We start from the raw sequence: 113565 nt of genomic DNA, 5'->3' as shown, positions 1-113565 counted from the left end.
GCCGCGCCAGCGCCAAGCTGCGGGCCGCCTGAGACAATGCCGGACGCGATGCCGGGTCCGAAAATGCCGAGGCCCAGCAGCGAAAGCGCGGCCAGCACGATCGCCATCGCGTCGTCGATGCTCGGGGTGGCTCCGCCGAAACCGGCGGTGAACTGCGAAAACAGTGTCGAGCCGATGCCGATGATGACCGCCAGCACCAGCACCTTGATGCCCGAAGAGATGACATTGCCGAGCACGCGCTCGGCCATGAAGGCGGTTTTGCCGAACAGGCCGAACGGGATCAGGACGAACCCCGCCAAGGTGGTCAGCTTGAACTCGATCAGGGTGACGAAGAGCTGGATTGCCAGGATGAAGAAGGCAAGGATGACCAGCGCCCAGGCGAACAGCAGGCAGGCGATCTGGATGAAATTCTCGAAAAACGACCAGTAGCCCATCAGGTCGGAGATGGAGTCGAGCAGCGGACGGCCCGCGTCGAGGCCGGTCTGCGCCACCTTTCCGGGCCGCATCAGATCGGCCGTGGAGAAGCTGGTGCCGGACGCTTTCAGGCCGAGACCGGCAAAGCTCTCGAAGACGATGCGCGCCAGGTTGTTCCAGTTGGAAATGATGTAGGCGAAGACGCCGACGAACAGAGTTTTCTTGACCAGCCGCGCGATGATGTCGTCATCCGCGCCCCAGCTCCAGAACAGGGCGGCGAGCGTCACGTCGATGACGATCAGCGTGGTGGCGATAAAGCCGACCTCGCCGCCGAGAAGGCCGAACCCGCTGTCGATATACGACGTGAATACGCCTAGAAACGAGTCGATGACGCCGGTGCCGCCCATGGTTCACCGCCCCTCGTTCTGATGCGAGGTGGCTGGCGCCGGCGTCCGGCCGAGAAACCGATCGCGGCTTTCGGCCCAGGTGGCGAGGCAGCCGGGATCGCTCGCGGCCGCCTCGCCAAGACGTTGGCAAGCGCGCAGGCTCTGGCGCAACGGATCGGCGGGGCGCTGTAGCTCCGGCGCGGGCCTGCCGCGCGCTGGCTCGTCCTGCCGGGTCATCTCGATCACCGTGGCGGTGATGGCGATGGCGACGAATATGATCGCGCCCAGCCGGGCCAGCATCTTGCCGTCCATGTCACGCCCCTCCTGCTCGGTCAGTTGTTGCCGTTGCCGAACATCCGGGCATTGCCGGGCTGGTAGCCCGATCCCGGCGTCAGAAAGCGCTCGCGCTGGACGCGACCCTGCTCGGCGGCGGTGGCGCGTTCGGCTTCGCTCAGCGCCTGCGCGCGGCCATTGGCCGACATCAGCGCGATCAGGTCGGAAAGCTGCTGCGACTGGAGGGCGAGAAGCTGGTTGCCCGCCTGCGTGGCTTGCAGCGCGCCGGTCGCGTTCTGGCTCTGGCCGACAAGCGCCGACATCTGCGTGCGATTGGTGTCGATGTTGCCGACGACGCCGGCCTGGACGCGCATGGCGTCCTGCAATCCGCCGACCGTGTTCTGCCAGCGGGACCGCGCGTCGGCGACAAGCTGGCCGTCGGTCGCGGACATGGAGACGTTCCCATATTGGGTCTGGAAAATCTGATCGACCTTCTGCACGTCGAAGGCGATGTTCTGTGCCTGGGCGAGAAGCTGCTGCGTGCGTTGGACGTTCTGCTGCAACGCCTGAAGCGAGGAATAAGGCAGGCTGGCCAGGTTCTTCGCCTGATTGATGAGCATGGTCGCTTCGTTCTGAAGCGAGGTGATCTGGTTGTTGATCTGCTGCAGCGTGCGCGCGGCCGTGAGCAGGTTCTGCGCATAGTTGCTGGGATCATAGACGATCCCGCCCAGGCCGAACTGCGCGTGTGCCGGGCTGTTCAGCATGGGCGAAAGTGCGAGCGGCACGGCCAGCATGGTCGCGGCCAGGAACATGGCGCGCGGGCGAAAACTACGAATGGTCATGATTGGGACTCCTTCTCGGTCTGGGGGATGAGATTGCTGAGGTCGGGGATCAGGTCGGCCGCCCAATCGACGCCGCGCAGGCGTAGCCACTGGCCAAGGAAGCCATCCCGGCCATGCTCGGCGACGAGTTCGGCGATGCGGTTGTGATCGGATTTGGACGATGCGGCGCAAAGCGCGAGGCCGACTTCGCTGAGGCCCAGCTCGAACAGGCGATTTCCCCTGCGGCTCTGGCAGTAGTAATCCCGCTTGGGCGTTGCCCGCGCGAGGATCTCGATCTGCCGGTCATTGAGGCCGAAGCGGCGATAGATGGCGGTAATCTGCGGTTCGATCGCGCGTTCGTTCGGCAAGAGCAGCCGTGTCGGGCAGCTTTCGATGATGGCGGGCGCGATATTGCTGCCGTCGATGTCGGAGAGCGACTGCGTGGCGAAGATGACGCTGGCGTTCTTTTTCCTGAGCGTCTTCAGCCATTCGCGGAGCTGGCTCGCGAAGCCTTCATCGTCCAGCGCCAGCCAGCCCTCGTCGATGATGAGCAGGGTCGGCCGCCCGTCGAGCCGGTCGCCGATGCGGTGGAACAGATAGGCGAGCACGGCGGGCGCCGCGCCGGTTCCGACCAGTCCCTCGATCTCGAACGCCTGCACATCCGCCGAGCCGAGGTGTTCGGTCTCGGCGTCGAGCAACCGGCCATAGGCCCCGCCGATGCAATAGGGCCGCAATGCCTGTTTCAGATCGTTGGATTGCAGCAGCACCGTCAGGCCGGTGATGGTGCGCTCCCCGACCGGAGCCGACGCGAGCGAGTTCAGCGCCGTCCAGATATATTCCTTGGTCTCTGGCGTTACCGGGACACCTTCCCGACCGAGAATGGCGGCGATCCAGTCGGCAGCCCATGCGCGCTCATAGGTATCGTCGATACGGGCGAGCGGCTGGAGCGAGACGGATGCCTCGTCCCCTTCCGTCAGCCCGCCGCCGAGGTCGTGCCAGTCGCCGCCCATGGCGAGGGACGCGGCCCGGATCGAGCCGCCGAAGTCGAACGTGAAGATCTGCGATCCCGCATAGCGGCGAAACTGCAAGGCCATGAGGGCGAGCAGCACGGATTTGCCCGCGCCGGTCGGGCCGACGACGAGGGTGTGGCCGACGTCGCCGACATGAAGGGATAACCGGAACGGGGTGCTTCCCTCGGTCTTGCCATAGAGCAAGGGGGGCGACCCGAAGTGCTCATCCCGTTCCGGCCCCGCCCACACCGCCGAGAGGGGGATCATGTGGGCGAGATTCAAGGTGCTGATCGGCGGCTGCCGAACATTGGCGTAAGCATGGCCGGGCACGCTGCCGAGCCAGGCATCGACTGCGTTGACGGTTTCGGGCATCGCTGTGAAGTCGCGGCCCTGAATGATCTTCTCGGCGAGGCGCAGTTTCTCGTCAGCAATGCGCGGGTCGGCATCCCAGACGGTGATGGTGGCCGTGACATAGGCCAGGCCGGCGACGTCGGCCCCGAGTTCCTGCAGGGCCATGTCGGCATCGAGGGCCTTGTTCGCCGCGTCCGTATCCACGAGGGCGGATGCCTCGTTGGTCATGACTTCCTTGAGAATCGCGGCGATCGACTTGCGCTTGGCGAACCACTGCCGCCTGATCTTCGTCAGCAGCCGGGTCGCATCCGTCTTGTCCATGAGGATGGCGCGCGTGCTCCACCGATAGGGGAACGGCAGCCGGTTCATGTCGTCGAGCAGGCCCGGCGTCGTCGCGGTCGGAAAGCCGATGATGGTCAGGACGCGCAGATGCTGGTCGCCAAGGCGCGGCTCTAGGCCGCCGGTCAGCGGCTGATCGGCGAGCAGCGCGTCGAGGTGCATCGGCACTTCGGGAACGCGGACGCGGTGCCGGTTGGTGGAAACCGTCGAATGGAGATAGGTCAGCGTGCCGGTGTCATCGAGCCAGCGGCATTCCGGCATGAAGCCGTCGAGCAGCGCCAGCACCCGGTCGGTGCGATCCACGAAGCCGCGCAGCAGCTCCCATGGATCGACGCCGGATTGTTCGCGCCCCTCATAGAGCCAGGTTTCCGCACGGGCGGCGTCCTCGGCGGGCGGCAGCCAGAGGAAGGTCAGGAAGTAGCCGGACACGAAATGCGTGCCCGCTTCCTCGAAACCGGCCTTGCGCTCGGCGTCGAGCAATGCCGATGCGGCTTCGGGAAACTGGCTCGCGGGATAGGTCGCGGCTTCGCTGCGCTGTGCCTCGACGAAAATGCTCCAGCCGGAGCCGAGACGACGCACGGCGTTGTTGATCCGGCCCGCGACCGCGACCAACTCGGCTGCGACGGCGGAGTCGAGATCGGGACCGCGAAACTTCGCCGTTCTCTGGAACGAGCCGTCCTTGTTCAGCACGACGCCGGAGCCAACCAGCGCAGCCCAGGGCAGGAAGTCCGCGAGACGGCTGGCGGTGCGGCGATATTCGACAAGGTTCATCATGTGCGCCTCCGTCAGACCGACAAATGACTGGGGATGCGCAGATGCCTGCGGCCAACCTCGACAAAGAGCGGATCACGTTTCGCGGCCCAGACCGCTGCGACATGGCCGATGGCCCAGATGGCGAGACCGACCAGCCAGAGGCGCAGGCCGAGGCCCACGGCGCCGGCCAGCGTTCCGTTCAGAATCGCGATCGAACGCGGAGCGCCGCCGAGCAGGATATGCTCGGTCAGCGCCCTGTGGACCGGGATCGTGAAGCCAGGCACCGCGTCGAGTTGTTCGAGGCCGCCCGCCATCAGACGAGCGCTCCGCCGCCGAACGAGAAGAACGAGAGGAAGAAGCTCGACGCCGCGAAAGCGATGCTGAGGCCGAACACGATCTGGATCAGCCGCCGGAAACCGCCCGACGTGTCGCCGAACGCCAGCGCCAGGCCGGTGGCGATGATGACTATGACCGCGATAATCTTGGCGACTGGCCCCTCGATCGACTGGAGGATGCTCTGAAGCGGCGCTTCCCAGGGCATGGACGAGCCGGATGCGTGTGCGGCGGGCGCCAGGATCAGGCTGATGGAAACGGCGGCCGCCGATGTCGCCACGAAGCGGCAGGCGCGGGAGAATGTAGGGATCATGAGGGGTCTCCTTTCGAGGTGGTTGCCAAAGCGATGGGATGGGTGATGCGGTAGTCGCCGTCCGGTCCCAGCCCTTCGACGCGGGCGAGTTCGGCCAGCCGGCGTGCGGAACCGCGCCCGGCGAGGACGGCAACAAGGTCGATGGTCTCTGCGATCAGGGCGCGCGGGACCGTGATGACGGCTTCCTGGATGAGCTGTTCGAGGCGGCGCAGCGCGCCGATGCCGGAACCGGCGTGAATGGTGCCGATGCCGCCGGGATGTCCGGTGCCCCAGGCTTTGAGCAGATCGAGGGCTTCGGACCCGCGCACCTCACCGATGGGAATGCGATCAGGCCGCAAGCGAAGGCTGGACCGGACCAGATCGGAAAGCGTCGCCACGCCATCCTTGGTCCGCATGGCGACAAGGTTGGGCGCGGCGCATTGCAACTCGCGCGTGTCCTCGATGATGACGACGCGATCCTGCGTCTTCGCCACCTCGGCCAGCAGCGCATTGGTGAGCGTCGTCTTGCCGGTCGAGGTGCCGCCCGCGACGAGGATGTTGGCGCGTGCGGCAACGGCTTCTCGCAAGGTCATGGCCTGATCGGCGGACATGATGCCGGCCGCCACATAGTCTTCGAATGTGAACACCGCGACGGCGGGCTTGCGGATGGCGAAGGCGGGCGCGGAGACAACAGGCGGCAGAAGCCCTTCGAACCGCTCGCCGGTCTCGGGAAGCTCCGCCGAGACGCGGGGCGCGCGGGTGTGAACCTCCGCTCCGACATGATGGGCGACCAGCCGGACGATGCGCTCGCCATCGGCGGGGGACAGCATCTCGCCGGTATCGGCCAGACCTTCGGACAGTCGGTCGATCCAGATACGGCCGTCCGGGTTCAGCATCACCTCGATGACGCCGGGGTCTTCGAGAAACCGGGCGATGGAAGGCCCAAGCGCCGTGCGCAGCATCCGCGCTCCGCGTGCGATGGCCTCCGGTTTGTGCTGATGCGTCGTCATGTCGGCCCCATTCCGGCGGGGCGCAACAGACGGACCCCGCAACGGGGTCGATTAAAAGGGCCTGAAATTGGGCTGGTTCAACAAGTATTTACGCCCGTGCGGCGACCGGCGGCCATCGGCGGCAAATAGGATGGGTTGAAATCCTAGTCAGCATCGCCATCGGTCTTCGTCTGATCTTGCGGCGGACTGTCGTGAAGCGAATCCATGTCACGCGACAGTTCCTTCAGGAACCTGTCTCCGTTCGCCAGCCTGCGGCCGAGGTTCTGCATGAAGCCCTCGAACCTTTCATTCCCCTTGATCCGCGCTGACTGCCTGGCGCTGTCCGGCAAAGGCGGGGTCATCGTCAGCCAGAAGTGAACGAACAAGGAAAGGGTCTCGCCGAGCACGGCGAGATCCTCGTCCAATGTTCCGATCTGCCGGCCGATCTTGTCCAGGCGGCGCGACATGGCCGCTTCGAGCCGATCCGACGTGTCGCCCGACAGGAAGGAAGCGACCGCCGCCTCGACAATGGCGGACTTCGATACCTGCCGGCGCAGTGAGAGCGCCTCGACCTGTTTGAGCAAGTCGGGCGCGAAATAGACATTCATGCGGGTGCGGGTCGTCATGGGCGGCGCCTCAAAGATCGATGCCGTCATCGGGGTCGAGCGTCGCCTGCCGGGCGATCAGCCGCATACGCGCGCGAAGCGCGCGGGCCTTGGCGGCGTCCACGTCCGGTTCGTCGTCCAGAATGTCGAACTCCTGGGCCGGCGGTGTCGGCGGCGGGACGATTTCCTCTTGGCTTGGCAATTCCGGCTCACGGCGGATACCGGCATTGTCGGGATCGCTGTCGGTCCCGGTCGTGGCGTTGGTCGCGGGCTGGTTCGCCGTCCCGATGACGCGGCTTGTCCAGTCGTCGGTTGGCGCGGGCGGCCCGGCCGTTGCGGCGGCCAGTTCGGGCGGCGGCAGGATGCGTTCCTGAAGGCGTGCATCCTCGAAATAGCGCGCCTTCTTCGCCCGGATTGGCGGGGTGCCGGCGACCATGACGATTTCATCGGCGGGCGGAAGCTGCATGATCTCGCCGGGGGTCAGTAGCGGCCGTGCGGTCTCCTGCCGCGACACCATGAGATGGCCGAGCCACGGCGCAAGACGATGGCCGGCATAGTTGGTGGAATCGCGCATCTCGGTCGCGGTGCCGAGCGAATCCGACACACGCTTGGCGGTGCGCTCATCGTTCGTGGCGAAGGCGACGCGCACATGGCAGTTATCGAGAATGCTGTTGTTCGGGCCATAGGCGCGCTCGATCTGGTTGAGCGATTGGGCGATCAGGAAGCTCTTGAGACCGTAGCCCGCCATGAAGGCCAGGGCGGACTCGAAGAAATCGAGCCTGCCCAATGCGGGAAACTCGTCCAGCATCATCAGCAGGCGATGCCGTTTGCCCGATAGCGTCAATTCTTCGGTGAGCCTGCGGCCGATCTGGTTGAGGATGAGCCGGATCAGCGGTTTCGTCCGGTTGATGTCGCTCGGCGGAACGACAAGGTAGAGGCTGACGGGCAGCTTGCTTCCGACAAGATCGGCAATGCGCCAGTCGCAGCGCGCCGTGACGCGCGCGACAACGGGGTCGCGATACAAGCCCAGGAACGACATGGCGGTGGACAGCACGCCCGACCGTTCATTCTCGCTTTTGTTGAGCAGTTCGCGCGCCGACGAGGCGATGACGGGATGAACTCCTGCGTCGCCCAGGTGCTGTGTTTCCATCATCGCGCGCAAGGTCGCCTCGACCGGGCGGCGTGGATCTGACAGAAAGTTGGCGACGCCCGCCAGCGTCTTGTCCGGCTCTGCATAGAGGACATGCAGGATCGCGCCGACCAGCAGGCTGTGGCTGGTCTTTTCCCAGTGGTTGCGCTTGTCGAGACTGCCTTCCGGGTCGACCAATATGTCGGCGATATTCTGCACGTCGCGGACTTCCCACTCGCCCTGCCGCACTTCCAGCAGCGGGTTGTAGGCTGAAGACTTCGCGTTCGTGGGATCGAACAACAGGACGCGGCCATGCTTCGCGCGGAAGCCGGCTGTCAGGGTCCAGTTCTCGCCCTTGATGTCATGAACGATGCAGCTTCCCGGCCAGGTCAGCAGCGTCGGCACCACGAGGCCGACGCCCTTGCCGGACCTCGTGGGGGCGAAGCACAGGACATGCTCGGGACCGTCATGGCGCAGATAGTCGCGATCATAGCGTCCGAGCAGGACGCCATCGGGGCCAAGGAGACCGGCGCTGCGGATTTCCTTGGTCTCGGCCCATCGCGCCGAACCGTAAGTGGCGACGTTGCGGGCTTCGCGCGCCCGGATGATCGACATGAAGATGGCGGCGGCGATGGCGAGGATGCCGCCGGACGTGGCGATGACCGCCCCCTCCATGAAGATCGTCGGCGCATAGGCGTCGAAGGAGAACCACCACCAGAAGAAGGCGGGCGGATGGTAGAACGGCCAACCGGCTAAATCGAACCATGGGTTTCCGAGCTGAGGCTGAAAGCCGAGCCGGAACGCCACCCATTGCGTTGCGGCCCATGTCATCACCATGACAATGGTGATGACGATAGCAATTTGACCCCAGAGTATTCGACCTCCGCGCATACAGACTCCAATCGGCAAGAGAAGTGGAGCCGATCAGAAGATGGGCAAATTCGCAGGGATCAACAATAAAGGCGCAGTCGTAGGGCTGCCGGATACCATCGGCGGTAAATCGGAGGGGTTGCGGGGCGCGCCATCCGGCACCGTCAGGGTGAGTTACCGCGAATCAGGCTTCGGATGCTGGCGGCCTATGTTTGTCGCCAGAGTGAGCAGGTTGAAAAGCGCCGGATCATGGTTTCGTGGCGACCAGACGGCCGAGAAGGCGACGGCTTCAGGTTCGTCGCGGATCGGCAGGAAAGTGACGTTCGCCGTGCTTGCCGCCACGCCTTCCTCGACGAACAGCGAAATGCCATGCCCCGCGGCAATCATCGACAGGAGCGCGGTGCGCCCCACATCGATACGCTGGATCAGGGGCGTGGGCCATTTCCCGGCGGAGCGGACCACGATCATGTCATGCACCTGCGGGCCGGTGCCGCCATGGCGAACGAGGAAGGTTTCTTCCGCAAGCTCTCGCCATTCGACATCCGACCGGGCCGCCAGGGGATGATGCGCGGGCAGCCCCACCATCAGGCGGTCGCGCCAGATCACGCGGGAATTGAGGTCGGGAATCTCGTGGGTGCAGGCCATGAAGGCGACATCGAGCCTGCCTTCGCGCACCATGATCTGCGCCTCGCGCGCCGTGCCTTCGGCGATGTGCAGGCGGATGCCGGAATGCTCACTGCGGAACCGTTCAAACAGACGGTCGAGAGTGCAGCCTGGCGTGAGGGCATGGACACCGACGCAAATGTCGCCGTCCTCGCCGCGTGCCTGCATCCCGGCTGATATGATCGCGTGGTCGATGATGCCCAGGGCGTCGTGGACCTGATCGACAAAACGGCGGCCGGGCTCGGTGAGCCGGACGCCGCGTGTGTTGCGGTCGAAAAGAACCACGCCCAGATCCTTTTCCAGCGCCTTGATCCGCTGGCTGACGCTGGATTGGCTGGTGCCAAGCGCCTGCGCGGCGCGATGGAAGCTGAGATACTCGGCAACGGCAAGCGTCTGTATCAGCGTTGCCATCGGGAAGCGCCTGCTGAGAAGCGAAGGCGGCCCTCTTCCATCCGACTGTCGCAAAGGCCGCCTGCGCATTGCTCGCCCACCTAACCGATCGGCAGGCGGCGGGTCGCAGCCCATATCGACAGAGCGGCAGCGCTGAACGCGGCTCCCAGCAGCGCCACGCCTTGCCAGCCCGCCAGGGCGTAGATCATGGTGGAGGTGAACGCTCCGGTCGCGCTCCCTATGGAATAGAACACCATGTAGCCGCCAACGAGGCGGCTGCGCGCTTCGGGATGGCGATTGAGAATGATGCTCTGGTTGGTGACGTGGACCGCCTGCACGGCAAGGTCGAGAAGGACGACGCCGACGAGGAAGATCGGGATCGAGCGCGGCAGAAAGGCAATCAGTCCCCATGATGCCAGCAGCAGCAGGAGCGATACGCCGCTTGTCCATTGACCCCATCCCCGATCCGCGAGCTTGCCCGCTCCGGTCGCCGCCAGTGCTCCGGTGAGGCCGACGAGACCGAACAGGCCGATCTGTGTGTGCGAGTAGGAAAAGGGCGCGGCGCTGAGCGGCAACACCAGCGCGGTCCAGAGCGTGGCGAATGCCGCGAAGATGAGCATCGCCAGGAGACCACGAACGAGAAGTGTGCGGTCTGTCAGGAAAAGGACCGGCGTGGAACGAAGGATTGTCCCATAGCTGTCGGTGCTGCCTGATGATCTGCTCGAAGGAAGGACACGCGAGAGAAGGATGACCATGGCGAGCGTCAGAGCGGCGGAGGTCATATAGACTGCCCGCCAGCCTCCGAGATCGGCCAGAAGTCCGGCGACGAAACGCGCTCCGAGAATGCCGATGACGATGCCGCTGGGCACGATGCCTACGGTCGCGCCGCGTTCCTCGGGCCGCGCCAGAGTCGCGGCGAAGGCAACGAGGATTTGGATGACGACGGCCATCAGGCCCATCGCCACGAGGCTGACGAACAGCACCGCCGCCGATGCCGCCAGTGCGATCGAAACGAGGGCGATCACCGACAGGATGCCCTGACAGACGATGAGTCGGCGGCGATCGACAATATCGCCGAGAGGGACGATGAAGATCAGCCCCAGGCCGTAGGCGATCTGGGTCAGCGTCACGACGAGGCCGATGGTGGCCGGTGCAGTCTCGAAATCCCGCGCCATCGTGTCCAGTAATGGCTGCGCGTAATAGGTATTGGCGACGCTGAGGCCGGCGGCGAGCGCGAACAGCCACGTCGTGGTTCTGGACAACCCGGTGTCGCGCGGAATGGCCGTGGTCGGCGCCGGGCCGGTGGCAGGCGCATATTCGCGCGGAGGCGTTCCTGTTTCATCACGAGGCTGCATCGGCATCCTCCCGGATGGAAACGGGCGAGACAGAAGCGGGAATGGCCGGTCCCGCCTCCCGCGTGAGTTCTCTCCAGCGGGGAAAGGCTTCGCGCGCCGCGACCAGCGCCGCGATGAGTGCATCTTCGTCCTCGTCCGTGTGAAGCGGTGTCGGCGTGATGCGCAGCCGCTCGGTCCCGCGCGGCACGGTGGGATAGTTGATCGGCTGAATGTAGATTCCATCCTCGGCCATGAGCCGGTCGGTGACGGCTTTTGCGAGCGCTGCATCACCGATCATCACCGGCAGGATATGGCTTGGACTCGGCAGGACCGGGAATCGTTTGCGAGCATCTTGGCCTTGAGCGAGGCCGCGCGCCTCGCGAGCGCAACGCGCGCCGAGCCATCTTCCCTCACATGACGAAGGGCGGCGCGGATGCCCGATACGACCGAGGGCGGCAGAGCGGTGGAGAAAATGAAGCCGGGAGCATGGCTGCGGACGAAATCGACCGCATCGCGACTGCCAGCAATATATCCGCCGATCGCGCCGAAGCCTTTGCTGAGCGTGCCCTGGAACATGTCGATGCGGTCGAGCAGGCTGTCCCGCTCCGCCACGCCGGCCCCGCGCGCGCCATAGAGGCCGACCGCATGCACTTCATCGACATAGGTGAACGCGCCATGCCGCCGGGCGACGTCGCAGATCGCCTCCATGGGGGCGAAATCGCCATCCATGGAATAGCAGCTCTCGAAACATATGATCTTGGGCCGGTATTTGCAGACGGAAGCGATCTTCCGTTCGAGATCGCGCCAGTCGTTATGTCTGAAAATCCGCTTGTCGGCGCCCGAGTGGCGAATGCCCTCGATCATCGACGCATGGTTGAGTTCGTCGGAAAAGATGACGCAGCACGGCAGGAAACGGCCAAGCGATGACAATGCGGCGTCGTTCGCCACATAGCCGGATGTGAACAGCAAGGCGGATTCCTTGCTGTGCAGGTCGGCCAGTTCCCGTTCGAGCAGAACATGCTCATGGGTTGTCCCTGAAATGTTGCGCGTGCCGCTCGCGCCCGCGCCGTATTGCTCCAGCGCAGTCGCCGCCGCGCGAATGACGTCTGGATGAACACCCATCGCCAGATAGTCGTTGGAGCACCAGATGGTGACACGGCGGCCCGCCCTGTGGTCGTAGGCATGGATGCCGCTGCGCGCATCCCGTTCGAGATCGGCGAAAATCCGATAGCGCCCCTCGCGGCGCAGGGTTTGCAGCGTTTCGGCGAAGCAGGATGCGAAATCGAAGCCGTTCATGGGTTCCATCAATCAGATTGGGTGGCGACATGCGCCGTCATCGGAAAAAGACACATCTCCTCCGCGCCGGCCTGCCGTGTGCGCTCCAGCACCCGGTATGTGCCCGCGACGGCGCGGCGTAGCGCGGTTTCAAGGTCCATGCCCTGCGCGACATGAGCGGCGACCAGGCCGCTCAGGAGATCGCCGGTCCCGCATGGGCGGATCGGCAGGCGCGGCGTGGCGATCCGCGTCGTCAGCCCGTTCGCGCAAAGCACCGTCTCGAGCTGGCCATCCGGCGTATCGGCAAGCGTGCATCCGGTTGCGATCACGGCCAGTCGCTCGCCGTGCGCAATGCGGTCGCTCGCCGTCAGCAGCCCCGCCGTGTCACGCGCCTTCATCCCGGCCAGAAGCTCCAGCTCGAACTGGTTGGGCGTGATGATCGAGGCGAGCGGGACGAGCCGGTCACGGAATATGTCGGTCAGGCCGTCCGCGACGAAGATGCCGAGATCCTCGTCGCCCATGACGGGATCGCAGAGATAGACGAGGCTCGGATTGCGTGTCCGGGCGTCGGCTACGAAGCGGGCCACATGCCCGGCGATCTCCGGCGACCCGAGATAGCCGGTGAGCAGCACCGTGGCGCGTTCGACCAGCCCGCGTTCCTCGACCCCGCGCAGCAGGTCCGCCACAAGTTCGGCGTCCAGCACCGTGCCCCGCATCGTGGGGTAATGGGGATGATTGGAAAGGAGCGCCGTGGGAACGGCGGCCACCGTCACGCCTTCGGCCTGCATGGGATAGACGGCGGCGCTGTTGCCGACATGGCCGTGGACGACCTGGCTCTGGATCGAGATGACCAGCATCAGGCGGTCCCCGCCGCGCCCGGCCAATAGTGGGAGTCGGGAAGCGGCCGCGCGCCGAACACCGCCTGTCCCACCCGCACGATGGTCGCGCCTTCCTCGATCGCCCAGGCATAATCGCCTGACATGCCCATGGAGAGGTCGGCAAGGTTCGCGCCTTGCGGGGCGTCGGCCAGCGCGCGGTCCCGTATGCTGCGCAGCACACGAAAGCAGCGGCGCACCTCGGCTTCATCGGGCGTGAAGGTGGCAAGCGTCATGAACCCCCTCGGGCGCAGCGCGTCGAAGGCGGAGAGTTCGCGCAGAAACGCAGGCACGTCGTCGGGCGTAAGACCATATTTGCTGGCTTCGCCCGATGTGTTGACCTGCACCAGCACGTCGAGGCCGTGCCCGAGATGCTGGAGACGCTTTTCGAGTGCTGTCGCGAGAGACAGGCGGTCGAGCGATTGCACCTCATGCGCGAAGCGCAGCGCATCCTTCACCTTGTTGCTCTGGAGATGGCCGATCATCGACCAGCGGACAGGCTCGCCGGTGAGCGCCTGCGCCTTGCCGCGTCCCTCCTGCACCTTGTTCTCGCCAAGGTCGGTCGCGCCGGCGCGGATCGCATCCAGCACACGTTCGGGCGGTACGGTCTTCGTCACGAGGACGAAGCGCACCGCATCCGGCGAGCGTCCCGACCGGATCGCGGCGTCGGCGATCTTCTGCCGGACGGCTGCGAGGCTGGCGCCGATGTCAGCCATCTGCTCTTCCCTCGACCGGCCAGGCTTCGGTCAGCCGGCGAACCCGGTCGCGCACCGATGGATCGGGCTCGTGTCCGGCCCGAAGCGCGCCGAGCACTTCAAGGATCAGCGCGCCCACCTCGCGGAACGCCGCTTCGTCGAAGCCCCGCGAGGTCGCGGCGGGCGTGCCGAGACGGATGCCGGAAGTGACGGTCGGCGGCAGCGGGTCGAACGGAACCGCGTTCTTGTTGGCGGTCAGGCCGAAGCGCTCCAGCGCTTCGACCGCCGCCTTGCCGGTGACGCCGAAGGGCCGCAGATCGACCAGTAGGAGATGACAGTCGGTCCCGCCCGTAACGAGGCGCAGCCCCCCCGCGATCAGCACATCGCCGAGCGCCCGCGCATTGGCGACGACGGCGCGGGCATAGTCGCGGAACGTCGGTTGCAGGGCTTCATCGAAGCTCGCGGCCTTCGCGGCGATGACGTGCATGAGCGGGCCGCCCTGCGTGCCGGGAAACACCGCCTTGTCGATCTTCTTCGCCAGGACGGAATCTTCTGTGAGGATAAGGCCCCCACGCGGTCCCCGTAGTGTCTTGTGCGTCGTGGACGTGACGACATGCGCGTGTGGCAAGGGATTGGGGTAAAGTCCGGCGGCTATCAGCCCGGCATAATGCGCCACGTCCGCGACCAGCCAGGCGCCCGCCGCATCGGCGATGGCGCGCATCCGCGCGAAGTCGATCCCGCGTGGATAGGCGGACCCGCCAGCGAAGATCAGACGCGGTCTGTTCTCGCGGGCAAGGCGCTCCAGTTCGTCATAGTCGATCCGTTCGTCGTCCTCGCGCACGTTATAGGGAACGACTTCGAACCAGCGTCCAGACAGGCTGACCGGCGATCCGTGCGTCAGGTGGCCGCCACAGGCGAGATCGAGGCCCATGATCCGGTCGCCTGGATCGAGCAGCGCGAACAGCACCGCGATATTGGCGTTGGCGCCCGAATGGGGCTGCACATTGGCGTGCGCCGCGCCGAATAGCCGGCAGGCCCGGTCTATGGCCAGTTGCTCGACCTTATCGACCGCTTCGCAGCCGCCATAATAGCGCCGGCCCGGATAGCCCTCGGCATATTTGTTGGTGAGGATCGAGCCTTGCGCCGCGCGCACGGCCGCGCTGACGATGTTCTCCGATGCGATCAGTTCGATATGATCCTGCTGCCGCCGCGCTTCCTCCCCGATGGCATCGGTGAGTGCGGTGTCCATCCCTGTCGTCATTGTTCCAACCCCTGCAACCATTCCGTGAGCATCCTGCGCGCGGCATCGCGCAGGGCTGGTCCGTGGCAGACGGCCTCGTCGCGCAAGCTTCGCGGGTCGATGCCGACCGAGGCCAGTTCGGCTGCGTGGCCGACGAGCCAGCGTTCGATCCCGGCGCAGGCGTCCACCTCGGGATGGAACTGGAGTCCGAGGACGTTGCGGCCGAGCGCGAAGCCCTGCGCCGCGCAAAGCGGCGTCGTCGCAAGATTCTCGGCACCTTCGGGGATTTGGAAGGCGTCGCCGTGCCAGTGCAGGACGGAGACGCCTTCCAGATGCCGGAGCGGCCCAACCCGTCCGGCATCGGTCAGGGTCAGCTCCGAAAAGCCGATTTCCTTGTGTCCGCTCGGCGCGACCTTCGCGCCGAGCGTCGCCGCGATCTGCTGCGCGCCGAGGCATATGCCCAAAGTCGGACATCCCGCCTCCAGCCGTGCTTCCAGAATCTGCCGTTCCTCGGCCAGGAACGGATAGGCGTCGGTCTCATAGACCCCCACCGGGCCGCCAAGCACGATGAGCAGATCGGCAAGCGGCGGATCAAGCGTCCAAAGCTCATGCACACCGAGATCGTAATAGTGAATCCTGTAGCCGGCCGCCGTCAGCACGGCCTCGAAGGTTCCGAGATCCTCGAAATGGATGTGCCGGATGACGACCGCCGTCTTGAGCATGGCAGGGGCTCCTCTCGACATGGCGGTCAGCGCAGTGCCAAAAGATCGGCGCCGTGATTGATGTGATAGACCGATCCGGCGATGACGAGCGCGGGGACGGACTTCACGCCGGCCTGCTCGGCTTCCTCGATGCGGCCTTTGCTCTCGCCCAGGTGGACGATCTCGACGTCATAGAGGTTCCTGTCGAGGGCGCCGGCAAATCGCTGCTCGGCATCGACGCACACCGAACATCCGGCGTGATAGAACACTGCCTTCTCAGCCATGCTCCGTTCCTTCTCTCTCGGCCACGGCGGGATTGCGGTGGCTGGTCCCCCATGCAATAGCTTCTATCCGGCCTATTAAGGAGGGCCGGTTCGGAAAAAAGGGATAGGCCGGATTGAAAAAGCGCGCCGACATCTCGATCGAGCTGAAGGAAGACGGCGGACAGCCTGTCTTTCTCAACCTCTCCGCGACGCTCATCCGCGAGATCGAGCGCGGCCGCCTGAAGCCCGGCGACGCCTTGCCCGGCACCCGCACGATGGCGCGCAATCTCGGCGTTCACCGCAACACGGTCGATGCGGCCTATCATGAACTGACCATGCAGGGCTGGCTCATCTCCGAGCCGTCGCGCGGCACCTTCGTCGCACGCGACCTGCCGGACATCACCCAAACCGGCGGCAGGACGCGCAAGTCCGTTCCGGCCAGGACCGTGGTGACGGGAAAAAGCCCGCCTCCGCTGCGCGTATCGGACGGCGCGCCGGATTCCAGGCTCATGCCGCGTGCCGAACTGGCGCGGGCGTTCCGCCGTGCGCTTTCCGCTCCCGCTTTCCTGTCGGACGGGGGCTATGGCGATCCGCGCGGCGCGATCACGTTGCGAACGGCGCTTGCTGACTATCTCGGGACCGAGCGCGGTCTGGCCGTATCGCCCGACGATCTGCTGGTGACGCGCGGGAGCCAGATGGGTCTGTTCCTCGCCGCTTCCGCCATCATCGAACCCGGAGAGGCCATTGCCGTCGAGCAGCCGGGCTATCCGCTCGCCTGGGCGGCGTTCCGGGCGGCGGGAGCAAGGGTGATCGGCGTGCCCGTCGATGGCCAGGGAATCGACGTGACCAGTCTTGAGCATCTTGCGGGCCAGGAGCCTTTGCTGAAGGCGGTCTATGTCACGCCCCATCACCAGTATCCGACCACGGTGACGCTGGGCGCGGGCCGCAGGCTGAAGCTGCTCGATGTCGCGCGCCGTCGCGGACTGACGATCATCGAGGACGATTATGACCACGAATACCGCTTCGATGGCCGTCCCGTGCTGCCGCTGGCGGGACGCGCCGAGGCTGAACTACCGGTTATCTATGTCGGCTCGCTTTCCAAGCTGCTCGCGCCGGCCGTCCGCGTCGGATATGTGACGGCGCGGGCTGACCTGCTCACCCGCATGGCCTATCGCCGCGAAGCCATCGACAGACAGGGCGATCTTCCGCTCGAACAGGCGCTCGCGAGTCTGATCGAGGACTGCACCCTTCGCCGGCATGCGCGCAAGGCCCGCCGCATCTATCAGACGCGGCGAGACCATCTTGCTGGTGAGTTGATCGATAGGCTCGGCGATGAGGTAGCGTTCGATGTTCCTGCCGGCGGCCTCGCGATCTGGCTCCGGCTGCGATCCGGCCTCAGCGCCGAGACATGGGCAACCAACGCCCATCGCGCGGGTCTGGCGGTGACGCCCGGCTTGCAGTTCGTGCTCGAAGCCGCGAATGCGCCCGAGGCGTTTCGGATCGGCTATGCCAGTCTCGACGAAAAGGAACTGACGCGCCTTGTCGGGCTGCTCGCGCGCACGCGGCCGTGATTGCGCTAGATGCTGCGGGTGTTTTCGCCCTCCCATGAGATCACCTTCGGCTCGATGGCGAAAGCCGTGCGGCCATGGCAATGAGCGCGACTATACCTGCGGCCATCAGCATCCAAGCCTGAGAGAGATCGTCGAACCTGTCTCTTATGAGACCGGCGATGAACGGCATGGCGCTGGCGATAATATAGCCACCCCCCTGAACGAAAGCGGCCAGGTCTCCGGCCGTGATCGGGTTGTCCGCATGGTCAAGCGTCACGATCAACGACAGCGGGAACAGCGCGCCGATGCCAAGGCCGAGAAGAATGATCGCCGGGAACGCCAGTCCGATCGGCGCAAGGATGAGGCATGCGAGGCCAGCCAGCACGCAGAGAAGAACGGCGACCAACGGAGCGCGACGATCAGGGAAACGCCCTATGAGGGTCGAGACGCCAAGCCCCGAGACCACCTGCGTAATCGTCATGCCCGCCAACAGATAGCCGCTCATATCGCGGCTTTGGCCAAGGCTCATGTAAAATGGAGGAAGCCACGCCAACACAAGTGTATAGGCGCCTGTGCCGATGCCGAAGAAGATCAGCAACAGCCAAGCCCGGCGCTGGCGATGGAACGACTTCGGTGTGTGTTCTTGCTTCCGGGCCTGCTCGGCGTCCGGGTGGGTCAACCAGCAGACCAGCGCCGCGATGGCAGGCACGGACCAGATTGCCAGAGAGAATGGCCAGCCTCCTGCCCGTGCAAAGCCGGCGGCAGTTGCAGCCGCCAGCGCAGCTCCACCCATGATGCCGGTGGTGTAGAGGCCCATCGCTCTGCCGGTGCCCGCACCGAACCAACGCTTGACGACGGCCGGAACCATGGCCTGAACGATGGCGATGCCGAGGCCGGCACATGCCGCCGTGACAAACATGCCGAACGCATCATTCCAGACCCATCGGGCAGCACAAGCCACAGCGATCAGGATGATGCCGACGGCAACGCCTCGCTTGTCGCCGAGCCAGACGCGCAGATACGGCCCCGTAAACGCTCCAATCCCCATCAGGAAAACCGGCAAGGTCGTCAGCATCCCGGCACCGGCTGAGTTGAGCCCGGTGGACTGCTCTATGAGGTCGAGTAACGGGCCAAGCCCTGCCATTGCAGGACGCAGGTTCAGCGCGACCAACACGACGAGAAGAAGGGCAAGAGATTGTTTCTGCATTACCGAGCCCTCCGGCTGACCAGCACTATGCCGGTGAGAATCAGCAGGAAGGCTAGCGGCAGGATGGACGGAACCGTCTCGCCCAACCATAGGACCGCCAGAAGTTGGCCAGTCGCCGCGCCAATCCATCCGATCTGGCTAAGACCGACCGGCCCGCTGAGCCTCTGGAGCACGAAATAGAGAATGTAGGTCACGGCGATGATGACGATCTGTGCGCCAAGGAGCACGATGCCGACGCGCGGTGTTGCAGGCACAAGCGGAGCATGAATTGTCATCGCGCCGATACCCACCATCACGTCGGCCGTCAGGAGCATCGCTGGAGCTAGCAGGCGCGGCGATGTATCGCTCGGCCAATCAACGGTCCTGTAGATATTGCCCATTGCAATGATGATCGGAGCGATCAGGGCAAGTGCGACCCATATCGCGCTGGTATGGCCACCAGCCGGTCGTGAGGTTGCGAGCAGCACCGCGCCGCAAAGGCCGAACAAAATGCCCGCAATGCCCTTCACCGACAGACGGTCGAGCTTGAGGGGTAGCGCCAACCCGTAAGTCAGCAAAGGCGGGAAAGCCAGGCAGAGGGCGATAAAGCCGGCACCGACATGAGGAAGCGCAGCGAAGGACAGCATGTTCGGCAGGGCGAAGCTGAGCAGGCCGGACAGCAGTGCATAGCGCCTCAGCGCGAGCGACAGCCTCGGCCTTTCTCCCGACAGACCGGCGAGAATCGCGAGCACTAACCCGCCGCCCAATGCCGACCAGAAGAGGAAGGCGAGCGGATGCCAGCCGTGGCGAATGGCGACGCCGGCAATAACGGTCGTGAGCCCAAGCAGGCCGCCGGTTGAAAGAAGGCATAGAAGGGTTGTTGGCGCGGTTGGCGCAACAGCACCCGCCGCACCCAGGATGAGCGCGTTCCTCATTGTCGTCCTTGAATTTCTCGGCAACGCAAACGGTCGTTGCCATTGTGAACCTTGCGATCTACAATCTTTTTGAAAAGTATCTTGCTGTCAAGAGATAATGATGATGGAACTACACACCCCCGGAGATCGGGCCGCGCTGGCAGCCCACCAATGGCAACGCGAGCGGCCCGACATAGACGCCTTTCCCATGGAAGTGATTGGCCGGCTTACGGAGTTGGCGCAGGTCGTGACGCGCGACCGCCTCAATCCCTTCTTCGTCGACTTCGGCCTTCAGAACGGCGAGTTCGATGTGCTCGCAACCTTGCGTAGGTCAGGCCCCCCCTATGCGGTGACGCCGACGACTCTCTATGAGGCCGCTATGATCTCGTCTGGCGGAATGACAGCGCGGATCGACCGGCTGGAGAAAGCCGGCCTCATCGAGCGGCTCAAGCATCCGACCGACCGGCGCGGAACACTCGTGGCATTGACCGACAAGGGTAAGTCGCTGATCGACGGGATGCTTCCCGCTCATGTCGAAAATGAGCGGGCGATACTCGCAACGCTGAGCAACGAGGAACAGGTCGTGTTCAACGGATTGTTGGCGAAACTGCTTCGAGGGCCAACCTCACAATCCTAGCCCCCGCTGCCGTCCCAATTGCCACGATACCGATCCGCCCTGCACGACGCCCGCAACCTCTCGGCCAAGCTGGCGGTCGATCACCGGCCGCCACGGCACAAGCGTGAACTCGTGACTCTGTTCGACGATGGCGAACTTGCCGCTCGATAGCTGCACGGTGCCGGTGAACTTGCCGCCAATCTTCTCGCCGCCCGCCGTCGCCCTGAACGGCAGAGCCTTGCTCTCGGCCATTTCCGCGCCGACGCGGGCGACTTCACGCTCGCGCAGCGTGGCGAGAAGGCCGCGCCGGTAGAAGATGCGGCCGTCCCGCGCGTATATGGCGTCACCCTGTTCGATATGATGCTCGCGGCGCTGGTCCATAGCATCGCGGACCTGTTGCCCGAAACCGGCCGGAGCGAGATCCGAGGCGTCGGGTGTAACCAGCCGCCGATCAAGCCAGGTCGCGCCATCGGACCCGATCTGGCTTTCCAGATTGAAGGTCGAGATGACGCGGATACTGGCCTGCCGGTTGCGGCCAGCATCATAGGCGGCGGCGCGGCTCTCGAAATCCTCGGGGATGCGCCACTGGTCGGCGTCGATCCGCTCGACGATCCCGGCACGGCGCAGCGCCTCCAGCCGGCGGACATGGGCATCGACAAAGCCCTCATAGTCGCCGTCCGGCACGCGGCCGTCGAACTTCGCCTGTTCCAGATGGCGGCTCGGTCGATAGACGCCATCCTCGGCGATGGCGGCAATAGCGCGGTCGGATGGCCGCTGCGCCGTGTCGGCCGGGCCGATCTCGATGATGCTGCCGATCCGGGCATCGTCGACGCGCGCCGGGTCGATGCCCGGAACATGATGGGTTCGACCGTCGATCCCGTCCACCACAAGGGTCAGGTTCTCGCCCATCTCGTCGGTGAGATATTTGTCCACGACGCGGCCGACGATGGGCGTCTCGGGCGCGGCATCATGAAGCTGGAAGGTCATCGGATCGCGCTCCAGCCCGTCGGCCTTCAGCGCCTTGTGCATATTGCGGATGATGTCGCTGCGTTCGCCCAGTTCGCGCAAGGTCGGCTCCATGCGCTCGCTCAACTCCCAGACGCCCGGCGCGTGTTCGGTGGCAAGGCCCATCTGCTCCAGCTTACCCAGGCGGCGCAGGCGTAGCGTCCGGTCGAACTGGCGACGCGGATCGTCGGGTTCATGGCGCAGGTCGATGAAGCGTTCATCGGCTTCCTCAGTCATGGCCCGGTCGATGCGGGTGAAACGGTCCTGATCGACTTCGGCCGAGAGCTTACGGGTCTGCTCGATCTCAGTGACGGGACCAAGCTCCAGCGTGGTCAACTCGCTCGCCCGCTCGCGGATGCCATTGGCGAGATAGTCGCCGTTGATGACGAGGTTCTCGCCCATGTCATCCTTGCCCCGAACGATGACATGAACATGGGGATGGCCGGTATTGTAGTGATTGACCGCCACCCAATCGAGTTTCGTGCCGAGGTCGGTTTCGATCTGGCGCATGAGGTCGCGGGTGTGTGCGGTCAGGTCGGTCAGGTCCGCGCCGTCTTCCGGCGAGACGATAAACCGGAATTGGTGGCGATCGTCTTTGCCGCGATCAAGGAAGGCGTCGCCGTCGGCGCGGTCGTCAGCCGCGGAATAGAGCTGGCCGCGCTCGCCGTCGCGGGACGTGCCGTCGCGCTGGATGTAACGCAGATGGGCGGCCGCCTTGCCGTTCTTCCCGGCCTGCTGGACGTAGCGGGTTTTCACGACGACGCGGCGCATTCCCGGCGTGCTGTGCTTCCAGCCGCCCGACAAGGTGCGGGCACGCACGAACGACGCGCCGCGTCCACGCTTGAGGCCCGGCCCGCTGCTCCCCCGCGATGCCTTGCCGCCCTTGGCTGTGGCTGACGATCTGGAGCGTGGCGAGGATGATGCGGATGACCGCGACGGGCTGTTGCTGTGTTGGCGGGCGAGTTTCTTCGCCTGCGTCAGAAAGCTCTTGGCCTTGCCAAGCTTGGGGGCATCAGCGCGGATGCGGCCGGGCTTCGGCCGGAAGCGGTTCTCGTCGTCGGCGCTCATGGCTGCGCCTCCGGCCAAAATCGCGGAAAATCGGGCGTTCGGCGGCCATGGTGCCGGTCGAAACCCAGCAAAGCCAGGGCTTTGCGCAAGATCACGGCTCGCGCCGTCCAAAAACGGGGTGCCGCTCGCGGCGCACCTAACCAGTGTGCAGACAACAACAATTTCAGAAATCCGGCCAGCGGAGTGCCGGTTTCCTTTATCTTGCCCTCCCTTCCTGCCTTCTCTTCTGCCCTTCCTGCCGGGTTTCCAGACAGGAAGAAGCCTGCCTGGCTGAACACCGGATCAGAACGCGCCGAGCGCGGGAGTGCGCCTCTCATGGCGCTCCCCCGTCGTCGGCGCGGGCCACGAATATGCTGCCGGTCGGCGGCTCCGTATCGACGGCATCGCGCACCGGAACGGTCGCGCGGATGCCGCCGGATTGCACATCGGATGACGGCGCGGCGGCAATTCGCATGTCGGTCGAGCGCGCGACGAACAGCGGAGCCGCGCGCCAGTCGGGCGGCGGTGGCGGCGCCGGGCGCGCTGGTTCGGATGCAACCGAGCCGCCCAGAGCCGGCGCGAGTGCGGCGACATAGGCGCGCGTCTCAGCGGGCAAGGCGCGGCCGGTCGTGCGATGTTCGTCGTAGCGGCCGGGACCGGCATTGTAGGCCGCGAGCATCGCGGCGACATTACCGTAGCGGTCCCACATTTCGCGCAGGTAAGCCGCGCCCGCCATGATGTTGTCGCGTGGATCGTAGGGATCGCGACCGAGGCGATGGCGGACGCGCAGGCCCGCCCAGGTGCCGGGCATGACCTGCATTAATCCCATCGCTCCGGCCGACGAGATCGCGCGCACATCGCCCGCGCTCTCGGCGCGCAGCACCGCGCGAATCCAGTGTTCGGGAATGCCGAAGCGCTGCGAGGCTTCGGTGATGAAGCCGGCATAGGGATCGGTGGGATTGGCGCGCGCAGTTGGTGCAGCCTGCGCCGATACCGCGACCGGACAGGCTCCGACCGTGAGCACGCCGGCCAGCAGGAGACCGGCATATCGCACGATCGCCCTGCCTCCGTTCGACCTCCAGCCTGCCAGCGTGCTCGCTGCGGCCAAGGGTGCGCGCGAAGCGCCGGCCAATGGCCGCCCTTGACCTGCGCTGCGCGCCCCGGCCGTCCGGTGGCCGAGCGGGACGACGGGATGAGACGGCTTTTCCGCGAACAACGGGATGAGGGTTTTGAGCGCGGGGATGGCGCGGTATCGCGCGGTTCTCATGCCCGCTCCTCGCGCGGCTTCGGGCGGTTCCAATGCAGCGACCATGACGTGCCCGCATCGTCATCGCGGAACAGATTGGCGCGGATCGGCTGCGACAAAGCAGGATCGTCCAGCAGCACGGACAGATAGTCACCGGCCTTCTCGCCGGTGCGTTTCCACGCCGCGCCGATCTCCGGCCCTGTTTCGTTGCTCATGCCGTCGAAGAGGTGAACGCGATAATCCGGTGCGTTCTCCGCATCGGCCGGTTCCGCCGCGACGATGATGATGTCCTGATGCAGCAGGAGCGTTCCGAGGTTTCCGATGAAGCCGGTTGCCTCGCGTGTGAATTGACCGATCTGGGGCATGACAGTCTCCTTGGCGGTGCGGTTGAAAGACCATCGGCGGGCACCGCTCCCGCTGATGGGAAAGCGGTCATTGCGTTGGCGCACGCCATTCGTAGCGGCCGTCGCCTTCCTCATCGGTCCAGAGCGGCGTCGCCCTGCCGATGACGGAACTTGCGGGAATGGGTCCGAAATAACGGCCGTCCAGGCTGTCGCGGACTTGCCCGTTCATGAGGAAGATTTCGCCGTCGCCGATGACGCGGCAGCCCTGCCAGACGGGCAGATCGCGGCCGATCCGGTCACGCTCCAGCGCTTCGCCCATCTCTATGCCGTCCACGGTGATCGTGCGGCCGCTGCGGCAAACCCGTTGCCCAGGAAGGCCAAGGACGCGCTTCAGAAGCGGCACGCCATGACCGACATAGCCACGCTCGACCATGAAGGCAGCGAGCGGTTCGGGCGGCATGATGGCGACCAGTTCCGGCACTTCGATCCGGTCGGTCGGCTCGATGGTGTAGAAGCCGATCGGAGCGCTGGCCGTGGCGTTCCAGATGAGTTTCGTCGGCATGTCGGCGGCGCTGGTGGCGGCGATGCCGATCACGGCAAGCATCGCCGCCGCGAGAATGCGGCGGCGGCTCATGGCTCGATCCTCCGGCGACCGATCCAGGCGGCATGGCGCTCGGGTGTGTAATCGCGCGGCTCCAGACCGGCGATCAGGCGGTTGTGGACGTGCCGCCAATGATCGGGCGCGGCGTCGGCCGGATCGAGGCCGAGCGCTTCCACCGCGTCGATGGCGGCAAGCGCGCGCTGCACCTTCGTCCAGCTATCGAGGCGAAGCAGGATGTCGCCGCCGGGGCGGACGAAAGGCAGCGTCTGGAACGGCTCGGCGCGTCGCACCGCGCGCACAATGTCGATGCGCGAAATCACCGTGCCGTGTTCGCCGGCAGCCCAGCGGACGAAGGCGAATATGCACTCTGGCGCGAAGCCGACGACGCTGCGGCGCCGGTCGATGATCTGTTCGTAGTTCTTGCGACCGAACCGTATCCAGTGCTCGACCTTGCGCTTGTCGAACATCAGTTCGACCAATGTGGTGAAGGGTTGAGGCCCGTCCGGCAGCGGACGGCCGTGCAAGCGGCGGGGCGCGTTGCCGGTCATATCGGATCTCCTTCGGTGGATGGAAATTCGCGGGCGAGCAGTTCGCGCAGCATGTCGGCGACGGTGATGCCGCGCTGGAAGGCCGCGACCTTGATGCGCCCGCGCAGCACGGGCGTGATGTCGATCGTCAGGCGGGCGGTGAACGCCTCGCCGCTGGCCTTGCCGATCGGCGGCGTGTCGGCAGCCTTGACCCAGCTATCGGGATCGCCCGGCCGGGAGGCGAAGCCGGGTTTGTGGGTGTGTCCGCTCATGGTCCGATCCTCACGGCGCGCAGCCGATCGATCTCGGCGGCAAGCGCGGCGATTTCGCGCGTGGCCCGGCTGTCGGCGTCGATCTCGGATACGAGCCGGCCGGACTGCGCGGCCTCGGCGAAGACGACGCGCTGGCCGATGGTCTGGCCAAGCAAGGGCGGATCGTGATCGGCCAGCGTCTCGGCCGTCTCGCGGGCGATGACGGTGCGCGCGCCGCAACGGTTGAGCACGAAGCGGGCGGCGAGGTCGGGCCGGTAGATGCGCGCTTCCCTGAGAAGCGCCAGCATCTCGGCGGAGGCCCAGCCATCCAAGGGGGATGGCTGCACTGGGATCAGCACCAGATCGGCGGCGAGCAGCGCCGAACGCATCAGAGCGGCGACGCGCGGCGGGCCATCGATGACGACGCGATCGGCGTCGCGGGCCAGTTCCGGGGCTTCCCGGTGCAAGGTGTCACGCGCCAGGCCGATGGTGCTGAACAGCCTCGGCAGCCCTTCATGGCTGCGCGTCTGCGACCAGTCGAGGGCGGAGCCTTGCGGATCGGCGTCGATCAGGATGACGCGCTGGCCGCGCTGCGCCCAGGCTCCGGCGAGATGCAAGGCCAGCGTAGTCTTGCCGACGCCGCCTTTCTGGTTGAGGAGCGCGACGATCATGGCGCAGCTCGCCGGCCAAAAGCAGCACTGGCACCGGCACCACGGATCGCGTGCGCGCGCGTCAAAGAAGAAGAGTTAGATTCTTTGTTAGATTCTTCTATAGAGTCCGGAGAAGGATTTGCGCCTAATGTCCCGATACTGCGTGCGCCTAATGTCCCGATAGGATTCACATGGTTTTCCACAGGCACTGTGGATAGATTTTCGGGAAGAAACCGCATCAGTTCGCGCCCCTCTTCCCATTCGCTCTGGAGCAGGTAGCCGGGCAGAGATTGGCGGGCCGCGATCCGGCGCAGGTCGAGCGCAAAATCGGATGGCCGCGCCGCGCTGCCGGATTTCTGGTGAAGGTGAGAGACCTCGAACGCCCAGCCTTCGGGCTGGCGCCCGGCGTGCTTGCGGGCGACGCGATATAGCCAGCGTTCGATCCCGCCCGTCAGCCGGAAATAGGCCGGGTCGATGGTCAGGACCAGCGAGCGGTCGATGACGCTGCTGTAGAACCATTCGGGCAGGACGAACTCCATGCCCTCGACGCGGCCGGAGCGCGTGGTCATTTCCTCCCACTCGTTGATCCACGAGAATTGCCGCCGCCGCCAATGCTTGCCGTTGCGGATGGTGGTGGCGATGACGGTGGATTGCAGGCGCGCGAGCGCGGCCTTGAGCAGCAAATAATCGCGATTGCCGGTCGCCCGCCCGATCGAGCGTAGAAGCTGATAGGGCATGAAGCGGAAGAAGCGCGATGTGGGGATGCCGTTGTTCTCGGCCGCGACGATCTGCGAAGCAGCCCAGATCAGCACATCGGCGTCCCAGATCGTCGCCATGCCATGTTCGGGCATGGCGAAGACCTGAACTTCGACGTCGGCGGCGCGGTAGAGGATCGGCGTGGTGCGGGGGCGCTTCGCCAGCGAGAAGAACGGGCGCTCCATCAGATCGCGCTGGTCGCGGGGGGCAGCATCGCCGGTCGCGACGATGAACGGGTCCAGGCGTGTGCGCTCGCTGGATGGGTCGGGCTGCGTAGGTCTGGGATCGTCGTCGCGCAGCATTTACAGCTCGTCCCGCTCTTGCGGCGTTAGCGGACGCGCGGGAAAGACCGTGCCGACGTTTTCGTCGCGGGTGGATTTGCGGGAGCCGATGGCGCTCCACTCTTCCAGATCGCGGACGGCGTAGAGGACCCGGCCGCCGATCTTGCGGTAGGTCGGGCCGGTGCCATAGGTGCGATGCTTCTCAAGGGTGCGGATGGACAAGCCGAGGAAGCGCGCGGCTTCCTTTGTGCGCAGCAGGCGCGGCGGCAGGTCCGCATTGGGGCGGATGGCCATGGGATCTCTCTCCGGTTCGTCAAGCAGGCGGCTGTCGGAGCGACAGCGGGCTGTGGCGGACGATGGCGAGGGACCGGCGGCTTGTAGCGTGCCGCAGTTGCGCCCATGCGCTGGCGGCACCCCCTGACGGGCCGATTGTCGAGCCAAAAAGGCGAGAGATTTCAGCGTTTGACCAGTTTCTGCGCGGATTCGGTCAAGACATTCCCGCGCGGGTCGGCTATGAGTCGAAGCAGAGCAGACGCGCTGCTCCGGGGCGTCGAAACCCCTCTGTTACCGCTTGGTGCCGGCCGTTACGGCACCGCACTCCTTGACCTATGGTCGGGGAGCCTGTGGCGTATGCAACAGGCTTTCCAGCTAAAGGCCATGGGGCCGTGTAACAGCGGTTTCGAACTCCCCGATCACCAGGAGTCAGAGAGTCTTACTGCGGGGGCGCACCGCAGGCACTCTTCTGAAGAGAGGGGAATGACTATGCGGGTCCCTGTCGAACTTGATCCCGATGTGGATGACACAGCGCCGACCGGCGACGAGATCACCGCCTATGACGAACGGCATTTCGTGACCTATCTGCGGCTTCTCGATGCCAAGGCCGAGGGCGCTGACTGGAAGGAAGTCACGTCAATCGTCCTGCACCGTGATCCGGCGGCCGAAGAATTGCTCAGCTATCGGTGCTGGCAAAGCCATCTCGAACGCGCGCAATGGTTTTCGCGTGAAGGTTACAAGCGGATTCTGGAACAATCGGCAGCCAACAAGGCATGATCTCTGGGGATCGGCGGCAGTCTTCGATAGTGGCCGAAGTCAGGTTTTGCCGGTCTTGACCGGATAATGCAGCAATAGCCTGTAGCCGCCACGCATCATCCTGATGCCGTGAGCGACGAGGCGGCGGGATTTGTTCTTGGACGGATCGCTTTCAAAATCCTCCTTCGTGCCATGGAAGTCGAGAAGAACTTCGGCGATGGCGCGATAACTCTCGCCGCGCAGGCGTGCATCGAGCGCGCGCAGGGACAGCATATGCCATTCCCTAAGCTGGTCCGGCAGAACGCCGATGGGAGGCCCAGGCGATCGCCGGGTCAGGGATCGCCATAGCCGGCGCACGGCATGGACACGAAGCTCCAGAAACGAATCCATCGGCAAGGTCACGGCATAGAAGGCAGCGACGTCGGGCTCCGTATCCGGCAACCAGAACTGGTGCGCGATGTCCCCCGCCTGCCACACACCATGCCAGCCATCGGCGGCGCGGCGCAGATCGAGACCATCGAGATGGGCGAGCGTCAGCAGCGGCTCCCTTTCGGCATCACCCTGTTCGACAGGCGACAGCATGACGGCCTGCGGTTGAAGGCGCGGAGACCAGAACGGGGGCTGGCGATCAGGCGATGCGTCGGGATCGCTCGGGAAATCGTAACCCCCAGCGTTGCGCGAAAGCCTCCAATCGCCGTGCGCTGGCGCGTCCGGTCAGGGCAATGGCGTTGAAGTCGTCGCGATATTCGTCGTTGCGACGAAGAAATTCCCAGGCGAAACCGGCGGCAGGCAGATTCTTGGTGTGTTTGTAAGCCGCCGGAGCACGCCAATCGATGCTGAGCATGGCGTCATCTCCCAATGGCGGGCTGCTCAGGGCAGACCCGAATTGGAAGCCTGCTGGATTTCAGGCGGTGGCTGTAGCTGCACCAAGAGTATAACTGGTGCTGGTAACTCGATAAATTGCTTGGTTATTTTTGTCTTAACGGCAACTTTGCAGATTGGCCAGTCGGGCGTCAGTAGTGAAGGTGGGCCATGGGGCGCGACCAAAAAGAAACCCGGCGGCTTGCGCCACCGGGCTCCCGGCGTCCCCGGCTCAGAACGGGATGTCATCGTCGTCGATGAACTTGCCGTCGTCGTTCTGGGTCTGCCTGGCGCGGCTCAGGAAATCGACCGTCTCGGCGATGATCTCGCAACCGTAGCGGTCGTTGCCCTGCTGGTCGGTCCACTTGGTGTAGTGGATGCGGCCGCGAACCAGAACCTTCATGCCCTTATCGCAATATTCCTGGATCGTCTTGCCGAGGCCGTTGAAGGCGGTGATGCGGTGCCATTCGGTATCCTGGACCCGGTAGCCGTTGTCGTCGCGGACAACCTTGCCTTCCGAGTAGCGTGGGCGCGAGGTGGCCAGAGTGAAGTGGGTGATGCTGGTGCCGCCCTGGGTGGTGCGGGTTTCGGGGGCCTGGCCGATGTTGCCGGCGAGAATGACGATGTTCTGCATTTTAAGTCTCCGTTGCTTCTTCGGAGGGACCGTCCCTCCGACGAGACCCGGCCAAGGCCGTCGGGAGACTCCTGCACTGTCGCCCTCGGGCGGCAGCTTGACCCGCAAGGCCCCAGGTGGAGCGGGCAGCCGCGCGCAGCGCGGCAACACGGCTGGGTGCCGCGGGGGTTGCCGGTGGAAACCGAACGGACTTAGGGGATCAGTCAGTCGGAGGGATTGGCGCCTCTGGGCAGCTTTCGGGAGAGACGCACAGCGGAGCCTTCGTCCATGCTGGCACGATCGACCTGACAGGTCCAATCCTGTCGCCACCCCGGCATAATGAGCGCCAGCGTCGCTCACCGGCCCGCCGTTTGCCCCGCCGGAAAGGCTGGTCGCCACGACAACGGCTGCCGGGTTTCAGAAGAATGGCGTCGCCGAAACCGCTCAGGGTGGCTGGTCGCGATCCTGCGGACAATGCGAAGGGCGACCATGAAGGTGACGGAGGTTGTCGGCACCCCACGGGATACTGGACCGACCAACAGGGTTCGATGCCGCCGCACGGATTGCCGCAATCAGACCGAGGGCCGATTTCCAGGTCAGAGCGGTAGGAACAGACCGGGGGCACATATGGCATGGCCGCTCGATGCCGCTATTCCTGCCTGAGTGGGATGGCGCAGATCCAATGGCGCAAGCCGCCGGGTTTCTGTCAGGGGGAGTGAAAAAGGCCGCCGGTCGCAGCGTTTCGTATCACCGAGACAGGACGGAGGTTCCCAGAGCATTGAGGTTGAGCATGGACGCGACGCCTATGAAGAGGCCGCCGGCACCGCCGAGCAGGTTCAGGGCGATGGTCGAATCCACCGCGTTTTTGGTGATGCCATAGACAAGTGCATAGCCGGCGATGGCGGCGGGCACGGCGAAGACCGCGAGCGCCGCGAAGCGCAGCACTGGGTTCTTGGCAAAACCCAGAATGGCGATCACGAAGCCGATGGACAGCAGAGCCGCGCCGATCGCGGCAAGACCGGACATGAAGAATCCGGCGTCGGTCGCAGAGACCCACTGGAAGGCTGTCAGGCCAACCATGAATGGCAAGGCATAGATCGCGAAATTATAGGCCAAGATGCAGGCCGTGACGGAAAGAAAGATCGCGAGCAGAATGAGATACATGGAACCCTCCAAATGAACGGTTGGACGATCACGGCAGGCTGCCCGAAGATACGCTCCGCCTGCCCCACTGTTGCTTCGCCGGTTCTGCAAGGATGCTTCATGTGAACCTGAAGATGGCTCACAGTCAAGAATTGGCGGCTGTTCTAGCCGCCGAGCGGCGGCGCTTTACGCGCCGCCGTCGAACTTCATCACCGGGATTCCGAGCTTGCGGGCCTTGTCCGCAAGGTTTTCCTGAATGCCGGTGCCGGGGAAGACCAGGACGCCGACCGGGAGCGTATCGAGTATCGCGTCGTTGCGCTTGAAGGGCGCGGACTTGGCGTGCTTCGTCCAGTCGGGCTTGAACGGGATATCCGTGACCTTGCGGTTGGCGGCCCATTTCGCCGCGATCAGCTCGGCGCCCTTCGGCGATCCCCCGTGCAGCAGCACCATGTCCGGGTGCTTGGCGTGGACCTGATCGAGTTTGGCCCAGATCAGGCGATGATCGTTGAAGTCGAGACCGCCGGTGAAGGCGACCTTGGGACCGGCGGGCAGCAGCACCTCGTTTTCAGCCCGGCGCCTGGCGGCGAGGAAGTCGCGGCTGTCGATCATGGCCGAGGTCAGGTTGCGGTGGTTGACCATCGACCCGGAGCGCGGCCGCCAGGCCGATCCGGTATGGCGCTCGAACTGTTCGGCGGCGACATCGCGGAAGAGTTCCATGCTGTTGCGCCGCTCGATGAAGGTCTGCCCCTCTGCCGTCAGGCGCTCCAGCTCGACGGATTTCACCTCGGAGCCATCCTGTTCGCGCTGCCCGCGCCGCTGTGCGAGTTCGTTGTCGTCCAGATCGCGCTCGATCCGGCTGACGGCGCGGTGGAAGAGATTGACGGTGGACCAGAGCAGCTCGTCGAGGTCGGGTTCGAGGCGGGTGTCGCCAAGGGTGGCGATCAGGGCGTCGAAGATGTCGGCGACGGCGCCAGCGACGTCATTGCCTTCGGGAAGCGACCTTGGGTCGGGTTCATCCTCGAATGGACGGTAGCCATAGAGCTGGAGTTCGGTGAGGACGTGATCGGTGGGGGATGAGGCGTGCGGCGGCTCGAAACCTGCGTCATCGTAGTCGGTCATCATGGTGTTCGCCCTTGTCGGATCGACCGCGCCCATCGCGGCCTTCGTGGCGTCGAAAAGCCCATGGGCGGGACGGGCTGGCAGCCCTCGCGTCTTCGCGAGGGCCTTGATGGCCGGGCACGGCTAATTTGTTTCGCGATGCAAAGGCGGCTTTGCCGCCGGCGGAAATTAGCCAGGGCGCGGCCATTGCCCGACCGGCCCGTTTGTGGGCCGATCGCCCTCTCAGAAGGCCGTGGGCTGCGTCTTTCTCGACATGGGGGGCGAGCACCACGACCGGCTGCGGCAGGTTTCGGGAGGACGTGGCTTATCCCCCTGCCTGACCGATGCCGCACTCACCCCGCGAAAAAACGGCTGACGTCCTCCGGGATCATCTGAACCCGCAAGGCCGCCCGGAGCGCATCGATGCCGTATCGACGGAGATCCTCATTGAAGTCGCCCAGCACCGGCGACAGCACCACAGCCTCGATCCCGACGCTGCGCGCCCGTTCGACCAAAGTATCTCGCGCGCTTGTTCCCGCCGGATCGCTATCGCGGACGACATAGAGCCGCCGCAGCGACGCGGGGAACAGGATGGCGGCCAGGTGCGCCGCAGAGAGCGCTGCCATCATCGGCATTTTCGGCAGACCCGAGCGTGCCGACAGCACGGTCTCGATGCCTTCGCCCGCCGCCAGGACATCCTGCGCCCTGCCGAAGCGGACGCCGTGCCCCAGGAGATGACCCATCGCTCGCCTCGGCGTTTCGACAGGCGCCTTGCCGCGACCATCGGGACGAAGCCAGGTGCGATGCGCGCCGGTCTGGGAGCCGCCAAGGTCGGTGACGGCAGCGATCATCGCCGGCCATGTCTCGGTCAGGCCATGCCCCTCGGGACGGTAGTAGCAGCGCGGGTGGAACCGAAGGTTTCCGGTTTCGTGCAAAGCCGTAATCGCGCGGTTGCGCAGATGCGCTTCTACGGCGGTGCCGCCTATCGGTCCCGACATCGCAAACAGACGCCGCGCTGCTTCCGGTGATCCGGCTGGCGCCTTTCCCGGTTGGGATCGGGGAACCGGATCAGGCTCGGGTCTCGGCAGACTGAGGAAGGACCGGGCTTCGTCGGCGACATCGCGAAAGTCGATCAGGCCGCAGCTTTCGCGGATCACGTCGAGCAGATCGCCATATTCCGCCGTTGCGGCATCGGTCCAGTGGCCTACGGCTCCCTTGCTGGAATCCGGGCCGGTCAGACGCACGAACATCGATCGGCCTGGCGTATTGCGCACGTCACCCACGGACCAGTAGCGGCCCTGCCGCCGACCGTTGGAGAGATAGTGTTTGCACACCGCCTCGGCCTGTCGGCCGAGACGTTGCGCGAGTTCGGAGGCGTTTTCGCGGGTCATTTACGCAGCCTCGCGTTCGCCGATGCGCTGGACCGGATAATGATCCAGCACCCTGGCGATGATAGCCGGGCCGGAGGCATCGGTCGGCACGAACATCCTCAGTTTCCACGAGATGATTTCGTGGAACAGACCATAGGCGCGCAGACGATCGCGCATGACATCGGTGAAGCCCGACAGTTCGATGCGGTTCGCGCCCATGACGCGGCTGCGCCGAAGCTGAAGCCCCTCGGCGAGATCGAGTATGGTCCTGCCGTCCATGAGCGCCATGAAGGCGGCATCGGGCGTCAGCGACGACGTGCCGGTCGTCGTGGCGGCCGCGACCCAGGCCGGAGAGACGCGGCGTCCGACGATGCGCTCGCCGTCATCGGTCTGGAGCCGGTAAACCCGCGTCGAGTCGTTGGGAAGACGCTTCCAGATCGGTAGCAGCAGGCCGCTGACGACATGGATGGTGCTGTCGGCAAATTCCGGAACCTCGGCAACCTCGGCGTTCCATGCTGCTATGAAAGCCGCCTGTTCGGCCTCGATCCAATGGGTCTCGCCCATCATCTTGACGGGAATGTTCTGCGCTTCCATCGGCCGGATCAGGCGGATGCGCCGCTCGATCTCGCCATCGTCGAGCATGACGCTGGTAGTCGGAGTCTGGACGGCGGCGCGGCCGGAGCGCTCGTTGATGAGCAGTTTCGCGCGGCGGTCGGCATTGAGGTCGAGCGCCTCGGCGAGCGTGACTGGCCGATTGCGCTGGCGCTGCGTGATGGTGAGCAGCCGCGCCTCGGCGCCGGTGGCCGGATGGACATGGATGGTTTGCCGGTCGGTGACGGTGAAGCTCTCGGCCCGCAGCGTCTCCAGCCCGACATCATAGCTGCCCGACGCGATGGCGCCCTCGATGCGGGCGTTCAGCAATTGCTCGAACGCCGTGAAGAGGATGCCCTGCAGATTGATGGTGAGCGCCAGCAGCCGGTTGAGAAAGGTCGTGATCGGCGGCAACTCGTCTTTGATGCCGGTGTCGTCCATCAGCTTGAGGCCGGTCGCGTCCTCGAACATCTGGAGCGAGCAGCCTTCGACCTTGCCGCGCACGAGCAGCATGTAGAGCTGGCGCAGCGCGTCGCGTGCATAGTGCGATTCCAGATTGTCCTCGGGCCGGAACAGCCCCTGTCCGCCGGTCTGGCGCTGGCCGCGCGTGATCGCGCCCAGCGTGTCGAGGCGGCGGGCGATGGTCGAGAGGAAACGCTTTTCGGCCTTCACGTCGGTCGAGATCGGGCGGAACAGCGGCGGCTGCGCCTGGTTGGTCCGATTGGTGCGGCCGAGACCCTGGATGGCGGCGTCGGCCTTCCAGCCCGGCTCCAGCAGATAGTGGATGCGCAGGCGCTGGTTCTTCGCGTTGAGGTCGGCGTGATAGGACCGGCCCGTGCCGCCCGCATCGGAGAAGATCAGGATGCGCTTGCTGTCATCCATGAAGGCGGCGGTTTCCGCGAGATTGGCGGAACCGGCACGGTTCTCGACGGCGAGACGATCGACGCCGCCGGGGCTGGTCTTGCGCACGATGCGGCGCGAGCGCCCCGTCACCTCGGCCACGAGGTCGGTGCGGAAGCGCTGGACTATCTGGTCGAGCGCGCCGGGAACGGGCGGAAGCGATGCCAGCTTCTCGATCAGGCGGTCGCGGCGGGCGACGGCTTCACGGCTTTCGACGGGCTGGCCATCGCGATAGACAGGCCGCGACGACAGGTTGCCGTCATCGTCGGTGAACGGCTCATAGAGCTGCACCGGAAAGCTATGCGCGAGGTAGTCCAGGACATATTCCCTCGGCGTGATGTCCACCCGGACGTCGTTCCATTCCTCGGCCGGAAGCTCGGCCAGGCGGCGTTCCATCAGGGCTTCGCCCGTGGAAACGATCTGGATCACGGCGGCGTGCCCGTTCTCCAGATCGTGTTCGACCGAGCGGATCAGGGTCGGCGTCTTCATCGAGGTCAGCAGATGGCCGAAGAAGCGCTGCTTTGCAGATTCGAAGGCCGAGCGGGCGGCGGACTTGGCCTGCCGGTTCAGCGTGCCCGAGCCGCTACCGCCGCCGGTGATGTTGGCGGCCTCCATGGCGGCGTCGAGATTGTTATGGATGACGGCGAAGGCCCCGGCATAGGCATCGTAGATGCGCGTCTGCTCGGGGGTGAGCTGGTGTTCGACCAGTTCATATTCAACGCCATCATAGGAGAGCGAGCGGGCGGTATAGAGGCCGAGCGCACGAAGGTCGCGAGCCAGAACCTCCATGGCCGCGACGCCACCAGCCTCGATCGCCTCGACGAATTCGGCACGGGTCGAGAACGGGAAATCCTCGCCGCCCCAGAGGCCGAGCCGCTGGGCATAGGCGAGATTGTGAACCGTGGTCGCGCCGGTGGCCGAGACATAGACGATGCGGGCGTTGGGCAGCGCGTGCTGGAGACGAAGCCCGGCACGGCCCTGCTGCGATGCGGCCACGTCGCCACGTTCGCCCTTGCCTCCCGCCGCGTTTTGCATGGCGTGGCTCTCATCGAAAATGATGACGCCATCGAAATCCGCGCCCAGCCAATCGACGATCTGGCGCACGCGGGACGCCTTCTCGCCGCGCTCGTCGGAGCGCAGGGTGGCATAGGTCGTGAACAGGATGCCTTCGGGCAGCCGGATGTCCTTGCCCTGCGCGAAGCGTGACAGGGGTGTGACCAGCAGGCGCTCCATGCCGAGCGCCGACCAGTCGCGCTGCGCATCTTCGAGGAGCTTGTCGGACTTCGAGATCCAGACGGCCTTGCGGCGACCCTGCATCCAGTTATCCAGAATGATCCCGGCCGACTGGCGGCCCTTGCCGGCGCCGGTGCCGTCGCCGAGCATGAAGCCCCGGCGGAAGCGGATGGCGTTCGGTGCATCGTCGGGCGCGGCCGAGACGACATCGAAGGTATCGTCCAGCGTCCATGATCCGGCGAGGAAGTCCGAATGGGCTTCGCCGGCATAGATCACGGTCTCCAACTGCGCGTCGGACAGGATGCCGTCGGTGACGATGCTGGCCGGCAGGCGCGGCCGGTAGCTCGGTCTGGGCGGCGCGACCGAGGCCATGGCCGCCGATTGCACCAGCTTGGTCGGATGAGCCTGAGAGCCGGGAATACGGATCGCCTGCAATCCATATTCTTCATAGATCGCATCGGTGATGCGGCCGCCCTCGGCGGCGATCCAGTCCAGAGTCTCATAGACGAGTTCGACGCCTTCGGGCTCGGCGACAACGCGAGCGGGCGCGGATGCAGAGGTGCGGGCCAGATAGCCGCGCACGGTTTTCGGAGCGGCGGGGACAGCGACAGGAACCGAGACTGCGGGATCGACTGGCAGGCGTGGCGGCACATGCTCGCCGACCCAGCCCAGCAGCGTGGCCGCATCAGATGCGATGCCGATCGAGGCCGGAAACGCGGCCGGATCATCGGCGGGCAGCTTGTCGATGACGGTCAGCCGCGTGTCGATGGTCGTGCCATGCTTGGCATAGACCGCACCGTCGATCGCGGCGGTGAACACCACGCGGCCATGCTCCTGAAGCCGGGTGAAGGCGTCCCGCCAGGCCGGAATATCGGGAGCGAAGCTCGATCCGGTGATGGTGACGAGCCGCCCGCCATCAGCCAGGCGTGCCAGCGCCGAGGCGACATGGCGGTAGGCGGCGTCGGCCATCCGGCCGGATACGTTCGCCATCACCGAGAATGGCGGGTTCATCAGCACGACGCTCGGGACCATGCCGGGATCGAGGTGATCGTGAATCTGCGCCGCGTCGAAGCGCGTGGCACGATCAGCCGGAAACAGGTGCGAAAGCAGATCGGCGCGGCTGTCGGCCAGCTCGTTCAACGTCAATGTGCCGCCGGCGATCTCGGCGAGGATGGCGAGCAGACCCGTACCGGCCGAAGGTTCCAGAACCCGGTCGGCGGGCGTGATCGCGGCGGCGCTCGCGGCGATCAGGCCGAGCGGGATCGGCGTCGAGAACTGCTGGAAGGTCTGGCTTTCTTCGGAGCGGCGCGTGTGCGTGGGCAACAGCCCCGCGATCTTCGTCAGCAGCGGCAGGCTCGCGGCCTGAGAACCGGCTTTACGGAAAAGCGCCTTTCCGTATTTGCGCAGGAAGAGCACGGTGGCTGCCTCGCAGGCTTCATAGGCGGTCTTCCAGGTCCAGGCGCCGGTGGCATCGGAGGCGCCGAAGGCGGTTTCCATCGCACCGCGCAGCGTGGCGGCATCGACGCGCTGGCCGCGTTCAAGATGGGGAAGAAGGAGAAGCGCTGCCTGATGGACAGCGGCGCCGGTATCGACGACAGGCGTGATGATCGCGGCCGGAAGGGCCACGGCGGTGGAAGCATGGGACATGGGAAGAACCTCGGAGAGCGGGACAGGATCGAGCCGCGCAGCGCTCTCTCTCGACCGCACTGGCTCAAATCCGTCCCGGCCTTCCTCTTCCTCTCCCGTCGAAGCCTTGAACAAGAAGCCGCGCCACGCTATCTTACGTTTGTCTTACGCCTGAAAGGAGCGCCCGATGGCCGCCGCCGAAAAACTGACCACCACGGTCTCCACCAAGGGACAAATCATCCTGCCGACCGGGCTGCGGCAGCGGCGCGAGTGGAGCGCCGGCACGAAGCTGACGGTCGAGGAAGCCGATGGCGGCGTGCTGCTGAAGCCGGCGCCTGCCTTCGCGGAAACGCGGCCGGAAGATGTCTTCGGTGCGCTGCCCTTCAAGGGCAAGCCGAAGACCATCGCCGAGATGGATGCTGGCGTGCTGGCCGAAGCGAAGCGCCGACATGCTCGCGATTGATACCAATATCGTCGTTCGCTACCTGACCAACGATCATCCAAAACAGTCGCCGAAGGCGCGAACACTGATCGACGGCCAGCCGGTGTTCGCGTCCGTCACGGTGATTCTCGAAACCGAATGGGTGCTGCGCAGCAGCTATGAGTATCGTCCGGCCGACATCGCCCGCGTGCTGCGCGCCTTCGCGGGCCTGCCGACCGTCACGGTCGAGGACGGGCCGGTCGTAGCTGCCGCGCTCGACCTGGCCGAGCGCGGCATGGATTTCGCCGATGCGCTGCATCTTGGAAAGGCGGCGCATTGCGAAGGCATGGCGAGTTTCGACCGCAAGTTCGTCAAGGCGGCGAAGGCTGCCGGATATGACGGTGTGCGGGAAGCCTGAGACCGATCAGCCGAAACGCCGGCCCGCCTTCGTGAAGGTATAGTCGTTGGCGAGGATGGTTTCATCGACCGCCTCGTCCGAGGACAAATAGTGATATTCCCGCTCCAACTGGCGATAGAGCCAGCGGGCGAGATCGCGTAGCGCCTCGATAACAACTTCCTCGGCATCGGCGGTCATGTCCTGATATGTCGGACTGTCGCGCTCGACCGAGATCGCCATGCTATATTCGTGATAATAGTGGCCGCGATGGCTGACATCGGCGCGAAGCTGGTAGAAGTTGCGCCGCTGGACCGTCTGCAAGCTGTCAGCGATGCCGTGCAGTTCCGTGTCCTTCGGCGCATGGGATCGGATTTCGGCGACGGCATTCTTACGGTAGGCATAATAGCCCTCCCAGCACGCGCCATCCCCTTGCGACCAGAAGCCCCGGAACCAGATGCGCGGTTCCTGCCGCGAACCGCCGCCCATTAGGCGGACGGTGCGCGTTTTGAAATCGACGCCGAGGATGTCGGCAATGCGCTGAAAATCCTCATAGACGGCATCATACCACTCATAGTCGAAGCCGCCTTCGCGATACCAGGCACGGGCCTTGTCCTTCGCCGCATCGGAAAGCTCTCCCAGACGATAGACGGTGGTTTCGATGATCTCAGGCATAGGGGTCTCTCCCTTCGAGAACCGAGGACAGCCAGCCATCGGTATCGGTCCAGTCCATCGTCTCGCCGGTGGCGAGATCGAGGACATGCGCCCCGCCACCGAACCCGTCGAGACGGGGTTTGGAGCAGCTATTGGCCCATTGCATTCCCCATCGCCCGGTCAGGCCGAAGGTGGCGGCGCAGCGGATGACGAACCGGATGACATGCTCGGGATCGCCGGTGTCGTCATCGCGTATCCAGAGCTCCGTGCCGTCATGCTCGGGCTGGATCGAGAGCAGGAATCTGTTGGCCGGGGGATCGTCGGCGCTGCTTTCATCCGGCAGCGTATCGTAGAGAGCGACGGCGCGGACGGCATTTTCATGCGTCCCAACGTCGAGCAGACAGGAAAAATGGGTGAAATAATCGGCCATGGCAGCCTCCTGAAACGAGAAAGCCCGGCGCGAAGCCGGGCGTGATGACGGAAAATGGGTGAAGATCAGGCCGCCTGCGGCAATCGGAGCAGGTTGGCGGCGGCTTCGCGCCAGAAGGGATCGACCAGCCGGGCCTCCAGCACAGCGGCGCGGTAGCGCAAGGCACGGGCATCGGCCTCGGCAGGTGTCCTAAACGCCATGCCGCGCAAACGGCTGGCCTCGGTCACGATCCGGCTGGCCTCGGCGTCGGAAGCGACGGGCTGTTGCCAAAGGATGAGGCTCGCGCGGATGTCGCCCGCGAGGACCAGGCGCCGATCCTGGTCCTGAATCAGCATGATGCGCGGGGTAAAATGCGGGAAGCTGTCCGGCGCCGTGCATATGTCGCCCCGCGACAGGCGCAACGATGCGAGCCGCATGGCGCCTTCGGGCGACGGGCATTCGCCGAGCGGGATCACACTATCGACGCAGCCGACATCGACACCCGCACCATAGCTGGCGACACCAAGACAGGAGATCAGCAGCGGCAGGTTTTGCGCCCGGTAAAGCGCGGGCAGAACATCGGCAGCGAGAATCTGACCGATGGAACGAAAGGTATCAGGGGGCGAACAGGTCATCGGGATCACTCCATGACGGGCGCCGGTGAGCCTCTCTCTCCGGCCCTCAACCCGTCACGGCCAACCGGCCCGCACTCTCCCTCTCTGACCGGGATTTCGTCCCCGGTTCTGCTGCCGACGATGGGCGTGCATCGCAGGGCTGAAGGCCCGGCCGCGAACCTGCCGCGTCCGGGCCATCGGGGATGAGGCGCTTTCGCGCCTTATGCCCACGGGTCCAGTTCCAGCTTCACCATGTCGTCTTCGCCGTCGAACTCGGCGGCGGGGCAAGCGGCGTGGGTGCCGTCCCCGGCCTGGAACACGACGATCGAGACCATCAGCGTGGCGGCGAGGCTGGCGGCGAAGGCAGTGGCATCTGCATAGGACATGGGTTCCGGCTCCTGTCTTGGGAGGCGGGGGACCATCCCCCGCGCGACAGGCGCCCGAAGTGTCTGACCGGATCTGCAATCACCCGAGGGCGTTCGGACTTTTTCCGAATCCCCGAGGGCGGCACGCGCGCGCAAGCCGACCCTTCACGGGTTGATTGCTGAAGAGACGGATCGGACCAAGGTTTGCGAATGGAAGCGGGGGTGGTTCTTCGCATCTGACAGACACCGGATACCCGTCGCGGATGTCCCGCCGCGCCAGCCTTGCCGCCATGCTGGCATCAGGATCGTGTTCCCTTCCGGCCGGGACGGCTGCCGCTTGCCTGGACACAGGACGACAAACTTCATGGTGAAGCTGGATATGAACCCGTCCAGGCCAGAAACCTCATCCCTATGGTGGGGACGTCCGGTGGCCCGGTCCTCAGTTCCACAGCCCATCGGCGATTTCGCGGGCGATCATGGCGTGCGCTTTCATCATCAAATCGTCGCCCGACATGTCGATATGACCATAGAAGCGCGCCCGGCCGCCATGGGCGGCCCATTCGGCGTAGCGGCAATGCTCGCGAGCATCGAGTCGGAACACCCGCATATCCTCGGCCCAATGGGGTTTGGGTTCCACGACGACGGTGATGTCGTCGCGGGTCTCTACCCAGGGCAGCGTGCGTTCGTTCGGACGGTTCTGCCGATCCTGGGCAAAGATTTCGTCGATGGTAATGGCATGGGAGCCTCCTGAAACAATGAAAGGCCCGGTCTCCTGCGGAAGACCGGGCCGAAGAATGCAATCGTGATGCGGTTGCGCGTGCCGGATCAGGCAGCAGCACGACCTTCGACGACATCGGCGCCGACCTCTTCGGCCGTCACCTCCTCCAGACGCGCCGCGCTGTGTCGGTTCTTCGCCAGCCACAGTTCGGCGGCCTCCCGGCTTTCGGCCAGATGCACCAGTTCGCTGTTGCCAGCGGAATCCCGAATGACACGCACCATCCCTACGACCGGACGCTCGGCGATCTCGAAAGACAGATCGCTATCGACCGAATGGGTGCGCATGACGGTGACGAGGATGACACCGGCACTGGCGAAATTACCCTCATGCAGGGTGATGGAAGCCGGAGAGGAATAGGTCGGACGCTCGCGCGCCGGTTCCTTCTTCACGAGGCGGCCGACGCCGTTGCGCCGTTCCCAGGCGGCCAGCTTCTTTGTGAAGCGCGCCGGTGGTTTCGGAGCGTGGTCGGTATAGCGGATCAGCGCACCGAGGGGTGCCGTATCGTGAATGATATGTGCGGACATGGAAATTATCTCCAGAAACGAGAAAGGCCCGGCGGATGCCGGGCCAGATGGATCGCGGTGATGGAAAGAGGGGCGACCGAAGCCGCCCCTCGGATGAGATTATTCGGCGGCGATAAGATGGGCCGCGTCATTATCGGCATGGCCGTCATCCTCGTCATCACCGGCGAGAAAGTCCGGCAACGCCTCGATGTCGTCCTGCGCGCCCGCATCTTCGGGGGCCTGTTCCGGCTCGAACAGACGCAGCGGTTCGGGCAGCCAGCCGGTATCGGCCAGAAGACGCTCGGCCTCCTTGGCCATGTCGCCTTTCTTCAGATGCTCGATCAGCGAAGCGGCCCGCTCGCCGGCCCCTTCGCGCACCGCCTCAAGAATGCGGGGCTTGGTGACGCGGCCGAGATAATTCTCTGCGGTCGGCCGCCATCCCGCGGTCCCGACCATATCGAGGCCGGTCGCGCGCGCCATCCGGTCGGCCTGGGCGAGCCGGCGTTCCAGCCCGTGCTGCGAGATGCCGTTGCCACCGAACGGATTGGGCTTCTCGTAGAGGGCATTGACGCCATAGGCGACGCAATGGGCGAGCAGCGTCATGCGCCTGGTGTCGTCGAGCGCGGCGATCCAGTCCCACAGCGCGTCGTCATCGGTCGGCAGGTCCGCCTTCCAGTCCTCATAGCGCGTTTCGATGGCCTGGGCCGAAGGGCTGTCCTTCAGGTCCGTGCCCTGCGAGGAGAAGAAGTGATGGCGCACGCCAACTTCCAGGCATCCGTTGGGAGCGGAATAGTTGTAACGCTCCATCACGAGCCGGTGCAGCAAGGCCGTCATGGCGACATGGGGATTGTTCGCCAGCGCATCGTGCAGCGCGAGCGTGCGGTGCGCCGTCAGTTCCGCGACCAGTCGTTCCGGCAACGGCTTGATCGTATCATCTTCCTCCTCCGGTTCGGCGGGCTGGCCGCCCACGGTGATGACCGCGCGCTGCACGACCGGGGCCGAGGACGATGCGCCATCGGGATCGTTGCTTGCGGCATCGTCGTCGCCATCGACGGTCACGGGCTTTTCGTCCTCGGGACGGACATAGCCGCGATCCACCGACAGGCGGCCTTCGCGGTCGATGCTGAGGAACACGCCGGCCTGCGTGATCTCGGCCGGATCGTAGATGACGGGCCGATCCTCGAAGGCGGCCAGCGCGGTTTCGATTTCGCCGACGCGCTCATCCACCTCGTCGGGATATTCCTCGGCCTCGGCATATTCAGCCTCCAGCGCCTCATATTCTGCCGTGAGCGCGTCGAAACTGGCCTGTTCCTCCTCGCTCATCGGCGTGGTCGCGCCGATCAGCCGGCGCAGTCCGTGACCATAGCCATAGGGAACCTCTACCCGCGCATCGACCCACTTCCAGCCTTCGGCGGCGATGGCCTCGGCCTCCGCCTTCAGCTTGTCGTCGGTCAGCTGGTCGAGCAGAGCGACATCCTGCAACCAGCCACCATCGTCGGACTGGAACAGGTCGTTGAGCACGATGCCGCCGGCCGCTTCATAGGCATCGACGCCGACGAATTGCGCCCGCTTGTCGCTCGCGCGCACGGTCGTTTCGGTCAACATGCGGCGGATCTGATGCGGCTCGTTCGCCCAGCTATCCTTGATCGCCTCCCAGACCTGTTCCTGCCGGGCATGATCGGGATTGACGGTGAAGGCCATGAGCTGTTCGAGCGTCACGCCGTCTTTGGCATAGAGGTCGAGCAGCGAAGGCGCGACGGACGCCAGGCGCAGACGCTGCTTGACCACATTCACCGAGACGAAGAAGGCTGCGGCGATCTCTTCCTCGGACATGCCCTTGATGCGCATGTCCTGGAACGCGCGATACTGGTCGAGGGGGTGGAGCGGCGCGCGCTGGATATTCTCGGCCAGGCTGTCGTCTTCGGCGAGAATGCTGGAACCTGCTTCGCGCACGATGCACGGGACCGGCGCGGTTCTGGTGAGGCGCTTGGCCTTCACCAGCAATTCCAGCGCCCGGTAGCGGCGACCGCCGGCGGGAATCTCGAACATGCCGGTTTCAGCGCCATCGGCATCGACGACGGGGCGCACATTGAGACCCTGAAGCAGACCGCGCCGGGCGATGTCCTGCGACAGTTCCTCGATCGACACGCCGGCCTTGATGCGCCGGACGTTCGACTGGCTGAGGATCAGCTTGTTGAAAGGAATGTCACGCGAGGGCGACAGGGTGATTTTCTGAACGGCGGTAGCCATGGTGGTATTCTCCGCGACGAGCGCCGAGAGCCTCTCTCTCGATCTCAAACCCGTCACGAAGCGAAGCCCCGCCCTCTTACTCTAAGAAGGCAGGGCCGCAGAGCCGAGGAGGCGTAAAGCCGGAAACCCGGCTTTACGCTTTTGTGGAGTTACTGCGGATCAAACCCCGCATAGGCCTTCACACTCGTTCGGCCAGAGATCGAGCTGGCCGTGATCGGCCGGGGTCGAAAGATCGGCCCGGTCGAGCGGCACGGCGGAGCGGTGCAGATAGACCTCGCCGCGAATGCCGTGGAATCCGGTGCGAATGGTGGCATCGACCAATATAGCATCGGCCCATGCCTCGGGATCATGGTCGCGCATGTGCCGCCAATGATCGTCGGAATGGAACGGGCAGCCGACGCAGGCGCTCTTGGGGGGCAGCGGATAGCCGTGCCGCTCCAGCCAGCGCAGGCAATCGCGGCGGGTCAGGCCCCGCTCGATCAGGGGCCAGCGGTTGAGCTGCCACGTCTCGAACGAGGGTTTCATGCGCAGCGCCTCGTCGAGCGAGATGCCGAGCCATTGCTCGGCCACGGGCGATGCCGGCGAGCGCCGCCGGGCAATGCCGAGAAGCTCGCGCACCTTCCGGCGGATCGGCACGATCTTGTAATCACCCGTGCATTGGCGCCGGATCATGCCGACGCCGACCTGATCGGTTGGCAGGATGCGGGAGCCGACGACAACAAGATCGCCGTTGTCGTCCTCATCATAGACGGGAAGCTCGGTTCCGGCCGGCGTCACGTTGCGGGTGAAGGCCGGGATCGAGGCCCATCGCGCCCCGCGCGCACCGGCGATCAGATCGGCGCGCAGATCACCGGCCGAGACGATATGGATTGGAAACGGCAGGACGTTGGGCGATGAGAGCCAGGCCAGATGCTCATAGACGGGCTTCGGCTCCCAGCCCGTATCGGCGAAGATGGCGCAATCGGGCATGGGGCCGATTTCGCCATGGGCGGCCATCAGCGCCAGCGTGGTGGACTGGACGCCGGCACCGAGGCTGAGGACGCGCAGGCGGACGTCGGCCGACTGCGCGGGATCGGGCACGAAGCCGGGAAAGGCGAGCGCGTTCATCACGCTGCCTCCCGCTTGGTTTCCGCCGCGAAACCGTCGTCTGACTCCGCCAGGAACGACAATATCCAGTCGGCGCCCTTGCTGGCCTGCGAGGCGGCGCGGACGATGGCGCGGGAATCCTCGCGCATGACCTCCAGCCACGCGCCTATATAATCGGCGTGGCGGACGGTCGGCACGATGCCGAGGGCGGCGCAACTGAAGGCCGAAATCTGTTCGGCGATCATCTCCTCGAAGGCGTATTTCTTCGAGCCGAAGGAGCCGGTGAGATCCCGGTTGAGACGGCTGTGATGGCCGCTGGCGTGACCGATTTCGTGCAGCGCCGTCCGGTGCCAGTTAATCGGCTCGAAATAGGCCTGTGGCGGCGGGACCATCACGAAATCCTGCGATGGCGCGTAGAAGGCGCGATCGCCGCCGATGCGGAAGTCGATGCCGGTGGCGCGGATCAGCGCCTCGACCTTCGGCTCGATCAGGCCCGGAGGCGGTGGTGGCGCAACAGTGGCGATGTCGTCGGGCAGTCCCTCGCATTGCGCCGGTAGGGTAGGCCGGCAAAGTCTCAGAGAGAACATTGCTCGGCCCCCCTCCGAACCGGACGTGCACCTTTCAGCGCATCCGGCTCTCCACGACTGCGTGCTATCCGCCGTTGGCGGTCGGTTGGTTGACCGGCGTGGATGCTATTGTGGCAAGCGACGCAGAGGACCGCACGCTTGCTCTGCCGTGCCGACCGCATGTAGCGGGACAGCCCGGCATATTGCATCTCCGCGACCCGGCGGACGTGATGGACCTCACAGGGAAGGTCATCCCGACCACAACGCTCGCACTGGCGGGCGTTGAGTCGTTCGACCAGCTCCGTTCTGCTGAACACGAACTGGGCGGAGCGGGGATTATCGATCCCGCCCCACGATCGGACATGTCGTCGCAGGTCCTTCAACTGCCATAGCTTGATCGCGCGGGGTTCATCTCCCACCTCGAAGCGGATGAAGAAGTCCATCCCACGCCGCAGTCTGGCGAAGACGCTGCGAGCTGATGTCCTATGCTTGGCGGCGATGGTTTTGACGCAGGAGAACAAGGCGAAGTAACCGGCCTTATTCAACTTGCGCTTCACGTCGTCAGCTAGAGCATAATAGTTCGCAAAGCCGCGCCATTCGGCATTGTAGGCAAGGACGATCTCCACGTCGCTTGCGAAGCGCAGCGCGGGCCGATGACGCGGGCGGAAGGCTTCATAGTCGCCCCAGCCCTTATCATTGACGAACCGGACCACCCGGTCCCTTGGCACTCGGAGCCGCAGCCGGTCAGCCAAGCCGCGCCGCAAGGTGGATCGACCATAGAAGATCGCCTTGTGCGGATTGCGGTTGGTGCTGGTGCAGACCTCGTATCCTAAGAACCGCGCCCCGTCCGTGGCTTTTCGGATTCCACTTTTCTCGGCAGACATTTCCAGCTTCAGGGTGTCGGTCAGGAAGACCCTGACCTCGTCCATCAACTGGCGTGCATCCGCCTTGCTGCCGGTCACGCCGATGAGGAAGTCATCAGCATAGCGGCAGTACCGTAGTCTCCTATAGTGGGGATCAAGGGCATCGTTGGCCGGAACGGTTGCCCGTTCTGCCTTGAGCCGACCGATCTCCTCCAGCACGGAGGCGATCTTTTGGGAGTCTGCGGACCCTGCGGCCCGCATCGCATCCACTTTCTTCCGAAGGTAGCAGACCTTTAGACCCAAGCGCCTCGCATCTTTCGATGGTGCGCGCTTGTTGCCTCTGGTGAAGCTGGCGATCCTATCCTGCATGAACATGTCAAGTTCGTGCAGATAGATGTTCGCCAACATCGGGGAAACGACCCCGCCTTGCGGTGTACCGCTGTAGGTCCGATGATAGACCCAGTCCTCAATATAACCTGCCTTGAGCAGGCCTTGGATCAGACGCACAAAGCGACGATCCGCGATCCGCTTCTCCAACAGACCGATCAGGACATCATGATCGATATTGTCGAAGAACCCGACAACATCAACGTCGATCAGCCACTTCACCCCCGTCCATTTGGCGCGGATAGATTCCAACGCCGTATGGCACGATCGCTCTTTCCTAAATCCATGCGAGTGCTGCGAGAACAGCGGCTCATAGATTTGCTCAAGGAGCGTCCGCACCACTTCCTGGACGAGCTTGTCCTCCGTGGTCGGCACGCCAAGCGGCCGTTTCTTGCCGTTGGCTTTCGGGATATACACCCGACGTACCGGCTTGGGCCGATAGCTTCCGTCCGCCAACCGGTCGATGATCGACCTGACCATCTCGGGCGAACAGCCGTCGAGTGTCTTGCCGTCAACGCCGGGCGTCATCGCACCCTTGTTGGGCGCGATCTGCTGATAGGCATGCTCCCAAAGGAGCGGGCTTTTCATGAGGCGGAAGAGTCCATTGACCCGCCGACCCGACCTGATGATGGTCGGGAGTGATCTGACGGCCCTCTCGATGGTAACTGGCAGCATTAGCACACCTCCTCGTGAGATTGTCTGATCGCAGTCGCTGCCGCCCTTCCCCCGAGCGGTGAGGCTTTTCACACGGGTTGCCCCGCACTTATGGCCGCGCTCGTTCCCCATCAGAGTGGAGACTGTCCCGACCATTACGTCGGGCATTTGAGTACTATGGCGGCTCCGTCGCCATGCAGGTCCGGCAAGCCGTCCTGTTTAGGCGATCCCGTAATTACGGAAGTCGGAGTTCCGACGTGGTTAGGTGCCCCGTTCGTTCACTTGCCCCTCCCTACAGAGGGTGCGCCGGAGAAGCTGGCAGGCTCGCGGCATCACCGCTTGCTCGGGAGGAACTCAACGCCCTTTCCTCCATTTCTCCGATGTGCCGCGTCAACCATTCTGCGACACCGCTCCGTTATTAGCCGCTGCAAACTGGGGTTCAGGCAGTATAGCTTTCACCATACACGTCTTGCCCTGATCCATGACGCCGCAAATGGTTCTGGCGCTTCCGGACCTTTTCTGAACATGCTACTTTCCCCTGTCCCTTTCGGGATTTCAGCTATTTCTAGCCAAGGTTGGTCCAGTGGGCATGATCTATAGCCAGCAAGATCATCTACTCATGGTAGAGCTCCTTTTTACTTCCGCCTTTACGGCGCACCGTTGAAGACGGTGAACCTCTTCAGGAACGGGATGGACTGTGCGTTGTCGCCGGTTTCCCGGGCGCGGCGCTTCTCGTCCTCGGGCGTGAAGCGGTCGGCATAGACGACGGTGGTGCCGCGCTCGCCCTTCATGACATTGCCGCCGAGCGACAACGCCTGCCGAAAGGTCAGCCAGCTCTGGCCGGGGAAGCCGTGCTGGATGACCGCGCCCCAGAGGATGAGAATGTTGATGCCGGAATAGGCGCGGCCGGTGCTGGCATTCTTCGGCAGGCCGAGCGGTGCAGTGCCCGGCGACGCGCCCCATGGCTGCACCCACGGCAGGCGGCCTTGCTCCAGCTCGGCGATGATCTTGTTGGTGATGTCGTCGTAGAGGTTCGTGCGGTCAGCGCCGGTGCGCGCGCCGCGATCATATCTGGCCATCGGGATTGCTCCGCGACGGGCGCCGGAAGCCTCTCTTCCAGCCCTCAACCCGTCACGGAAAACCCGTCCGCACTCTCACTCTCAGGGGGCGTTGCGGGGGCTCGCGGCAGGGAGGCTTCGCTGTGTGCTGGGGATGAAGGCTGTTCCCGAGATACAGATGCCAGCGATGACGACACAGAACCAGCCAAGTGAAAGGTGAGGTGTCATGATCGCATATAGGCCCGACACCGCGAAAATTCCGAGATTGAGCAGGCTGGCATGATAGGAGTTGATCGTGCTGCGCCACCGTTCGGAAAGATGATTAAGTCGCGCGTGGTGAAGCGGCCCTGCGGCGCCGTAGCCGAAGGCCCAGGGTGTTCCCAGGAGCGCGAGAAGATAGGGCGAGTCCACAGGCAGGGCGAACAAAGCGATGCCTGTTGCCGAGGCAACAGTGAGCGCAGGCAGCGCCAATATCGGCCATCTCCTTTCGAGATCATGGCCGCACAGATTCCCGGCGATGACGACAAGTCCAAACCAGGCCGCGATAAGCCCCGCGCCGGAGGTGGTAAGCGTCAGGCTGCGAGCTGCGACGTTTGCCACGATGGCTCCGAAACCGGCAGCGCATCCTAGCCATAGAAAGCTGGTCGCAAGACCGGTGCGGACGCCTACCGTCTGCAAGGCTGCCCCGTGAGTGGAGAAGAAGGATGTTGGGCGCCCCTGCTTACCAGGGGGGCATCGGACGACAACCCCGATAGCGCAGAGAAGCGCAGTTCCTCCAAGGATATGATACGCATGTTGCCAGCCAACTTCGCTTGCCATCCAGCCGGCCAAAACGGGCGTGACCACGAAGGAAGTCATCAGCCCTACAAAGACCCTTGCGATCCGCCGGCCAATTTCATCGGGAGGCGACTCATCGGCGACCATCGTCAAGGCGTTCGGTTGGATGATCGCCGCGCTGCAGCCCGCCAATCCTGACAGCCAGACCGCAATGGTGAGGCTGCCGCAATGCGGCAGAACCGACAGCGTTGCTGCCTGACCGAGAAGGCCAGCCACCAACATGTATTTCCGACCAAAGCGGTCGGACAGAGGTCCTGCGGCAAGTGCGACTGCCGCGTATACTAGACCATAGGCCGCAGGAAGAAGAGCGATACGGCTCGATGGCACGCTGAAATGACTGCCCATCACGGTCATCATCGGCCCGGCGATGACTTCCGCCGAGCCGATGATGAATAAACAGACCCATAGAATCGCGAACTGGATGCCCGTGCCCCCGCTTCTGCGGGCATTTTTCAAAACATTGATCAAATTCAACCGGTTCCCTCCAGACTGGCACCGGGCCGCATGCCGAGGAGAGAAAAAAGCTCCAGTCTTGTACCGAGATCTTCCCTGAAACTTCCGGTCATCCGGCTTGTGATCATCGCGACACCCGGTTTATGCACGCCGCGCGTCGTCATGCATTGGTGCGATGCCTCGACAATGACCGCAACCCCGCGCGGTTCGAGAACAGTGGTAATGGCATTAGCGATCTGTGCCGTCATCTTCTCCTGGATTGTGAACCGTCTCGCATAGCCTTCGACGACACGCGCCAGTTTGGAGATACCCACGACCCTGGTCCGGGGCAGATATGCGACATGGGCGGTTCCCACGATAGGCACCATATGGTGCTCGCAATGGCTTTCGAACCGAATGTCGCGCAAGGCGACGATCTCATCGTACCCTTCAATCTCCTCGAATGTTCGCCCAAGAACCTCTTGCGGCTCCATCGCGTAGCCGGCGAAAAATTCGCCATAGGAGCGCACGACCCGATCTGGCGTACCAAGCAATCCTTCGCGGTCCGGATCGTCACCTGCCCAGCGGAGCAGTGTCCGTACAGCTTCTTCGGCTTCAGTGGCTGTTGGTCGTGCGTCGGGCGCGATCGATACGGCATCAAACATGGTCAATCCCCTTTCGCACAATCCTAGAAGAAATGGATTTCCAGTTTGATGTCCTCGATATAGTCCCAGTCGATACCGTCGACGCGGAAGCTGGTTGCGTCGTAAACGCCATCGTCATAGGTATCATCGGGATCGATCGTAAGACCGGCGCAAACATATTTGCGCAGATAATCATCGTCGGTCGGAACGATGGCCTTTTTGCCGAAACCCGAGACATCGACGATGTAATTTATATCACCGGCCTCATAGGCCCGCACAACATTCGCGCCGTTGGCGAAACCGATGTGGCGAATCAGGTCGACCGCGAAATTATTCGCGCCGACTTCGAACGAAACCCGATCTTTGCGCTTCTGGTCGGTCATCTCCGGTGGCGCATCGAGTCCGTTGGCTTGGCCTTCCGTTTCATAGTAATGGAGCGCCGATTGTACGCCTCGTAGGTCGTAGATGTACGCGTAGCGCTCGATATTCTTCTGCTTCGCCGCGCAAATGAAGAAATAGTGACCAAGGCTATGCAGAAGCATGAAAATCCGGGACGGTAAGGACACGCCCTGCGCAAAGGAGATATCGCGCCCTTTGATGATGGTCTTGATGTTGAGCGGATGCCCAGCAGCCTCGCTGTATCGCAGCCCGTACATGCGCCCCAGTTGATCGCAGGCGGCTTGGTATTCCTCCTGCGTGACGAGAGCCAGAACGTCGCGGACGTAATCGTCGGTGGCGACGGCGGGGGCGAGGTGGAAGTTTTCGGAAACATGCGACATACATCTTCTCCTTATGCAACTAACTGGTGGGATTTGCTCTGCGGATCTTCGGACTTCCTCTGCTTGAGTTATGGCGGGCGCCCGCGTTAGTGGGCGCCGCTGGGTTGGACGTTGACGGAGGTGGGCCAGTAGTAGGCGTCCGATAGGACGCGTGGACCGAACATGGTCTGGTCCCCACCCGGGCGATCGTGGCGCCTTCCTCGATAGCGGTCTCGAAATCACCCGACATGCCAATCGACACGTGATCGCAGCAGGCTTCCACGATCGTATCGGCCAGTATGCAGCCGCCATAGTAGCGGGCGCCGGAATAACCTTCGGCATACTTGTTGGTAAGGATCGATCCCCGCGCGGCACGAACCTCATCGCTGACAGTGTTTTCAGAGGCAATCAGCTCGATATTCTCGTCCTGATGGCGAGCCTCCTCTGTGACGGCCGACCAGAGCGCTGTGTCGCTCTTCGTGCTGGAGGGGCATGGGTCGGCCGTCTGCAACATAGAGGTATCCTTCAATCAGGGAGGCTGGGAGCGATCACTACGAGCCGCTCGCCTGCGGCGGGGTTCGAGCGTACGAGTCGAAAGTGTCTGACCTGCGCAAGGTTCGAAGCCAGGATTCAAGCATTGGCCCGGCTGCGGCAGCGAGCGGTTTGGCATATCGTTCGCTGTCGGCGCGTAGGACGCTCAGATCGACATTTGCTTCCGACAACTCAAGCGCATGTCCAATGAGCCATCGCTCGAAGCCCGGCCCGCCGGCTTCGGGATGGAATTGCAGACCGAGCGCGTTGCCGTATGAGAATGCCTGGTTGAGGCAAATGTCTGTTGACGCGAGATGCTCAGCCCCGGCTGGCAGATCGAACGTATCGCCGTGCCAATGCAACACCGGTGCCCCGCCGAGCGCCACGAGAGGGGACCGTTCGCCGGCCGGGCTCAGGGTGACGGGCTTGAACCCGATTTCCTTCGCGGGGCCGGGATAGACACGGGCACCGAGTGCGCGGGCGATGAGTTGCGCCCCAAGGCAGATGCCGAGGGTCGGGCGGTTCGCGGCGAGTCGCTCCCTGAGAAGTTTGAGCTCATCGAGCAGAAAGGGATACTTATCGTCTTCGTAGGCGCCGATCGGCCCACCAAGGACAATGAGAAGCTCTGTCTTGACAGGTTCGAGTGTCCACAACTCATCGACCCCGATGTCGTAGTAGTGGACCTTGAAGCCCGCCTTCAGGAGCACCGGTTCGAAGACGCCAAGATCCTCGAATGCCAGATGCCGGATTGCAACGGCGGTTTTAAGCACATGGCCTCCATAATGACATAGGACATTATGATATTGACACAATCCATTTGTAATGTCTTGAAGGTTGATGTTCAAGCGCAAACGGGGGTCGCAGTGGCAGCTAGTGATTTTCGGGCGGTAATCGGCCATGACATGCAATCGGACGAGGGACGCGAATTGGGGAAGGAGGACTGGATACGAATGAAGCTGATCTCGGGAAGGACCGCAGCCGAAATCGCCGGTAGCGTTGAACAGGCCATCAGGACGGGTCGGATCGGCGCGGGCTATAAACTTCCGTCCGTGCGCGATGTTGCGGATCAATTGGGGGTCAATCGCAACACCGTAATGATTGCCTATTCCCGGCTAAGAGATGCGGGCCTGATAACTGGGGCCGGCAGGCAGGGATCGCTTGTTGCGGGTGTTCAGCCCCTTGATGCCTACCGGCCCATCATTCCAGCCGACGCACGTGATCTTGCATCTGGTAATGTCGACGCTTCGCTGCTTCCTGATTTAAAGACCTATTTGCAGGACTTGGAGATTTCCTCCGGTGGATATGAAATGGTCGATGATGATCAGCTGTTCATCGAATTCGGGAAACAGGTGCTCACTAGCGAAGGCATAACGGCCCGGCAGATTGGCGTTGTCTCCGGTGCCATGGATGGAATTGAGCGCGCCCTTCGTGCGCATGTCCGTTCTGGAGATGCCATAGGTGTCGAGGATCCCGGCTATGTCTCGGTGCTGCTGCTTGTCCGAGCGCTGGGTCTGCGCCCTGTCCCGATCGCCATGGACGATGACGGCATTACTGTCGAAGCACTCGGGGCCGCGTTGACGGCGGGTATCAAGGCCCTTGTCATCACCCCCCGCGCACAAAACCCCACCGGCGCACGCCTGACCGCAGGCCGCGCCCGGGCCCTTCGCGATGTCCTCGACGCCTATCCCGGTGTGCTGCTCGTCGAGGACGATCACGCGGGGGGCGTGTCTGGGGCCAAGCGTTACACGCTCGCCCCGCGTGATGCCGAAAAGAGACCTTGGACGGTCATTCGATCAGTTTCCAAATTTCTCGGACCGGATCTGCGTCTTGCGCTGGCCGCCGGTGATGCCATGACGATTGCCCGTCTACGTGACCAGCAGGCGCTCGGCCCGCGCTGGGTCAGCCACATTCTTCAGCGACTAGCTTTTCGGATGTGGTCGGATCCGCAGACGACCCGGATCATTGACAATGCCTCCAAGACCTATGCCGGGCGTCGTGACAAACTCATATCCTGCCTCGCCGGGCGCGGATTGACGGGATATGGGGCGTCGGGTCTACATGTCTGGGTCCCGGTGGCGCGGGAGGCAGAAGCGGTGCAGGGCATGCTAGTGCGTGGCTGGTCGATTCAGGCCGGGGAGGTCTTCCGCCTTCGTAGTGAGCCCGGCGTGCGCATCGGTATTGCTGGTCTCAAACAAGGTGAAGAGGAAAGCGTGGCTGCGGCATTGGCCGAGAGCCTGATGCCTGGGCGGGCTGTCTACAGTTGACCGGTTCAGGACTCCCGCGCGATACCCCTGACAGGAGCGGTATCGCGCGGGTCAGTTCAATAATCTTTCAGGAAGAACTCAGACTTTCCGGCACCGCAATCCGGACAGCACCAGTCCTCATCGACATCTTCCCATGATATGCCGGGCGCTATCCCATGTTCGGGGCAGCCCTCGACTTCATCATAGACAAAGGAACAGAGCATGCATTTGTATTGCACGGGCGCTGCGTCCTGAAATGATGGTTGCATATTTCACCTCGAATATTTTCAGGCCGCAATGCCAAGGGCAAGGAAACCATCCTGGCCACATGCTGTGTCGAGAACGCCCAGGTTGCGGGCCAACTCTGTAACTCCGGAATAGTCGACGCGCAGGGCTGCATTCGCATTCAGCGGACGACAGTCGGCAATGATGCTTGCAGCGCCGGGAATCTGTAGTTGCTGGAGAACCGACTCCCAAACATCGAGCTCCATATCGGCGAACCAGGCTATGGGCTTGGGAAGAATCTCCGCGAAGAAAGCCTTTTCGACGGGCGAGAGTGCCGGATAGAACGCTTCCGCCAGAAGCGTGAAGATCTTGCTGTGCGCAAGCTCGTCGTGCCGATGCGCCGCGACAGTCGCGCGATTCATCGGTTGAATATCTTGGCAGTCGGAGAGTTGATGAAGATAGTCTGAAACGAAAATCTCCGAGACGACCGACGTCGCAAGTTGGATGAGGATGCGTTGCCATGGCTCGCTATAGCCAGCCTGTTCCATTTCCATAAATCGAACGAGATTAAACGTGGGAACGCGAATATGTCCGAGATCTCGGTGGAAGCGAGTCAGGCGATTGGCATTTTCCACGAGCAGAAGATGATAAGCTTCGTCGACCAAGGTTTCGCAGATGATATGGCGGAAAGTATCACCGCCAAGACCGGGAATTTGCCCGGCCAAAGCGTCATTGCAGGACGGCGTGACGATAGCTGTTTCGATTGCAACGGTCTTTTCATTGTATATCAACCATCCGCACGAAAGAATCTTCTGCCGGTCATTCGGTGAAAGCGACTGGAACCGTGGATGTTCGCAGAACGGTAGCAATTTCTCTAGGAAGTCCGCCTGCGTGGGGTCGAAGTCGAGTTCGACTGGCTCTCGTCGCACCTTCGCCCGTTTCATCCAGCCCTCCGCGATTCTGTGCAGCATAAGCTGCGACTGGGAGCAGGCATGCGTTTGGAGATCGATGGTTTGGCTCTGGCAGGTAAGCATTCGCAGATCCTTCCGTTTGTGTCAACGGCGGAGTAAAAGTCGGCCATTGGGCGGCGCAAAATCAGGCCGGGTGATCCGTGTGCTGGCGAGCGCCGCGAGGGCGTAGCCCGAGTGGGGGTCGCCAACACACGGATGGTCTTTTCTGTCAGGGGTTGGAGCGTGCCTTGCGCGCCTGGCTTTGGGCCAGACGATAGCTCTCTCCGTTCATCTCGAGTATGGAGACGTGGTGGGTAAGCCGGTCGAGGAGCGCGCCTGTCAGGCGCTCGGAGCCGAACGTTTCGGTCCACTCGTCGAACGGCAAGTTGCTGGTGATCAGCGTCGAGCCGCGCTCGTAACGCTGCGAGATCAGCTCGAACAGCAGTTCCGCGCCGGTTTTCGAGAGCGGCACGAACCCCAGTTCATCGATGATGAGGAGCTTGTATCCGGCCATTTGCTTGTGGAGGCGCAGAAGGCGGCGTTCGTCGCGTGCCTCCATCATCGCGCTGACCAGCGCGGACGCGGTGGTGAAGCCGACCGTCAGGCCCTTCTGGCAGGCGGCAAGGCCGAGGCCGATCGCCACATGGGTCTTGCCGGTTCCCGAGGGACCAAGGGCTATGACGTTCTCGCGGCGGTTGATCCAGTCGCAGCGTGCCAGTTCCAGCACCTGCATCTTGTTGAGCTTGGGGATCGCGGCAAAGTCGAAGCTGTCGAGGCTCTTGGCGGCCGGGAACTTCGCAGCCTTGATCCGGCGCTCGACCATCCGGCGTTCCCGGTCGATCAGCTCCAGTTCGACAAGCCGGGCAAGGTAGCGGACGTGATCTGCGCCCTCGGCCGCGCATCGCCGGGCCAGCTTGTCATGCTCGCGCAGGAAGGTTGGTAGCTTGAGCGTCTTGAGGTGGCTGGCCAGTAACAGCTCGGGGGACGGACTGCTCATGCCGCATCCTTCGCATCGCCCGAGAGCAACTGCATGTAGGAGCGCGCCGATGTCGTCTCCACCCTGGCTCTGGGCAGATAGGGATAGATCGCCATGTCCAATCGGGGTGGTCGGCGCTCCACCCGGCACAGCAGGAGATGCTTCACGGCATCAAAGCCGATCGCCCCGATATCGAGAGCCTGCTTTACGGCCGCATGCAGATCGGCAAGCGTGAAGCTCTCCAGCAGACGCAGCACCTGCACATACTCGCGCCGACCATGCTTGCCCATACGAGCTTCCATGAGGCGGCGCAGCGTTGCAAACGCTTCGGGCAGGTGCCAGCCTTGCAGGGGCGCTGCCTGATCGAGCGCATTGATCTTCTGTTCGATCAGGGGAAGGTAATGGATGGGATCGAAGATCACGTCCTCGCGCTCGTAGCTGCGCACATGACGGGCAATGACCTCGCCCCGGCAGCCGATCACCACCTCGCCGACATAGCCCCGGATCCATACCTCCTGATGGCCGAAGCGCACCGGCACCGAGTAATCATTGGTCCGGTAACGCACCAGCGCCTGCGACGAGACCTGGCCGCTGGTCTGGTCACAAGCCTCGAACGGGGCAGCCGGCAGTTCCTGCATCGCCGCCAGATCGCGCTTCAGCCTCTCGCCGATCGTCTCGCTCTCGCCCCGCAGCCGGTCGTTCTGACGCTTGCGGCATTGCTCCTCGAGCCACAGGTTGAACGCCTCCCACGTCGCGAACCGGGGGATCGGCACCATGAAGTTGCGGCGAGCATAACCGACCAGCCCTTCAACACTGCCTTTGTCGTTCCCCCTGCCGGGACGGCCGTAACGATCGCGGATCAGGTAATGCGACAGGAAGCCGCTGAACAGCCGGGCGCGCTGCCTCGTGCCGTCGGGCAGGATCTTCGAGACCAGGCAGCGGTCGTTATCGTAGACGATCGACAGCGGCACCGCGCCGAAAAACGCGAAGGCGTGCACGTGGCCGTCCATCCATGCCTCGGCAACGGCAGCGGGATAGGCGCGCACGTAGCAGGCGTCGCTGTGCGGTAGATCGAGCACGAAGAAATGCGCCTTCTGCACAACACCGCCGATCTCGACCATGGCCTCACCAAAATCTGCCTGGGCATGGCCGGGCGCATGCGCCAGCGGCACGAACATCTCCCGGCTGCGCTGCTCGCGCTGTCGGATGTAATCCTTGATGATCGTGTAGCCGCCGGTGAAACCGTGCTCTTCGCGAAGGCGGTCAAATACCCGCTTCGCCGTATGACGCTGCTTGCGCGGAACCTGACGGTCACCATCAAGCCATGCATCGATGATCGGAACGAACGCTTCCAGCTTGGGCCGCCGCACCGCCGCCGTCCGGCGGTAACCGGGGGGCTCCGAATACGACAGCATCTTGCGGACCGTGTCGCGCGATACGTTGAAATGCTTCGCCGCCTCACGCTGGCTCATGCCGCCCGCGCAAGCAAGACGCACCTTCAGGTAAAGATCCACGGTATATATCTCCACGCCCTCCCTGCTCGCGCAAAGAAGGCAAAGTGGACGACTTTTACGCCGCCCGCAGCAGCACTTCGCCGCCGCCACCGTGGTCTAATTTTGCACCGCCGTTCTCACGTTTGCGTGGCTGACTTGATCCTTCACGTGCGTGGCGTATGTGCGCTCACAGAATAATGACCTATGCCAATATATAATATAGCATGGGTCATTATAGCGAATCGAAAAAGAGAGTCCAGCGGTAGAGGCCTGCTGGGCAGATGAGGTCGGTTACTGAAATTGAATAGCGGCGAAGCTTGTTGGCTGAAGGGAATGGCTTTGGTTCGCTTGCCAATTTGGTTTGGGCTATCGTGAAGCGCTTTAGGAAAGCGGGATCGTCTGAGCTTGGTCGCCCGCTTGCGGGTTCGGCGCTCTTTCGGGGCATTGCGGATCTCCGCGCTGGGCACCGAACGCCATTCTTCTAGCTCGAGACGAGTTACGGCAAAGCGGGTCCGCAGTCTCAGGGGGCGTTGCGGGGTCTCCTGCAGAAGGGGGTGTGCCGGCAACGCCAGTGCCGGTCAGGGCGAAGGCTTGCCCTCCTTGCAGACCTATCACGTCGTAAGGGCGGGAATACGCCAGAGCGGAAACACACAAAGCCGCCGATCAGCAAATATATTTTTCGCCGGGCAACCGAAAATCCTGGATCAAGCCGGAAACGCATCCATCAGAATGAATGTCGCATCCTGCCGCTGATGGGCATTAATGAGCAGCACCAGGCGCGTGAAATGCTCCCTCCGGCAATGAGCGTCCAGCGCCGCCCGATCCGGCCATTCCTCGCTGAAGATGAAGTGTCCGGGGTCTTTCTGGTCAATGAACAGGTCATGGGCGATGCAATGCTCTTCCTGTCGGGTTTTCTCGACCAGTTCGCGGTAGAGCGGCAGGACGATCTCGACCGCTTCCGGCTTGATGAAATCCTGGGCGATGACCTTGAGCATGAGACCGTATCTTTCTGGGAATTCGGCATTGCCGCTTTCCCTATTATGTTGCTGTTCAAGGGTGGATCACTGCGACTCCAGCGGCAACGAAGGCGCTATCGTCTCGTGTGGCGACCGCAAATCCGTGAACGGTGGCGATGGCCGCGATGTAGCCATTCGGTGTCGGAAAGCCCTTGCCAGCTTTGCGGGCGCTCACGGCAAGGTCGGCATAATGACGGGCGGCAGAAGTATCGAAGGGAAGGATTCTGCCGTCGAACAGGTCGAGCATCCCGTCGAGCGTGGCCGCGAGCTTTTGCTTGCGCCGTCCGTCCGGCAGGACTGCGATGCCGAACAACAGTTCGGCGACGGTGATGCTGGAGAGATAGAGGGTCTCGGCGGCCTGCTCGTCGAGCCAGTCGCGCACGGCGGGAGCCGGTTCCGGTTTCATCGCCTCGGAAACGACATTGGTGTCGAGAACGATCATTTAAAGCTCATGGGCTTGGCAGGCGTCCGATCGCGGCCCTGTTCCAGCGCCTCGAAATCGGCATTGGTCAGCCCGGCATCGCGGCTCAAGGCCGAGAGGGCCGAGCCGATGCGAAGACGGTTCGCGGGACGAACCGCCGCTTCAAGAATGTCGCGCATTTCGGCTTCGGCGCTGCGCCCATGATGGGCGGCGCGCACCTTGAGGGCGCGGTGTGTCTCGTCGGACAAGTTGCGAATGGTGACGGCGGGCATCTGATAGCGCCTCGTAAAAGGTGATGGCTATGCTATCAATATAGTTGAATTGCCATCATTTGCAAGGTGCGCTCGCCATCGCGCGTGTGCGTGGAACATCACGCATGGGGACCAAGTGGCAGCACTGGTCAAGCCGCCTCTGCCCACCTGAACCCAGATTGCTCGCTAATTTGTAGGGGCATGGAGGGCTATGGAGTAGATATAGTTCTCATCCGGGTCCCGCATGGCCCGCTGTCCTGCGCGCATTTCCGATGCGAAATCATCCGGATCGCGGGGATCGAAGGCCAATATCCAAATGGCATTCAGGAGAAGCGCTGCTTATGGTGGAACGGCGGGCACCATAAGCTTCCGTTATTCTCGCTCACCGGAAACATATTGGAGGGCATAGCGTCGGCGGGCTAGGACTGTGCCAAAGGCGGGAGGATGACATTGGCTGAGCGGCAGGATTACGACCTTTTCATCGGCGGGCAGTGGGTGCCGCCGGAAACGAACGAGCGCTTTCCGACCGTCAATCCGTTCGACCAGAATGTCTGGGCGACAATCTCGCAAGCCGGTCCGTCCGACGTCGCCGCCGCCGTCGCCGCCGCCCGGGAGGCCTTCGAACGGCGCTGGCGCGGGGTGCCGGGGGTGGAGCGCGCCCGGCTGATGCACCGCCTGGCCGACCTGATCGAGCGCGACGCCGACCGGCTGGCCAGGCTGGAGTCCACCGACAATGGCAAGGTGATACGCGAAACCCGATCGCAGATGCGCTTCTGCGCGCGGGTCTTCCGCTTCTTCGCGGGCTATGCCGACAAGATATTCGGCAAGGTCATTCCCGTCGACCGGTCCGACATCTTCGACTATGCGACGATGGAGCCGCTGGGGGTGATCGGCGTCATCACGGCATGGAATTCCCCCATCGCGCTGCTGGCGAACAAGGTGCCGGCGGCTCTGGCGGCGGGCAATACGGTGGTGGTGAAGCCGTCCGAGCATGCGTCCGTCACCACGCTGGAATTCGCGCGGCTGGTGGAGGAGGCGGGATTCCCCAAGGGCGTGTTCAACGTCGTCACGGGAGACGCGCGTACCGGAAGGGCGCTGGTGGAAGGCGGCGGGCTGGACAAGATCAGCTTTACCGGCAGCAGCCATGGCGGGCGGGAAATCGCCGCCGCCGCTGGGCGCAACCTGACGCCCGTGATCCTCGAACTGGGCGGGAAATCGCCCAACATCATCTTCGAGGATGCGGACCTGGGCAAGGCGACCGTGGGCGCGCTGGCGGGCATTTTCGCGGCGACGGGGCAGACCTGCATCGCCGGGTCGCGCCTGCTGGTCCAGCGGTCGGTCCATGACGGCGTGGTGGAGGAACTGGCGCGCCGGGCGGCGAATATCCGGCTGGGCGATCCGCTCGATCCCGCGACGGAGATGGGCACGGCGGCCAACCGGCCGCAGTTCGATCGCATCCTGTCGTTCATCGAGTCCGCGAAGGCGGACGGCGCGCGGCTGATCACCGGGGGCGAAGCGGCGCGCGACGGCATTTTGCGCGACGGGCTGTTCGTCAAGCCCACCATCTTCGCGGACGTCGACAACCGCATGCGCGTTGCGCAGGAGGAGATTTTCGGGCCCGTGCTCTCCATCATCCCCTTCGATACGGAGGAGGAGGCGATCGCCATCGCCAACGACCAGAGCTTCGGCCTGGCGTCGGGCATCTGGACGCAGAGCCTGAACCGCATGCACCGCGTTTCCGCCGCACTCCGCACCGGCATGGTGTGGGTCAACACCTATCGCGCCGTGGCCGTGCAGACGCCCTTTGGCGGGGTGAAGGACAGCGGCTTCGGCCGCGAGCGCGGCGAAGAGGGGTTGAAGGAATTCCTGACCACGAAGAATGTGATGATCAACCTGTCCGAAAGCGAGCGGGACCCGTTCCAGGTGCAGACCTGAACGGCAGAAGAGGATGAGCCGATGTGCGATCAATGCCCCAAGGCGCCGGATGGCTGGATCGGCTGGCTGGACCTGCCGGCAAGCAGGCCGGTCCAGCCAGCCGGTCCCTGGGTCGACCTGACCCATGATGTCGGCCCGGACATGCCCTGCGCGTCGATCTTTCCGAGGCCCAGCTTCGGCAGGCTGCGTTCGCTGCCCCAGGACCCGTTCAACGTCACCGACATCCACATGGTCGCGCATGCCGGGACGCATGTCGACGCGCCGCTGCATTATTTCGAGGACGCGCCAGACATGGCGTCGATCCCGCCGGAGCGGCTGAGCGGCGAAGGCGTCGTCTGGCGCATCGAAAAGGGGCCGGACCAGATCATCTCCGTCGCGGAGCTTGAGCAATGCCGCCCGCTCCTGCAGGCGGGCGACATATTGGCGGTGGACACCGGCTGGGCCGCCCGCTTCGGCACGCCGGACTATGAACGGCATCCGAGCTTCAGCCCCGAAGCCGCCACATGGCTGCTGGAAAAGCGCATCAAGATGCTGGCCTGCGACTTCGCGACGCCCGACCTTGTCTATCATCTTCGGCAACCCGGTTTCGACTGGCCGGTCCACCGCACGCTGCTCGCCAACGGCATATTGATCTGCGAGCATTTGACCGGGCACGCCGCCTTCGTCGGGGATCGGGTCGAGTTCCTGTTCGGCGCCCTGCCCATCGCCGGAGGCGACGGTTCGCCAGCGCGGGTGCTGGCCCGCAGGATCGCCCGAGCCGGTGTATAGCGGGGACCGGTATCTGGCCGACGCGCTTGCGGCCTGCGGCGCGACTCATTTCTTCCATGTCCCGCTGCTGCTGCCCGGGGCGGTCAAGGCGATGCAGGCTGCCGGGGTCCTGCCCGTCGTCGCCCATGGCGAGAAGGCGGCCGCCTATATGGCGGACGGCTATGCGCGGGCTTCGGGCCGGATCGGCCTGTGCGGGGCGCAGCAGATCGGCGCGGCCAATCTGGCCGCCGGATTGCTGGACGCGTTGATGGCGCGATCCCCGGTGCTGGCGCTGACCGGCGGCAGCACCGCCGCCACCCGCGACCGCAACCAATATCAGGAGGTCGACCAGCAGCCCATTTTCGCCGGGCTGACCAAGATGACGTCGCGCATCGACCTGGTCTCGCGCCTGCCCGACATGCTGGGCCAGGCCATGCGGGTGGCGACCGGCGGCGCGCCCGGCCCGGTCCATCTGGAACTGGCGGGCTTCACCGGCGCAGTGCTGAACGATCCGATGGACCCTGCGCCCCTGCCCGATCCGGCCTTCGCTTCATGCCCCGCGGTCCGCCATGCCGCGCCCGCCGCCGACGTCCGCCGCGCCGCCGACCTGCTGCGCCATGCCATGCGTCCCGTCGTCATCGCCGGATCGGGCATCCGCGCGAGCGGCGCGCAGGAAGCGCTGGCGGCCTTTGTGCGGCGGCACGGGCTGCCCCTCGCCACCTCGCTCGACGCCAAGGCGGTGTTGCGGGAAAGCGATCCGCTCTCGCTCGGCGTCTGCGGCATCTATTCGCGGGAAGCCGCCAACCGGGCGGTGAGCGAGGCCGATCTGGTCCTTTTCGTGGGGACCATGGCGGGCAGCATGACGACCACCGGCTGGAAGGTGCCCCAACCCGGCATCGCCGCGATCCAGATCGACGTGGACGCCCGCGAACTGGGCCGCAACTATCCGTTGCAGGCCGCGCTTTGCGGCGATCCGAAAACCATATTGGAACAATTTTCCGCTGCGCTGACGGACATGCCGGTACGGCGGGACTGGCTGCGGCATGTGGAAGAATTGCGCGCGGACTGGACGCAGGCGGCGGCGCCGGCCGAAATGTCGGACGCCCTGCCGATCCGTCCCGAACGCTTGTGCCGCACCCTGTCGGAAGAACTGCCGGAAGGCGCGCTTCTGGTGGTCGACACCGGCCATGCCGCCGCCTGGGCGGCGCGCCACATCTATCTCGACCGGCGCGGGCAGGGCCTGCTGCGCGCCGCCGGATCGCTCGGCTGGTCCTATCCCGCCTCGCTCGGCGCCAAATGCGCGCAGCCCGACCGGCCCGTCCTGTGCTTCACCGGCGATGGCGGGTTCCTGTACCATATGAGTGAAATGGAGACGGCGCGGCGTTACGGCATCAACACCGTCACGATCGTCTCCAACAATAACGGCCTCAGCCAGGAAAAGCCAGTCTGGGCCGACAATACCGACCATGATCATCACTGGCGCTTCTCCCCGGTCGACTATGCCGCCGCCGCGCGCGCGTTCGGCTGCAAATCCTGTCGGATCGAGCGGCCGGGCGAGTTGGGCTCCGCGCTGCGATCCGCCATCAAGGAGGATGCGCCGGTCATCGTGGAGGTCATGACCGACATATTGGCGCTGCATCCGCCCGCCTGGACGCCCTCCGATCCGGCCCGGTTCTATTAGGTGGATTGGCTGCGTTCCGAAGAGGCTGGATGACTGATTTTCGGGTGGAATCAGGACATTCCCCCTCCCGTAGGCGGGAGGGGGCTAGGGGGTGGGCTGGCGCGGCATCTGCGCTGTTTTGCAACGGCTAAGTCAGAAGCTCGCTGCGCTCGCGCCCACCCCTAACCCCTCCCGTTTACGGGAGGGGAATGTCTTGGATTAGCCAATAGCGGTCATTTCGGTCTGTCCTGCTCCGCGCGCGGCACATGGCCGCTCATGGCCGATCCGGCATCCGGGGCGAAGCGCCGGTTCACGAAGAAAGCCGACAGCGAGATCAGGGCCACGGCGACCAGCGCGGCGGCAAAATCCTCCCGGTGGGGCGTGGCCGATCCGCGGACGGCCATGCTCGCCTGGATCGCGACGGAGGCGGTGCAGATGCCCAGCGACAGCAGCAATTGCTGGAATGTGGAATAGAGGCTGGACGCACGGCTGATCCGCGCCGCCTCCACGCCTTCATAAGCCACCGTGTTGTAGACCGAGAACTGAAAGGACATGAAAAAGCCCGCCAGCGTCAGGACCGCCATCATCAGCGGCACCGGCCAGTCCGCCCGGAACGCCGCCGCCAGCCCGTAGCAGAGCGACGACAGCAGGCCGTTCACGATCAGGCTGCGCCGGAAGCCCAGACGGCGCAGCACCGGGGAAACGATGGCCTTCGACACCAGCGATCCCACCGCCGTGGCGAGCATGATCGCCCCGCTCACCGCCGCGCTGAAGCCGAATCCCACCTGGAACATCAGCGGCAGCAGGAAGGGCTGCGCGCCCTGGGTGATGCGGGTCAGCGATCCGCCGATCAGCGACAGGCGGAAGGACCGGTCGCGCAGCACGGTGAGGTCCAGCAGCGGATCGGGCCGGCGCGCCGCATGGCGGACATAGGTTCCGGCCATGACGCCCGCGACGGCGAGCAGCAGCAAGGCCTGCCCCAGCCGTCCGGGCTGGCTCGCGCTTTCGCACCCGAGCAGCAGGGTACCGAGGCCGGCGGCGCAGATCAGGAAGCCCGGAATGTCTGCGCGTCCGGGCGCATCGGCGCGGCCATTGTCGATATGGAGGGAAATGGCGGCGATCCCCGCCAGCCCGACCGGCAGGTTGACGTAGAATATCCAGCGCCAGTCCAGATGGGTGACGATCAGCCCGCCTATGGGCGGCCCCAGCATCGGGCCCAGCAGCGCGGGCGTCACCAGCCAGGCGGTCGCTGAAACCAGATCCTGCCTGCGCGTGACCCGCAGCAGGGCGATCCGCCCCACCGGGGTCATCATCGCCCCGCCCGCGCCCTGCACGAAGCGGGCCATGCCCATCTGGGCTGCCGATGTCGAAAAGGCGCAGAGCAGCGAGCCCGCCATGAAGACCAGTATCGCCGCCCGCAATACCGACCGCGCGCCGAACCGGTCGGCCAGCCGGCCGCTCAGCGGGATGAAGGCCGCCACCGCCAGCAGATAGGCGGTCAGGACCAGACCGAGGGCATTGACCGGCTCCCGGAAGTCCCGCGCGATGGTGGGCAGCGCGGTGGTCAGCACGGTCGCGTCGATCTGCTCCATGATCATGGTGCTGGCGACGATCAGCGCGACGACGCGGTAATTGCCCCGGCTGGAACGATCTGCGGATGGAGCGGCCGTGCAGCCGCCGCTCATGCCCCCTGCGATGCCATGAGGCCGTCTTCCGGGAGGCAGAGGGGCGCCCGCATCACGGCTTCGGGCTGGTGGACGGGGGTATCGATCCCCTCCATCCGCGCCTTGATCTGAAGGGCGAGATGCAGCGAGTGGAAGCGCGACTGGGCCAGATTGCCGCCATGGAACCACAGCCCCTCCTGCCGGGTCGGCTTCCACATGTTGCGAAGCTCCCCCTCCCATGGACCGGGGTCCATGGCCGTGCCCGATCCCAGGCCCCAGCAGCGGCCCACCTTTTCAGCGACATCCCGGGAGATCAGCATCTCGGCCCAGCCGTCCATCGGGCCGTAGCCGGTCGCGTAGATGATCGCGTCGGCCGCCACCTCGCTGCCGTCGGTCAGCACCAGGCCGCCGGGGGCGATGGAGGCGACGCCGACGCCGCTCCGCACCCTGACCTCTCCGTCGCAGATCAGGTCGGAGCCGCCGACATCGATATAATAGCCCGAGGCGCGGCGCATATATTTGCCCGCTATGGCCGTCCCGTCCTCCCCGAAATCGAACTGGAAGCCGGATGCCGCCAGCCGTTCGTAGAAGGCCGCGTCCTCCCGGCATATGCGGTCGCAATTATGGCGGTCCATCGCTTCCTTCAGGCGGAAGGGCGTGGATGCGGTGATCAGGTCGGCCCGGTCGGTATCGATCCCTGCCGCGATCCCCTTCTCCGAATAGGGGCCTTCTTCGGAAATGCGGCGCAGCGCGCTCGCCTTGATGACGGTGGTGGGCGACCGCTGGATCATCGTGACCTTCGCGTCGTTCGACCAGAGGTCGACGCAAATGTCGTGCGCGGAGTTGTTGGAACCCACGACCACGCAGGCCTTGCCGGCAAAGGCCGCGCCATCCGCATATTGGCTGCTATGGCACTGCACCCCGCGAAAGCTGTCCGCGCCGGGGAAGACGGGCATGTTGGCGATGCCCGACAATCCGGTGGCCAGCACCAGCTGCGCCGGGCGCAGGACCATTTCCCGCCCCGCCCGGTCGACCGTCACCGTCCAGCGTTTCGCGGCTTCGTCATAATGCGCGCTGGTGCAGCGGGTGGAGCCCCAGAAGTCCAGTTCCAGCACCCGGGCATACATTTCCAGCCAGTCGCCCATCTTGTCCTTGGCGGTATAGACCGGCCAATGGTCCGGGAAGGGGATATAGGGCAGATGGTCGATCCAGACCGGATCGTGCAGGTAGAGCGACTTGTAGCGGCTGCGCCAGGCATCGCCCGGCTTTTCCAGCGCGTCGACGATGAGGGTCGGGACGCCGAGCCGCTTCAGCCGCGCGCCCAGCGCCAGCCCGCCCTGGCTGCCGCCGACGACCAGGCAATAGGGCTGCACCTCCGTCCCCAGCGTCCGGGCGGTCGCGGCCCGCGCCTCCGACCAGGTTTCCCGGTCCTTGATGGCGCGATGGACGACGCCCTCCGGCCGGCGACGCCCGCCCGGCTCCTCAAAGCCCTTGAGTTCCTGCAGGGCGGTGAGCAGGGTGAAGCACCGGCCGTCCTTCAGCCGGACATGGCCCTTGCCCCGGCCCGTGCCGGTCTCGAAATCGAACCAGCCTTCGATCAGCCCGTCCCTTTCGGCGGCGGCGCCTTCCGGGCGCGCGGTGAAGGGGAGGACGGCATCGGCCTGCGCGTCCAGCATTTTACCGATGGCCTCGCGCCCCTCCATCGTCGCGATGTTCCAGGTGAAGGCGACCAGATCGCGCCAATAGCATTCGTCGGGCGCGAAAAGAGCAAGGACGGCGCCTGTGTCGCGGGCAGCCAGCGCGGCCTGAAATCCGTCGAGCCAGTGTTCCAGCGCCCGGTCATGCTGTCCGCTCTTCACCTTCTGCTCCTCTTCCGCCCGCGCACGGCGGCCCCTCAACCTGCCATCTTCGGTGGCAAAATCCCATCGGCGGAAAAAATAAGTATTCTGGCGCGAGTATAACCAAAGGTGATCGGACAGGGCGTCATGCCCTATTCTATGTTCTTGTGAGAGAGCGGCGGGAAGGCATCCCCCGCTGCGACAATAGCGCCGGCAGGGACAGGACGACGGAATTGGCGATGACATCCGAAGAAAAGATCATGCTGACCCAGCTCCTGCTCGCCAATGCGACGGACTATTGGTATGAGGTGGACGTCAATGGCGGTCTGGACACCCGCGACTATTATCTGGAGGACGCCACCTTCTTCAACCTGAAGGGGCGTGAGGCGATCCATCAGTTCTACGTCTGGCGGCAGAGCCGGGGGCCGCGCGTCAACCGCCATGTCATCGCGAATTTCCGCGCCGAGCTGATCGAGCCCGGATTGGCGCGCACGAACAATGTCATGATGCTCTTCGCCGGGGACGGGACGCCGGTGCTGCCCTCCCACGCGCCGATCCAGATCGCGGAGCAGATCGACCATCTGCTGCTGTGCGAGGATGGCCGCTGGCGTTTCCGCACGCGGGAATTCGTCAACCTGTTCAAGAGCGACACGCCGACCACCGTGCCGCCGCGTGCGTGGTATGAGAAATGGAGTCCCGGCAGCCTGAAGGATTGATGCGAGAGTGCGGGTGCGGGCGGAATGCGGGCGAAGGACGGTCAGTGAAGCGCGAACAATGTTTCATCGCGGGTGAATGGGTCGGCAATGGGGAGTGGATCGCGGTCGACAATCCGGCGACGGGCGGGATCATCGGCCGCGTTCCGGCGCTGGGGCGGGAGGAGAGCCGGCGGGGGATAGGGGCGGCGGCCGTGGCCATGCCCGCCTGGGCGGCGCGCCCGGCCGGCGAAAGGGCCGCGATCCTGCAACGCATCGCCGCCCTGATGCTGGAGCGCGCCGACGATCTTGCCGCCCTGCTGACCGAGGAGCAGGGCAAGCCGCTGGCGGAGGCGAAGGGCGAGATCGCCTATGCCGCGTCCTTCTTCCAATGGTTCGGGGAGGAAGCGAAGCGCGCCTATGGCGACATCATTCCCGGTCCCATGCCGGACAGGCGCATCATGGTGCTGAAGCAGCCGGTGGGCGTCGTGGCCGCGATCACCCCCTGGAACTTCCCCGCCGCCATGGTCGCGCGCAAACTGGCCCCGGCGCTTGCGGCTGGTTGCGGGGTGGTGCTCAAGCCTTCGGAACTCACGCCCTTCACCGCATTGGCGATAGCGCAGATCGCTGACGAGGCGGGCGTGCCGCGGGGGCTTCTCAACGTCGTGACCGGCGACGCGCGGGAGATCGGGGCCGAACTGACGGGCAATCCCGTCGTCCGCAAGATCAGCTTCACCGGATCGACGGCGGTCGGGCGGCTGCTGATGGAGCAGGCGTCCCGCAGCATCAAGAAACTCAGCCTGGAACTGGGCGGAAACGCGCCCTTCATCGTCTTCGACGACGCCGATCTGGATGCAGCCGTCACGGGCGCGATCCAGTCCAAATATCGCAATGCAGGACAGACCTGCGTCTGCGCCAACCGCTTCTATGTCCAGGCGGGCGTCTATGACGCCTTTGCCGGGAAGCTGGCCGCCGCCACCGCGAAACTGCGGGTCGGCGAAGGGACCCGCACCGGCGTGGACATCGGTCCCCTGATCGACGAACGGGCCGTCGCGAAGGTCCAGCGGCACGTTGACGATGCCGTGGCGAAGGGCGCGCGGATCGTGCTGGGCGGCGGCCCCGCCCCCGACGGCCCGCGCTTCTTCACCCCGACGATCCTGCGCGACGTGAAGCCGGGCATGCAGGTGCTGGAGGAGGAGACCTTCGGCCCCCTGGCGCCGCTGGTGAAGTTCGATGACGACGCCGAAGCCATCGCCCTTGCCAATGACAGCGAATTCGGACTGGCCGCCTATTTCTACGCGCGCGACGTCAACCGCATCTGGCGCGCGGCGGAAGGCATCGAATCCGGCATTGTCGGCATCAACACCGGCCTCATTTCGACCGAAGTGGCGCCCTTTGGCGGCGTCAAGCAATCGGGCATCGGCCGGGAGGGGTCGCGTTACGGGCTGGATGATTATCTGGAGCTGAAATATCTCTGCCTGTCTCTCGCTTGAACCGGGGCCGCATTTGTGAGAGACAGGTTTGTGACCGGTACCAAATCGCTTTCGGGGCCAGGGCCCCGCGCAATTGACAGGAGAAGATGATGTCCAGTCATTCGACCATGTTGGACAGGAACGATATGCTGACATGCACGCCGGTCCATCCCCATTTCGCCGCGCGGGCGGAGGGGATCGACCTGCGCCGGCCGCTGACGGAGGAGCAGAAGGCGGCGGTCAAGGGCGCGATGGACCGTTATGGCGTGGTCGTCTTCCCCAACCAGATGATGAGCGACGACGAACAGGCCGCCTTCGCCGAACAGTTCGGCACCATCGAGGAGACGCCGACGCTGGTCGACCAGGAACGGCGCCGCATCGCCAATATGAAGATCAACGACATCTCCAATCTGGGCCCGGACGGCCGGATCTGGGGCGCGGACGACCGGCGGCGCATGTATAATCTGGGCAATCTGCTGTGGCACAGCGACAGCAGCTTCAAGCCGACGCCGGCCTATTGGTCGATGCTCCAGGCCCGCGTCATCCCGCCGGTCGGCGGCGCCACCGAATATATCGACACCCGCGTCGCATGGGACCATCTGCCGGACGAACTCAAGGCCATTGCAAAGGACCTGATCGCCTGTCATTCGCTGATCTATTCCCGCGAGCAGATGGGTTTCGACGCATTCAGCCCGGAGGAGGTCGAACGGTGCACGCCGGTGCCGCAACGGCTGGTGCGGCTGCACAGGGAATCCGGGCGGCTTGCCCTCTACCTCTCCGCCCATATCGGCGCCATCGAGGGCTGGCCCCGTCCCGAAGCCATGGCGCTGATCCGGGAACTCACCGAATTCGCGACCCAGCGCCCGTTCGTCTATGCGCATCAATGGGCGGTCGGGGACCTCGTCATCTGGGACAATCGCTGCACCATGCATCGCGGCACGCGCTATGACGACAAGAAATATCCGCGCGACATGCGCCGGGTGACGCTGGAGGACAGCGCCCCCACTTTGGAACAGCCGATCTGATAGAGCCGATCTGGCAGGGCATGCGCCCGGAAGGAAGACAGAATGACCGTTGGAACGGTAAGCGAGGCCATTGTCGCCCGCCTCGCGGAAAAGGGCGTGCGCTTCATCTTCGGCGTGCCGGGGGGCGAGTGCAATCTGGACTTCATCGCCGCGGCGGAGAAGCAGGGCATGCGCTTCATCCTGACGCGGACGGAGACGTCGGCGGCGATGATGGCCTGCGTCACCGCCGAAATCACCGGAGCGCCCGGCGTGGCGATGACGACGCGGGGGCCGGGCCTTGCCGCCGCCGCCAATGGCGTCGCCTATTCCGATCTGGATCGTGCCGCGATGCTGCTGATCGCGGACGGCTATGAAGACGACCAGGCCTATATCAGCCATCAGCGGATCGACCAGACGGCGATATTGGCGCCGATGCTGCGCGCTTCCTCCAATCTGCGGAACGGCGATCCCATGGCGGAGGTCGACCGGCTGATCGACGCCGCCATGGGCAATCCGCCGGGCCCGGCCTATCTGGAGGTCGCCGGTTCCTTCATCCGCCGCCGGGCCGAAGCGGCGCCCGCCCCCCTTTCCGCGCCCCGCCTTCCCGCAGCCCGCCTTCCCGCGCCGGGCCCATCCGCGCTGGCGGAGGCGAAGAGGCTGGTCGCCGCGGCCCGCCGTCCCATCCTGCTGGCGGGGCTTCAGGCGCGGTCTCCGGATGGAACCGCCGCCTTGCGCGCCTTTGTCGCGGCGACCGGCTGTCCCGTCCTCACCACCTACAAGGCGAAGGGGGTGGTGTCGGAAAATGCGCCGCTCGGGTTGGGCCTCTACGCCAATGGCGTGCCCGAACAGCCGTTGATCAGGTCGGCCGACCTCATCATCCTCTACGGCTTCGATCCGGTCGAGGGACCGCCGCAGCCCTGGCGCTATGGCGCTGTTCCGACGGTCGAACTCACCAACCACGCCTATGAGCATCCGCTGTTCGCGCCGACCGCATCCGTGGTGGGCGACATAGCCGCTTCCATCGCCGCCCTGCACGATGCGACGGACAGCAGCGGGTGGGAGCCCGGAGAGCTGGCGCGGCGCAAGGAAGCATTATGGGCGGCGGCGCAGATTTTCGGCGGCAGCGGCATTTCCCCGGCGGCGCTGGTCCGCGCGGCGCGTCAGGCGGTGCCGGGGGACAGCCGCATCACCATCGACGCGGGCGCGCATATGCTGCCGGTGCTGCATATGTGGCGGTGCGACGAACCCAACCAGTCCCTGATCTCGCGAGGGCTTTCGACCATGGGCTTCGCCATTCCCGCGGCCATCGCCGCCAGCCTGGCCGATCCGGGCCGCACCACCGTGGCCTTCACGGGGGACGGCGGCGCGATGATGTGCCTGGGCGAACTGGGCACCGCCGTGCAGAGCGGCGCGAAGCCTGTCGTCGTCCTGTTCAACGACTCCTGCCTGACATTGATCGGGGCCAAGCAGCGGCGGCGGCAACTGGCTCCGGCGGGGGTGGATTTTTCCCACACCGATTTTGCGCAGGTGGCCGCCGGTTTCGGCTGGCACGCCCGCCGGGTCGATGAGGAAGGCGGACTGGCCGGAGCCTTCGCCGATGCTCTGGCGAGCGGGCGTCCGGCGCTGATCGACGTGACGATCGATCCGGCGACCTATGACGATCAGATTCTGGCTATTCGGGGGTAGGAACCGGGCGGTTTGGGTGGGCGTGCCTCTAAAGGCTTGGTTTTCCTTTGGGGCACGCCCCCACCCCTCGATCCCCTCCCCTGAAGGGGAGGGGAAGAGCCGACATCGGGGCTGCGATCTGGCCGGACGGCCTCTTCTCACCCGGCCAGATAAGCGCCGTCCACCGGGATGATCGCCCCCGAAACATAGCGCGCCGCGTCCGAGGCGAGATAGACCGCCGTTCCTGCGATCTCGTCCGGCTGTCCCTGGCGGCGCAGCGGCGTCCTTGCGAGGATGGCGGCTTCGCGGTCCGCCGTCTTTTCCCGGTCCGGAACCAGCGTGGTTTCGATGAAGCCGGGGGCGATGGCGTTGACCCTGATCCCCTCCCCGCCCCATTCGACTGCCAGCGCCCGGGTCAATTGCATCACCGCGCCCTTGGACGCGGCATAGGCCGCCGCATTGGGCGCGGCGACGAAGGAGCGGATGGAGGCGAGGTTGATCACCGACCCCCGGGTGGCCCGAAGCTGCGGATGGAAGGCCCGGCACATGTTGAACGGGCCGCCGACATTGATCGCCAGCGTGCGGTCCCATTTTTCCCGCGCGCCCGGCTCATCGATGCGGCCGGGATAGATCACCCCGGCATTGTTCACCAATATGGAGACCGGGCCGACATCCCGCTCCAGCCGCGCCGCCAGCGTTTCGCATGCAGCGGCATCGGAAACGTCCAGACCGAAGGCGGTGGCCTGGCCGCCTGCGCCGGCGATGGCCCGCGCCGCTTCGGCGGCTTCCCCCTCCTGCACGTCGGTCAGCACGGCATGGGCGCCCGCTTCGGCCAGCCCCTGTGCAATCGCCCGTCCAATGCCGCGCGCCGCGCCGGTCACAACGGCAATCCTCCCATCCAGCCGCATCTTCGATCCTTCCTGAAAAATAGGGCTTATGTCGTGATTTTTATAGTTGTTACCGGTATCGCATCCGCATAGTCTTTCGGCAAGCCCGAATAGCGGTTCAAACCATCGGCAGAGGAGATCATCATGGCAACGGAAGATTATGAGCGCGGACTGGCGTTGCGCAAGGAAGTGCTGGGGGCCGACTATGTCGAACGGTCCTTCGCCAATGCAGACGATTTCAGCCGCCCCATGCAGCAATTGTCGACCGAATATTGCTGGGGCAGGATATGGTGCCGGGAGGGATTGTCCAGGCGCGACCGCAGCCTGCTCAACATCGGTATGATCAGCGCGCTCAACCGGCCCCACGAGCTGAAGCTGCATGTGAAGGCGGCGCTGACCAACGGCCTGTCCCGCGATGAGATACGCGAAGCATTGCTTCAGGTGGCCATTTATTGCGGCGTGCCTGCGGGGCTGGATTCGACGCGGATCGCGCGGGAAGCCTTTGCGGAAGTGGATCAGGCGGCGGAGTGAGGCGCGGGAATTCGGCCCGCCCCGGTGAAAGGTCAGCGGTCCGCTCCTTGGAGCATCGGGCAGAAAAGCCTGTCCTGGGCCTGTCGAAGGATGGGGCCGGTTTTCTGCCTGAAAGGATGCGGCAACGGAAAACCCGAGCGCGCGCTCTGGAGCAGATCCGATCCGGCTGCTTGGAAAACCCTCTAGGAACTGGCGCGCTGGACGATTTCGAAGCCCAGGTCGATGGTCGTCACCGGCATGGTGCGTTCCTCGATCCGGTCGAGGATCATCTGCGCGCTGCGCCGCCCGATCTCATATCGGGGCAGGCGCAGCGAGGTGATCGCCGGGCTGACGTGGCGCATCAGGTCGAGATCGTCGAAGCTGGCGATGGCGAGCCGGCCGGGCACCGCCCATCCCCGCCTGTCGCATTCCAGCAGCGCGCCGACGGCCAGCACGTCGCCCGCGCAGAACAGCGCGTCGGCGTCCGGCACATTCGCATCGATATAGGAAATGGCCTCCGTCCCGCCGCCGAAACCGCGCGAGACGGCGACCACATGCTTGCGGTCGGATTTCTGCCCGATCTCCGCCAGGGCGTCCTGAAAGCCGCGCTGGCGTTCGGCGGCGCGGGGATTGGCGGCCAGCCCGGCGAAGACGATCCGCCTGTAGCCGAGCCGCGCCAGGTGCAGCGTCATCGCCTTGGCGGCGGCGCGGTTGGAATAGCTGACCACCATGTCGACGGGATCGACCGGGAAATCGCCATTTTCCACCACCGGCGTGTCCGACGCCTTCAGCATCCTGACCGCCGTGGGCGAATGGTTGGTCGAATGCAGGATCAGCCCGCCCACGCGCTGCGCCAGGAAGGCGGCGATCACCTGCTCCTCATCCTCCGGATCGTCGGAGCTTTCCGCCACCATCAGATGATAGCCGAGCGGACGAAGCACGTCCGATATGCCCTTCACCGTCTGGGAGAAGATGGAGTTTTCCAGGCTGGGCAGGACGAGGCCGATGACGTTGGAGCGGCGCGACGACAGGCTGCGCGCCAGATGGTTGTGGACATAGCCCAGTTCCTGCACCGCCTCCAGCACGCGATTGCGCAGCGTTTCATTGACGGATTCCGGGCTGTTCAGCGCACGCGACACCGTCATGCGGGAGACCTGCGCGCGTTCCGCGACGTCGCGCATCCGGATCGTCCCATTGGCTTTCTTCGATACCGGCAAGTGGCTCCTCGTTTCGCATCGTTTCATGCGGAGGGATGCGCTCCGCAGATGGAAGCTCGTTACCGTAACTTGGCGGGGCGTGCCATGATAATCTGACGGCGTGCGCGGTCCCCCGCGCCGCGCAGGCCGTCAGTCCCCTTCAATCCTCCAGGCCCAGCAGCCGCAGCGCGTTGGTCGAGATCATCTTGCGGATGTCCTCGTCCGAATAGCCAAGGCCGATGCAGTTGCGGATCACGCCCCGGAAGCCGTCGACCGGGCGGTCGTTGCCCACCTGCCCCAGATCGGACGCCAATATGGTGCGGTCCACCGTGCCGGCCCTGATCAGCGCGTCCAGCTCCTCCGGCGGGAACATCGCCTGTTCGCGGCCGATCATCTGGATGAACATGCAGAGCGAATGTTCGATATAGGCGCCCATCGTCACCAACTGCCTGATGTCGTCCAGCGAGGCGCCGATGATGAAGGTGGGGTGATTGACCAGCAGCCGCCTGACGCCGCGCTTCCGCGCTTCCTCGAACACCGGGAAGATTTCGGAGATATGGAGGTGGCCGCCGGACAGGATCACGTCATGTTCCGCGATGATGTCGAGTATCTCCTTCACCTCGTCCTTCAGCGCGCCGTTGGCGTCGAGCGGCGTCAGCGGATCGGGCGGCAGCAGCTGCTTGCTGGTGTGGGGGAAGCCCTTTTTCCGCTTCTGGTCCGCCTCGACATGGTTCTTCGAGGCGAAGGTCGGCATCCACACCAGCCGGGCGCCGAGGGCAATGCCGTGATCGACGGCATATTTGTTGAAGCCGCCGGTGGTGTTGTTGAGCGGCACGCCCGAAAACAACTGCACCTTCAAATGGCCGTGCGTCCGGTTGAGCAGTTCGGTGATCGGGGTGGCGGAATAATAATGATCCTTGATCAGCATGGCGCGGAAGCCCGCGTCCGCCGCATCCTGCAACGCCTCCATATGGTCGAGCGACCGGGGCATGACCGACGGGCCGCTATGGCAATGCATGTCGACCGCGCCGACCAGCAGGCTGGAAATCCGATCCTCCAACGCCTGATCCGCGACATTTTCGTCCAATAGTGAAACCATGTTCGCCTCTTTGCTTTCAGCGCCCCAACGCATTTCTCGTGTCGTCCATCAATCTGCGCGCCGCATGCGCGAACAGGGTCGTGTCGGCGCTGATCATGACGAAGGAATAGCCTGCCTCGCGGCAGCGCACCGCTTCCTCCGGCGTCTGCACGGCGGTGCCGCAGGGCACGCCCTTCGCCCTGGCGGCCGCCAGCACCTTCGCCTCCAGCCCGCGCAGGGTCGGGTGCGATCCGGGCAGGCCCGAACTCAGCGCCAGATCCCCGAAGCCGATGAACACGGCATTGAGCGCGGGGGCGGCCAATATGCCCTCGATCTGCTCCAATGCGCCCATATCCTCGATCTGCACGCCGCGCATGACATGGTTGCGCCCCCGCTCCAGATAGTCGGCCGCGCTGTCCAGCCCCCAGCGGGCCGCCCGCGAGGTATAGCCCATGCCTCGCGACCCCAGTGGCGGGAAGGCCATGGCCGCCGTCACATCCGCCGCGATCTCCGGCGTCTCCACCCGGGGGACCAGCAGCCCGTCTATGCCCGCGTCGAGCAGCCTCTGGACCGCGCCGCCGCTGCGGTCCGGCAGGCGGGCCAACGCATAAAGCCCCACCGCCTGCGCCGTGGCGATGGCCTGATAAGCCGACTGGAAGCTGTGCGGCGCATGTTCCATGTCCACCACGGCGAAGTCGAAACCGGCATGGCCGATCAGTTCGACCGTCTCCAGCGAGGGAATCTTCGCCCAGGTGCCGACAAGGAATGCGTCCTTCGCCTTCAGCCGATCGATCAAGCTTGGTTTGCGATCCAAAATATCCCTCCTATTGCGCCGGCATCGGATAGTCGCTCTCGTTCAGCACCCATCCGGGCTTCAGCGAGAAGTCGAGGCGCGGCGGCGCGAAGATGTCGACCAGTTGATTGACGTCGGAATGCCAGGTGGAGGTGTGGATCACCTGCGCCGGGATCACCGTCACCGATGGCGAGTCCACCGTGGCATGGACATCGTCATGCCATTTGTTCATGTCCACGGCCCAGGGCCAGCGCATATGGTGCCGCCATTCCCCCTCCAGCGCGAGCGAACATTGTTCGAAATCGTCATGATGGTGCGGCGACACCCTGGTGAGATCGCGCGGCCCCTTCTGCCTGTTGGGGAAGTTGAGCATGATCGTGGTGCAACGCCAGATGCGGCCGAACCGACCGCCTTCGACCGGCACGTCGAGCGAATAGCGGCGGACCCTGTACCCGTCGGGCGGTTCCGGCCATGGCCGGAAGGGCGGGATGTTCGCATGCCGATCCGCATAGGCGTCCGCATTGGGGCATTTCGCCACCAGATCGGGCGATTGGGCGGAGAAGATGCGGACGACGCGCCCGCCCTTCTCCAGCACCAGCCGGCTGTCCCCCGGCGGCATGACGAACAGCGCATATCCCCCGCTCACTTCGGTCTGGTCCCCCGCAGCGGCGATGGCGGGGGTGTCTTCATCGGGCAGCAGGACCATATATTCGTCCGCCTGCCCGGTCCGTTCGAAGACCGCGCCGGGCAGCGCCTCGCTATAGGCGATGACGAAATTCTGCCCCCGCACATACCAGCTTCTGCCGCGTGCATCCTCCTCCACCGGCGGATCGCGGTAGAACAGGCCATATTCCGCGTCGTAGAGCCGGTCCACCGGCGCGGCCCCGGCGGGCGAGCCAGCCAGTGTCGAACGAAGGTCGGTCTTGTCGTACATCGATTACCTCCAGTACCCGCCCCATATCGTCACCACCGCGTCCGCACCCCGATCTTGAAGAAACGCCCGATCGGATCGAAATGCAACGGATTGCCGATCAGCCGCAGTTCCTCCGGCTGGTCCTTGTCGAAGACATTGTTCACCGTGGCGAAAATCTCGAAGGACTCGTTGACCTTCAGCGTTCCCGTCATGTCGAGATAGAAGCGCGAGGAAATATGGTTCTCGCTGATGCTGTTGGGATCGTTGATGTCATAGCCGTCCTGTTCCGGCCCGATCTTGGTCGGGTCCAGCAGGGCGCGGGGAATGTAGCGCCCGTGGAAGGTCATGGACCAGGTCGGCCGCGAATAGGTGATCACCCCGTCCAGTTTCCAGCGCGGCACGCCCTGGATGTTCGTCACCGATCCGGCATTGCCGGTCCAGTTGTCGAGCTGGGTCTTCACCCCTGTCGCGTCGATGGTCGACAGGTCGATCACATAATTGCCATTGACCTGGAAATTGAAGTTCCCGCCCAGCGCCGGCACCTGGAAGTCGGAGACGAGTTCCAGACCCTCCGCATGCAGCTTGCTGAGGTTCTGGAAATTGGAGAAGACGGTGTTGATCGACCCGTTGGGATTGAACTGGATCAGGTTGCAGAGCAGGTTCTTCTGCTTGCAGGCATTGGCGATCGCGGTGCCGGTCAGGGAGTCGATCGCGCCTTCCACCTTGATGTCATAATAGTCGATCGACAGGTTGAAGTTGCGGATGAAGGACGGCCTCAGCACCACGCCGGCGGTGAAGGTGTCGCCCTTTTCCAGGTTCAGTCCCGGATTGCCGCCTGTCACCACGAACTGGCTGGTCGTGCCGCCGACGAACGGATCGGGCAGCGGGAGCTGGATCGTCGTGGCGTTGGGGCTGGATTCGCGGGCGGATGGCGCCCGGATGTCGCGCGAGCGCGTCACGCGGAAGGTGATGTCGTCGATGGGACGGTAGACCGCGCCCAGCTTCCAGGTGGTGGCGTCGCCGAAGGGATCGTAATGCGTCTGGCGGATCGCCCCGTCGACATCGAGCGAGCGCCCGAGCGGAGAGTCCTTGAGCAGCGGGACGGCGACTTCCAGATAGCCTTCGACCACGCTGGTCTTCGTGAAGGGAAGCGCCGAGCCGTTGGCGGCGATGAACCGTCCCGCGGCCGTATTCGGATCGACCTCTCCCTCCGCCGTGTCGCGGCGCCATTCGCCGCCCAGCGCGAGTTTCACGTCGCCGGCCCAGGTGGAGAAGAGCGAGCCGCGCAGGTTGACGGCGGCGGCGTGCTGTTCGAACCGGCGGGTCTGCCATTCGGGCACGATATAGCGGTCGATGGCCGCCTGGCTGATATTGCCGAAGCCGAACAGGTTGATCGGTATGCAGCCATTGGCCGGGTTGGCGATGGTGGACCGGCAGATCGGCGTGCCCGCCGCTATGCCCGGCAACCCGGCGGGCGCGGACACCACGTCCAGCGCGTTGTTCCATTCGGCCAGGCGGTTGTTGTCGGCGCCGACCCGGCTGTCGACGCGGCCATAGGTGTAATAGGCGTCCCAATCCCACTGGTCGGACAATTGTCCCTTGAGAGCGAAGGCGCCGCGATAGGTGTCCACCTTGCTCGTCGCCTTGGACAGGCTGCCCAGCGCCCAGCTTGAGGAATTGATGACCAGATGGGTGATCGCCGGATCGGCGGCGAGGATGGTCGCGCGGGTGGCATCGGACACATAGGGATTGTTGATATTGATCGCGACACCTGCGTCGAGCGGCGCGGAACGCGCGGTCGGACCGCCCGTGACCTTCGAATACATGAATTCGACCGAGGCCGTGATGGAATCCGTCAGTTCATAATCGGCATGCACCGTCCCCGACACATGCTTGGTCGGCACCATCAGCGGCAGCGGACTGAGGCCCAGCGCATAGGGCTGCGTCGGGTCGTCGAGCTGCTGCAATATGCCGCTCAGATAATTGCCGAACTGATAGGGGACCAGATTGCCGTTGGAATCGAACTGCTTGCCGCGCAACGCATTGGGCAGGGAGGTGGCGCCGGTGTTCAGCACCTGCTGACCCAGGGTGATCGTGCCGCCCGTGCCATTGGGCTTGCGCGCGCCGACGACGATGCCGTTCTCATTATAGACGAAGGACGTGCCCTGAAGGACCAGCGTGGCCGGAAGGCCGTTGGTGCTGGTCCGGGTGGCGGTGTTATAGCCGGGATTGGGCACATAATTGGTGTAGCGCGTGCACCAGCTCCGTTCCTCGCACGGGCCGATGCCGCCTTCCCTTGCATATTCGATCGCCGCGACGACATGCCCGCGCCCGCCCGCGAAATCCGTGCCGCCCGCCGCGCCGACGAACAGGCTGGAGGCGTCGCCCCGCTGGCTGATGCCATAGCTGGCATTCGCCTTGAAGCCGTTGAGCTTCGTATCGAGGATCAGGTTCACGACGCCCGACACGGCGTTCGCGCCATAGGCCGCCGATGCGCCGCCGGTCACCACTTCGGTCCGCTGGATCAGCATGGAGGGGACGCCGTTGATGTCGACCGTGCCGTCATCCGCGCTGGGCACGAAGCGGCGGCCGTCCACCAGCGTCAGCGTCCGCGTGGCGCCCAGCCCGCGCAGGTCGAGCGTGCGCGCGCCGATATTGCCGGACACGCGGAAAAAGGTCGAAGCCGGCGTATTGATGGGGCGGAAGGACGGAATCTGGTTCAGCGCATCCGCCACATTGTCGATCGCCAGTTGCTGAAGCCTTTCTTCCCCCACGACATTGACCGGCGTCGGCGCGTCATAGCCCTTGCGGCCGACGCGCGAACCGGTGACGACGATGTCCGCATCGCTGACGCCTGCGGCGGCGTCCGACTGCGCCTGCGGAGGATTGTCCTGCGCCATGGCCGGCGACAGCGCCGCAATGGTCGCGCATGTCAGCGCGAAGGCCGAGCTGCGGCAAAGCAATGCACCCTGCAAGTTCATTTCACCCCTCCTCCTCTTATTTTTCCTGCCAGGCGACGTCTCAACGGTGGCGGAATATGTGTTACCGGTATCTCAGAGACAGGGCGCTGTCAAATGGCGCCGGATCGGAAATTTGCGATGCCGGCGGGTCTGGCGCGGGACAGCAGGCATGATTTCGGGCCTTGGCTGCCTGTTCAGGCAAGGAAAAGCGCCTCTTCACTATGCCGCATGTTCGGCCCGCATGATCGGAGCATAATTTATGGATATAGCGCAGGACGAGATTTTTTGCTGAACCGGCGAAGCTGCGGGCGTTGCGTCGTTCCGGCGCGCTTACAGCTGGGGAATCCGCGCTCCATCAGCGTGAATGGACGGAAATTCGGGGCAGGAACAGGGACGGCGGCGCTTCTGCCGCCGCGCTTCCGCGACCATCGCGACAAAGCCGCGCGCCTGCATGCTCGGAATGTTGAGACCGGTATCATTGCGCCCGGCTTTCCGGAAGGCTAAGACGCTTCAACAAGCAAGGGCGGGAAACCGCTTCGTTTCCGATCGTAAAGGGAGAGGATCGCAAGATGGACAGCCTGACCGCTGCTCATGCCGACAGGACGGCCGCCAGTCCGCTGGAACTGCGCGTGGGGGACGCGCTCGACAATCTCCGCACCTTTCGCGTCGGCATATTGGCGCCCTTGCTGATGGGCTTCATCATGCTGTTCGATTCCTGGGACAGCATCGCCATCGCCTATGTCATGCCGTCGCTGTCGCGCGAATGGGGGCTGCATCCCGCGATGATGGGGGCGCTCATCTCCTCGGGATATATCGGCCAGTTCCTGGGCGCCATAGCCCTGGGATCGCTTGCCGAACGGTTCGGGCGCATGCCGGTGTTCGTCGGATCGGTCCTGGCGATGGCGACGCTGGCGATCGCCTGCACGGTGGCGCCGGGGCCGGAGGCGCTGCTGGCGATCCGCTTCGTCCAGGGACTGGCGATCGGCGGGGCGTTGCCGGTATCGATCACCTATATCAACGAACTCGCGCCGACGATGACCCGCGGCCGCTACTTCATGATCTTCCAGTGGCTGTGCATGAGCGGCTATGCGGCGGCATCCCTGTCCAGCACGGTCATCATACCGGAACTGGGATGGCGCTGGCTGATCGGGCTGGGCGGCATTCCGCTGCTGCTGTTGCCGGTGGTGATGCTGACCCTGCCGGAATCGCCGCGCTGGCTGGCCCGCACCGGCCGCGCCGGGCAGGTTCCGGGCGCGCTGGCGAAGCTGGGGGGCAGGATCGACCTGTCGGATGGCGACCTGCGGCAGGCCGCGCCGCGCCTTCGGGAGCCGGCGAGGATACCGATTTCCGCTCTGTTCGCGCCGCAACAGCGCGCATCGACGATCATCCTGATGAGCATCTGGTTCACGGTCGCCTTCACCAATTTCGGGCTGACCACCTGGGCCCCGTCGATCTTCGTGACGGTTTACGGCATAGCGCTGGCGGACGCCCTGCGCTATGCGGCGGCGACGCCCATATTGTTCCTGCTCGCGACGCCGTTCATCGGTGCAACCATGGATCGGGTAGGGCGGCGGCCCTATGCGATCGGCGGCTGCCTGGCGGCGGGGCTGGCCTTGCTGTCGCTTGCCCTCTTCCGCTTCGAGACCGGACCGCTGGTGGCGCTGGTGGTGGTCGGCACGCTGGGCAGCGCGCTCAGTTCCTTCATCCAGTGGCCCTATACGGCGGAGAGCTTCCCCACGCATCTGCGCGCGGTGGGCATGGGCGTTTCCAGTTCGATGGCGCGCGCCGCGTCCATGCTGACGCCGCTGTTCGTCGGCGTGATATTGAGCACCGGGGCCGCCATTTCACTGGTCTACAGCGCATTTGCGGCCTTTGCCTTCGGGGCGGCGCTGCTCTGGATCTTCGCCACCACGGAAACGGCGCGGCGGAAGCTGGAGACGATTTAGGCTCAGGGCCCGCATAATCATCTTTCCCGATCGAATCCTGCGTCATGCTGAAACAGGTTCAGCATGACGCTTCTTGGGCCATTACCCGCAGATCAGGGCGAATGGCGGATCAGAGGTTGATATTGGCCCGGCCCTTCAGCCCCAGCATCTGGCGCGCCTCCTCCGCAGTTGCGACTTCCAGGCCCAGCTCGTCCAATATCCGGCGGATCTTGAGCACCTGGTCGGCATTGCTGTTCGCCAGTTGCCCCCGGGAGATGAACAGGCTGTCCTCCAGTCCCACGCGAACGCTCGATCCCATCAGCGCGCCCATGGTGCACACGCCCATCTGGTGCCGTCCAGCGCCGAACAGCGACCAGATATAATCGCCGCCGAACAGCCGGTCGGCGGTCTGGCGCATGAAATAGACGCTGTCGGCGTCGGCGCTCATGCCGCCGGTCACGCCCAGCACCGACTGGATCAGGAAAGGCGGCTTCAGCAGCCCCTTGTCCGCGAAGAAGGCGATATTGTGGAGATGGCCGATCTCGTAGCATTCCATCTCGAACCGGGTGCCGCCCGGACCCAATGTCTCGATGATGTGGCGTATGTCGCGGAAGGTGTTCTTGGCGACCAGATCTTCCGTCGCCTCCAGAAAGGGCTTTTCCCAGTCATATTTGAAGTCGTGGCGGCTCGCCAGTTCCGACAGGTTGATGTTCATGCAGCCCATGTTGAGCGAACAGAGTTCGGGACTGACCTGAACCGCCGCGCGCAGCCTTTCCTCCAACGTCATGCCCGGTCCGCCGCCGGTGCTGATGTTGATCACCGCGTCGGTTTCCGCGTGAAGTTGCGGCAGGAACTGCATGAAAACCTCGGCGGACGGCGTCGGACGGCCATTTTCGGGATCGCGAGCGTGCAGGTGCAATATCGCCGCGCCCGCCCGGTGGGCCGCGATGCCCTCCTCGGCGATCTTTTCCGGCGCGACGGGCAGGAACGGCGACATGGTCGGCGTATGCATGCTCCCTGTCAGCGCGCAGCTTATGATGACCTTTCCCTTCTTCATATCATTTGCCTTTCCATCATCCTGTCCCTAGAGAAATTGGTACCGGTATCTCACGCCCGCGGCAAGCGACAATGGAGACCCCATGAGCCCTATCGAACAATCCGCCCCGCCCGGCTGGCGCGTCAAGGAAGGCGCCGACGTCGATCCCTTCCAGCATCTGAACGGTCCCTTCTATATCGCGGACCCCTTCGAACCGGCGGCAGAGGAAGCCGTCCGGCTGGGTTTCCGGGTCGCGCCGCATAATTGCAGCTATTCCGGTTTCGCCCATGGCGGCTGGCTGTCATCCATTCTCGACGTCTGCCTGGGCCAGAACGCGCAGGCGGGCTGCGCCGTTTCCCACGCGCCGACCATATCGCTGTCCGTCGACTTCATGCGGGGCGCGCAACCGGGCGACTGGCTGGAATCCCGCGTCCGCCTGCTGCGCGCGACCCGGTCCCTCGCCTTCTGCGACGGCGTGCTGCTGGGGCCCGATGGTGCTGTCGCGCGCGGCAGCGGCGTCTTCAAGCTTCCCTCCACCCGCTCCGGTCAGGCGAAGTAGAAATCATGGGCGCTGCGATGGATCGCGGCGCGCACCGCCGCGTCGGGCAGCCAATAGCCAAGCTGGTCCAGCGTCTGCCGATGCGTCACCGTCCCTTCCGCCCCCACGAAGGGCGCGTCGCTGCCCCAGAACAGCCGTTCCGTCCCGACCCGCTCGACATAGGCCTGCGCGAACATGCGGGCTATGTCCTGATCGGGCCGGCGGAAGCCGCCGGACAGCTTCACCCAGGCCATGCCGTCCTGACAGGCCCGGACCGCCGCCTGGAAGCCGGGGCAGTCCAGCCCCTTTTCCGCATCCGGCCAGCCGAAATGGTCGATCACCACCTTGACCCCGCTGGGCCTGAGGCCGTCCAGCACCGATGGCAGACGGTGCGCCTCGACATTCACATGGACGTGCATGTCCATGTCGCGCAGCCGGTGGAACAGGCGATTATAGCCGTCGGCAGCGAAATCCGGCAGGTCGGTGTGGAAAAGCTGCAAACGCACCCCCACCACTCCGTCGCGGCGCATGCCCTCCAGATCGTACATCCCGATTTCCGGATCGACGATCACGGTTCCGCGCAGGCGCCTGTGCTGCCGCAGGGCGCGGATGACATAGTCATTATAGGTTCCGAACAGGCTGGCCGCCGCGATCACCGCGAAATCAACGCCGCTGGCGTCCAGCGTGTCGAGATAGGTTTCCACCGTATAGGCATAGTCGGGCCTTTTCCACGCCCTGCTCCAGAAGGGCATGGCGGGCCCCCAGATATGGGCGTGCGTGTCGACCTGGACCTCGGCGCTCATCTGGACCTCAGCGCTCATAGAGCCTCTCCGCCGTTTCATAGAGGAAAGCGCGGCGTTCGTCGGGACCGAGTTCGGCCGCCGCCCTTCGCGCCGCCGCCGCCTTTTCCTCATAGGGCCATTCGCTCTGGCCCAGATCGGAGCCCCACATCAGCCGGTCCGCGCCGAAGACATCCGCCAGCCGCCGGATAAACGCGGCCGGTTCCGCCTTCTGGTCGGCCAGCCGCTCCATGTTGATCTCCGTGAACTTGAAGCTGATATTGGGCAGCCCTTCGAAGATCGAGATGGTATCGGCAATGCCGAAATCCGGCGGCGGCGGCATGCTGCTGTCCAGACCCGCCGCTACATAGCGCGCCTTTTCCGGGTTGGAGAGGGTGTGCGGCGTGCCGATATGATCGACGATGATCTTCAGCGACGGCAGATATTCCGCGATGAACTTCAGGGCCGGCAGCCCCCAGGACAAATGCCTGCGGAAGAAGATGATCGCCACCGGCGTTCCCAGTTCGGCCGCCGTCCGCCAGCATTCCATGGCATTGGGCGAATTCATCCAGGCGGTATCGAAGAATTCGAAATGCGTCTGGGCGAAGCGCAGGCCGCGCACGCGGTGGTTCAACACCATGTCCCGGTATTTGGCGGGCGTTTCGGGGTCCTGCGCGTCCAATATCACCACCGGCACGAAACGGTCGGAATATTTCCTGCCCGAATCGATGATATAGCTGTTGTCATAACCATAGACATGGCCGCGCTGGACAATGCATGCCTTGCCGACGCCATTGCGGTCCATCCGGTCGATCAGCCATTCGGCGGTGGCCGTGTAGTTCATCTGCGTGACATGGGTCGTGCCGCGCATGGGCGACGGCGGATAGGCGACATTGTCATCCGCGATCAGATGCGCATGGGTGTCGAAAATCGGGTCTTCTGCCATATTCAAGCTCTCCTGCTGGCTCAGGCGAACAGCCTGGCGCGCAATTCCCGCGCCATGCCGGACAAGGCCCGGTCGGATGCGCGCATCATTTTCGGCCACATCAAAAAGCCGTGGATCTGGTCGGCATGGCGGATATGCTTCACCGGCACGCCGGCCGCCGCCAGCCGATCCGCATAGGCGTCGCCCTCGCCGCACAGGGGATCGAAACCGCAGGTCAGCACCCATGCCGGCGCGACACCCTCCAGCCGGGGCGCGCGCAGCGGCGACATGCGCCAATCGGCGGGGTCCGCTCCGTTGCGATAGGCCGTACGGAACCACCGCATCATGTCCGCGGTCAGGCCGAAACCATCGGCATTGCGGCGGTAGGACTCATGCTCCTCCACCAGATCGGTGACGGGGTAGATCAATATCTGCGCGCTGAGCGGCAGGCCTTCATCGCGTGCCCATAGCGCGCAGGCGGCAGCGAGATTGCCGCCCGCCGAGTCGCCCCCGACGGCGATCCGTCCTGCGTCGATGCCCAGCGCCGCAGCATCGCGACGGGCATGGCGGAGCGCGGCCATGCAATCGTCCAGCCCCGCGGGAAAGGGATGTTCCGGAGCCAGCCGGTAGTCCACTGACAGCATGGCGATCCCGGCCCGCTCCGCCAGCGAGGCGCAGAACCATGCGCCATAGGCGAGGTCGCCGGTCATCCAGCCGCCGCCGTGAAAATAGAGCATGGCGGGCAGAGGCGCATCGTCCGGCACTTGCATGGGCCGGTAGAGCCTGAGGGGAACGGGGCCGCGCGGCCCGTCCGCCCAAAGATCCGCCTCCCGGACGGGCGGCGGCGGCTTTCCCAGCGTTTCCAGCGACGTGCGGATCGCCGCCCGCGCCCCTTCGACGCTCAGAAGATGGAGCGGCGGCCGGCCGCTCGCCTCCATGAGGTCGAGCACGGCGCGGGCGTCGGGGTCCAGCCCGGCTTGCAGGGCGGCCGCCATCAGATCGCGTCCAGCCGCATCCGGGCGGTTTCCCGCGTGGCCGTGACCCACAGGATCAGCGCCCCGGCGGCGCAGAGGCCGAATATGCCGAAGACGATGGCGACCGACGCGCCGCTGGCCAGGATCGCGCCCACCACGACCGGCGTCAGGGTGGATGCGCCGCGCGCCAGCGAACTGCTGAGCCCCAGCGCGACGGCGCGGACATGGGTGGGATAGGTTTCCGCCGTATAGGGCCAGAGGACGATGGAGCCGGTGAAGATCGAGAGCTGACCCGCGATCACCAGCGGCACCAGGATCGCCACGTCCTTCGGCAGGGTGAAGCCCAGCGTCAGCAGCGCGACGGTCGCGATCAGCGATCCGCCGATCGCCAGCGGACGGCGGCCCACGCTGTCGATCACCAGCGCGATGGTCGGCGCGAGGACCAGGAACAGCAGGCTGGCCGTCGCGGAATAGCGCAACGCCGTCGCCACCGGGATATGGAAGACCGACACATAGATGGACGGCAGCCAGGTCGTCAGCCCGAAACTGGCGAAGGAGGTGAAGAACCAGAGCAGCATGACGACGGTCGTGCGACGGCGGAATTCGGGCGCGAACAATATGGTCGCGGGCAGGCGGGGCGCTGGCCCGGCGGACGGTTCGGACGAACGGAGCGCCCGTGGATCGGCGGCGGCATAGCCGAACTTGCGCAGCGCCTTCGCCGCGTCGTCCGCCCGGCCGCTGCGCACCAGCCAGCGCGGCGATTCCGGGAGCAGCAGCATCACCACCGGCAGGATCAGCAGGGGAATCGCCCCGAAGGCGAACAGCCAACGCCATCCGAGATGAGGGATGACCACCGTGCTGGAAAAGGATGCGGCGGCATAGCCGGCCATGGTGATGAACTGGAATATGCCGAAATAGCGGCCGCGCGTGGCGGAGGGCGCGATTTCGTTGATATAGGTGATCGACACCGGCAGCGCGCCGCCGATCGCCACGCCCTGGACGATGCGCAGGGCGAACAGCGTGCCATAGCCCGGCGTCAGCGCGCAGAAGATCGCCAGCAATCCCATCCAGACGACGGAGACCAGGAATACCGGCATACGGCCGAAGCGTTCGGCCAGCGACCCCAGCAGGATCGCCCCGACGAACTGCCCGGCATAGCCGGCCGAGATCAGGCTGCCCGCGGCGACCGGCGTCAGGCCCCATTCGCGGGTGAGCGAGGGCATGACATAGGCGATGGCGATGCTGTCCCAGGAATCGAACAGCATGACGAAGCCCAGCAGCAGCGGCGGGACGATCCGCAGCCGGGCGGAGGTGATGCTGTCGAGCGCTGCGCCCACCGCCGCTTCCGGGCCGGAACCCGTGCGCACCGCATCGATCGGGGCTCCACCGCTCATCTGATTGCCTCCGGCGCCATCTCCGTCACCTCCGCTTATTCGCCCTTTCCGGGGCGCTTATGGTCTTTGCTATCGTGAATTCATGGTCGTTCAGGCGGCGATCACGCCTCCGTCGACGGATATGATCGATCCGGTGACGAAGGATGCCGCCTGCGAAGCCAGCCAGACCACCGTGCCGGCCATCTCCTCCGGCTGCGCGACGCGGCCCATCGGCACGGATGCGGGCCGCACGTCGCTCACCTGGCTGCGGCCGGCGCGCATATTGTGCAGCAGGTCGGTCTGGACCGGCCCGGGCGCGATCGCGTTCACCCGGATATTGTGGGGGGCAAGCTCTATGGCGGCGGACCTGGTCAACCCTGCGACGGCATGTTTGCTGGCGGAATAGGCGCCGACATAGGCGAGGCCGGAGAGCGCGGCGGTCGAGGCGAGGTTGATGATGGAGCCCCCCTGCCCCGCCGCCAGCATAGCCGGAATCTCATATTTCATGCTCAGCCAGGCGCCGCGCACGTTGATCGCGAACAGATTGTCGAAATCGCGCGCCGCCAGATCCTGAATGGCCGCCGCCGGGCCGGGGATGCCGGCGTTGTTCATCGCGATGTCCAGGCCATCCATGATCCCGGTCGCGGCTGCCACCAGGGCTTCGACGCTTGCCTCATCGCGGACGTCCACGGCGCGATAATGAACGGATTGCCCGCTGTCCGACGCGATTTCACGGGCCAATGCCTCCCCCCTCTCCTTTTCCAGCCCGGACATGACCAGGCTGGCACCGGCTGCCGCGATGGCGCGGGCGCAGGCCAATCCTATGCCGCTGTCGCATCCCACGACCAATGCCTTGCGCCCCCGCAGCGTAAAGAGATTGTCGGACATGGAAACACCCTTCTCGATCATGATTGGCGCTTGAAGCGGCGCTGGAAAGGCGTTGCGCAGCCATTGGGAAGGCGGCCGCTCCCGATCCTTTTCACCATCCTCATTGAATCTTTATGAGATACCGGTACCATAGGATGGTTCGGTTTAGCTAGGGCCAAAGTTCGCGAAGAATGCCATATGCCGTCGCTTCAGCATAATGTTATTGGATAGCCAATGCTTTCCCGATGTGCTGGAATTGCGGGAAATCCGCTAAATGCCGTGCCGTTCTTGGCTGCCCTGTCCGCAAGCGCCGGCAGGACCCGGAAACAGGAGATTTCGTGACACGCATTCCTTATCCAGACCCCGCCGGCCTGTCGGAAACGAAGCGCGAAGTGCTGTCCGGGGCGTTCGGTCGCGTGCTGAACATATCGCGCATGGCCATGCATGCTCCCGACCCCTTCTGGGCGCCGCAGCGCGCACTGGGCCGCGCCGCCATCTTCGACATCAGCATCACGCCACGCCAGCGCGAACTGATCATCCTGCGCGTCGCCTATCTGTCGCGTTCCGACTATGAGATCTATCATCATGAAAGCATTGCCGCCGCGCTGGGCCTGACGGAGCGGGAGAGGCAGGGGCTGGAAAGCGGCGACTTCAGCGTCTTCGCGGCGGAGGAGCAATGCCTGTGCGATTTCGTCAGCGAGCTGGTGTCGGACGTTGCCCCTTCGGACAGGAGTCTGGCGGCCATGCAGGAATATTTCGGCCTGCCCACCCTGTTCGAGATCCTCTTCATCACCTGCACCTATATGATGCTCGCGAGAGTGGCGGCCGTCAGCGGTGCGGAGATCGACGATGAAGCCGTGACCAACTGGAATCTGCGACGCTGAGAATGCCCTGGAGCGCGGGACAGGCGTAGCGCGGAGGGCCGTTGCGCGCCCGGCCCCGCACGACCGAAAACCGGGCCGAACCTGCCGCCCAGGAAAATTGGGACTTGTGCCATGCGGGTTCGCGGCGTATCCCAATCGTGATACCGGTATCTTCAATAACGATCTGGAGGGGTCCGAGGGGTGATAGCCGCTTCGCAAAAACTGTCGGCCTGGGTTAGGCAAATGCGGTTCGATGATCTGCCCGACGATGTTGTGACCGCGACCATGCTGCGCGTCATCGACGTGGTGGGGCTTTCCATCGCGGGCAGCCAGCGCCCGTTCGGCATGTCGGTGCGCCGCGCCACCGCCGGTCTGCATCCCGGAACGGAGGCCCGCATCTGGGGCGGGACGGCGCGGTCGAGCGTGTCGGGCGCGGCCTTCGCCAACGGCGCGCTGTCGCAGGCGCTGGAATATGACGACACCCATAATGAATCGATCGTGCACATGAGCAGCCCCGCCGTCGCGGCGGCGCTGGCGCTGGGCGACCGCCTGCGCTGCGGCGGGCGCGACGCGATCCTGGCCATAGCCATCGGCAACGAGATCAGTTGCCGCGTCGGCAGCCTGGCGCCGGGCCAGTTCCACAAACGGGGATTCCACCCCTCCGGACTGTTCGCGCCGTTCGGCGTGAGCTGGCTTACGGGAAAGATGCTGGCGCTGGAGGAGGATGCGATGATCCGCGCCGCCGGGATCGCCGGCAGCTTCGCCGCCGGGCTGATCCAATGCTGGGTGGACGGCACCCAGTCCAAATTCCTGCACCCCGGCTGGGCCGCGCAGAGCGGGATCGCCGCGGCGACACTGGCTGAGGCCGGCGTCACCGGTCCCGCCGAGGTGCTGGAGGGGCGCTTCGGCCTCTATGCGTCGCATCTTCAGGACGACGCCGTGACGCCCGACTGGCGCCGGCTGACCGATGCGTTGGGCGAGGAATGGGAAAGCCGGAACGCCTCCTTCAAGCCCTTTCCCGCCGCCCATGTCATCCATCCCTATGTCAGCGCGCTGCTGCGGCTGCGCGAGCGTCACGGCCTGTCGGCAGAGCGCATCCGCGCCATAAGGTGCGATGTCGCGCCCTATATCGTCGGCATCGTGTGCGAGCCGCAGGGCGAGAAGCTGCATCCGCTGACCGATTCGCACGGGCGGGTCAGCCTGCAATATACGCTGGCGGAGGCGCTGGTGCGGGGCAGGCTGGGGAAGGACGCCTATCAGCCGGAATATCTGCGCGACGAGGCCATTCTCTCCCTGGCGCGGCGGGTCGAATATCGGGTCGACAGGTCCCTCCCCGGCCCGGAGCAGTTCAAGGGGGTGATTTCCGTGGAACTGACCGACGGCACCGTCCTTGAGGAGATCGAGGAACATAATCGCGGATCGTCGGAAAATCCGATGACCACCGATGAGATCGTGGCGAAGTTCAACGAGAATGTGGCGGGAACGCTGACCGCAGCGCAGGCCCGGCGCCTTGTCGACGCCGCACTGGCGCTGGACCGGTGCGAAGACGTGTCGCGCTTTACCGAACTGACGGTGACGGACCATGAATGACGCGGGAAGACTCGCCGGCCGCAATGCGCTGGTCACGGGATCGGTCGGGGGACTGGGCCAGGCCATGGCGCGCAAGCTGGCGTCGGCCGGCGCGAACGTCATGCTGCACGGGCTGGAAGATCCGGAGGAAGCCGCCTGTCTGGGCGAGGCGATCGAGCGGGATTATGGCGTGCGCGCCGTCTATTGCCGCGCCGACCTGCGCCAGGCGTCGGCCGTGCGGGACCTTGTCGACCAAACCGAGCGGACGCTGGGTCCCGTCCATATCCTGATCAACAACGCCGTCGTCCGGCATTTCGCGCGGATAGAGGATTTCCCCATCGACAAATGGACCGAGGCGCTGGCCGTCAACGTGACCGCCGCCTTCCTTGCGACGCAGATGGTCCTGCCGAAGATGAGGGAGGCGCAATATGGACGGGTGTTCAACATGACGTCGGTCTATGGCTATCGGGGCACCGTCAACCGGGTGGACTATGTGACGACCAAGACCGCGATCCAGGGACTGACGCGCGCCACCGCGCTGGAGACGGCGGGCAGTCCGATCACCTGCCATGCATTGATGCCCGGGTCGGTGCTGACGCCCCTCTGGTCCGACCGGCTGGAGCGGATGATGATCGAGGAAGGGCTGACGCGGCCGGAGGCGGAGACGCGCTTTCTGGACGGGAAGCAGCCCAGCGGCCGGTTCGTCGATGTCGACAGCGTCGCGGAGGTGCTGCTGCTGCTGTGCGGCCCCGCCGGAACGGATATGAATGGGGCCATATTGCCGATCGAGGGCGGATGGATGGCCCGCTGATGCCAGCGGCAGGGCGATGTTTGAGGAGCAGTCGATGACGCAGAGCCGGAATGTGGGATTTATCGGCCTTGGCAGCATGGGAAGCGCCATGGCGCCCCGGCTGCTGGAAAACGGCCATGCGGTGATCGCCTATGACGTCAATCCTTCGGCGCGGGCGGCTTTCGCGGCGGCGGGCGGCCTGGCCGGCGACAGCGTGGAGGAGGTCGGCAACCGGGCCGACATGGTGTTCACCAGCCTTCCTTCCCCCCAGATCGTCCGGCAAGTGGCGGCAGAGCTGGCGGGGACGAGGGTCGGGATCGTGGTCGACCTGTCGACCATCGGTTCGCGCGCCTCTGCCGAGGCGGCGGGCCTGCTGGCGCAGCATGGCAGGTCGTTCGCCGACGCGCCGGTCAGCGGCGGGCGCGCCGGGGCGCTGGCGGGCAAGCTGACGCTGATGCTGGCCGCGCCGGCAGCCGTGCAGGAGGAGGTCGCGCCCCTGCTTTCCCATTTCGGCAAGGTGATCCCGGTCGGCATGCAGCCCGGTCAGGCGCAGACGATGAAGCTCATCAACAACATCATGTCGGTGGTGGCGCTGGCCGCGACGTCGGAGGGGATGGCGATGGGGGTCAAGGCGGGGCTGGACCCGCATGTGATGCTGGACGTGCTCAACATATCGAGCGGGCAGAACAGCGCCACCCGGGACAAGTTTCCCCGCGCCGTCGTCCCGCGCACATTCGACTTCGGCTTCGCGACCGGCCTGTCGCTGAAGGACGTCCGGCTTTGCCTGGACGAAGCGCAGGCATTGGGCGTACCCATGATGCTGGGCAATCTGGCCAAGACGATGCTGGACATCACGGCGGCGCAGTTCGGCGCGGATGCCGACTTCACGATGATGGCGCGGGTCGTGGAGCAATGGGCCGGCGTCGAGATCGGCTGAACGCCTGACGCGAGATTTGGGAGGGAAGTCGTTGGAGGATTGCTATCAGGTCTATGCCGTCCAGTACGGCCATCACGATCGCACCGCATCGGCCAATTTCGTCGGCGGCGATCCACACGACCGGCCGATGCCGCTCGACTATTTCGTCTGGGCGATCGTGGGCGACCACGGCACCTATATACTCGACACCGGTTTCGACGCGGCCATGGGGATCAAGCGCAACCGGCAGTTGGTGCGGCCCGTGAACGAAGGGCTGAAGACCATCGGCATCGACGCCGCCGCGGTCAGCGACGTCATCATTTCCCACATGCATTTCGATCATGCGGGCAATCATGCGATGTTCCCGCAGGCGCGGTACCATGTGCAGGATGCGGAAATGGCCTATTGCACCGGCCGCTGCATGTGCCACGAGCCGTTGCGCCACGCCTATGAGCCCGGCGACGTCCAGGCGATGATCGGGCGGCTGTTCGACGGCCGCCTGCAATTCCACGATGGCGACAGCGAACTGGCGCCGGGCCTGACCCTGCACCGGGTCGGCGGGCATACGCGCGGATTGCAGGTGGTGCGGGTGAAGACCCGGCGCGGCTGGGTGGTGCTCGGTTCCGACGCCGCGCATCTCTACGCCAATTTCGAGCAGGCGCGGCCCTTCCCCTCCTTCGACAGCATGACCGACATGCTGTTCGGCTTCGACAGGATGCGGGAACTGGCGAGTTCGGAAAACCACATCATTCCCGGCCATGATCCGCAGGTGCTGAGCCGCTATCCCCGGGCGCGCGACGGCGTGGCGGGGGTGGTCCGGCTGGACGCCGAACCGGCGTCCTGAAGGCGGAACGCGGGGCGCTGCCGCTCAGCGCGCCCGCGCCTCCCGCAACAGGCTGGGGTCGATCAGCCGGGAAAGCGTTGCGCGGTCGCGCGGCGGGCGGCCGTCGATCTTCGCGAGCCACTGCTCCTCCTCCACCATCACGTCCAGCAGGTCGTCGGGAAGCGCGCAGGGAAAGCGGTGATGATGCCATGACTGGCGAATGAGTTCGAGATTCTGACCGGTCCGTTCCGCCAGCATCGCCTGCATTTCGCCGGGATCTTCCTCCGCCTTGCGGCAGCCGGCCAGCAGTTCGCGCAGGAAGGCGACGACCTGTTTCCGCTTCGCCGGATCGCGGAGCGTCCCGGCCCTGGCGTTCAGGCTGTATATTTCGCGATAGGCGCCCTTGGGCTGGATGCTGAGGCCATTGTCCCCCAGCGCGAGAGCCGCGCGTTCCGCTTCGGGTTCCCAGGTCGACAGCGCGTCGACATCGCCCTTGATCACCGCGTCCGCGCCGGCCCTGGCGGTCAGGGGAACGATGGTGACGTCCGCCTCGCCCAGCCCCGCGCCCTTCAGCAGCCTGTGGAGGTAGAAGGCGGCGGAGGTGTTGACGAACACCGCGATCCGCTTTCCCTTCAGGTCCGCGACGGAGGCGATGCCGGAGGAGCGCCGGGCGACGATGCGGTACAGGCCTTCCGTCGTGGTGACGACGATGCGGACGTCGGGATGCTTCAGCGACATGCGCAGCGTCTGCGTTTCGGCATTGCCGGCGAGATCGGCCATGCCGGGATTGGGCGGCGGCGGCGCGCCCTCCGCATGCCCGCCGACCGAAGCGGCGAGCGCGGGGTCGGGCGCCGCCCAGAGGTTGGGTACCCCGCCGCTGGCGGTGACGACGGTTCCGGGCGGCGCATTCTTCGCCGCCAGCAAAGCCGGCCCGAACTCCAGCACGGATCGATGGCCGAAGACGGAAAGCGGTTCGGCCGGAGCCGTTGGGGCATTGACCGCCGCCGACGGTGCGGCGGCGCATCCGCCAAACGCCAGGGCCGCCATGGCTGCGGCCAGAGCCGCCTTGTTGCCGCGCATCGTCATTCTCCCCCCATGGGCGTCAGTAGCGGAAGCGCACGCCGAGCCGATAGGCACGGCCCACCAGGTCATAATAGGTCCCGTCGAAGGAAGGGAATGGCGGATCGGTGTCGAGCAGATTGTCGATCGTCCCGAACAGTTCCACCTTCTTGTCATTATCCTCGCTGCGGGTCAGGACAAGCTTTCCGCCCAGATTGAAGTAGATGCGGCTGGGAATCCTGTTGATGTTGAGGCTGGTCGCCGTCCCCGGCACGGCGGCGGTGTCGATCTTGCCGTCGTTGATGTAGCGCGCCTGGAGGTTCACGCCGAAATCGTCGGTGTCATAGGCGATGGTCGCGTTCATCGTCAGGTCCACCATGCCGACCGTGCCGCCATTGACGGGCGTTCCATTCTGCCCGGAACGGTCGATGGCCCCGGTCGTGTCCGTCAGCCTGTAGTCCCAGACATAGGTGGCGAGCAGCCGCGTGCTGAGATTGCCCGCGCCGAGCGGCATGCGATAGGACAGTTCGATGTCGACGCCGCTGGTCTGGAACCGATTGAGGTTCAGATAGGGCGTCACCATCTCCGTGATCGGACCGTTGGCGACGGGGCGGGTGATGAAGGCGCAGCGGCTGGCGTCGCCCGCGACGCAGGAGTCGAGGACGACCTGCGCGACGGAGGTGTTGATGACGCCGTCTATGTCGATGTCATAATAGTCGACCGACAATTGCAGGCCCGATGCCCATTGCGGCTGATAGACGAACCCCGCCGTCAGCGAATTGGCGACTTCGGGTTCCAGGTTCCTGTTGCCGACGGAGAAGGTGCGCACCGTATAGGCCGTATTGGTGACCGGGTCGATGATGCGCGCGTTCTGATTCCTTTCCGGCGTGAACATTTCGGTGAGATTGGGGGCGCGGACATCGCGCGAGCGGGTGGCGCGGACGCGGAATTCATCGGTGATCGACCAGTTCACGCCCGCCTTCCAGGTCCACACGCTGCCCGCGCCGCTATAATCGGCGTAGCGGGCGGCGGCGTTGACATCCAGATGGCGGAAGAATGGCCTGTCCGCCGCCAGCGGAACGAGCAGCTCCACATAGCCTTCCTTCACGTCGAACGATCCGTCCACGAAGGCGGAGTTGGCGCTGGAAAAGGCGCGGGCCGCCTCCAGCGGGCTGGGGATGGAGAGCAATGTCTCCCGGCGATATTCGATGCCGGTCGCGATGGACACGGGCCCCGCCCAGGTCGAGAAGGGTTCCGCCTGGAGATTGCCGGCGACGACTGTCTGGGTCGTCTTCTGATGCTGGAGCGAGAGGCCGGTCACATAGGCCTTGGCCGCGTCGCTGGCCGTGCCGGTGCCGAAGATATTATAGGGCACGCAGCCCGCCGCCGCGTTGCGGATGGCGGCGTTGGGGCTGAGCAGGTCGCGGCAGACGGGGATGGAAACGCCGTTCTGCGTCACGTTCACCACATCGATGGCGCGGCGCCAGTTCGCCTCGATCCGCTGGCCGATGACGCCGCGGATGAACCGGTTCTGGCCATATTGCGCATAGACGTCCCATTTGATGCCGCCGAAGGAGCCTTCGGCGCCGATCAGGCCGCGGGCGGTCTCATTCGCCTTGCTGACGATCTGCTGGAAATTCTCGGTCCCGAACCGGCCGAGCTGGAAGCTGGTGAGCGCCGGCGCGCCGGCCGGCCGCGCCGCATTGTAATTGTCGATCGCCGCCCGCGTCGCCGCCGGGATGAAGGGATTGTCGGCGCTGACGACGATGGGGGAAAAGGCGCTGGTGCTGGGCGACTGGGTGCCGAAATTGCGCGTGCCGATGCTGGGCACGGTCCAGTCGACATGGGCGTAGTTGCCCTCCGCGAAGAAGCTGGTGTCGCCGCTTTCGAAGCTGACCCGGCCCATGGCGACGACGCGCTCATGCGGCTGCCTGATGTTGACGCCGGTCCAGGAACCGATGCCGTACCCGTCGCCGCCGATCTGGTCGTCGCCCCATACTTCCCCGAAGTTGAACTGGAAGGGGGTGCCGTCCGGCGCGAAGGCGGTGCCGCGCAACGGTCCGGTGGCGATCAGGCCGCCGGGCGTCTGGGAGGCGTAGTGGACATTCTTCGTCCAGATGCGCGCGGGCTGGCCGTTGGTGGCGAAATTGGGATTGGTGACGAACCACCATTCCTCCCGCCCCCAGTCGCGCGTGTAATTGTCGCCCACCCCCTCGTCATAGGAATATTCCGCGCCCAGGATGATATGGCCCGCGCCGTCGGCAAAGCTTGTCCCGCCGCCGAGAGCGACCTTCATGTTATAGCCGTCGCCTTCCTCCGAGATGCCGGCCTGCGCTTCGCCGCGAAGCCCGGTCAGCTTGTGGTCGAGGATGATGTTGACGACGCCGGCCACGGCGTCGGAGCCCCATGCGGCGGACGCGCCGCCGGTCACCACCTCGGCGCGTTCGACCAGGAAGGTGGGGATGAGGCTGAGGTCGACGGTGCCGACATTGGACGTCGGCACGAAGCGATGGCCGTCGACCAGGACGAGGGTGCGGTTGGCATCCAGCCCGCGCAGGTCGGCATAATAGCCGCTATTGGTGAAGGTGCGCGCCGCCGACGGGTTCTGGCTGGGGCGGAAGGCGGGCGCCTCCTGCAGCACCGAGCCGATGCTGATCGCGGCGCGGTTCTGCACCTGCTCCGCACCGATCACGGAAATGGGCGTGGGGGCGTTGAAACCGTCCCGCACGATGCGCGAACCGGAAACGACGATGTCGGCCTCCACCGGTGGATCGGACGGCGCGGGAGGCGAGGATGGGGCCGGGATCGGGGAGCCGGCCGGGGCGGCGTCCGGCGGTTCCGAAGCGCCATCCGCCGGGGCTGCCGCACCCTGCTGCTGCGCGAAGGATGGACCCGGCGGAGCCATGGCGGCGAAGGCGATACCTGAAAGCAGGGCAAGTCTGGTCGACGCAACGCGCATGTCATCCCTCCCGATTGCCCGCGTGACGCAGGTCTGTCGTTCTATTCGCAGAAGCGGATCGTAGAAGCGGACCGTCGAAAAATCGCTGAACGAAATAACATTCACAATAACTGAGAAACATGCCGGAGGCGCATCATCCAGCAGTGGCGCGACAGGCGAAGCCGCGCGGGGCATCAAAGGGCTGGCGGGTGCCGTGTTCCGGGTGTAGGATGCCGCCATTGGCCATGAGGCGCTCCCTCATGCCGAGAGATGCTCGCCCCGGAAAAGCGCGCATGTCCCGACAGAGGACATATAAGAACAGGAGCTTCATGGCTTTCGGTCAGGAGAGCGAACCATGGCAATGGCTCACCCGTCCCAGGCGGCGTCCGCCGGGCAAGATATTTCCATCCGCACCATCACGTTCGACGACCTGCGCGTCGCCCTGCGTCAGGGGTGGGACGATTTCCTCGCCAAAAGGGGCGATCTGGTGTTCATCGGCTTCATCTATCCGATCATCGTCGCGCTCGCGATCATGTCGGCCAGCCGGATGTCGATCCTGCCGCTGATCTTTCCGCTGGTGGCGGGCGCGATCCTGCTGGGGCCGGCCTTCGCCAGCGGTTTCTACGAACTGGCGCGGCGGCGGGAGGCCGGGCTGGACGCGCGCTGGCGCCATTTCCTGGACGTGATCCGCAAGCCGGGCGGGTCCGCCCTGTTCGACCTGACCTGCGTGCTGGCGCTGCTGTTCATGGCGTGGATGGCGACGGCCTGGTTCATCTATCATGCGACGCTGGAAAATGTGCCCGGCTCGACATCCTCCGTGGGCGCTTTCCTGTCCGCCATATTCGGCACGTCGCAGGGCTGGCAGATGATCGTGCTCGGCAATCTGGTCGGCTTCGGCTTCGCGCTGCTGACGCTGGCGGTCAGCGTCGTCTCCTTCCCCATGGCGGTGGACAAGCCGGTCAGTTGGGGCGTCGCGGTGCGCACATCCTGCCGCGTGGCATGGCATAATCCGGTGACGGTCGCGGCCTGGGGCCTGATCGTGGTCGCGCTGCTGGTGCTGGGCGCCCTGCCCGCGCTGGTGGGGCTGGCGGTGGTGCTGCCCGTGCTGGGCTATGCCACCTGGCACCTCTATACGCGCGCGGTCGTCCGGTAAGGCGTCAGCCCCCGGCCATGTCGAGGGCGATGCCCAGCAGGGCGCGCAGCGTCGGCGCCTCGTCCGACCGGCGCCACGCCAGGCCGGTTTCCAGCATGGGGGCAAGGCCGGCCAGCGGCAGATAGCGCACGCCCGTGCGCGCGAGGTTGCGCAGCGAGGCGGGGACCAACGCCAATCCCATGTCGGCGGAGACGAGGCTGATGATCGTCTGCATCTGGATCGCCCGCTGGCGCACATGCGGCTCCCGCCCCTGGGCCCGATAATGGTCGATGACAAGATCGTGGAAGGTGGGCGCGACGTGACGCGGGAAGAGCAGCAGCGGCTGGTCGAGCCAGCCCTCCCCGGCCAGCCTGCCGTCCTCCACCAGCAGGCGGCCGTCCTTCACCCAATTCTCCGGCACGGCGGCCACCAGCGGCTCGCGCAGCAACGGGCGATAGTCGATGGCCGCGGGCAGGCCGGATGCGGGCGGGATCAGCAGCCCGGCGTCGGTCCGCCCTTCCACCAGCGCCTCCACCTGCACGTCGCTGGTCGCTTCCACCAGCGTCATGTCCACCCTGGGGAAAGCATTGGCATAGCGCCGCACCAGCGCGGGCAGGATGCTGTAGTCCGCCGAACTGACGAAGGAGAGGACAATCCGCCCGACCGTCCCGGCCTGCAGGCGCCGCGCCACGGCAGCGAGGTCGGCCACGGCCCCCACGGCGGGCCGGACATGCTCCAGCCATTGCCGTCCGAAGGGGGTGAGCGCCACCTGCCGCTTGGTCCGGGTGAAGAGAGGCGCGCCCAGTTCCCGCTCCAGCGCCATGATCGACTGGCTGAGCGGCGGCTGGGTCATGCCCAGCCGTTCGGCGGCACGGCCGAAATGCAGTTCCTCCGCCACGGCGAGGAAATGGTTGAGCTGGCGAAGGTCCATGTCAGTCATTCATCCTGCGACCTTATAGCGCGGCTGCAATATATTTCACAACCTGTCCGCGAAGGCGTAAGGCGGCCGGACAGGAACCGAGGACAGACCCATGCCGCATTATCGTTCACGCACCAGCACCCATGGCCGCAACATGGCGGGCGCGCGCGGCCTTTGGCGCGCCACCGGCATGAGGGACGAGGATTTCGGCAAGCCCATCATCGCCATCGCGAACAGCTTCACCCAGTTCGTGCCGGGGCATGTGCACCTGAAGGATCTGGGCCAGCTCGTCGCGCGGGAGATCGAGGCGGCGGGCGGCGTCGCCAAGGAATTCAACACCATCGCGGTCGATGACGGCATCGCCATGGGCCATGACGGCATGCTCTATTCGCTGCCCAGCCGCGACCTGATCGCGGACAGCGTCGAATATATGGTGAACGCCCATACCGCCGACGCGCTGGTGTGCATTTCCAACTGCGACAAGATCACGCCGGGCATGCTGATGGCCGCGATGCGCCTCAACATCCCGACCATCTTCGTTTCGGGTGGTCCGATGGAGGCCGGCAAGACCGAGCTGCGCGGCAAGACCGTCGCGCTGGACCTGGTCGACGCCATGGTCGTCGCGGCGGACGACAGCTATACCGACGAGGAAGTGAAGGTCATCGAGCGGTCCGCCTGCCCGACCTGCGGTTCCTGCTCCGGCATGTTCACCGCCAATTCGATGAACTGCCTGACCGAAGCGCTGGGGCTGTCGCTGCCGGGCAACGGGTCGACGCTGGCCACCCATGCCGACCGCGAAAAGCTGTTCCTGGAGGCGGGCCGCACCATCGTCGACCTCGCCAAGCGCTGGTACGAACAGGACGACGCATCGGCCCTGCCCCGCAACATCGCCACCTTCGCCGCGTTCGAGAACGCGATGAGCCTGGACATCGCCATGGGCGGGTCGACCAATACGGTGCTTCACCTGCTCGCCGCCGCCTATGAGGGCGGGGTGGATTTCACCATGGCCGACATCGACCGTCTGTCACGGCGCGTTCCCTGCCTCTGCAAGGTCGCGCCGGCCAAGAATGACGTGCATATGGAGGACGTCCATCGCGCGGGCGGCATCATGGCGATTCTGGGCGAGCTGGAACGCGCCGGGCTGGTCGACGCCAGCCTGCCGACCGTCCATGCGCCGACGCTGGGCGACGCGCTCAACCGCTGGGACATCGGCCGCACCAATAGCGAGGAGGTCCGCAACTTCTTCCGCGCCGCGCCCGGCGGCGTCCGCACCACCCAGGCGTTCAGCCAGAACGCCCGCTGGGAGGAACTGGACACCGACCGCGAGACCGGCGTCATCCGCAGCGCGGCGCATCCCTTTTCCAAGGATGGCGGGCTGGCCGTGCTGTTCGGCAATATCGCGCCGGAAGGCTGCATCGTGAAGACGGCGGGGGTGGACGAATCCATCCTGACCTTCCACGGCACGGCACGGGTCTATGAAAGCCAGGACGCTGCGGTCGCCGGCATCCTGGGCAATGAAGTGAAGGCGGGCGATGTCGTCGTCATCCGCTATGAAGGGCCCAAGGGCGGGCCGGGCATGCAGGAAATGCTCTACCCGACCAGCTATCTGAAGTCGAAGGGGCTGGGCAAGGCCTGCGCCCTGATCACCGACGGGCGCTTTTCCGGCGGCACTTCGGGCCTTTCCATCGGCCATGTGTCGCCCGAAGCGGCGGAAGGCGGGCTGATCGCGCTGATCGCGACCGGCGACCCCATCCTCATCGACATTCCCAATCGCGTGATCAGGCTGGACCTGGACGACGCCGTCATCGCCGCCCGCAAGGCGGAAATGGAGACGCGCGGCGCGAAGGCGTGGAAGCCGCTCGGCCGCAAGCGCCATGTGTCGCCCGCCCTGCGCGCCTATGCGGCGCTCACCACCAATGCGGCGCGCGGCGCGGTGCGGGATGTGGGCCAGGTGGAAAAGGATTGATTATTCAGGGCGCGCGCCGCATTCGACCCCGCGGCGCGTCGTTCCGGACGATTGCCCGCTGGCCGTCAGTGGAGGAGGATATAAAGCGTGCCGGTCAACGCCAGGGCCGACGCGCTGCACAGGCTCAGCAACCCGACGCTGCATTGGCACATGCTGTAATGCATACGCTCCATCGCACTCTCCCTTGCCGCCGGGCTTATGCCGGTCGGGCGGGGCGACGATAACAGAGAATATCGCGCGAATCAAAAGGTCAGGCGTCGTCCAGTCCCTGCAATAATTTTTGCAGCGCAGCATGGAAATGCCGCCGTTCCGAAGGGTTCAGCGCCTTCAAAAGCTTTCCCCCCAGTTGCAGGCGGAGAGGCTCCGTCACGGCGACCGCCGCCTCTCCGGCCGGAGTGATGGCCAGCCGCTTCACCCGCCGATCGTCCCTGTCCGGCACCCGCTGGATCAGGCCTTCGCGCTCCAGCCCGTCCAGCGCCTCCGTCACCGTGCGCGGCGCGAGATTCATGATTTCGGCAATGTCGGCGGCGCGCGCCGTTCCCAGCTGCGCCTTTATGCACATCAATATCTTGGTCTGGGCGAGCGATGCGCCCTGTTCCGTCATCGCGCGGTCGAACGATCTGCGGATCAATGTGATGACCCGAAACAGGTCGGTCAGTAGCTGTTCGTCGGCGCCATTCATGAGGAACCTCAATAAATGGTATTGCGCTATGGTGCAAGCGCGAGCATAGGGGACGGGATTGCGATCTGCGGGTTCCATCGATGAGTTCTGAGACAGTGGCTTCTTCTCCCCCCCATGGCGACGACTCGGGCCAGAGCCGCTCCTCCGCGCTCAGAAGCCCGCGTGCACGCCTGATCCTGCTGCTTGTGGCGCTGGCGCTGATCGGCGGCGGCGTGCTGTGGTTCATCCGCTTCGAAACCTTCGGCAAATATCAGGAATCGACCAACGACGCCTATATCCAGGCCGATTCGATCACCGTCGCGCCCAAGGTGTCCGGCTATGTCGACCGCGTCTTCGTCGATGAGAACCAGGATGTGAAGGCCGGCCAGCCGCTGGTTCAGATCGATCCGCGCGATTACCGGGCGCAGGCGGCTCAGTCCGTGGCGCAGATCGACGTGGCCAAGGCCAATGCGGCCGGGGTCGTCGCCCAGATTGCGGAGCAACGCGCCGCCGTCGCGCAGGCCGAGGCCGATCTGAGCGCCGCCAACGCCAATGCCGCCTTCGCCGCGCGCGAGGTGGAGCGCTATCGCCCGCTGGCGGCCAGCGGTGCGGAGACCCGCGAGCGCCTGTCGGAGCTTCAGAACCAGGCGACCCAGGCGCGGGCGAGGGCCGCGGCGGCTGCGGCGACGCTGACCAGCGCGCAGAAGCGGATCGCCACCCTGCAGACGCAGGTGCGGCAGGCGGAAGCGCAGGGCGAGGCCGCGCGTGCGCAGCTTTCGGCCGCCAGCACCAATGTGGAGGCGACGATATTGCGGGCGGCCGTCGACGGGCGGATCGGTGACAGGAGCGTCCGGCAGGGCCAGTTCGTTCAGGCCGCCAGCCGGCTGATGACGCTGGTTCCCAAGGCCAGCCTCTATGTCGAGGCGAATTTCAAGGAAACGCAACTGGGCCTGATGCGCGTCGGCCAGCCGGTGACGATCGCGGTGGATGCGCTGCCCGGGATCGAGCTGCCCGGACGGGTCGCCAGCATCGCGCCCGGCACCGGCGCCCAGTTTTCGGTCCTGCCGCCGCAGAACGCCACCGGCAATTTCACCAAGATCGTCCAGCGCATCCCGGTGCGCATCGCCGTCAGCGCCGGCCCCGAAACCCGGAAGCTGCTGGTCCCCGGCATGTCCGTCGAAGTGTCCGTCGACACCCGTTCGGCCCGGAACGCCGCCGCGCAGATCCGCCGGGAGCAGGAGCGGCATAACGCCCGGATCGACCGATGAACGCCACCGCCGCTTTGGCCGCGCCGCCCCTTCCCGAACGCGCCGACACCGCCGCGTGGCTGGCCGTCATCGCCGGAAGCCTGGGCGCGATGATGGCGACGCTGGACATTTCCATCGTCAATTCCGCGCTGCCCACGATACAGGGCGAGATCGGCGCCAGCGGCACGGAGGGCACCTGGATCGCGACATCCTATCTGGTCGCGGAGATCATCGTCATTCCGCTGGCGGCCTGGCTGGAACGGCTGCTGGGGCTGCGCACCCTGCTGCTCGCCGCCGCCTTTCTGTTCACCGGCTTTTCGATGCTGTGCGGCGTGGCCGGCGACCTTACCACCATGGTCATCGGCCGCGTCGGCCAGGGCTTTACCGGCGGCGCGCTGATCCCCACGGCGATGACCATCATCGCCACGCGCCTGCCCCGTTCGCAGCAGCCGATCGGCAATGCGCTGTTCGGCGTCACCGCCATTCTTGGGCCGGTGCTCGGCCCGCTGGTCGGCGGATGGCTGACGGAGAATATAAGCTGGCACTACGCCTTCTTCCTGAACCTGCCCGTGGGCATCGTGCTGATCACCCTGCTGCTGGTGACGATGCCGCATCAAAAGCCGCGCCTCAGCGAATTCCGGCAGGCCGACTGGCTGGGCATCGCGGGCATGGCGCTGGGCCTTGGCGGCCTTACCATCGTGCTGGAGGAGGGGCAGCGGGAACAATGGTTCCAGAGCAGCGAGATCGTCCTGATGTCGATCGTCTCCGGCATCGGCTTCATCCTGCTGTTCGCCGGGCAATATTTCGCGAAAAGGCCCGTTATCCGGCTGAAGCTGCTGCTCGACCGGCAATTCGGGGCCGTTGCGCTGATGGGGCTGGTGATCGGCATGATGCTGTACGGCACCGCCTTCGTCATTCCGCAGTTCCTGGCGGCGATCGCCGGCTATGACGCGCTGCAATCGGGCCGGATCGTCCTGCTGTCCGGCATTCCGAGCCTGATGCTGATGCCGCTCACGCCCCTGCTGATCCGGCACCTCGACATCCGCATCGCGGTGGGCGCCGGGCTGCTCATCATGGCGACGAGCTGCTGGGTCGACACGGTGTTGACCAATCAGGCGGTAGGCCATGATTTCGTCGAGTCGCAATTGCTGCGCGGCGTGGGCAGCGTGTTCGGTTTCCTGTTCCTCAACCAGGCGGCCATCGCATCGGTCCCGCGCGAGGATGCGGGCGATGCCGCCGGGCTGTTCAACGCCGTCCGCAATCTGGGCGGATCGCTGGCGCTGGCGGGCATCGCCACCATCCAGGACCAGCGAAGCTGGCTGCACAGCCGCCGCATGGAGGAAAGCCTGAGCGCCAATAGCGGGCAGGTGCAGGATTATATCGGCGGCCTCGCCCATTCGCTGGGCGGGCAGGACGCCGCGCTTCGATCGCTGGCAGGCACGATCCAGCGGGAAGCGCTGGTGATGACCTATAACGACATCTTCACGATGCTGGCGGTCGGCATCATCGCCGTATTGCCGCTGGTGCTGTTCCTGCGTCCCTTGCCCAAGGGGCAAGCGGTCGCGATGCATTGAGGCTGGTTCCATGCGTTTCCCCCAGACCGTCCTTCCTCCGGCCATCCTCCCGCTGCTGGCGCTCGCCGCCTGCACCGCCGGGCCGGATTATCAAGGGCCGGAAGCGGCCAGGCCGGTCAGCCCGGCGGCGCAGTTCGTCAGGGCGCCCGCCGACGCTGGCCCGCAGGCGCCTGCCGCCGCGGCCTGGTGGACGGCGCTGGGCGACCCGGTGCTGGACGCGCTGGAAAGCCGCGCGCTGGCCGCCAATCCCGGCGTGGCCGTGGCGGAGGCAAGGGTGCGGCAGGCCCGCGCCTCGCTGCGGACGGAGCGCGCCAATGCCCTTCCCAATGTCAACGCCTCCGCCCTTTACGTCCATGCCACCGTGCCCGGCGTCGACCTCGGCAATTCGGAGGAGGACAGTTCCGAGGGCGGCGACAGCCAGTCGCTCAATTTCTACAATCTGGGCTTCGACGCGAGTTGGGAGGTCGATCTGTGGGGTGGCCGGCGGCGGGGAGTGGAGGCGGCACGGGCCCAGGTCGAGGCGGCGCAGGCCAATGTCGCGGACGCTCAGGTCAGCCTGACCGCCGAAATCGCCCAGGCCTATGTCAATCTGCGCGACCGGCAGCAGCGTATCGCGCTGGCGCAGCAGGCCACGGCCCGGCAGCGCGAGATGCTGCGCCTGACGGAACAGCGCCACGCCGGGGGAACCGCCTCCGCTCTGGAGGTGGAACAGCAGCGCAACCAGCTGGAGCAGAGCGACGCCGCGCTGCTGCCGCTGAGTGCGGAGCGCGACGCCTATCTGAACGCGCTGGCCACCCTGGCCGGGGAAGCGCCCGGCGCGCTCGACGCCATGCTGGCCGCGCTCGCGCCCGTGCCGCTGCCTCCCGCGCAGGTCGCGGTCGGCGATCCCGCCGCGCTGCTCAGGCGCCGTCCCGACATCAGGGCGGCAGAGCGCCAGTTCGCCGCCGCCACCGCCAGGATCGGCGTGGCGGAGGCCGCGCGTTTTCCCAGCCTCAGCTTCATGGGCCTGATCGGCATCGGCGGCACCGATCCGGGCGATCTGGTCGACCTCGACACGCTGGCGGCGATCGCCATGCCGCGCCTGAGCTGGAGCTTCCTCGATTTCGGCCGCAACGCCGCCCGGGTCGGACAGGCCGAAGGCGTCCGGGACGAGGCGGCCGCGCAATATCGGCAGGCGGTGCTCAATGCCCTGCGCGACGGCGAGGACGCGCTTTCCCGCTTTGGCGCGCGGCGGCTGAGCGTCGCCAGCGCCGCCCGGTCGAAGGCCTCGGCTGAGCGCGCCGCCGCGCTGATGCGCCAGCGTTTCGAGGCGGGAACGGCCACCCGCATCCAGCTTCTCGACGCGGAGCGGCAGAGCCTGTCGGCGGCTCAGGCGCTGACCCAGGGGACGGCGGCGATGACGGCGGACTATATCGCCCTGCAAAAGGCGCTCGGCCTCGGCTGGCAATAGGAAATTTAACCTTTCCGCAAGGCTTTGGGAGCGAAATGCCGCGCTGGAGCGCGTTGCCTTGTATCGGGCACAGGCCGCGCGCTTCAAGTTTCTGTTGTCGCATCGTTTTAGGCAGAAAACCGGTTCCCGTCCTTCGACAGGGCTCAGGACAGGCTTTTCCGCACGATGCTCTAAAAGTCCATATTGTCCGATGGAAGCGCGACATGCTCCGGGGGAGGAGTCCGGCAGGGACGGGAACGCGCTTCGGATCGGACAGGAGGGACTTTCAAGTCGGGGCCGCGCATCATCATGTTGAAGAGAATTCGTACCGAGCATGTCGAATTGGGCATGTTCCTCCACAAGATGGAAGGGTCGTGGTTCGCCCACCCCTTCTGGAAGAGCAGGATGCTGCTGGAGGATGCCGAACAACTGGAAACGTTGAAGGCGAGCAAGGTCGAATGGGTGCAGATCGACACCTCTCGCGGCGCTGACCTGAAGCCCAGCGAAGCGCCCGCCCCGCCCCGCGCGCCGGCTGCCGACCAGCGTGACCGTCCGTTCGGCCGCGCGGGCGCCACCATTGCCCGGCGCGGGGCGCCGCCGCCCGTCAGCCGTCCGTTCGACCCGCTGTCGAAAGACAGGCTGCCGGCCAAGGTGAGAACGGCGGTGCAAAATTAGACCACGGTGGCGGCGGCGAAGTGCTGCTGCGGGCGGCGTAAAAGTCGTCCACTTTGCCTTCTTTGCGCGAGCAGGGAGGGCGTGGAGATATATACCGTGGATCTTTACCTGAAGGTGCGTCTTGCTTGCGCGGGCGGCATGAGCCAGCGTGAGGCGGCGAAGCATTTCAACGTATCGCGCGACACGGTCCGCAAGATGCTGTCGTATTCGGAGCCCCCCGGTTACCGCCGGACGGCGGCGGTGCGGCGGCCCAAGCTGGAAGCGTTCGTTCCGATCATCGATGCATGGCTTGATGGTGACCGTCAGGTTCCGCGCAAGCAGCGTCATACGGCGAAGCGGGTATTTGACCGCCTTCGCGAAGAGCACGGTTTCACCGGCGGCTACACGATCATCAAGGATTACATCCGACAGCGCGAGCAGCGCAGCCGGGAGATGTTCGTGCCGCTGGCGCATGCGCCCGGCCATGCCCAGGCAGATTTTGGTGAGGCCATGGTCGAGATCGGCGGTGTTGTGCAGAAGGCGCATTTCTTCGTGCTCGATCTACCGCACAGCGACGCCTGCTACGTGCGCGCCTATCCCGCTGCCGTTGCCGAGGCATGGATGGACGGCCACGTGCACGCCTTCGCGTTTTTCGGCGCGGTGCCGCTGTCGATCGTCTACGATAACGACCGCTGCCTGGTCTCGAAGATCCTGCCCGACGGCACGAGGCAGCGCGCCCGGCTGTTCAGCGGCTTCCTGTCGCATTACCTGATCCGCGATCGTTACGGCCGTCCCGGCAGGGGGAACGACAAAGGCAGTGTTGAAGGGCTGGTCGGTTATGCTCGCCGCAACTTCATGGTGCCGATCCCCCGGTTCGCGACGTGGGAGGCGTTCAACCTGTGGCTCGAGGAGCAATGCCGCAAGCGTCAGAACGACCGGCTGCGGGGCGAGAGCGAGACGATCGGCGAGAGGCTGAAGCGCGATCTGGCGGCGATGCAGGAACTGCCGGCTGCCCCGTTCGAGGCTTGTGACCAGACCAGCGGCCAGGTCTCGTCGCAGGCGCTGGTGCGTTACCGGACCAATGATTACTCGGTGCCGGTGCGCTTCGGCCATCAGGAGGTATGGATCCGGGGCTATGTCGGCGAGGTGGTGATCGGCTGCCGGGGCGAGGTCATTGCCCGTCATGTGCGCAGCTACGAGCGCGAGGACGTGATCTTCGATCCCATCCATTACCTTCCCCTGATCGAACAGAAGATCAATGCGCTCGATCAGGCAGCGCCCCTGCAAGGCTGGCACCTGCCCGAAGCGTTTGCAACGCTGCGCCGCCTCATGGAAGCTCGTATGGGCAAGCATGGTCGGCGCGAGTATGTGCAGGTGCTGCGTCTGCTGGAGAGCTTCACGCTTGCCGATCTGCATGCGGCCGTAAAGCAGGCTCTCGATATCGGGGCGATCGGCTTTGATGCCGTGAAGCATCTCCTGCTGTGCCGGGTGGAGCGCCGACCACCCCGATTGGACATGGCGATCTATCCCTATCTGCCCAGAGCCAGGGTGGAGACGACATCGGCGCGCTCCTACATGCAGTTGCTCTCGGGCGATGCGAAGGATGCGGCATGAGCAGTCCGTCCCCCGAGCTGTTACTGGCCAGCCACCTCAAGACGCTCAAGCTACCAACCTTCCTGCGCGAGCATGACAAGCTGGCCCGGCGATGCGCGGCCGAGGGCGCAGATCACGTCCGCTACCTTGCCCGGCTTGTCGAACTGGAGCTGATCGACCGGGAACGCCGGATGGTCGAGCGCCGGATCAAGGCTGCGAAGTTCCCGGCCGCCAAGAGCCTCGACAGCTTCGACTTTGCCGCGATCCCCAAGCTCAACAAGATGCAGGTGCTGGAACTGGCACGCTGCGACTGGATCAACCGCCGCGAGAACGTCATAGCCCTTGGTCCCTCGGGAACCGGCAAGACCCATGTGGCGATCGGCCTCGGCCTTGCCGCCTGCCAGAAGGGCCTGACGGTCGGCTTCACCACCGCGTCCGCGCTGGTCAGCGCGATGATGGAGGCACGCGACGAACGCCGCCTTCTGCGCCTCCACAAGCAAATGGCCGGATACAAGCTCCTCATCATCGATGAACTGGGGTTCGTGCCGCTCTCGAAAACCGGCGCGGAACTGCTGTTCGAGCTGATCTCGCAGCGTTACGAGCGCGGCTCGACGCTGATCACCAGCAACTTGCCGTTCGACGAGTGGACCGAAACGTTCGGCTCCGAGCGCCTGACAGGCGCGCTCCTCGACCGGCTTACCCACCACGTCTCCATACTCGAGATGAACGGAGAGAGCTATCGTCTGGCCCAAAGCCAGGCGCGCAAGGCACGCTCCAACCCCTGACAGAAAAGACCATCCGTGTGTTGGCGACCCCCACTCGGGCTACGCCCTCGCGGCGCTCGCCAGCACACGGATCACCCGGCCTGATTTTGCGCCGCCCAATGGCCGACTTTTACTCCGCCGTTGACACGCGGGTCAATGTCCTCGAAATCAATCGACGGCTGGATGGCATCGGCGCTAATCAGGCGGGATGAGCGAACCGGACCGCCGCGATCCAGAAGCCTATCTGCGTCAGGCGGCGCGGGAAGGCCGCGGGCGTCTGAAGATATTCCTCGGCGCGGCGCCGGGCGTCGGCAAGACCTATGAGATGCTGATCGACGGCATGCAGCGCCTGAAGGCCGGCGTCGACGTGGTGGTGGGCGTGGTCGAGACCCATGGCCGGCGGGAGACGGAGGCGCTGCTCCACGGCCATGAGGTCATTTCCCGGCGCGCAGTCGATCATCAGGGCCATGGCCTGGGCGAGATGGATCTGGACGCGATCCTCGCCCGCCGCCCCGGGCTGGTGCTGGTGGACGAACTCGCCCACAGCAACGCGCCGGGCAGCCGCCATCCGAAACGCTATCAGGATGTGGAGGAGCTGCTCGACGCCGGGATCGACGTCTATTCGACCGTGAATATCCAGCATGTCGAAAGCCTGAACGACGTCGTCGCCTCCTTCACCCGCGTCCGGGTGCGCGAGACGGTGCCGGATTCCATCCTCGAAACGGCGGAGATCGAGGTGGTCGACATTCCGCCCGACGAGCTGATCGATCGGTTGAAGGAGGGCAAGGTCTATATCCCGGCGGAGGCCAGCCGGGCGCTCAACCATTTCTTCTCCAAGTCCAATCTGACCGCGCTGCGCGAGATGGCGTTGCGCCGCGCTGCGCAGGCCGTGGACGCGCAGATGCTGGACTATGTGCGCGCCCATGCGCTGGCGGGCAGCTTCGCGGCGGGCGAGCGGGTCGTCGTCGCCATCGGCGAACTGCCGAGCGCGCAGGGGCTGGTCCGCGCCGCCAAGCGGCTGGCCGACGCGCTGAAGGCGCCCTGGACCGCCGTGCATATCGAAACGCAGCGCAGCCTGGCCTTCACGGCGGAGGAGCGCGGCCATCTGGCCGACACCATGGCGCTCGCATCGCGCCTGGGCGGAACGACCGCGACCATCCCCGCCCCCAGCGTCGTGGCGGGGCTGCGCCAATATGCGGCGGACGCCCGCGCCACCCAGATCGTGATCGGCAAGGCGAGCCGAAGCTGGTGGTTCGAACTGCGGCACGGGTCGGTGGTCGACCGTCTGGTCCGCGCCATGGAAGACGTCGCCATCCACGTCCTGCCGGGCGACCGGTTCGCGCCGCCCCGCCGGACGGCCCGCATGGGGCCATGGGGCAAGCCCGCCGACTATCTCTGGTCCACGGCGATGATCGCGCTGATGACCGCCATAGGGCGGCTGCTGGTCCAGACCATCGCGCTCGGCAATATCGCCCTGCTCTATCTGGTGCCGGTGATGTTCGCCGCCGCCAGCTTCGGCCTGCGCGCCGGGCTGTTCGCGGGGCTGCTTTCCAGCCTCGCCTATAATTTCTTCTTCCTGCCGCCCACCGGCACGCTGACCGTCAGCAATCCGGAAAATGTCATCTCCATCCTCGTCCTGCTGGGCGTCGCCATCGTCACCAGCCAGTTCGCCGCCCGCGTCCGCGCCCAGGCGGACCTGGCCCATGGCAGCGCCCGGCAGAATGCGGCGCTGGCGGGATTTTCCCGGCAACTGACCGCGGCGGCCAGCCAGGACGAGCTGATGCATGCCATCTGCGCCGAAGTGGGGCGAATGTTCGACGTGCGCACCGTCCTCCTCCTCCCATCGCCCGACGGTCCGCAACTGCGCGCCGCCGTGCCGCCGGAGGACAGGCTGGAGCAGATAGAGAAGGCCGCCGCCCAATGGGCGATGGACAATGAGCAGCCCGCCGGGCGCGGTTCCTCCACATTGACGGCGTCGGACTGGCTGTTCCACCCGCTGCGCACGACGCGCGGCGTGCTGGGCGTGCTGGGACTGGCGCGGGAGGATGCGGGGGAGCCGTTGCGGTCCGACCAGTTGCCGCTGCTCATGAGCCTGCTCGACCAGGCGTCCATCGCCTTCGACCGCATGGCGCTGGAGGAGGAGATGCTGGACGCCCGCCAGATCCGCGAGCGCGACCGGCTGCGTTCCGCCCTGCTCTCCTCGGTCGGGCACGACCTACGCACGCCGCTCACCACCATCATCTCCGCCGCGCATGAACTGAAGCGCCAGCACCCCTGCGACCTTGCCGACACGGTGGAGGCGGAGGCGTTGCGGCTGACCCGCTTCGTCGCCAATCTGCTGGACATGGCGCGGGTGGAGGCGGGCGCCCTGCCGCTGAAGCTGGAGCCCGTGGACCTGTTTGACGCGGTGGCGGGCGCCGTCCACGATACGCGCCAGTCGCTTGGCCGGCATGAGGTGAAGGTCGACATATTGCCCGATATTCCGCTGGTGCGGGTCGATCCGACGCTGCTGCACCATATCCTCATCAACCTGCTCGACAATGCGGGGCGCTATGCCGATCCGGATACGCCCGTGACCATCCAGGGCCAGCGGCTGCCCGACGCGATCACCCTGTCGGTGATCGATCAGGGACCGGGCATCCCGCCGGGAAGCGAGGCGCGCGTCTTCGACACCTTCACCCGCATGGAGGGGTCGGACCGGGCGAAGCATGGCACCGGCCTTGGCCTTGCCATCGTCAAGGGCTTTGCCGAGGCGATGGGGCTGGGCGTATCGGCGGCCAACCGGGCCGATCCGCCCGGCGCCTGCTTCACCCTGCGCTTTCCGCAGGCCTCGATCCTGTCTCCGCTTGCTGACGAGGACATGCCATGACCACCCGCTCATCCGGTCGCCATAAAGTGCTGATCATCGATGACGAACCGCAAATCCGTCGCCTGATCCACGCGGCGCTGACCCGCGCCGACCATGCGACGGTGGAGGCCGCCAATGCGCGCGAGGCGCTGGACAAGTTGCGGGAGGAGCGACCCGACATCTGCCTGCTCGACCTGGGCCTGCCCGACCGCGACGGGCTGGAGCTGGTGCCGCTCATCAAACGGGATTCGGACGCCAGCCTGATCGTCATATCGGCCCGCGACGCGACCGAGCAGAAGGTCGCCGCACTGGACCTGGGCGCGGACGATTATCTGACCAAGCCCTTCGATACCGACGAGATGCTTGCCCGCGTGCGCGTGGCGCTGCGCAACCGCATGACCAAGGATGGCGGCGTTTCGATGGTCCGCGCAGGGGATGTGGCGATCGACCTGATGGCGCGGATCGTGACAAGGGGCGGACAGGAAGTGCATCTGACGCCGAAGGAATATGGCGTGCTGGCGCAACTGGCGAAATATCCGGGGCGGGTGATCACCCATCAGCAGATCATGGCGCAGGTCTGGCCCAACGAGCATGCGCATCATGTCGAATATCTGCGCGTGCTGGTGCGGACCCTGCGGCAGAAGCTGGAGGACGACCCGCAGCGGCCGCGCATCATCGCGAACGAACTGGGGATCGGCTACCGGTTGAAGGAAGCGGATGGGGGTTGAGCCCCCTCCTCCCTCTAACAGTCATCGTCACGGAGCGGAAATCCACCCTCCGTAAGAAGCCCCAGACAGCACGTCCGGGGGATGGGTTCCCGCCTTCGGGAATGACGGGCGAAGATGAAAAATGAAGGCGAATCAGATTTCGACCTGCGACCCCAGTTCCACCACCCGGTTCGTCGGCAGCTTGAAGAAATCCATGGGCGTCACGGCATTGCGCATCATCCAGGCGAACAGCTTTTCCCGCCAGATCGCCATGCCGGGCTTTTCCGACGGGATCAAAGTCTGGCGGCTGAGGAAATAGCTGGTCTGGCTGACGTTGATGGGGCCGCCGCAGCCCTGGACCGCTTTCATCGCGGCGGGAATGTCGACTTCCTCCATGAAGCCGTGGCGCAGCACCACACGGTAGAAGCCTGCCCCCAGTTCCGTCACTTCGGAACGGCCGGTGA

Annotated in this window: 105 protein-coding genes and 4 pseudogenes (2 of these 109 only partly in view); 31 read left to right on the top strand and 78 right to left on the bottom strand. The window is 65.0% G+C overall.

Annotation, left to right across the window (positions count from 1 at the left end; translation table 11 throughout):
• From trbL to LDB29_RS22880, 17 genes and pseudogenes are all read right to left on the bottom strand, one after another.
• Positions 1-821, bottom strand: the 5' portion of a protein-coding gene (gene trbL, locus LDB29_RS22960) for a P-type conjugative transfer protein TrbL (RefSeq protein ID WP_257541808.1). The gene continues 538 nt to the left of window position 1, outside the view; only the first 821 of its 1359 coding nucleotides appear in the window; its start codon is at positions 819-821; its stop codon lies off the left edge, out of view.
• A 3-nt stretch (positions 822-824) separates the two neighbouring features.
• Entirely contained in the window at positions 825-1112 is a 288-nt protein-coding gene (trbK-alt, locus tag LDB29_RS22955) for a putative entry exclusion protein TrbK-alt (protein WP_257541806.1), read from the bottom strand.
• Between the two features lie 20 nt (positions 1113-1132).
• Positions 1133-1915 carry a P-type conjugative transfer protein TrbJ gene (trbJ, locus tag LDB29_RS22950; RefSeq protein ID WP_257541804.1) on the bottom strand — a complete coding sequence of 261 codons (783 nt, stop codon included), beginning with the start codon at positions 1913-1915 and terminating at the stop codon, positions 1133-1135.
• The gene (gene trbE / locus LDB29_RS22945; protein WP_257541802.1) at positions 1912-4368 is read right to left on the bottom strand and encodes a conjugal transfer protein TrbE; all 2457 of its coding nucleotides are present in this window, start codon (positions 4366-4368) and stop codon (positions 1912-1914) included. The genes trbJ and trbE overlap by 4 nt, the downstream gene beginning before the upstream one ends.
• Positions 4369-4379: 11 nt before the next feature.
• Positions 4380-4661: a VirB3 family type IV secretion system protein gene (locus tag LDB29_RS22940; RefSeq protein ID WP_257541800.1), complete on the bottom strand. Its 282-nt coding sequence runs from the start codon at positions 4659-4661 to the stop codon at positions 4380-4382.
• Positions 4661-4993 carry a TrbC/VirB2 family protein gene (locus tag LDB29_RS22935; protein ID WP_257541798.1) on the bottom strand — a complete coding sequence of 111 codons (333 nt, stop codon included), beginning with the start codon at positions 4991-4993 and terminating at the stop codon, positions 4661-4663. Before LDB29_RS22935 ends, LDB29_RS22940 begins: the two co-directional genes overlap by 1 nt.
• Positions 4990-5982, bottom strand: coding sequence for a P-type conjugative transfer ATPase TrbB (gene trbB, locus LDB29_RS22930; RefSeq protein ID WP_257541795.1), 993 nt, complete (start codon positions 5980-5982; stop codon positions 4990-4992). Before trbB ends, LDB29_RS22935 begins: the two co-directional genes overlap by 4 nt.
• Positions 5983-6125: 143 nt before the next feature.
• Positions 6126-6587 (bottom strand): CopG family transcriptional regulator, encoded by a 462-nt coding sequence (locus LDB29_RS22925; protein ID WP_257541793.1) that lies wholly within the window; start codon positions 6585-6587, stop codon positions 6126-6128.
• 10 nt (positions 6588-6597) lie between these two features.
• Positions 6598-8586, bottom strand: a complete 1989-nt coding sequence (locus tag LDB29_RS22920; RefSeq protein ID WP_257541791.1) for a conjugal transfer protein TraG — start codon at positions 8584-8586, stop codon at positions 6598-6600.
• A 153-nt stretch (positions 8587-8739) separates the two neighbouring features.
• Entirely contained in the window at positions 8740-9639 is a 900-nt protein-coding gene (locus LDB29_RS22915; protein ID WP_257541789.1) for a LysR family transcriptional regulator, read from the bottom strand.
• Between the two features lie 80 nt (positions 9640-9719).
• Complete coding sequence (locus tag LDB29_RS22910) at positions 9720-10973, bottom strand: MFS transporter (RefSeq protein WP_257541787.1); 1254 nt, start codon at positions 10971-10973, stop codon at positions 9720-9722.
• Positions 10960-12248: pseudogene (gene hemA, locus LDB29_RS22905) on the bottom strand (5-aminolevulinate synthase). Before hemA ends, LDB29_RS22910 begins: the two are co-directional and overlap by 14 nt.
• A gap of 8 nt (positions 12249-12256) precedes the next feature.
• Positions 12257-13084: a pyridoxal kinase gene (gene pdxY / locus LDB29_RS22900; RefSeq protein WP_257541785.1), complete on the bottom strand. Its 828-nt coding sequence runs from the start codon at positions 13082-13084 to the stop codon at positions 12257-12259.
• The gene (locus LDB29_RS22895) at positions 13084-13818 is read right to left on the bottom strand and encodes a YggS family pyridoxal phosphate-dependent enzyme (RefSeq protein WP_257541783.1); all 735 of its coding nucleotides are present in this window, start codon (positions 13816-13818) and stop codon (positions 13084-13086) included. The genes pdxY and LDB29_RS22895 overlap by 1 nt, the downstream gene beginning before the upstream one ends.
• Positions 13811-15079 (bottom strand): serine hydroxymethyltransferase, encoded by a 1269-nt coding sequence (gene glyA / locus LDB29_RS22890; protein ID WP_373886181.1) that lies wholly within the window; start codon positions 15077-15079, stop codon positions 13811-13813. Before glyA ends, LDB29_RS22895 begins: the two co-directional genes overlap by 8 nt.
• Positions 15055-15759 carry a glutamine amidotransferase gene (locus LDB29_RS22885; RefSeq protein WP_257541778.1) on the bottom strand — a complete coding sequence of 235 codons (705 nt, stop codon included), beginning with the start codon at positions 15757-15759 and terminating at the stop codon, positions 15055-15057. The genes glyA and LDB29_RS22885 overlap by 25 nt, the downstream gene beginning before the upstream one ends.
• Positions 15760-15785: 26 nt before the next feature.
• Complete coding sequence (locus LDB29_RS22880; RefSeq protein WP_257541776.1) at positions 15786-16022, bottom strand: thioredoxin family protein; 237 nt, start codon at positions 16020-16022, stop codon at positions 15786-15788.
• Positions 16023-16135: 113 nt separating this feature from the next.
• Here LDB29_RS22880 and LDB29_RS22875 point away from each other — a divergent pair, with 113 nt between their 5' ends.
• Positions 16136-17572, top strand: a complete 1437-nt coding sequence (locus tag LDB29_RS22875; protein ID WP_257541774.1) for a PLP-dependent aminotransferase family protein — start codon at positions 16136-16138, stop codon at positions 17570-17572.
• A gap of 40 nt (positions 17573-17612) precedes the next feature.
• Here LDB29_RS22875 and LDB29_RS22870 read toward each other — a convergent pair whose 3' ends face one another.
• Entirely contained in the window at positions 17613-18758 is a 1146-nt protein-coding gene (locus LDB29_RS22870) for an MFS transporter (protein WP_257541772.1), read from the bottom strand.
• Positions 18758-19672 (bottom strand): DMT family transporter, encoded by a 915-nt coding sequence (locus LDB29_RS22865; protein ID WP_257541770.1) that lies wholly within the window; start codon positions 19670-19672, stop codon positions 18758-18760. The genes LDB29_RS22870 and LDB29_RS22865 overlap by 1 nt, the downstream gene beginning before the upstream one ends.
• A 97-nt stretch (positions 19673-19769) precedes the next feature.
• Between LDB29_RS22865 and LDB29_RS22860 the strand changes: the two genes are divergently transcribed.
• Positions 19770-20288: a MarR family winged helix-turn-helix transcriptional regulator gene (locus LDB29_RS22860; RefSeq protein ID WP_257541767.1), complete on the top strand. Its 519-nt coding sequence runs from the start codon at positions 19770-19772 to the stop codon at positions 20286-20288.
• Here the strand turns inward: LDB29_RS22860 and LDB29_RS22855 are convergent.
• The 10 genes and pseudogenes from LDB29_RS22855 to LDB29_RS22810 all read right to left on the bottom strand — a co-directional run bounded on the left by LDB29_RS22855 (position 20277) and on the right by LDB29_RS22810 (position 27269).
• A complete protein-coding gene (locus LDB29_RS22855) occupies positions 20277-21398 on the bottom strand; it encodes a DUF3363 domain-containing protein (protein WP_257542037.1) in 1122 nt (373 codons plus the stop codon). The genes LDB29_RS22860 and LDB29_RS22855 overlap by 12 nt on opposite strands.
• Positions 21399-22336: 938 nt before the next feature.
• Complete coding sequence (locus tag LDB29_RS22850) at positions 22337-22657, bottom strand: hypothetical protein (RefSeq protein ID WP_257558009.1); 321 nt, start codon at positions 22655-22657, stop codon at positions 22337-22339.
• Positions 22654-23586 (bottom strand): lytic transglycosylase domain-containing protein, encoded by a 933-nt coding sequence (locus LDB29_RS22845; RefSeq protein ID WP_257541764.1) that lies wholly within the window; start codon positions 23584-23586, stop codon positions 22654-22656. Before LDB29_RS22845 ends, LDB29_RS22850 begins: the two co-directional genes overlap by 4 nt.
• On the bottom strand, positions 23583-23930 hold the full coding sequence (locus tag LDB29_RS22840) for a DUF736 domain-containing protein (protein WP_257541762.1): 348 nt from the start codon (positions 23928-23930) through the stop codon (positions 23583-23585). The genes LDB29_RS22845 and LDB29_RS22840 overlap by 4 nt, the downstream gene beginning before the upstream one ends.
• Before the next feature lie 67 nt (positions 23931-23997).
• A complete protein-coding gene (locus LDB29_RS22835; protein ID WP_257541760.1) occupies positions 23998-24543 on the bottom strand; it encodes a S26 family signal peptidase in 546 nt (181 codons plus the stop codon).
• Complete coding sequence (locus tag LDB29_RS22830; RefSeq protein WP_257541757.1) at positions 24540-25058, bottom strand: DUF2840 domain-containing protein; 519 nt, start codon at positions 25056-25058, stop codon at positions 24540-24542. Before LDB29_RS22830 ends, LDB29_RS22835 begins: the two co-directional genes overlap by 4 nt.
• Entirely contained in the window at positions 25055-25309 is a 255-nt protein-coding gene (locus LDB29_RS22825) for a hypothetical protein (protein ID WP_257541755.1), read from the bottom strand. The genes LDB29_RS22830 and LDB29_RS22825 overlap by 4 nt, the downstream gene beginning before the upstream one ends.
• Entirely contained in the window at positions 25306-25959 is a 654-nt protein-coding gene (gene parA / locus LDB29_RS22820; protein ID WP_257541753.1) for a ParA family partition ATPase, read from the bottom strand. The genes LDB29_RS22825 and parA overlap by 4 nt, the downstream gene beginning before the upstream one ends.
• Before the next feature lie 203 nt (positions 25960-26162).
• A pseudogene (locus tag LDB29_RS22815) lies at positions 26163-26996 on the bottom strand (replication initiator protein A); the annotation flags it as partial.
• Entirely contained in the window at positions 26997-27269 is a 273-nt protein-coding gene (locus LDB29_RS22810) for an AlpA family transcriptional regulator (protein ID WP_306812059.1), read from the bottom strand.
• 462 nt (positions 27270-27731) lie between these two features.
• Between LDB29_RS22810 and LDB29_RS22805 the strand changes: the two genes are divergently transcribed.
• Positions 27732-28025 (top strand): DUF2285 domain-containing protein, encoded by a 294-nt coding sequence (locus tag LDB29_RS22805; protein WP_257541749.1) that lies wholly within the window; start codon positions 27732-27734, stop codon positions 28023-28025.
• 39 nt (positions 28026-28064) lie between these two features.
• Here LDB29_RS22805 and LDB29_RS22800 read toward each other — a convergent pair whose 3' ends face one another.
• The 7 genes from LDB29_RS22800 to LDB29_RS22770 all read right to left on the bottom strand — a co-directional run bounded on the left by LDB29_RS22800 (position 28065) and on the right by LDB29_RS22770 (position 37460).
• Positions 28065-28586: a DUF2285 domain-containing protein gene (locus tag LDB29_RS22800; RefSeq protein WP_257541747.1), complete on the bottom strand. Its 522-nt coding sequence runs from the start codon at positions 28584-28586 to the stop codon at positions 28065-28067.
• Between the two features lie 46 nt (positions 28587-28632).
• On the bottom strand, positions 28633-28848 hold the full coding sequence (locus tag LDB29_RS22795) for a transcriptional regulator domain-containing protein (protein ID WP_257541745.1): 216 nt from the start codon (positions 28846-28848) through the stop codon (positions 28633-28635).
• A gap of 249 nt (positions 28849-29097) precedes the next feature.
• Positions 29098-29499 carry a single-stranded DNA-binding protein gene (locus tag LDB29_RS22790; protein WP_257541743.1) on the bottom strand — a complete coding sequence of 134 codons (402 nt, stop codon included), beginning with the start codon at positions 29497-29499 and terminating at the stop codon, positions 29098-29100.
• Positions 29500-30225: 726 nt separating this feature from the next.
• Positions 30226-30642 (bottom strand): hypothetical protein, encoded by a 417-nt coding sequence (locus LDB29_RS22785; protein WP_257541741.1) that lies wholly within the window; start codon positions 30640-30642, stop codon positions 30226-30228.
• A 165-nt stretch (positions 30643-30807) separates the two neighbouring features.
• Positions 30808-31740, bottom strand: a complete 933-nt coding sequence (locus tag LDB29_RS22780; RefSeq protein WP_257542033.1) for a DUF2493 domain-containing protein — start codon at positions 31738-31740, stop codon at positions 30808-30810.
• A gap of 332 nt (positions 31741-32072) precedes the next feature.
• Entirely contained in the window at positions 32073-33110 is a 1038-nt protein-coding gene (locus LDB29_RS22775; protein ID WP_257541738.1) for a toprim domain-containing protein, read from the bottom strand.
• A complete protein-coding gene (locus LDB29_RS22770) occupies positions 33111-37460 on the bottom strand; it encodes a strawberry notch family protein (RefSeq protein ID WP_257558007.1) in 4350 nt (1449 codons plus the stop codon).
• A gap of 166 nt (positions 37461-37626) precedes the next feature.
• Here LDB29_RS22770 and LDB29_RS22765 point away from each other — a divergent pair, with 166 nt between their 5' ends.
• On the top strand, positions 37627-37902 hold the full coding sequence (locus LDB29_RS22765) for an AbrB/MazE/SpoVT family DNA-binding domain-containing protein (protein ID WP_257541734.1): 276 nt from the start codon (positions 37627-37629) through the stop codon (positions 37900-37902).
• Positions 37889-38278: a type II toxin-antitoxin system VapC family toxin gene (locus LDB29_RS22760; RefSeq protein WP_257541732.1), complete on the top strand. Its 390-nt coding sequence runs from the start codon at positions 37889-37891 to the stop codon at positions 38276-38278. The genes LDB29_RS22765 and LDB29_RS22760 overlap by 14 nt, the downstream gene beginning before the upstream one ends.
• Positions 38279-38284: 6 nt before the next feature.
• Here the strand turns inward: LDB29_RS22760 and LDB29_RS22755 are convergent, their stop codons facing one another.
• The 16 genes and pseudogenes from LDB29_RS22755 to LDB29_RS22680 form a co-directional block, all read right to left on the bottom strand.
• Positions 38285-38929 carry an antitoxin of toxin-antitoxin stability system gene (locus LDB29_RS22755; RefSeq protein WP_257541729.1) on the bottom strand — a complete coding sequence of 215 codons (645 nt, stop codon included), beginning with the start codon at positions 38927-38929 and terminating at the stop codon, positions 38285-38287.
• A complete protein-coding gene (locus tag LDB29_RS22750) occupies positions 38922-39338 on the bottom strand; it encodes a hypothetical protein (protein WP_257541727.1) in 417 nt (138 codons plus the stop codon). The genes LDB29_RS22755 and LDB29_RS22750 overlap by 8 nt, the downstream gene beginning before the upstream one ends.
• A 65-nt stretch (positions 39339-39403) precedes the next feature.
• Entirely contained in the window at positions 39404-39952 is a 549-nt protein-coding gene (locus tag LDB29_RS22745; protein ID WP_257541725.1) for a hypothetical protein, read from the bottom strand.
• Between the two features lie 200 nt (positions 39953-40152).
• Positions 40153-40317 carry a hypothetical protein gene (locus LDB29_RS22740; RefSeq protein WP_257541723.1) on the bottom strand — a complete coding sequence of 55 codons (165 nt, stop codon included), beginning with the start codon at positions 40315-40317 and terminating at the stop codon, positions 40153-40155.
• A 418-nt stretch (positions 40318-40735) separates the two neighbouring features.
• The gene (locus tag LDB29_RS29450) at positions 40736-41029 is read right to left on the bottom strand and encodes a hypothetical protein (protein WP_373886196.1); all 294 of its coding nucleotides are present in this window, start codon (positions 41027-41029) and stop codon (positions 40736-40738) included.
• Between the two features lie 92 nt (positions 41030-41121).
• Positions 41122-41598 carry a hypothetical protein gene (locus LDB29_RS22730; protein ID WP_257558005.1) on the bottom strand — a complete coding sequence of 159 codons (477 nt, stop codon included), beginning with the start codon at positions 41596-41598 and terminating at the stop codon, positions 41122-41124.
• Positions 41599-41697: 99 nt separating this feature from the next.
• Positions 41698-43827: a ParB/RepB/Spo0J family partition protein gene (locus LDB29_RS22725; RefSeq protein WP_257541716.1), complete on the bottom strand. Its 2130-nt coding sequence runs from the start codon at positions 43825-43827 to the stop codon at positions 41698-41700.
• 159 nt (positions 43828-43986) lie between these two features.
• Positions 43987-44934, bottom strand: coding sequence for a hypothetical protein (locus tag LDB29_RS22720; protein ID WP_257541714.1), 948 nt, complete (start codon positions 44932-44934; stop codon positions 43987-43989).
• A pseudogene (locus tag LDB29_RS22715) lies at positions 44934-45464 on the bottom strand (ArdC family protein); the annotation flags it as partial. The gene LDB29_RS22720 and the pseudogene LDB29_RS22715, both read right to left, overlap by 1 nt.
• Before the next feature lie 23 nt (positions 45465-45487).
• The gene (locus LDB29_RS22710; protein WP_257558003.1) at positions 45488-47539 is read right to left on the bottom strand and encodes a reverse transcriptase/maturase family protein; all 2052 of its coding nucleotides are present in this window, start codon (positions 47537-47539) and stop codon (positions 45488-45490) included.
• Positions 47540-48036: 497 nt separating this feature from the next.
• A pseudogene (locus LDB29_RS22705) lies at positions 48037-48462 on the bottom strand (ArdC-like ssDNA-binding domain-containing protein); the annotation flags it as partial.
• Between the two features lie 81 nt (positions 48463-48543).
• Positions 48544-49752 carry an MFS transporter gene (locus LDB29_RS22700; protein ID WP_257541710.1) on the bottom strand — a complete coding sequence of 403 codons (1209 nt, stop codon included), beginning with the start codon at positions 49750-49752 and terminating at the stop codon, positions 48544-48546.
• Positions 49749-50375: a GTP cyclohydrolase I FolE gene (folE, locus tag LDB29_RS22695; protein WP_257541708.1), complete on the bottom strand. Its 627-nt coding sequence runs from the start codon at positions 50373-50375 to the stop codon at positions 49749-49751. The genes LDB29_RS22700 and folE overlap by 4 nt, the downstream gene beginning before the upstream one ends.
• A gap of 23 nt (positions 50376-50398) precedes the next feature.
• Positions 50399-51133 (bottom strand): hypothetical protein, encoded by a 735-nt coding sequence (locus tag LDB29_RS22690; RefSeq protein ID WP_257541706.1) that lies wholly within the window; start codon positions 51131-51133, stop codon positions 50399-50401.
• A gap of 19 nt (positions 51134-51152) precedes the next feature.
• Positions 51153-51626, bottom strand: coding sequence for a hypothetical protein (locus LDB29_RS29445; protein WP_373886180.1), 474 nt, complete (start codon positions 51624-51626; stop codon positions 51153-51155).
• A 37-nt stretch (positions 51627-51663) separates the two neighbouring features.
• Positions 51664-52542, bottom strand: coding sequence for a glutamine amidotransferase (locus LDB29_RS22680; RefSeq protein ID WP_257558001.1), 879 nt, complete (start codon positions 52540-52542; stop codon positions 51664-51666).
• 51 nt (positions 52543-52593) lie between these two features.
• Between LDB29_RS22680 and LDB29_RS22675 the strand changes: the two genes are divergently transcribed.
• Positions 52594-53907, top strand: coding sequence for an aminotransferase class I/II-fold pyridoxal phosphate-dependent enzyme (locus tag LDB29_RS22675; RefSeq protein ID WP_257541702.1), 1314 nt, complete (start codon positions 52594-52596; stop codon positions 53905-53907).
• A 56-nt stretch (positions 53908-53963) separates the two neighbouring features.
• On the opposite strand, the gene LDB29_RS22670 is transcribed toward LDB29_RS22675, so the two are convergent.
• The 7 genes from LDB29_RS22670 to LDB29_RS22640 all read right to left on the bottom strand — a co-directional run bounded on the left by LDB29_RS22670 (position 53964) and on the right by LDB29_RS22640 (position 59239).
• Positions 53964-54110, bottom strand: a complete 147-nt coding sequence (locus LDB29_RS22670; RefSeq protein WP_373886195.1) for a rubredoxin — start codon at positions 54108-54110, stop codon at positions 53964-53966.
• A 63-nt stretch (positions 54111-54173) separates the two neighbouring features.
• Entirely contained in the window at positions 54174-55145 is a 972-nt protein-coding gene (locus LDB29_RS22665) for a diiron oxygenase (RefSeq protein ID WP_257557999.1), read from the bottom strand.
• Positions 55146-55290: 145 nt separating this feature from the next.
• Complete coding sequence (gene istB, locus LDB29_RS22660) at positions 55291-56058, bottom strand: IS21-like element helper ATPase IstB (protein ID WP_054944222.1); 768 nt, start codon at positions 56056-56058, stop codon at positions 55291-55293.
• Positions 56055-57509: an IS21 family transposase gene (gene istA / locus LDB29_RS22655; protein ID WP_218036328.1), complete on the bottom strand. Its 1455-nt coding sequence runs from the start codon at positions 57507-57509 to the stop codon at positions 56055-56057. Before istA (LDB29_RS22655) ends, istB (LDB29_RS22660) begins: the two co-directional genes overlap by 4 nt.
• Positions 57510-58234: 725 nt before the next feature.
• The gene (locus LDB29_RS22650; RefSeq protein WP_257541697.1) at positions 58235-58525 is read right to left on the bottom strand and encodes a putative quinol monooxygenase; all 291 of its coding nucleotides are present in this window, start codon (positions 58523-58525) and stop codon (positions 58235-58237) included.
• Positions 58526-58580: 55 nt separating this feature from the next.
• The gene (locus LDB29_RS22645; RefSeq protein ID WP_257541695.1) at positions 58581-58988 is read right to left on the bottom strand and encodes a type II toxin-antitoxin system VapC family toxin; all 408 of its coding nucleotides are present in this window, start codon (positions 58986-58988) and stop codon (positions 58581-58583) included.
• Positions 58985-59239: a plasmid stabilization protein gene (locus LDB29_RS22640; protein WP_257541693.1), complete on the bottom strand. Its 255-nt coding sequence runs from the start codon at positions 59237-59239 to the stop codon at positions 58985-58987. Before LDB29_RS22640 ends, LDB29_RS22645 begins: the two co-directional genes overlap by 4 nt.
• A 423-nt stretch (positions 59240-59662) precedes the next feature.
• On the opposite strand from LDB29_RS22640, the gene LDB29_RS22635 reads away from it, so the two are divergent.
• The 3 genes from LDB29_RS22635 to LDB29_RS22625 are packed head-to-tail and all read left to right on the top strand — an operon-like array spanning position 59663 to position 63581.
• Complete coding sequence (locus LDB29_RS22635) at positions 59663-61153, top strand: aldehyde dehydrogenase (protein ID WP_257557997.1); 1491 nt, start codon at positions 59663-59665, stop codon at positions 61151-61153.
• A 21-nt stretch (positions 61154-61174) separates the two neighbouring features.
• Entirely contained in the window at positions 61175-61921 is a 747-nt protein-coding gene (locus tag LDB29_RS22630) for a cyclase family protein (protein ID WP_257557995.1), read from the top strand.
• Positions 61914-63581: a thiamine pyrophosphate-binding protein gene (locus LDB29_RS22625; RefSeq protein ID WP_257557993.1), complete on the top strand. Its 1668-nt coding sequence runs from the start codon at positions 61914-61916 to the stop codon at positions 63579-63581. The genes LDB29_RS22630 and LDB29_RS22625 overlap by 8 nt, the downstream gene beginning before the upstream one ends.
• Positions 63582-63793: 212 nt before the next feature.
• Here LDB29_RS22625 and LDB29_RS22620 read toward each other — a convergent pair whose 3' ends face one another.
• Together LDB29_RS22620 and LDB29_RS22615 are read right to left on the bottom strand one after the other, a co-directional pair.
• Complete coding sequence (locus LDB29_RS22620; RefSeq protein WP_025551962.1) at positions 63794-65245, bottom strand: MFS transporter; 1452 nt, start codon at positions 65243-65245, stop codon at positions 63794-63796.
• Positions 65242-67122 (bottom strand): NAD(P)/FAD-dependent oxidoreductase, encoded by a 1881-nt coding sequence (locus LDB29_RS22615; protein WP_257557990.1) that lies wholly within the window; start codon positions 67120-67122, stop codon positions 65242-65244. The genes LDB29_RS22620 and LDB29_RS22615 overlap by 4 nt, the downstream gene beginning before the upstream one ends.
• 179 nt (positions 67123-67301) lie before the next feature.
• Between LDB29_RS22615 and LDB29_RS22610 the strand changes: the two genes are divergently transcribed.
• The 4 genes from LDB29_RS22610 to LDB29_RS22595 all read left to right on the top strand — a co-directional run bounded on the left by LDB29_RS22610 (position 67302) and on the right by LDB29_RS22595 (position 71916).
• On the top strand, positions 67302-67778 hold the full coding sequence (locus tag LDB29_RS22610; RefSeq protein ID WP_025551965.1) for a hypothetical protein: 477 nt from the start codon (positions 67302-67304) through the stop codon (positions 67776-67778).
• Positions 67778-69247, top strand: a complete 1470-nt coding sequence (locus LDB29_RS22605) for an NAD-dependent succinate-semialdehyde dehydrogenase (RefSeq protein ID WP_257557987.1) — start codon at positions 67778-67780, stop codon at positions 69245-69247. The genes LDB29_RS22610 and LDB29_RS22605 overlap by 1 nt, the downstream gene beginning before the upstream one ends.
• 89 nt (positions 69248-69336) lie before the next feature.
• The gene (locus LDB29_RS22600; RefSeq protein WP_207212580.1) at positions 69337-70251 is read left to right on the top strand and encodes a TauD/TfdA family dioxygenase; all 915 of its coding nucleotides are present in this window, start codon (positions 69337-69339) and stop codon (positions 70249-70251) included.
• Positions 70252-70293: 42 nt separating this feature from the next.
• A complete protein-coding gene (locus LDB29_RS22595; protein ID WP_257557982.1) occupies positions 70294-71916 on the top strand; it encodes a thiamine pyrophosphate-binding protein in 1623 nt (540 codons plus the stop codon).
• A 137-nt stretch (positions 71917-72053) separates the two neighbouring features.
• On the opposite strand, the gene LDB29_RS22590 is transcribed toward LDB29_RS22595, so the two are convergent.
• A complete protein-coding gene (locus LDB29_RS22590) occupies positions 72054-72803 on the bottom strand; it encodes an SDR family NAD(P)-dependent oxidoreductase (RefSeq protein ID WP_257557980.1) in 750 nt (249 codons plus the stop codon).
• Between the two features lie 123 nt (positions 72804-72926).
• On the opposite strand from LDB29_RS22590, the gene LDB29_RS22585 reads away from it, so the two are divergent.
• Positions 72927-73313 carry a carboxymuconolactone decarboxylase family protein gene (locus LDB29_RS22585; RefSeq protein ID WP_044660637.1) on the top strand — a complete coding sequence of 129 codons (387 nt, stop codon included), beginning with the start codon at positions 72927-72929 and terminating at the stop codon, positions 73311-73313.
• 182 nt (positions 73314-73495) lie between these two features.
• Here the strand turns inward: LDB29_RS22585 and LDB29_RS22580 are convergent, their stop codons facing one another.
• The 5 genes from LDB29_RS22580 to LDB29_RS22560 all read right to left on the bottom strand — a co-directional run bounded on the left by LDB29_RS22580 (position 73496) and on the right by LDB29_RS22560 (position 80253).
• The gene (locus tag LDB29_RS22580) at positions 73496-74473 is read right to left on the bottom strand and encodes a LacI family DNA-binding transcriptional regulator (protein ID WP_064232704.1); all 978 of its coding nucleotides are present in this window, start codon (positions 74471-74473) and stop codon (positions 73496-73498) included.
• Between the two features lie 175 nt (positions 74474-74648).
• Positions 74649-75587: a DUF6282 family protein gene (locus LDB29_RS22575; RefSeq protein WP_257557979.1), complete on the bottom strand. Its 939-nt coding sequence runs from the start codon at positions 75585-75587 to the stop codon at positions 74649-74651.
• A gap of 16 nt (positions 75588-75603) precedes the next feature.
• Positions 75604-76380 (bottom strand): HpcH/HpaI aldolase/citrate lyase family protein, encoded by a 777-nt coding sequence (locus LDB29_RS22570; protein WP_257557978.1) that lies wholly within the window; start codon positions 76378-76380, stop codon positions 75604-75606.
• A 10-nt stretch (positions 76381-76390) separates the two neighbouring features.
• A complete protein-coding gene (locus tag LDB29_RS22565) occupies positions 76391-77293 on the bottom strand; it encodes a hypothetical protein (RefSeq protein WP_257557977.1) in 903 nt (300 codons plus the stop codon).
• 29 nt (positions 77294-77322) lie between these two features.
• Positions 77323-80253 (bottom strand): TonB-dependent siderophore receptor, encoded by a 2931-nt coding sequence (locus tag LDB29_RS22560; protein WP_025551926.1) that lies wholly within the window; start codon positions 80251-80253, stop codon positions 77323-77325.
• A 548-nt stretch (positions 80254-80801) separates the two neighbouring features.
• On the opposite strand from LDB29_RS22560, the gene LDB29_RS22555 reads away from it, so the two are divergent.
• Positions 80802-82178, top strand: a complete 1377-nt coding sequence (locus LDB29_RS22555) for an MFS transporter (RefSeq protein ID WP_044660634.1) — start codon at positions 80802-80804, stop codon at positions 82176-82178.
• A 109-nt stretch (positions 82179-82287) separates the two neighbouring features.
• Here LDB29_RS22555 and LDB29_RS22550 read toward each other — a convergent pair whose 3' ends face one another.
• Positions 82288-83214, bottom strand: a complete 927-nt coding sequence (locus LDB29_RS22550) for a 3-keto-5-aminohexanoate cleavage protein (RefSeq protein WP_061938208.1) — start codon at positions 83212-83214, stop codon at positions 82288-82290.
• Between the two features lie 82 nt (positions 83215-83296).
• Here LDB29_RS22550 and LDB29_RS22545 point away from each other — a divergent pair, with 82 nt between their 5' ends.
• The gene (locus LDB29_RS22545; protein WP_025551176.1) at positions 83297-83752 is read left to right on the top strand and encodes a PaaI family thioesterase; all 456 of its coding nucleotides are present in this window, start codon (positions 83297-83299) and stop codon (positions 83750-83752) included.
• Here LDB29_RS22545 and LDB29_RS22540 read toward each other — a convergent pair.
• From LDB29_RS22540 to LDB29_RS22520, 5 genes are all read right to left on the bottom strand, one after another.
• Positions 83740-84552, bottom strand: coding sequence for an amidohydrolase (locus LDB29_RS22540; RefSeq protein WP_257557976.1), 813 nt, complete (start codon positions 84550-84552; stop codon positions 83740-83742). The genes LDB29_RS22545 and LDB29_RS22540 overlap by 13 nt on opposite strands.
• A complete protein-coding gene (locus LDB29_RS22535; RefSeq protein ID WP_257557975.1) occupies positions 84542-85456 on the bottom strand; it encodes an amidohydrolase in 915 nt (304 codons plus the stop codon). The genes LDB29_RS22540 and LDB29_RS22535 overlap by 11 nt, the downstream gene beginning before the upstream one ends.
• Positions 85457-85476: 20 nt before the next feature.
• Positions 85477-86430: an alpha/beta hydrolase gene (locus LDB29_RS22530; RefSeq protein ID WP_257557974.1), complete on the bottom strand. Its 954-nt coding sequence runs from the start codon at positions 86428-86430 to the stop codon at positions 85477-85479.
• Positions 86430-87803: an MFS transporter gene (locus LDB29_RS22525; RefSeq protein WP_257557973.1), complete on the bottom strand. Its 1374-nt coding sequence runs from the start codon at positions 87801-87803 to the stop codon at positions 86430-86432. The genes LDB29_RS22530 and LDB29_RS22525 overlap by 1 nt, the downstream gene beginning before the upstream one ends.
• A gap of 90 nt (positions 87804-87893) precedes the next feature.
• The gene (locus LDB29_RS22520; RefSeq protein ID WP_257557972.1) at positions 87894-88670 is read right to left on the bottom strand and encodes an SDR family NAD(P)-dependent oxidoreductase; all 777 of its coding nucleotides are present in this window, start codon (positions 88668-88670) and stop codon (positions 87894-87896) included.
• Between the two features lie 317 nt (positions 88671-88987).
• Here LDB29_RS22520 and LDB29_RS22515 point away from each other — a divergent pair, with 317 nt between their 5' ends.
• The 5 genes from LDB29_RS22515 (at position 88988) to LDB29_RS22495 (ending at position 93631) form a co-directional block, all read left to right on the top strand.
• Positions 88988-89533: a carboxymuconolactone decarboxylase family protein gene (locus LDB29_RS22515; protein WP_257557971.1), complete on the top strand. Its 546-nt coding sequence runs from the start codon at positions 88988-88990 to the stop codon at positions 89531-89533.
• 222 nt (positions 89534-89755) lie between these two features.
• Entirely contained in the window at positions 89756-91102 is a 1347-nt protein-coding gene (locus tag LDB29_RS22510) for an MmgE/PrpD family protein (RefSeq protein WP_257557970.1), read from the top strand.
• Complete coding sequence (locus LDB29_RS22505; RefSeq protein ID WP_257557969.1) at positions 91095-91892, top strand: SDR family NAD(P)-dependent oxidoreductase; 798 nt, start codon at positions 91095-91097, stop codon at positions 91890-91892. The genes LDB29_RS22510 and LDB29_RS22505 overlap by 8 nt, the downstream gene beginning before the upstream one ends.
• A gap of 34 nt (positions 91893-91926) precedes the next feature.
• Positions 91927-92808 (top strand): NAD(P)-dependent oxidoreductase, encoded by an 882-nt coding sequence (locus LDB29_RS22500; RefSeq protein WP_257557968.1) that lies wholly within the window; start codon positions 91927-91929, stop codon positions 92806-92808.
• A 31-nt stretch (positions 92809-92839) separates the two neighbouring features.
• Positions 92840-93631 (top strand): N-acyl homoserine lactonase family protein, encoded by a 792-nt coding sequence (locus tag LDB29_RS22495; RefSeq protein ID WP_257557967.1) that lies wholly within the window; start codon positions 92840-92842, stop codon positions 93629-93631.
• A 24-nt stretch (positions 93632-93655) separates the two neighbouring features.
• On the opposite strand, the gene LDB29_RS22490 is transcribed toward LDB29_RS22495, so the two are convergent.
• Together LDB29_RS22490 and LDB29_RS22485 are read right to left on the bottom strand one after the other, a co-directional pair.
• Positions 93656-94696 (bottom strand): ABC transporter substrate-binding protein, encoded by a 1041-nt coding sequence (locus LDB29_RS22490; protein WP_082718727.1) that lies wholly within the window; start codon positions 94694-94696, stop codon positions 93656-93658.
• A gap of 16 nt (positions 94697-94712) precedes the next feature.
• Positions 94713-97628: a TonB-dependent receptor domain-containing protein gene (locus LDB29_RS22485; protein WP_257557965.1), complete on the bottom strand. Its 2916-nt coding sequence runs from the start codon at positions 97626-97628 to the stop codon at positions 94713-94715.
• Between the two features lie 334 nt (positions 97629-97962).
• Between LDB29_RS22485 and LDB29_RS22480 the strand changes: the two genes are divergently transcribed.
• Positions 97963-98760 (top strand): DUF2189 domain-containing protein, encoded by a 798-nt coding sequence (locus LDB29_RS22480; protein ID WP_025549805.1) that lies wholly within the window; start codon positions 97963-97965, stop codon positions 98758-98760.
• Positions 98761-98764: 4 nt separating this feature from the next.
• Here LDB29_RS22480 and LDB29_RS22475 read toward each other — a convergent pair whose 3' ends face one another.
• Complete coding sequence (locus LDB29_RS22475; protein ID WP_061938173.1) at positions 98765-99670, bottom strand: LysR family transcriptional regulator; 906 nt, start codon at positions 99668-99670, stop codon at positions 98765-98767.
• A 100-nt stretch (positions 99671-99770) separates the two neighbouring features.
• On the opposite strand from LDB29_RS22475, the gene ilvD reads away from it, so the two are divergent.
• Positions 99771-101624: a dihydroxy-acid dehydratase gene (ilvD, locus tag LDB29_RS22470; protein WP_257557962.1), complete on the top strand. Its 1854-nt coding sequence runs from the start codon at positions 99771-99773 to the stop codon at positions 101622-101624.
• Positions 101625-101874: 250 nt separating this feature from the next.
• Here ilvD and LDB29_RS22465 read toward each other — a convergent pair whose 3' ends face one another.
• Positions 101875-102306 (bottom strand): MarR family winged helix-turn-helix transcriptional regulator, encoded by a 432-nt coding sequence (locus LDB29_RS22465; protein WP_025549807.1) that lies wholly within the window; start codon positions 102304-102306, stop codon positions 101875-101877.
• Between the two features lie 80 nt (positions 102307-102386).
• On the opposite strand from LDB29_RS22465, the gene LDB29_RS22460 reads away from it, so the two are divergent.
• The 8 genes from LDB29_RS22460 to LDB29_RS22425 all read left to right on the top strand — a co-directional run bounded on the left by LDB29_RS22460 (position 102387) and on the right by LDB29_RS22425 (position 113122).
• A complete protein-coding gene (locus LDB29_RS22460; RefSeq protein WP_257557960.1) occupies positions 102387-103553 on the top strand; it encodes an HlyD family secretion protein in 1167 nt (388 codons plus the stop codon).
• Positions 103550-105106 (top strand): DHA2 family efflux MFS transporter permease subunit, encoded by a 1557-nt coding sequence (locus tag LDB29_RS22455; RefSeq protein ID WP_257557958.1) that lies wholly within the window; start codon positions 103550-103552, stop codon positions 105104-105106. Before LDB29_RS22460 ends, LDB29_RS22455 begins: the two co-directional genes overlap by 4 nt.
• A gap of 10 nt (positions 105107-105116) precedes the next feature.
• Positions 105117-106556 carry an efflux transporter outer membrane subunit gene (locus tag LDB29_RS22450; RefSeq protein WP_257557957.1) on the top strand — a complete coding sequence of 480 codons (1440 nt, stop codon included), beginning with the start codon at positions 105117-105119 and terminating at the stop codon, positions 106554-106556.
• Positions 106557-106844: 288 nt separating this feature from the next.
• Entirely contained in the window at positions 106845-107210 is a 366-nt protein-coding gene (locus LDB29_RS22445; protein WP_257557956.1) for a DUF3391 domain-containing protein, read from the top strand.
• 138 nt (positions 107211-107348) lie between these two features.
• A complete protein-coding gene (gene istA / locus LDB29_RS22440) occupies positions 107349-108803 on the top strand; it encodes an IS21 family transposase (protein ID WP_218036328.1) in 1455 nt (484 codons plus the stop codon).
• A complete protein-coding gene (gene istB, locus LDB29_RS22435; protein WP_054944222.1) occupies positions 108800-109567 on the top strand; it encodes an IS21-like element helper ATPase IstB in 768 nt (255 codons plus the stop codon). The genes istA (LDB29_RS22440) and istB (LDB29_RS22435) overlap by 4 nt, the downstream gene beginning before the upstream one ends.
• Before the next feature lie 187 nt (positions 109568-109754).
• Positions 109755-112415, top strand: coding sequence for a sensor histidine kinase KdpD (locus LDB29_RS22430; RefSeq protein WP_257557955.1), 2661 nt, complete (start codon positions 109755-109757; stop codon positions 112413-112415).
• Entirely contained in the window at positions 112412-113122 is a 711-nt protein-coding gene (locus LDB29_RS22425) for a response regulator (protein WP_025549818.1), read from the top strand. Before LDB29_RS22430 ends, LDB29_RS22425 begins: the two co-directional genes overlap by 4 nt.
• Before the next feature lie 132 nt (positions 113123-113254).
• Here the strand turns inward: LDB29_RS22425 and LDB29_RS22420 are convergent, their stop codons facing one another.
• Positions 113255-113565 carry the final stretch of a potassium transporter Kup gene (locus LDB29_RS22420; protein WP_222887765.1) on the bottom strand. It continues 1585 nt past the right edge of the window, so only the last 311 of its 1896 coding nucleotides appear in the window; its start codon lies beyond the right edge, outside the window; the stop codon is at positions 113255-113257.

Source organism: Sphingobium sp. CFD-2 (assembly GCF_024611135.1).
GTDB lineage: Bacteria > Pseudomonadota > Alphaproteobacteria > Sphingomonadales > Sphingomonadaceae > Sphingobium > Sphingobium fuliginis.
Note: the sequence above shows the minus strand (reverse complement) of the source record. Positions and strands in the feature narration are given on the sequence as shown.

Bases quoted from the DNA above. Each gene is read 5' to 3' on its own strand.
- trbK-alt (WP_257541806.1), bottom strand. From the start codon at position 1,112: ATGGACGGCAAGATGCTGGCCCGGCTGGGCGCGATCATATTCGTCGCC.
- trbJ (WP_257541804.1), bottom strand. From the start codon at position 1,915: ATGACCATTCGTAGTTTTCGCCCGCGCGCCATGTTCCTGGCCGCGACC.
- trbE (WP_257541802.1), bottom strand. From the start codon at position 4,368: ATGATGAACCTTGTCGAATATCGCCGCACCGCCAGCCGTCTCGCGGAC.
- LDB29_RS22940 (WP_257541800.1), bottom strand. From the start codon at position 4,661: ATGGCGGGCGGCCTCGAACAACTCGACGCGGTGCCTGGCTTCACGATC.
- LDB29_RS22935 (WP_257541798.1), bottom strand. From the start codon at position 4,993: ATGATCCCTACATTCTCCCGCGCCTGCCGCTTCGTGGCGACATCGGCG.
- trbB (WP_257541795.1), bottom strand. From the start codon at position 5,982: ATGACGACGCATCAGCACAAACCGGAGGCCATCGCACGCGGAGCGCGG.
- LDB29_RS22925 (WP_257541793.1), bottom strand. From the start codon at position 6,587: ATGACGACCCGCACCCGCATGAATGTCTATTTCGCGCCCGACTTGCTC.
- LDB29_RS22920 (WP_257541791.1), bottom strand. From the start codon at position 8,586: ATGCGCGGAGGTCGAATACTCTGGGGTCAAATTGCTATCGTCATCACC.
- LDB29_RS22915 (WP_257541789.1), bottom strand. From the start codon at position 9,639: ATGGCAACGCTGATACAGACGCTTGCCGTTGCCGAGTATCTCAGCTTC.
- LDB29_RS22910 (WP_257541787.1), bottom strand. From the start codon at position 10,973: ATGCAGCCTCGTGATGAAACAGGAACGCCTCCGCGCGAATATGCGCCT.
- pdxY (WP_257541785.1), bottom strand. From the start codon at position 13,084: ATGCTGGTCATCTCGATCCAGAGCCAGGTCGTCCACGGCCATGTCGGC.
- LDB29_RS22895 (WP_257541783.1), bottom strand. From the start codon at position 13,818: ATGGCTGACATCGGCGCCAGCCTCGCAGCCGTCCGGCAGAAGATCGCC.
- glyA (WP_373886181.1), bottom strand. From the start codon at position 15,079: ATGGTTGCAGGGGTTGGAACAATGACGACAGGGATGGACACCGCACTC.
- LDB29_RS22885 (WP_257541778.1), bottom strand. From the start codon at position 15,759: ATGCTCAAGACGGCGGTCGTCATCCGGCACATCCATTTCGAGGATCTC.
- LDB29_RS22880 (WP_257541776.1), bottom strand. From the start codon at position 16,022: ATGGCTGAGAAGGCAGTGTTCTATCACGCCGGATGTTCGGTGTGCGTC.
- LDB29_RS22870 (WP_257541772.1), bottom strand. From the start codon at position 18,758: ATGCAGAAACAATCTCTTGCCCTTCTTCTCGTCGTGTTGGTCGCGCTG.
- LDB29_RS22865 (WP_257541770.1), bottom strand. From the start codon at position 19,672: ATGAGGAACGCGCTCATCCTGGGTGCGGCGGGTGCTGTTGCGCCAACC.
- LDB29_RS22860 (WP_257541767.1), top strand. From the start codon at position 19,770: ATGATGATGGAACTACACACCCCCGGAGATCGGGCCGCGCTGGCAGCC.
- LDB29_RS22855 (WP_257542037.1), bottom strand. From the start codon at position 21,398: ATGGGCCTTGCCACCGAACACGCGCCGGGCGTCTGGGAGTTGAGCGAG.
- LDB29_RS22850 (WP_257558009.1), bottom strand. From the start codon at position 22,657: ATGAGAGGCGCACTCCCGCGCTCGGCGCGTTCTGATCCGGTGTTCAGC.
- LDB29_RS22845 (WP_257541764.1), bottom strand. From the start codon at position 23,586: ATGAGAACCGCGCGATACCGCGCCATCCCCGCGCTCAAAACCCTCATC.
- LDB29_RS22840 (WP_257541762.1), bottom strand. From the start codon at position 23,930: ATGCCCCAGATCGGTCAATTCACACGCGAGGCAACCGGCTTCATCGGA.
- LDB29_RS22835 (WP_257541760.1), bottom strand. From the start codon at position 24,543: ATGAGCCGCCGCCGCATTCTCGCGGCGGCGATGCTTGCCGTGATCGGC.
- LDB29_RS22830 (WP_257541757.1), bottom strand. From the start codon at position 25,058: ATGACCGGCAACGCGCCCCGCCGCTTGCACGGCCGTCCGCTGCCGGAC.
- LDB29_RS22825 (WP_257541755.1), bottom strand. From the start codon at position 25,309: ATGAGCGGACACACCCACAAACCCGGCTTCGCCTCCCGGCCGGGCGAT.
- parA (WP_257541753.1), bottom strand. From the start codon at position 25,959: ATGATCGTCGCGCTCCTCAACCAGAAAGGCGGCGTCGGCAAGACTACG.
- LDB29_RS22810 (WP_306812059.1), bottom strand. From the start codon at position 27,269: ATGGCCATCCGCCCCAATGCGGACCTGCCGCCGCGCCTGCTGCGCACA.
- LDB29_RS22805 (WP_257541749.1), top strand. From the start codon at position 27,732: ATGACTATGCGGGTCCCTGTCGAACTTGATCCCGATGTGGATGACACA.
- LDB29_RS22800 (WP_257541747.1), bottom strand. From the start codon at position 28,586: ATGCTGTCGCCTGTCGAACAGGGTGATGCCGAAAGGGAGCCGCTGCTG.
- LDB29_RS22795 (WP_257541745.1), bottom strand. From the start codon at position 28,848: ATGCTCAGCATCGATTGGCGTGCTCCGGCGGCTTACAAACACACCAAG.
- LDB29_RS22790 (WP_257541743.1), bottom strand. From the start codon at position 29,499: ATGCAGAACATCGTCATTCTCGCCGGCAACATCGGCCAGGCCCCCGAA.
- LDB29_RS22785 (WP_257541741.1), bottom strand. From the start codon at position 30,642: ATGTATCTCATTCTGCTCGCGATCTTTCTTTCCGTCACGGCCTGCATC.
- LDB29_RS22780 (WP_257542033.1), bottom strand. From the start codon at position 31,740: ATGACCGACTACGATGACGCAGGTTTCGAGCCGCCGCACGCCTCATCC.
- LDB29_RS22775 (WP_257541738.1), bottom strand. From the start codon at position 33,110: ATGACCCGCGAAAACGCCTCCGAACTCGCGCAACGTCTCGGCCGACAG.
- LDB29_RS22770 (WP_257558007.1), bottom strand. From the start codon at position 37,460: ATGTCCCATGCTTCCACCGCCGTGGCCCTTCCGGCCGCGATCATCACG.
- LDB29_RS22765 (WP_257541734.1), top strand. From the start codon at position 37,627: ATGGCCGCCGCCGAAAAACTGACCACCACGGTCTCCACCAAGGGACAA.
- LDB29_RS22760 (WP_257541732.1), top strand. From the start codon at position 37,889: ATGCTCGCGATTGATACCAATATCGTCGTTCGCTACCTGACCAACGAT.
- LDB29_RS22755 (WP_257541729.1), bottom strand. From the start codon at position 38,929: ATGCCTGAGATCATCGAAACCACCGTCTATCGTCTGGGAGAGCTTTCC.
- LDB29_RS22750 (WP_257541727.1), bottom strand. From the start codon at position 39,338: ATGGCCGATTATTTCACCCATTTTTCCTGTCTGCTCGACGTTGGGACG.
- LDB29_RS22745 (WP_257541725.1), bottom strand. From the start codon at position 39,952: ATGACCTGTTCGCCCCCTGATACCTTTCGTTCCATCGGTCAGATTCTC.
- LDB29_RS22740 (WP_257541723.1), bottom strand. From the start codon at position 40,317: ATGTCCTATGCAGATGCCACTGCCTTCGCCGCCAGCCTCGCCGCCACG.
- LDB29_RS22730 (WP_257558005.1), bottom strand. From the start codon at position 41,598: ATGTCCGCACATATCATTCACGATACGGCACCCCTCGGTGCGCTGATC.
- LDB29_RS22725 (WP_257541716.1), bottom strand. From the start codon at position 43,827: ATGGCTACCGCCGTTCAGAAAATCACCCTGTCGCCCTCGCGTGACATT.
- LDB29_RS22720 (WP_257541714.1), bottom strand. From the start codon at position 44,934: ATGAACGCGCTCGCCTTTCCCGGCTTCGTGCCCGATCCCGCGCAGTCG.
- LDB29_RS22710 (WP_257558003.1), bottom strand. From the start codon at position 47,539: ATGGTCGGGACAGTCTCCACTCTGATGGGGAACGAGCGCGGCCATAAG.
- folE (WP_257541708.1), bottom strand. From the start codon at position 50,375: ATGTTTGATGCCGTATCGATCGCGCCCGACGCACGACCAACAGCCACT.
- LDB29_RS22690 (WP_257541706.1), bottom strand. From the start codon at position 51,133: ATGTCGCATGTTTCCGAAAACTTCCACCTCGCCCCCGCCGTCGCCACC.
- LDB29_RS29445 (WP_373886180.1), bottom strand. From the start codon at position 51,626: ATGTTGCAGACGGCCGACCCATGCCCCTCCAGCACGAAGAGCGACACA.
- LDB29_RS22680 (WP_257558001.1), bottom strand. From the start codon at position 52,542: ATGGCCGATTACCGCCCGAAAATCACTAGCTGCCACTGCGACCCCCGT.
- LDB29_RS22675 (WP_257541702.1), top strand. From the start codon at position 52,594: ATGAAGCTGATCTCGGGAAGGACCGCAGCCGAAATCGCCGGTAGCGTT.
- LDB29_RS22670 (WP_373886195.1), bottom strand. From the start codon at position 54,110: ATGCTCTGTTCCTTTGTCTATGATGAAGTCGAGGGCTGCCCCGAACAT.
- LDB29_RS22665 (WP_257557999.1), bottom strand. From the start codon at position 55,145: ATGCTTACCTGCCAGAGCCAAACCATCGATCTCCAAACGCATGCCTGC.
- istB (WP_054944222.1), bottom strand. From the start codon at position 56,058: ATGAGCAGTCCGTCCCCCGAGCTGTTACTGGCCAGCCACCTCAAGACG.
- istA (WP_218036328.1), bottom strand. From the start codon at position 57,509: ATGAGCCAGCGTGAGGCGGCGAAGCATTTCAACGTATCGCGCGACACG.
- LDB29_RS22650 (WP_257541697.1), bottom strand. From the start codon at position 58,525: ATGCTCAAGGTCATCGCCCAGGATTTCATCAAGCCGGAAGCGGTCGAG.
- LDB29_RS22645 (WP_257541695.1), bottom strand. From the start codon at position 58,988: ATGATCGTTCTCGACACCAATGTCGTTTCCGAGGCGATGAAACCGGAA.
- LDB29_RS22640 (WP_257541693.1), bottom strand. From the start codon at position 59,239: ATGCCCGCCGTCACCATTCGCAACTTGTCCGACGAGACACACCGCGCC.
- LDB29_RS22635 (WP_257557997.1), top strand. From the start codon at position 59,663: ATGACATTGGCTGAGCGGCAGGATTACGACCTTTTCATCGGCGGGCAG.
- LDB29_RS22630 (WP_257557995.1), top strand. From the start codon at position 61,175: ATGTGCGATCAATGCCCCAAGGCGCCGGATGGCTGGATCGGCTGGCTG.
- LDB29_RS22620 (WP_025551962.1), bottom strand. From the start codon at position 65,245: ATGAGCGGCGGCTGCACGGCCGCTCCATCCGCAGATCGTTCCAGCCGG.
- LDB29_RS22610 (WP_025551965.1), top strand. From the start codon at position 67,302: ATGACATCCGAAGAAAAGATCATGCTGACCCAGCTCCTGCTCGCCAAT.
- LDB29_RS22605 (WP_257557987.1), top strand. From the start codon at position 67,778: ATGCGAGAGTGCGGGTGCGGGCGGAATGCGGGCGAAGGACGGTCAGTG.
- LDB29_RS22600 (WP_207212580.1), top strand. From the start codon at position 69,337: ATGTCCAGTCATTCGACCATGTTGGACAGGAACGATATGCTGACATGC.
- LDB29_RS22595 (WP_257557982.1), top strand. From the start codon at position 70,294: ATGACCGTTGGAACGGTAAGCGAGGCCATTGTCGCCCGCCTCGCGGAA.
- LDB29_RS22590 (WP_257557980.1), bottom strand. From the start codon at position 72,803: ATGCGGCTGGATGGGAGGATTGCCGTTGTGACCGGCGCGGCGCGCGGC.
- LDB29_RS22585 (WP_044660637.1), top strand. From the start codon at position 72,927: ATGGCAACGGAAGATTATGAGCGCGGACTGGCGTTGCGCAAGGAAGTG.
- LDB29_RS22580 (WP_064232704.1), bottom strand. From the start codon at position 74,473: ATGCGCGACGTCGCGGAACGCGCGCAGGTCTCCCGCATGACGGTGTCG.
- LDB29_RS22575 (WP_257557979.1), bottom strand. From the start codon at position 75,587: ATGGTTTCACTATTGGACGAAAATGTCGCGGATCAGGCGTTGGAGGAT.
- LDB29_RS22565 (WP_257557977.1), bottom strand. From the start codon at position 77,293: ATGTACGACAAGACCGACCTTCGTTCGACACTGGCTGGCTCGCCCGCC.
- LDB29_RS22560 (WP_025551926.1), bottom strand. From the start codon at position 80,253: ATGAACTTGCAGGGTGCATTGCTTTGCCGCAGCTCGGCCTTCGCGCTG.
- LDB29_RS22555 (WP_044660634.1), top strand. From the start codon at position 80,802: ATGGACAGCCTGACCGCTGCTCATGCCGACAGGACGGCCGCCAGTCCG.
- LDB29_RS22550 (WP_061938208.1), bottom strand. From the start codon at position 83,214: ATGAAGAAGGGAAAGGTCATCATAAGCTGCGCGCTGACAGGGAGCATG.
- LDB29_RS22545 (WP_025551176.1), top strand. From the start codon at position 83,297: ATGAGCCCTATCGAACAATCCGCCCCGCCCGGCTGGCGCGTCAAGGAA.
- LDB29_RS22540 (WP_257557976.1), bottom strand. From the start codon at position 84,552: ATGAGCGCTGAGGTCCAGATGAGCGCCGAGGTCCAGGTCGACACGCAC.
- LDB29_RS22535 (WP_257557975.1), bottom strand. From the start codon at position 85,456: ATGGCAGAAGACCCGATTTTCGACACCCATGCGCATCTGATCGCGGAT.
- LDB29_RS22530 (WP_257557974.1), bottom strand. From the start codon at position 86,430: ATGGCGGCCGCCCTGCAAGCCGGGCTGGACCCCGACGCCCGCGCCGTG.
- LDB29_RS22525 (WP_257557973.1), bottom strand. From the start codon at position 87,803: ATGAGCGGTGGAGCCCCGATCGATGCGGTGCGCACGGGTTCCGGCCCG.
- LDB29_RS22520 (WP_257557972.1), bottom strand. From the start codon at position 88,670: ATGTCCGACAATCTCTTTACGCTGCGGGGGCGCAAGGCATTGGTCGTG.
- LDB29_RS22510 (WP_257557970.1), top strand. From the start codon at position 89,756: ATGCGGTTCGATGATCTGCCCGACGATGTTGTGACCGCGACCATGCTG.
- LDB29_RS22505 (WP_257557969.1), top strand. From the start codon at position 91,095: ATGAATGACGCGGGAAGACTCGCCGGCCGCAATGCGCTGGTCACGGGA.
- LDB29_RS22500 (WP_257557968.1), top strand. From the start codon at position 91,927: ATGACGCAGAGCCGGAATGTGGGATTTATCGGCCTTGGCAGCATGGGA.
- LDB29_RS22490 (WP_082718727.1), bottom strand. From the start codon at position 94,696: ATGACGATGCGCGGCAACAAGGCGGCTCTGGCCGCAGCCATGGCGGCC.
- LDB29_RS22485 (WP_257557965.1), bottom strand. From the start codon at position 97,628: ATGCGCGTTGCGTCGACCAGACTTGCCCTGCTTTCAGGTATCGCCTTC.
- LDB29_RS22480 (WP_025549805.1), top strand. From the start codon at position 97,963: ATGGCAATGGCTCACCCGTCCCAGGCGGCGTCCGCCGGGCAAGATATT.
- LDB29_RS22475 (WP_061938173.1), bottom strand. From the start codon at position 99,670: ATGGACCTTCGCCAGCTCAACCATTTCCTCGCCGTGGCGGAGGAACTG.
- ilvD (WP_257557962.1), top strand. From the start codon at position 99,771: ATGCCGCATTATCGTTCACGCACCAGCACCCATGGCCGCAACATGGCG.
- LDB29_RS22465 (WP_025549807.1), bottom strand. From the start codon at position 102,306: ATGAATGGCGCCGACGAACAGCTACTGACCGACCTGTTTCGGGTCATC.
- LDB29_RS22460 (WP_257557960.1), top strand. From the start codon at position 102,387: ATGAGTTCTGAGACAGTGGCTTCTTCTCCCCCCCATGGCGACGACTCG.
- LDB29_RS22455 (WP_257557958.1), top strand. From the start codon at position 103,550: ATGAACGCCACCGCCGCTTTGGCCGCGCCGCCCCTTCCCGAACGCGCC.
- LDB29_RS22450 (WP_257557957.1), top strand. From the start codon at position 105,117: ATGCGTTTCCCCCAGACCGTCCTTCCTCCGGCCATCCTCCCGCTGCTG.
- LDB29_RS22445 (WP_257557956.1), top strand. From the start codon at position 106,845: ATGTTGAAGAGAATTCGTACCGAGCATGTCGAATTGGGCATGTTCCTC.
- istA (WP_218036328.1), top strand. From the start codon at position 107,349: ATGAGCCAGCGTGAGGCGGCGAAGCATTTCAACGTATCGCGCGACACG.
- istB (WP_054944222.1), top strand. From the start codon at position 108,800: ATGAGCAGTCCGTCCCCCGAGCTGTTACTGGCCAGCCACCTCAAGACG.
- LDB29_RS22430 (WP_257557955.1), top strand. From the start codon at position 109,755: ATGAGCGAACCGGACCGCCGCGATCCAGAAGCCTATCTGCGTCAGGCG.
- LDB29_RS22425 (WP_025549818.1), top strand. From the start codon at position 112,412: ATGACCACCCGCTCATCCGGTCGCCATAAAGTGCTGATCATCGATGAC.